Annotated in this window: 85 protein-coding genes, 1 tRNA gene, 1 other RNA gene, 3 pseudogenes and 1 riboswitch (1 of these 91 running past the window's edge); of the genes and pseudogenes, 73 read left to right on the top strand and 17 right to left on the bottom strand. The window is 34.8% G+C overall.

Translation table 11 applies throughout. From position 1 onward, the window contains the following. Positions 1-205 precede the first annotated feature (205 nt). Entirely contained in the window at positions 206-700 is a 495-nt protein-coding gene (nrdG, locus tag CAN42_RS01445) for an anaerobic ribonucleoside-triphosphate reductase activating protein (RefSeq protein ID WP_085875231.1), read from the bottom strand. Continuing rightward, positions 700-2,823 carry an anaerobic ribonucleoside-triphosphate reductase gene (gene nrdD, locus CAN42_RS01440; RefSeq protein WP_085875236.1) on the bottom strand — a complete coding sequence of 708 codons (2,124 nt, stop codon included), beginning with the start codon at positions 2,821-2,823 and terminating at the stop codon, positions 700-702. The genes nrdG and nrdD overlap by 1 nt, the downstream gene beginning before the upstream one ends. 205 nt (positions 2,824-3,028) lie before the next feature. On the opposite strand from nrdD, the gene CAN42_RS01435 reads away from it, so the two are divergent. From CAN42_RS01435 to CAN42_RS01425, 3 genes are all read left to right on the top strand, one after another. Next, the gene (locus tag CAN42_RS01435) at positions 3,029-3,835 is read left to right on the top strand and encodes a thioredoxin domain-containing protein (RefSeq protein WP_085875230.1); all 807 of its coding nucleotides are present in this window, start codon (positions 3,029-3,031) and stop codon (positions 3,833-3,835) included. A 154-nt stretch (positions 3,836-3,989) separates the two neighbouring features. Next, positions 3,990-4,823: a pantoate--beta-alanine ligase gene (gene panC, locus CAN42_RS01430; protein WP_085875229.1), complete on the top strand. Its 834-nt coding sequence runs from the start codon at positions 3,990-3,992 to the stop codon at positions 4,821-4,823. A gap of 1 nt (position 4,824) precedes the next feature. Continuing rightward, on the top strand, positions 4,825-5,781 hold the full coding sequence (locus CAN42_RS01425; protein ID WP_209019188.1) for a bile acid:sodium symporter family protein: 957 nt from the start codon (positions 4,825-4,827) through the stop codon (positions 5,779-5,781). Between the two features lie 56 nt (positions 5,782-5,837). On the opposite strand, the gene CAN42_RS01420 is transcribed toward CAN42_RS01425, so the two are convergent. Next, positions 5,838-6,314, bottom strand: coding sequence for a pyridoxamine 5'-phosphate oxidase family protein (locus CAN42_RS01420; protein ID WP_085875228.1), 477 nt, complete (start codon positions 6,312-6,314; stop codon positions 5,838-5,840). Between the two features lie 74 nt (positions 6,315-6,388). On the opposite strand from CAN42_RS01420, the gene CAN42_RS01415 reads away from it, so the two are divergent. After that, positions 6,389-6,694, top strand: coding sequence for a cupin domain-containing protein (locus CAN42_RS01415; RefSeq protein ID WP_085875227.1), 306 nt, complete (start codon positions 6,389-6,391; stop codon positions 6,692-6,694). Between the two features lie 185 nt (positions 6,695-6,879). Here the strand turns inward: CAN42_RS01415 and abc-f are convergent, their stop codons facing one another. Together abc-f and CAN42_RS01405 are read right to left on the bottom strand one after the other, a co-directional pair. Further along, a complete protein-coding gene (abc-f, locus tag CAN42_RS01410; protein WP_085875226.1) occupies positions 6,880-8,481 on the bottom strand; it encodes a ribosomal protection-like ABC-F family protein in 1,602 nt (533 codons plus the stop codon). Between the two features lie 383 nt (positions 8,482-8,864). Beyond that, the gene (locus tag CAN42_RS01405; protein ID WP_085875225.1) at positions 8,865-11,165 is read right to left on the bottom strand and encodes a bifunctional dihydroorotate dehydrogenase B NAD binding subunit/NADPH-dependent glutamate synthase; all 2,301 of its coding nucleotides are present in this window, start codon (positions 11,163-11,165) and stop codon (positions 8,865-8,867) included. A gap of 159 nt (positions 11,166-11,324) precedes the next feature. On the opposite strand from CAN42_RS01405, the gene proB reads away from it, so the two are divergent. The 11 genes from proB to CAN42_RS01350 all read left to right on the top strand — a co-directional run bounded on the left by proB (position 11,325) and on the right by CAN42_RS01350 (position 25,016). Next, positions 11,325-12,107 (top strand): glutamate 5-kinase, encoded by a 783-nt coding sequence (proB, locus tag CAN42_RS01400; RefSeq protein WP_085875224.1) that lies wholly within the window; start codon positions 11,325-11,327, stop codon positions 12,105-12,107. Continuing rightward, on the top strand, positions 12,085-13,341 hold the full coding sequence (locus CAN42_RS01395) for a glutamate-5-semialdehyde dehydrogenase (protein ID WP_085875223.1): 1,257 nt from the start codon (positions 12,085-12,087) through the stop codon (positions 13,339-13,341). Before proB ends, CAN42_RS01395 begins: the two co-directional genes overlap by 23 nt. Before the next feature lie 558 nt (positions 13,342-13,899). Further along, complete coding sequence (gltS, locus tag CAN42_RS01390; RefSeq protein WP_062571474.1) at positions 13,900-15,114, top strand: sodium/glutamate symporter; 1,215 nt, start codon at positions 13,900-13,902, stop codon at positions 15,112-15,114. A gap of 205 nt (positions 15,115-15,319) precedes the next feature. Further along, positions 15,320-16,129 (top strand): glutamate racemase, encoded by an 810-nt coding sequence (gene murI, locus CAN42_RS01385; RefSeq protein ID WP_085875222.1) that lies wholly within the window; start codon positions 15,320-15,322, stop codon positions 16,127-16,129. A gap of 236 nt (positions 16,130-16,365) precedes the next feature. Beyond that, a complete protein-coding gene (locus CAN42_RS01380) occupies positions 16,366-17,298 on the top strand; it encodes a CPBP family intramembrane glutamic endopeptidase (protein ID WP_085875221.1) in 933 nt (310 codons plus the stop codon). Between the two features lie 542 nt (positions 17,299-17,840). Next, on the top strand, positions 17,841-18,569 hold the full coding sequence (locus CAN42_RS01375) for a TraX family protein (protein WP_085875220.1): 729 nt from the start codon (positions 17,841-17,843) through the stop codon (positions 18,567-18,569). A gap of 252 nt (positions 18,570-18,821) precedes the next feature. After that, on the top strand, positions 18,822-19,763 hold the full coding sequence (locus tag CAN42_RS01370) for a D-2-hydroxyacid dehydrogenase (protein WP_085875219.1): 942 nt from the start codon (positions 18,822-18,824) through the stop codon (positions 19,761-19,763). 193 nt (positions 19,764-19,956) lie between these two features. Beyond that, a complete protein-coding gene (locus CAN42_RS01365) occupies positions 19,957-21,567 on the top strand; it encodes a MutS-related protein (RefSeq protein WP_085875218.1) in 1,611 nt (536 codons plus the stop codon). Positions 21,568-21,687: 120 nt separating this feature from the next. After that, entirely contained in the window at positions 21,688-22,293 is a 606-nt protein-coding gene (locus CAN42_RS01360; RefSeq protein WP_085875217.1) for a histidine phosphatase family protein, read from the top strand. A 9-nt stretch (positions 22,294-22,302) separates the two neighbouring features. Next, positions 22,303-23,238: an NAD(P)/FAD-dependent oxidoreductase gene (locus tag CAN42_RS01355; protein WP_085875216.1), complete on the top strand. Its 936-nt coding sequence runs from the start codon at positions 22,303-22,305 to the stop codon at positions 23,236-23,238. After that, entirely contained in the window at positions 23,235-25,016 is a 1,782-nt protein-coding gene (locus CAN42_RS01350) for a thioredoxin domain-containing protein (protein WP_085875215.1), read from the top strand. The genes CAN42_RS01355 and CAN42_RS01350 overlap by 4 nt, the downstream gene beginning before the upstream one ends. A gap of 75 nt (positions 25,017-25,091) precedes the next feature. On the opposite strand, the gene CAN42_RS01345 is transcribed toward CAN42_RS01350, so the two are convergent. Continuing rightward, positions 25,092-25,724 (bottom strand): HAD family hydrolase, encoded by a 633-nt coding sequence (locus tag CAN42_RS01345; RefSeq protein WP_085875214.1) that lies wholly within the window; start codon positions 25,722-25,724, stop codon positions 25,092-25,094. Positions 25,725-25,800: 76 nt separating this feature from the next. Between CAN42_RS01345 and CAN42_RS01340 the strand changes: the two genes are divergently transcribed. Beyond that, positions 25,801-26,841 (top strand): DNA polymerase IV, encoded by a 1,041-nt coding sequence (locus CAN42_RS01340; RefSeq protein ID WP_085875213.1) that lies wholly within the window; start codon positions 25,801-25,803, stop codon positions 26,839-26,841. Positions 26,842-26,909: 68 nt separating this feature from the next. Continuing rightward, a complete protein-coding gene (locus CAN42_RS01335; protein ID WP_085875212.1) occupies positions 26,910-27,632 on the top strand; it encodes a YwaF family protein in 723 nt (240 codons plus the stop codon). 67 nt (positions 27,633-27,699) lie between these two features. Here CAN42_RS01335 and CAN42_RS01330 read toward each other — a convergent pair whose 3' ends face one another. Together CAN42_RS01330 and nhaC are read right to left on the bottom strand one after the other, a co-directional pair. Next, complete coding sequence (locus tag CAN42_RS01330; RefSeq protein ID WP_085875211.1) at positions 27,700-28,455, bottom strand: formate/nitrite transporter family protein; 756 nt, start codon at positions 28,453-28,455, stop codon at positions 27,700-27,702. Positions 28,456-28,532: 77 nt separating this feature from the next. Further along, a complete protein-coding gene (gene nhaC, locus CAN42_RS01325; RefSeq protein ID WP_085875210.1) occupies positions 28,533-29,936 on the bottom strand; it encodes a Na+/H+ antiporter NhaC in 1,404 nt (467 codons plus the stop codon). A gap of 112 nt (positions 29,937-30,048) precedes the next feature. On the opposite strand from nhaC, the gene CAN42_RS01320 reads away from it, so the two are divergent. The 5 genes from CAN42_RS01320 (at position 30,049) to thiM (ending at position 34,960) form a co-directional block, all read left to right on the top strand. Beyond that, positions 30,049-30,558: an adenine phosphoribosyltransferase gene (locus tag CAN42_RS01320; protein WP_085875209.1), complete on the top strand. Its 510-nt coding sequence runs from the start codon at positions 30,049-30,051 to the stop codon at positions 30,556-30,558. A 224-nt stretch (positions 30,559-30,782) separates the two neighbouring features. After that, positions 30,783-32,084 (top strand): phosphomethylpyrimidine synthase ThiC, encoded by a 1,302-nt coding sequence (gene thiC / locus CAN42_RS01315; protein WP_085875208.1) that lies wholly within the window; start codon positions 30,783-30,785, stop codon positions 32,082-32,084. 54 nt (positions 32,085-32,138) lie between these two features. Further along, a riboswitch (TPP riboswitch) is annotated at positions 32,139-32,242 on the top strand. Between the two features lie 28 nt (positions 32,243-32,270). Next, on the top strand, positions 32,271-32,765 hold the full coding sequence (gene thiW / locus CAN42_RS01310; protein ID WP_062571458.1) for an energy coupling factor transporter S component ThiW: 495 nt from the start codon (positions 32,271-32,273) through the stop codon (positions 32,763-32,765). A gap of 10 nt (positions 32,766-32,775) precedes the next feature. Continuing rightward, a complete protein-coding gene (thiD, locus tag CAN42_RS01305; RefSeq protein ID WP_085875207.1) occupies positions 32,776-33,582 on the top strand; it encodes a bifunctional hydroxymethylpyrimidine kinase/phosphomethylpyrimidine kinase in 807 nt (268 codons plus the stop codon). Continuing rightward, the gene (thiM, locus tag CAN42_RS01300; protein ID WP_085875206.1) at positions 33,572-34,960 is read left to right on the top strand and encodes a hydroxyethylthiazole kinase; all 1,389 of its coding nucleotides are present in this window, start codon (positions 33,572-33,574) and stop codon (positions 34,958-34,960) included. Before thiD ends, thiM begins: the two co-directional genes overlap by 11 nt. Before the next feature lie 61 nt (positions 34,961-35,021). Here the strand turns inward: thiM and CAN42_RS01295 are convergent, their stop codons facing one another. Further along, on the bottom strand, positions 35,022-35,510 hold the full coding sequence (locus CAN42_RS01295; protein ID WP_085875205.1) for an LURP-one-related/scramblase family protein: 489 nt from the start codon (positions 35,508-35,510) through the stop codon (positions 35,022-35,024). 114 nt (positions 35,511-35,624) lie between these two features. Continuing rightward, positions 35,625-37,616: a urocanate hydratase gene (locus CAN42_RS01290; protein WP_423806679.1), complete on the bottom strand. Its 1,992-nt coding sequence runs from the start codon at positions 37,614-37,616 to the stop codon at positions 35,625-35,627. Between the two features lie 598 nt (positions 37,617-38,214). Here CAN42_RS01290 and hutI point away from each other — a divergent pair. The 16 genes from hutI (at position 38,215) to glmL (ending at position 58,407) form a co-directional block, all read left to right on the top strand. Beyond that, positions 38,215-39,480: an imidazolonepropionase gene (gene hutI, locus CAN42_RS01285; protein ID WP_085875203.1), complete on the top strand. Its 1,266-nt coding sequence runs from the start codon at positions 38,215-38,217 to the stop codon at positions 39,478-39,480. A 333-nt stretch (positions 39,481-39,813) separates the two neighbouring features. Beyond that, positions 39,814-41,193: a Na+/H+ antiporter NhaC family protein gene (locus tag CAN42_RS01280; RefSeq protein ID WP_085875202.1), complete on the top strand. Its 1,380-nt coding sequence runs from the start codon at positions 39,814-39,816 to the stop codon at positions 41,191-41,193. 158 nt (positions 41,194-41,351) lie between these two features. After that, positions 41,352-41,525, top strand: coding sequence for a hypothetical protein (locus tag CAN42_RS08965; protein ID WP_167627538.1), 174 nt, complete (start codon positions 41,352-41,354; stop codon positions 41,523-41,525). A 160-nt stretch (positions 41,526-41,685) separates the two neighbouring features. Further along, positions 41,686-43,287 carry a gamma-glutamyltransferase family protein gene (locus tag CAN42_RS01275; RefSeq protein ID WP_085875201.1) on the top strand — a complete coding sequence of 534 codons (1,602 nt, stop codon included), beginning with the start codon at positions 41,686-41,688 and terminating at the stop codon, positions 43,285-43,287. An 11-nt stretch (positions 43,288-43,298) separates the two neighbouring features. Beyond that, positions 43,299-45,290, top strand: coding sequence for an excinuclease ABC subunit UvrB (gene uvrB / locus CAN42_RS01270; RefSeq protein WP_085875200.1), 1,992 nt, complete (start codon positions 43,299-43,301; stop codon positions 45,288-45,290). A 12-nt stretch (positions 45,291-45,302) separates the two neighbouring features. Next, the gene (uvrA, locus tag CAN42_RS01265; RefSeq protein ID WP_085875199.1) at positions 45,303-48,119 is read left to right on the top strand and encodes an excinuclease ABC subunit UvrA; all 2,817 of its coding nucleotides are present in this window, start codon (positions 45,303-45,305) and stop codon (positions 48,117-48,119) included. 1 nt (position 48,120) lies between these two features. Beyond that, positions 48,121-48,909: a L,D-transpeptidase gene (locus CAN42_RS01260; RefSeq protein WP_085875198.1), complete on the top strand. Its 789-nt coding sequence runs from the start codon at positions 48,121-48,123 to the stop codon at positions 48,907-48,909. A 114-nt stretch (positions 48,910-49,023) separates the two neighbouring features. Then, positions 49,024-49,878 carry a transporter substrate-binding domain-containing protein gene (locus CAN42_RS01255; protein ID WP_082718905.1) on the top strand — a complete coding sequence of 285 codons (855 nt, stop codon included), beginning with the start codon at positions 49,024-49,026 and terminating at the stop codon, positions 49,876-49,878. 68 nt (positions 49,879-49,946) lie between these two features. Continuing rightward, positions 49,947-50,621, top strand: a complete 675-nt coding sequence (locus tag CAN42_RS01250; protein ID WP_062571448.1) for an amino acid ABC transporter permease — start codon at positions 49,947-49,949, stop codon at positions 50,619-50,621. Further along, positions 50,614-51,336 (top strand): amino acid ABC transporter ATP-binding protein, encoded by a 723-nt coding sequence (locus CAN42_RS01245; RefSeq protein ID WP_062571447.1) that lies wholly within the window; start codon positions 50,614-50,616, stop codon positions 51,334-51,336. The genes CAN42_RS01250 and CAN42_RS01245 overlap by 8 nt, the downstream gene beginning before the upstream one ends. Before the next feature lie 116 nt (positions 51,337-51,452). Further along, entirely contained in the window at positions 51,453-51,779 is a 327-nt protein-coding gene (locus CAN42_RS01240; RefSeq protein WP_135100536.1) for a hypothetical protein, read from the top strand. A gap of 443 nt (positions 51,780-52,222) precedes the next feature. After that, complete coding sequence (hutH, locus tag CAN42_RS01235) at positions 52,223-53,761, top strand: histidine ammonia-lyase (RefSeq protein ID WP_085875197.1); 1,539 nt, start codon at positions 52,223-52,225, stop codon at positions 53,759-53,761. A gap of 81 nt (positions 53,762-53,842) precedes the next feature. Continuing rightward, positions 53,843-54,736, top strand: a complete 894-nt coding sequence (ftcD, locus tag CAN42_RS01230) for a glutamate formimidoyltransferase (RefSeq protein WP_085875196.1) — start codon at positions 53,843-53,845, stop codon at positions 54,734-54,736. 9 nt (positions 54,737-54,745) lie between these two features. After that, complete coding sequence (locus tag CAN42_RS01225) at positions 54,746-56,425, top strand: formate--tetrahydrofolate ligase (RefSeq protein WP_085875195.1); 1,680 nt, start codon at positions 54,746-54,748, stop codon at positions 56,423-56,425. A 15-nt stretch (positions 56,426-56,440) separates the two neighbouring features. Further along, positions 56,441-57,067 (top strand): cyclodeaminase/cyclohydrolase family protein, encoded by a 627-nt coding sequence (locus tag CAN42_RS01220; RefSeq protein ID WP_085875194.1) that lies wholly within the window; start codon positions 56,441-56,443, stop codon positions 57,065-57,067. Continuing rightward, positions 57,064-58,407 (top strand): methylaspartate mutase accessory protein GlmL, encoded by a 1,344-nt coding sequence (gene glmL, locus CAN42_RS01215; protein ID WP_085875193.1) that lies wholly within the window; start codon positions 57,064-57,066, stop codon positions 58,405-58,407. The genes CAN42_RS01220 and glmL overlap by 4 nt, the downstream gene beginning before the upstream one ends. 219 nt (positions 58,408-58,626) lie before the next feature. On the opposite strand, the gene CAN42_RS01210 is transcribed toward glmL, so the two are convergent. Then, entirely contained in the window at positions 58,627-59,127 is a 501-nt protein-coding gene (locus CAN42_RS01210) for a hypothetical protein (protein ID WP_085875192.1), read from the bottom strand. A 280-nt stretch (positions 59,128-59,407) separates the two neighbouring features. Between CAN42_RS01210 and CAN42_RS01205 the strand changes: the two genes are divergently transcribed. From CAN42_RS01205 to CAN42_RS01165, 10 genes and pseudogenes are all read left to right on the top strand, one after another. After that, a complete protein-coding gene (locus CAN42_RS01205) occupies positions 59,408-59,896 on the top strand; it encodes an NUDIX hydrolase (protein WP_085875191.1) in 489 nt (162 codons plus the stop codon). Positions 59,897-59,932: 36 nt separating this feature from the next. Beyond that, positions 59,933-61,330, top strand: coding sequence for a cysteine--tRNA ligase (gene cysS, locus CAN42_RS01200; RefSeq protein WP_085875190.1), 1,398 nt, complete (start codon positions 59,933-59,935; stop codon positions 61,328-61,330). Further along, complete coding sequence (locus CAN42_RS01195) at positions 61,315-61,722, top strand: Mini-ribonuclease 3 (protein ID WP_085875189.1); 408 nt, start codon at positions 61,315-61,317, stop codon at positions 61,720-61,722. The genes cysS and CAN42_RS01195 overlap by 16 nt, the downstream gene beginning before the upstream one ends. Continuing rightward, positions 61,719-62,480, top strand: coding sequence for an FAD-dependent thymidylate synthase (thyX, locus tag CAN42_RS01190; protein ID WP_085875188.1), 762 nt, complete (start codon positions 61,719-61,721; stop codon positions 62,478-62,480). The genes CAN42_RS01195 and thyX overlap by 4 nt, the downstream gene beginning before the upstream one ends. Next, positions 62,477-63,184, top strand: a complete 708-nt coding sequence (gene rlmB / locus CAN42_RS01185; protein WP_062571434.1) for a 23S rRNA (guanosine(2251)-2'-O)-methyltransferase RlmB — start codon at positions 62,477-62,479, stop codon at positions 63,182-63,184. Before thyX ends, rlmB begins: the two co-directional genes overlap by 4 nt. 11 nt (positions 63,185-63,195) lie before the next feature. After that, positions 63,196-63,741: an NYN domain-containing protein gene (locus CAN42_RS01180; protein WP_085875187.1), complete on the top strand. Its 546-nt coding sequence runs from the start codon at positions 63,196-63,198 to the stop codon at positions 63,739-63,741. A gap of 10 nt (positions 63,742-63,751) precedes the next feature. Continuing rightward, complete coding sequence (locus CAN42_RS09065; protein WP_245149826.1) at positions 63,752-64,255, top strand: zinc ribbon domain-containing protein; 504 nt, start codon at positions 63,752-63,754, stop codon at positions 64,253-64,255. 78 nt (positions 64,256-64,333) lie between these two features. Further along, positions 64,334-64,765: an SH3 domain-containing protein gene (locus tag CAN42_RS09060; protein WP_245149825.1), complete on the top strand. Its 432-nt coding sequence runs from the start codon at positions 64,334-64,336 to the stop codon at positions 64,763-64,765. A gap of 550 nt (positions 64,766-65,315) precedes the next feature. Then, positions 65,316-65,531, top strand: coding sequence for a FeoA family protein (locus CAN42_RS01170; RefSeq protein ID WP_085875186.1), 216 nt, complete (start codon positions 65,316-65,318; stop codon positions 65,529-65,531). A 17-nt stretch (positions 65,532-65,548) separates the two neighbouring features. Then, positions 65,549-65,792 (top strand): annotated as a pseudogene (locus CAN42_RS01165) (FeoA family protein). A gap of 155 nt (positions 65,793-65,947) precedes the next feature. Here CAN42_RS01165 and CAN42_RS09205 read toward each other — a convergent pair. Then, a pseudogene (locus CAN42_RS09205) lies at positions 65,948-66,178 on the bottom strand (transposase); the annotation flags it as partial. Positions 66,179-66,332: 154 nt separating this feature from the next. Between CAN42_RS09205 and CAN42_RS01155 the strand changes: the two are divergent. From CAN42_RS01155 to CAN42_RS01110, 10 genes are read left to right on the top strand one after another with little or no spacing between them, the layout of a single operon-like run. Beyond that, on the top strand, positions 66,333-66,728 hold the full coding sequence (locus CAN42_RS01155; protein ID WP_085875185.1) for a DUF4418 family protein: 396 nt from the start codon (positions 66,333-66,335) through the stop codon (positions 66,726-66,728). Then, on the top strand, positions 66,728-67,405 hold the full coding sequence (locus CAN42_RS01150; RefSeq protein ID WP_085875184.1) for an ABC transporter ATP-binding protein: 678 nt from the start codon (positions 66,728-66,730) through the stop codon (positions 67,403-67,405). Before CAN42_RS01155 ends, CAN42_RS01150 begins: the two co-directional genes overlap by 1 nt. Before the next feature lie 2 nt (positions 67,406-67,407). Continuing rightward, entirely contained in the window at positions 67,408-68,745 is a 1,338-nt protein-coding gene (locus tag CAN42_RS01145) for an FTR1 family iron permease (protein ID WP_085875183.1), read from the top strand. A gap of 9 nt (positions 68,746-68,754) precedes the next feature. Beyond that, positions 68,755-69,420, top strand: coding sequence for an iron transporter (locus tag CAN42_RS01140; RefSeq protein ID WP_085875182.1), 666 nt, complete (start codon positions 68,755-68,757; stop codon positions 69,418-69,420). 36 nt (positions 69,421-69,456) lie between these two features. Beyond that, complete coding sequence (locus CAN42_RS01135) at positions 69,457-70,740, top strand: DUF2318 domain-containing protein (RefSeq protein WP_085875181.1); 1,284 nt, start codon at positions 69,457-69,459, stop codon at positions 70,738-70,740. An 8-nt stretch (positions 70,741-70,748) separates the two neighbouring features. After that, positions 70,749-72,032: an ABC transporter permease gene (locus tag CAN42_RS01130; protein WP_085875180.1), complete on the top strand. Its 1,284-nt coding sequence runs from the start codon at positions 70,749-70,751 to the stop codon at positions 72,030-72,032. Beyond that, positions 72,022-73,170: an ABC transporter permease gene (locus CAN42_RS01125; protein WP_085875179.1), complete on the top strand. Its 1,149-nt coding sequence runs from the start codon at positions 72,022-72,024 to the stop codon at positions 73,168-73,170. Before CAN42_RS01130 ends, CAN42_RS01125 begins: the two co-directional genes overlap by 11 nt. A gap of 11 nt (positions 73,171-73,181) precedes the next feature. Next, complete coding sequence (locus CAN42_RS01120) at positions 73,182-73,901, top strand: ABC transporter ATP-binding protein (RefSeq protein ID WP_085875178.1); 720 nt, start codon at positions 73,182-73,184, stop codon at positions 73,899-73,901. Further along, a complete protein-coding gene (locus CAN42_RS01115; RefSeq protein ID WP_085875177.1) occupies positions 73,898-74,323 on the top strand; it encodes an FMN-binding protein in 426 nt (141 codons plus the stop codon). Before CAN42_RS01120 ends, CAN42_RS01115 begins: the two co-directional genes overlap by 4 nt. After that, on the top strand, positions 74,323-75,525 hold the full coding sequence (locus CAN42_RS01110) for an FtsX-like permease family protein (protein WP_085875176.1): 1,203 nt from the start codon (positions 74,323-74,325) through the stop codon (positions 75,523-75,525). Before CAN42_RS01115 ends, CAN42_RS01110 begins: the two co-directional genes overlap by 1 nt. A gap of 179 nt (positions 75,526-75,704) precedes the next feature. Here the strand turns inward: CAN42_RS01110 and CAN42_RS09200 are convergent. Then, a pseudogene (locus CAN42_RS09200) lies at positions 75,705-75,926 on the bottom strand (transposase); the annotation flags it as partial. 82 nt (positions 75,927-76,008) lie between these two features. Next, on the bottom strand, positions 76,009-76,377 hold the full coding sequence (locus tag CAN42_RS09125; protein WP_280630419.1) for a transposase: 369 nt from the start codon (positions 76,375-76,377) through the stop codon (positions 76,009-76,011). A gap of 483 nt (positions 76,378-76,860) precedes the next feature. On the opposite strand from CAN42_RS09125, the gene CAN42_RS01095 reads away from it, so the two are divergent. The 9 genes from CAN42_RS01095 to CAN42_RS01055 are packed head-to-tail and all read left to right on the top strand — an operon-like array spanning position 76,861 to position 85,312. Then, entirely contained in the window at positions 76,861-77,184 is a 324-nt protein-coding gene (locus tag CAN42_RS01095; RefSeq protein WP_062571785.1) for a hypothetical protein, read from the top strand. After that, on the top strand, positions 77,177-78,184 hold the full coding sequence (locus CAN42_RS01090) for a V-type ATPase subunit (protein ID WP_085875173.1): 1,008 nt from the start codon (positions 77,177-77,179) through the stop codon (positions 78,182-78,184). The genes CAN42_RS01095 and CAN42_RS01090 overlap by 8 nt, the downstream gene beginning before the upstream one ends. A gap of 22 nt (positions 78,185-78,206) precedes the next feature. Further along, positions 78,207-80,114 (top strand): V-type ATP synthase subunit I, encoded by a 1,908-nt coding sequence (locus tag CAN42_RS01085; RefSeq protein WP_085875233.1) that lies wholly within the window; start codon positions 78,207-78,209, stop codon positions 80,112-80,114. Positions 80,115-80,128: 14 nt separating this feature from the next. Then, complete coding sequence (locus CAN42_RS01080; protein ID WP_062571782.1) at positions 80,129-80,548, top strand: ATP synthase subunit C; 420 nt, start codon at positions 80,129-80,131, stop codon at positions 80,546-80,548. Then, positions 80,548-80,862, top strand: a complete 315-nt coding sequence (locus CAN42_RS01075) for a V-type ATP synthase subunit F (RefSeq protein ID WP_085875172.1) — start codon at positions 80,548-80,550, stop codon at positions 80,860-80,862. The genes CAN42_RS01080 and CAN42_RS01075 overlap by 1 nt, the downstream gene beginning before the upstream one ends. Next, positions 80,863-81,504, top strand: coding sequence for a type III PLP-dependent enzyme domain-containing protein (locus CAN42_RS01070; RefSeq protein WP_085875171.1), 642 nt, complete (start codon positions 80,863-80,865; stop codon positions 81,502-81,504). Next, the gene (locus tag CAN42_RS01065) at positions 81,485-83,257 is read left to right on the top strand and encodes a V-type ATP synthase subunit A (protein ID WP_085875170.1); all 1,773 of its coding nucleotides are present in this window, start codon (positions 81,485-81,487) and stop codon (positions 83,255-83,257) included. Before CAN42_RS01070 ends, CAN42_RS01065 begins: the two co-directional genes overlap by 20 nt. Then, the gene (locus tag CAN42_RS01060) at positions 83,254-84,645 is read left to right on the top strand and encodes a V-type ATP synthase subunit B (protein ID WP_062571778.1); all 1,392 of its coding nucleotides are present in this window, start codon (positions 83,254-83,256) and stop codon (positions 84,643-84,645) included. The genes CAN42_RS01065 and CAN42_RS01060 overlap by 4 nt, the downstream gene beginning before the upstream one ends. Beyond that, positions 84,635-85,312 (top strand): V-type ATP synthase subunit D, encoded by a 678-nt coding sequence (locus tag CAN42_RS01055; protein ID WP_085875169.1) that lies wholly within the window; start codon positions 84,635-84,637, stop codon positions 85,310-85,312. Before CAN42_RS01060 ends, CAN42_RS01055 begins: the two co-directional genes overlap by 11 nt. Before the next feature lie 95 nt (positions 85,313-85,407). On the opposite strand, the gene CAN42_RS01050 is transcribed toward CAN42_RS01055, so the two are convergent. Beyond that, a complete protein-coding gene (locus tag CAN42_RS01050) occupies positions 85,408-86,538 on the bottom strand; it encodes an aspartate-alanine antiporter-like transporter (protein WP_085875168.1) in 1,131 nt (376 codons plus the stop codon). Between the two features lie 409 nt (positions 86,539-86,947). Here CAN42_RS01050 and CAN42_RS01045 point away from each other — a divergent pair, with 409 nt between their 5' ends. From CAN42_RS01045 to CAN42_RS01025, 5 genes are all read left to right on the top strand, one after another. Further along, positions 86,948-87,307 carry a GntR family transcriptional regulator gene (locus CAN42_RS01045; protein ID WP_085875167.1) on the top strand — a complete coding sequence of 120 codons (360 nt, stop codon included), beginning with the start codon at positions 86,948-86,950 and terminating at the stop codon, positions 87,305-87,307. Continuing rightward, complete coding sequence (locus CAN42_RS01040; RefSeq protein WP_085875166.1) at positions 87,304-87,990, top strand: ABC transporter ATP-binding protein; 687 nt, start codon at positions 87,304-87,306, stop codon at positions 87,988-87,990. The genes CAN42_RS01045 and CAN42_RS01040 overlap by 4 nt, the downstream gene beginning before the upstream one ends. Beyond that, positions 87,990-88,754, top strand: coding sequence for a hypothetical protein (locus tag CAN42_RS01035; protein WP_085875165.1), 765 nt, complete (start codon positions 87,990-87,992; stop codon positions 88,752-88,754). The genes CAN42_RS01040 and CAN42_RS01035 overlap by 1 nt, the downstream gene beginning before the upstream one ends. 243 nt (positions 88,755-88,997) lie before the next feature. Further along, positions 88,998-89,843, top strand: coding sequence for a 4-(cytidine 5'-diphospho)-2-C-methyl-D-erythritol kinase (gene ispE, locus CAN42_RS01030; protein ID WP_062571772.1), 846 nt, complete (start codon positions 88,998-89,000; stop codon positions 89,841-89,843). Beyond that, complete coding sequence (locus CAN42_RS01025; protein WP_085875164.1) at positions 89,830-90,552, top strand: hypothetical protein; 723 nt, start codon at positions 89,830-89,832, stop codon at positions 90,550-90,552. Before ispE ends, CAN42_RS01025 begins: the two co-directional genes overlap by 14 nt. Positions 90,553-90,584: 32 nt before the next feature. Here CAN42_RS01025 and ffs read toward each other — a convergent pair. Both ffs and CAN42_RS01015 read right to left on the bottom strand, forming a co-directional pair. Further along, positions 90,585-90,849: signal recognition particle sRNA large type (gene ffs / locus CAN42_RS01020), an RNA gene on the bottom strand. A 3-nt stretch (positions 90,850-90,852) separates the two neighbouring features. After that, positions 90,853-90,942, bottom strand: a tRNA-Ser gene (locus tag CAN42_RS01015). A gap of 59 nt (positions 90,943-91,001) precedes the next feature. On the opposite strand from CAN42_RS01015, the gene CAN42_RS01010 reads away from it, so the two are divergent. Then, positions 91,002-91,825: the 5' portion of a biotin--[acetyl-CoA-carboxylase] ligase gene (locus tag CAN42_RS01010; RefSeq protein ID WP_085875163.1), read on the top strand. The gene runs 157 nt beyond the window's last position; 824 of the gene's 981 nt are visible here — the first part of the coding sequence; the start codon lies at positions 91,002-91,004; its stop codon lies off the right edge, out of view.

Raw genomic sequence — 91,825 nt, 5'->3', positions numbered from 1 at the left:
TGGAATATAGAAAGTTAAACGCAGCATAAAAAATTTTCCACCCCTAGGGGTGGAAAGCAATAAAATAATACCAGAACTAGTAAACTACCAGTCCTGGTATTAGGTCCAACTTTATGGGGTCACCACATAATACTGGGGTTTTTATTATTTTTATCTAAGTAGTTATATTTTAAGAGATTGGAAAAAATATTATCGTAGTTAGACTTTATAAGTCAAATAAAACTACTTCATTGGATTCTAAGGATTTTTTTATGTCTATTATTCTTTGGTTGGAGGATCCTCGAAATCTAAGGCTTAAATCTTTTAGAGCTTCCACAAATCTTCCATCAACTAGGACGTCACACTCTTCTAAGAGTTTCTTTTTGTCCTCATTTTTTAAAATTTCTTCATAAGTATAGCCAGAGAAGATCCAAATATCCTTTTGGACTTCTTTTTTTATGTCACGAAGAACTTGTAAGAGGTCCACCTCGTTTTGGAAGGGCTCACCACCAAGAATGGTTAAGCCCTTAACTTCATCTAACTTTAAATCTTTTATAACTTCATCTGTTTCATTTCGAGTCCAAGGGTCACCAAAGTTAAAATCTTGGTACTCTTCATTAAAACAATTGTGGCACTTGTGGGTGCAGCCTGTCACAAAGATTGTGGTCCTTATGCCAGGTCCATTGGCAACATCATACTTTCTTATTTGGGCAAAGTTCATTAGATGTGAAGAACTCTTGCGTTGATTTCCTTAGTACGGCCTTCGTTCCAGAAGTTTTCTCCAAGGTAACCGCAAGTACGTCTTACTACAGTAAGGCTTGATCTGTCTGTGTTGTGGCATTGTGGGCATTCCCAGTCGCCATGGTCATTTAATTTGATTTCACCGTCAAAGCCACACTCTGCACAATAGTCTGACTTTGTGTTAAATTCTGCGTATTGGATGTTGTCGTAAATATATCTCACAATTGTTTCTAGGGCTTCTAGGTTGTGGCTCATGTTTGGAATTTCTACATAAGATATGCAGCCACCAGTTGATTTGTCTTGGAACTTAGCTTCGAAGTTGAACTTTTCAAAGGCAGAAATTTCTTCACGAACGTCAACGTGGAAGGAGTTGATGTAGTAGCCCTTGTCTGTAACATTTTCTATGATGCCAAATCTTTCTCTGTCTATGTTGGCAAATCTTTGTGTAAGTGACTCAGCTGGTGTTGCGTAAAGAGTGAATTTAATTCCATATTCTTTAGTCCACTTATTAACAGCATCGTTAAGGGCATCCATAATTCTCATGGCAAAGTCGTAACCCTTCTTGTCTGTGTGGCTTACTCCCTTAATAAGCATAGTTGCTTCGTAGATTCCAATGTAGCCAAGGGAAACTGTTGAGTAGCCATTTAAAAGAAGGGGAGCAATTGATTCGTGCTTGCCAAGTCTTGCTATGGCACCATGTTGCCAGTGAATTGGAGATGAATCACTTGTTACCTTCTTTAGGTGTTCGTAACGCAATAGACCAACCCTCTTAACAAGGTCTAGTCTTTTTTCCAGGATTTCAAAGAATTTTTCCTCGCTTCCTCCTGCAAGAATTCCTATTTGAGGAAGGTTTATAGAGCAAGCGCCCATGTTAAATCTTCCTTCAAACTTGTAGTTGCCCTTTTGGTCCTTATATGGTGGAAGGAAGGCCCTGCATCCCATTGGAGAAAATACGTTGCCTTCGTAGTTGGCACGCATCTTCTTGGCAGAAATGTAGTCAGGGTACATCCTCTTGGCAGTACATCTAATTGCAAGAGATGTTAAATAATAATATTTTGAGTCCTTGTTTATGTTGTTTTCATCAAGAACATAAATTAGCTTAGGGAAGGCTGGTGTAACATAAACACCTGCGTCATTTTTGATTCCTTGAATTCTTTGCTTTAATATTTCTTCTATTATCATTGCAACTTCATCAACATATTGGTCGTCGTCTTCGAGCCACATAAATAAAGTAACGAAAGGTGCTTGACCGTTAGAAGTCATCAAAGTATTTATTTGATATTGAATTGTTTGGATTCCACTTTCAAGGTCCTTCTTAGTCATTTGATTTGCCATTTTTTCAGCAAGTTCAATATCACCAAGAGTATCAAGGGCAAGAGAAAGATTCTTTTCGTAAGATCTTCTTAGGTACTTGCCAAGACAGGAAATATTAATACTTTGGCCCCCATATTGGTTTGAGGCAATTTGGGCAATGATTTGTGTCATAACATTGCAGGCAACTTGGAAGGACTTTGGAGTTTCAATCATCTTACCATTAACAACAGTTCCATTGTCAAGCATATCCTTCATATTAACAAGACAGCAGTTGAAAATTGGTTGGATGAAGTAGTCCATGTCATGGATGTGGATGGCGCCAGAATCGTGAGCTTCGACTAAGTCGGCTGGGATCATTTTTCTCTTGGCTATATCTTTAGAAACTTCTCCAGCTATTAGGTCTCTTTGAGTAGAGGCAATAACGGCGTTCTTGTTGGAGTTCTCATCCATTAGGTCCTCATTAGTTTCGTTTAATAGACCAAGTATGTCCTCGTCAGTAGTATTTTGTTCACGCTTGTATTGTTGAACTGACTTGTAAGATTCGTAAGCCCTAGCAGTAGCTGGGTTGTCGTTTTGAATCAAACGATAATAAACTTCTCCCTCAATGTCATAGATTGATAGGGGAAGGTCCTTTGAGTTGGCAAGTTCTTCGATTTCCTTGGCGATTTCAAGAGCTTGGTCCTCAATGTAGACACCGGAACTTGAGTGCATAGCTTTTTCAATAGCGATTACAATTTTGTCCCTGTCGAAGGCAACCTTCTCGCCATTTCTCTTAATAACTTCTGGCATTTTTTCCATATCTCCTTTTATATAATTTATTTATTTTCTCTCTTTAATACAGATAAAATTATACTACATATAGTATATGAAAACCACAAGGAAAATATATATTGTGGTGATTATTGTAAAATATTTAAAAGTCAAGTCCCTTGGAGAAGAATTTGCTGAAAAAATTTTTTCTCTTTGATATAATCGACCTAGATTAGGAGGACCTATGTTAAAAATATTTACAGACGTATTAGATCCCTTCTTGTGGGGACTCTTTCCAATAATTAGAAAATTTGAAAGGAAATATAAAAACTTTTCCTATGAATTTGTCATGGGAGGACTGATTGGTAACTACGAAGAATTTTTGCCAAAGAACTTCAGGGACAAAAACTCAGTAGGTCTTGGGAACCAAATCCTCTTTGATATGTATAGGGCAAGTGGAACCCTGACTCACATGCCAGGCTTTGAAACTTCACCAGACCTCTTCACAAAGGACTACAAGTCATCCTATCCCTTGGACAAGTACTTCATATCAGTAGAAGAAATGAATAAGGACCTAGCCAGGGACTACATGAGAAAAATTTTGGAAGAAGCCATAGTCTTTCAGAAAAATATATTCAAATTCGAAGTTCAAAAAGAAATCTTAGAAGGCTTTGGCTTAGACTACGATGAATTTTTATTTAATTACGAGAACTCTCACGATTTATTTTTACAAGACAGGATGGAGTCCTTTGACTACAGGATAAAAAAACTTCCAGGCTTTTTGATCACAAAAAATCATAGAGTCTTGCAAAACATAATGGACTTCTCAAGAGTAGAAGAATTTTTCTTAGAGAACCTAGACCTAGAAGAGAGAGAAGAAGACTTAAGCGACGAAGAAAAAATTTTGGACTACATAAGGTCCTACGACCTCGTCTTAAAAGATGAAATAAAAATTGTTTTTAAAGAAGAAAATATCTTAGAAGACCTTATAAGAGATGGGAAAGTTAAGATAAGAAAAATAAATTCCTTTGAGATAGTAGAAATAATTTAAAATTTGTAGACAAGGCACTAAGTTGGTGCCTTTTTTTCTGCATAAATTTATTATATTTGTTATAATATTGCCGGAGACGGTATTATTTTTATAAACCGTACTTAAATATTTATAATTAAATATTTCTCCAAAATAAATTTTTAAGGAGAGAATGATGAAGGTACTAAGAAATGTACAAGAAGCTTTGGAATTTACTAAAGGAAATTACCAAAAGTCTGTGGGTTTGGTTCCTACTATGGGATTTTTGCATGCAGGTCACAGGTCACTTATGGATGAGGCGAGAAAGAACAACGACGTCGTAATCGTGTCTATTTTTGTAAATCCAACTCAATTTGGACCTGGCGAAGACTATGAATCTTACCCAAGAGATGAAGAAAGAGATTTTAAACTCTGTGAAGAGGCTGGAGTTGATGCAGTTTTCACACCAGACCCTGTGGAGTTTTATCAAAATCACAAAACTTATGTAACTATCGAAGATTTAAAGGACAACTTATGTGGCAAGACTCGCCCAATTCACTTTAGGGGAGTTTTAACTGTCTTAACAAAGTTATTTCACATCTTTAGACCTACTAGAGCCTACTTTGGCAGGAAGGACGCCCAACAATTTTTAATTGTTAAGAAGGCTGTCAAGGATTTGAATTTTGGAATCGAAATTGTTCCTTGCCCAATTAAGAGGGAAGAGGATGGCCTTGCAATTTCATCAAGAAATGTTTACTTGTCTGATGAAGAGAGAAGGGCGGCACCAGTTCTTCATAGGGCCCTAGAAAAGGGTAGGGCTGTTATGACAAAGGGAATGAAGGCTGAAGACTTAATTAAGATTATTGAAGATGAAATAAAAACCGAAGAACTTGCTGACATTGAGTATGTTCAAGTTGTTGACACAGATGAGATAAGGGACATGGACGTCATTGAAAGGGACTGCCTTGTTGCCCTTGCTGTTAGGTTTGGCACAACCAGACTTATAGACAACTTTTTCTTCGAGGTGTGAATTGCTTAAAAAGATTTCACTTTATATAGAAAAATACTTGATCTTAATTATCATGCTACTTTCTGCTACTGCCTTAAGGTATCCAGATGCCTTTAAGGGAATGACAAATTATACAGCCCTGTTCTTGGCAGCGGCAATGTTTGGCATGGGAACTAGCATAGAAGTTGAGGACTTTAAAAATCTTTTAAAAGTGCCAAAACTTATTTTTTTGGGAGCTATTTGCCAGTACACAATTATGCCCCTCTTGGCACTTTTCTTATCAGTGATTTTTAAATTGCCAAAGGACATAAGCCTTGGGGTCATCCTCGTTGGGGCTTGCCCTGGTGGAACTGCTTCCAATGTATTGAGCCACATAGCTGAAGGCGACCTTGCCTACTCTGTTTTATTAACAGTTGCTTCAACTTTACTTGCGCCAATTATGACGCCACTTCTTGTCTATATGATGGCAGGATCTCTTGTTGAAGTTTCTTTTATGGCGATGTTTATGTCTATTGTCAAGGTAATTGTATTACCAGTAGGACTTGGAATTGTTTCCAAGGCTCTTTTAAGAGAAAGAATTAAGAAGGTTGACTTTGTCTTCCCACTTATTTCTTCTATGGCAATTGCCCTTATTATTGCAGCCATTGTTGGACTCAACGCAGAAAAAATTATGACTTCAGGACTTTTAGTCTTTGGAGTAGTTATTATCCACAACATTTTGGGACTTGGTTTTGGACTTGGACTTGGAAAATTAATGGGACTTGACTACGACAAGCAGTCAACTCTTTCCATAGAAGTTGGCACACAAAACTCAGGTCTTGCAGTAGTTCTTGCAAACACAAACTTTGCAATGAATCCACTTGCGGCCTTGCCAGGAGCAATTTTCTCAGTAGTTCAAAACCTAATTGGTTCAATTTTTGCCCATTATAGGGAAAGCCAAAGGGAAAAGAAATTAGAAGAAGTTGAATTAAATATATAAAAATAAAACCAAGGTTTTAGGTAAAACTAAGACCTTGGTTTTTTGCTTGCGATTTTTTACTTTTCGTGGACTCTCTTGCAAGTCATGTGCTGGATGTTAAGGGAAAAGACTAGGGCGTTTTTAAAACTTCTCTCCATAACTTCATTTATTTCTTCTATTGATGGGAAATATCTTGAAGCAAGTTCAATTAATTTTTTGGCAGCAAGGTCCCTGTCCTCTATGATTTCAATTTCTCCAAAGGCTACTATGCTTTTAAGATAGTAGGACCAACCATTGTCTGAAAGCTCTTGGTCTCCATAGGTCACGAAGCAGGACTTATTATTCTTCTTGATGCAGTCAAGCTTGTAGCCACTCTTGGCTCCGTGAAAATAAATTTTATTTTCTTCCTCGTCATATAAAAAATTTATGGGAAGGGCATAGGGGTAGCCATCTTCGCCATTTAAAGATAGGACTCCTCTTTTATTTTTTTTAAGCAAGCTTTTAGCTTCTTCAAGGGGAAGCTCTTGCTTTATTCTTCTCATTTCTCTAAACATACTCCACCTCTATTTTAATTATAGCAAATTTTTTCTATCATAAATCTAAATAAAAATGATGTTATAATTAGCCTATGGATAAATTATACAATATTTTCAAAAATATAAAATTCTCTAGGGATGGAGAAATTGAAGAAAAGATTTACGAAGATGAAGGGGTAAAAGTTTTTAGGACTATGTCCCTTGATCAAGTCACAGGTTTTTATGACCAAGATGACCTTGAGATTGTCTTCTTGTTAAAGGGAAAGGCACAAATAGAATATGAAGATGGGAGGAGACTTGACTTAGGAGAAGGAGACAGCCTGGCAATAAGACCCCACGAGATCCACAGAGTTTCTTGGCAGGAGAAGGCAGTTTGGCTATGTATTTTTAAGAAGTAGGAATTTATTGGTAATTAGAAAAAACTTATGACTTTGTAAAAATTTATGAGCTTATAAAAATTTGTTAAGTCATAGAAATTTGCAAGCGTGAAAATTATTGTTTTAATTTAGAAATTTTATTTTTCTAATGTTACATTTTAAAATTAAGTAATAAAAAAAGCACCTACTCTCATAGATGCTAAAATTTAATTTTTTCTTTCTTCAATGAGTTTATTATACTCCTCTTCTAGTTTTTTTCTTTCCTCCTTAGATATCTCCATTGCTAGTCTAGAACTTATGGAAGATATTCTAAAATCAAGTAAAAAACTATCGCTATCCTTGCTACTCGTTGTTTTCTCTTTTTTATTTTTGTATTGTGATAAACTACCTTTAAAATTTTTGATTCTTTTATCTTCTATAATCAAAAGAGTATCTGCTAGGTTATTTATAAACTCCTCATCATGGCTTACAAATATAAATGGTCTATCATAAGATTTCAATAGATTTTCTAAACTTTCTATAGCATTTATATCTAAAAAGTTTGTCGGTTCATCAAAAATAAGATAATTAAAATCAGAAGTTAATATTTTAGCCAATTTTACCTTGGCTTTTTCTCCATCGCTTAATACGCTTATAATCTTGTATACATCGTCAGTCTTAAATCCTAATCTTGCAAGAACAATTCTTGTCATTGTTTCATCATAAATAGATGTATTTAATACATTTGCTAGGATATCAGCATCTTCTTCTAAAATATCACTCATTTGACTAAAATAACCTATTTTAAGATTTGGATGCACCCATACATTTTCTTGATTGAGAATCATGTTTAATAGGGTGGTTTTTCCACTTCCATTTTCTCCTATAAGAGCTGTTTTAGAATTATTTTTTATTTGAAAGTTGGATTTTTCAAATAAAATCTTATTTCCAAACTCTTTATTTAGCTTTTCTCCTCTTATCAAGATTTTTGAGTGAAGTTGTTTATTATCTGGAATGGATAGTTGTATTTCTGTTTCTTCTTTAGGTTTTTCTTTTACTTCTAGTTGATCTATTCTGGATTCTACAGATTTTACTTGTTTATCTAGTTTTTTCTTGTTTTCTTGACCGCCCATCTTATGGAGCCTTGCTTCTGAGTTTCCCATCCTTTTAGGCGTGGTTCTTACTTTTGATGATTGTTCTTTTATATTGCTAGCTAAATTTTCAAGTCTTCTTTTTTCTTTTATAAAATTTGAATACTCTTTTTCTTTAAACTTAAATCTTTTCTCTCTTTCTTCAAGATAAAATTTGTAGTCTCCATTATATTCTTCAATTTTTCCGTTCTTTAATTCTAAAATCTTTTTACAAGTTCTATTAATGAAATCACGATCATGCGAAATTAGAAGATATCCAACTTTTTTTGAATTTAGCTTTCCTATAAGTTCTTCCTTTTGCTTTAAGTCTAAGTGAGATGTAGGCTCGTCGATTAATAGAAATTTAAAACTATCTGATAATAGGTCTGTGAGCTTTAATCTTTGTTCTTCGCCTGGACTATAGTTGTCATTAGCCCTTAACTGTGATTTAGAGTAGATTTCATCAGAAAAGCACTTGCCTTTACTATTATAATTTAATAAATAACCCAGTTCTCTTTCAACTCTTACTTGACCAGTATAGTCTTTATCTAAGCCTAATATTATTCTTAAAAAAGTAGTTTTACCCGTACCATTTTCTCCTATTAAGGCTATCTTTTCGTTTTTATTTATTGATAAACTATCAATTTCAAATAGCTTTCTATCTGGTAAAGTTTTTATTAAGTCTTGTATATATATCATAAATCCTCCTAAGTTTTTGTGAGAGGATTTCTTTTCCTCTCTTAGTTATTTAGAAAACTATTTGTATTAATCATTTATCTGTACCTCCTAATACTATTTTTATAATAGATACCCAATTCAGAATACTATAAGCCCTTTGCCATAATAACCCGATTCACTTGTGTATTTACCACATCTTATTGCCCTATCAAGGGTCATGATTCTAGTAATAACTCTCTCTATCTTTTAGTTCTTCATTTTATTACATTTTTTCAAAATTACATAAGAAGATTTAAAGATATGATTATATTTTAAAAAACTTATCAAAACGTCTTAAGTTAAGTAATGAATACACAAAAATAGGGAAGAGATAAGACTCTTCCCTAAATTTATTTTTTATAATCTTATTTATTTCTCAAAAATTCGTCGATAGACTTTGCGGCATTTTTACCAGCACCCATGGCAAGGATTACTGTTGCAGATCCTGTAACTGCATCACCACCGGCAAAGATTTCTTGGCGAGATGTTTGTGACTCTTCATTTACAATTATGCCACCCCATTTTTCTATGTCAAGATTCTTTGTTGTGGAAGAAATTAGTGGGTTTGGATTTGTTCCAAGAGCCATGATAATTGTTTGGAAGGCCTCTTCATAGTCGCTACCTTCTACAGCAACTGGTCTTCTCCTACCAGATGCATCAGGTTCTCCAAGTTCGTTTCTCACACACTTCATTCCCTTAACCCAGCCCTCATCATCTCCAAGGATTTCAACTGGAGCAGTTAGCATTTCAAACTTAATGCCCTCTTCCTTGGCGTGGTGAACTTCTTCAGTTCTTGCAGGAAGTTCCTTTTCAGTACGTCTGTAGACAATAGAAACATCAGCCCCAAGTCTTTTTGCAACTCTTGCGGCATCCATGGCAACATTGCCGCCGCCAATAACTGCAACTTTTTCTCCAACGTTAACTGGAGTGTCGTACTCTTCATCAAAGGATCTCATTAGGTTGTTTCTAGTCAAGAATTCGTTGGCTGAATAAACTCCATTTAGGTTTTCACCAGGTATGTTCATAAACTTAGGTAGACCGGCACCTGATCCAATAAAGACTGCTTCAAAACCATCCTTGATTAGGTCGTCTATGGTTTCAGTCCTTCCTATTACAAAGTTGTTTTCAAATTTAACTCCAAGCTTTTTAATATTTTCAACTTCGTATTCAACGACTTCGTCGGGAAGTCTAAATTCTGGAATACCGTAAATTAATACTCCGCCAGATTGTTGGAGGGCTTCAAAAACCGTTACATCGTAGCCCATTTTTGCAAGTTCACCTGCACAAGTAAGACCAGCTGGACCTGCTCCGACTATTGCAACCTTCTTGTCAATCTTTCTGATGTCAGCATTTTCTTGGACTTGATGACGTCTTGCATAGTCAGCGGCAAATCTTTCAAGCTTACCAATGGAAACTGCGTCGCCCCTATTTAAGAGGACACACCTTTCTTCGCATTGAGATTCTTGTGGACAAACCCTACCGCAAACTGCTGGAAGGGAAGTGTAAAGGGAAAGAACCTTGTAGGCTTGCTCGAAGTTGCCACTTGCGATTTCCTTTATGAATCCAGGGATGTCAATGGAAACTGGGCAGCCTCCAACGCAGCCAGGTTTTTTACAGTTTAGACATCTTGAAGCTTCGGTGGCTGCTTCTTCAGCAGTGTAGCCAAGGCAAACTTCTTTAAAGTTTTTGTTTCTCTCATCAGGTGCTTGTTCAGCAATTGGAACTTTTTTAAACCTGTCTTCAGCTTTTTTAATAACAAGGCCCTTATCATCTTTTGAAGAAGTCTCAGCTAGGTGGTCAGACACTGCGAGGTCCATTGTACAATGGTGGTCAGCTATTGCGTGAGTCTTCTTGTTGTCTACATATTGTCTTTGCCTCTTCATGGCAGAATCAAAGTCCACTAGGTGACCGTCAAATTCTGGTCCATCAACGCAGGCAAATTTTGTTTTTCCATCTATAGAAACACGGCAGGCACCACACATACCAGTTCCATCAACCATAATTGGGTTTAGGGACACTGTTGTTGGAAGGTCGTATTTCTTAGTAGTTTGGCAGACAAACTTCATCATTATCATAGGTCCAATGGAAACAACTTGGTCGTAATGTTTCTTTTCATTTTCCACAAGGTCTACAATCTTGTCTGTTACAAGACCCTTAAAGCCATAGGATCCGTCATCGGTTGCTATGTATAGGTTGTCGCAAACGGACTTTAATTCATCTTCAAGAATTACAAATTCTTTGGACTTTGCTCCAATGATTATGTCGCAGTGAAGACCCTTTTCTTTAAAAAATTTAGCTTGAGGATAAACTGGTGCAGTACCAACACCACCAGCTACGAATAAGTATCTCTTGTCCTTTAAGTCTTCTAGGTCTATATAATAAAAATCTGATGCGTGACCAAGGGGTCCAACAAAGTCCTTAAAGCTTTCGCCTTCTTCAAAGCTTGCGATTTTCTTTGTAGATTCACCAGAAGCTTGGACTACTATTTGAACGCTACCTCGATTTATGTCGTAATCAGAAATAGTTAGGGGGATTCTCTCGGAATATTTGTCGGCAATTAAAATAATAAATTGACCTGGTTTTGCAGAGGCTGCAATCTTAGGTGCATATATGTCAAATAAAAATATATTTGGTGCAAGTTCTTTTTTTCTTAAAATTTTTGGCAAAATAATCACACTCCAAGTCTATTATAGCATAAGGGTAATAAGAGGTGAGAGAGAAATTTAATATAATAAGATTATTTATTTAATTTATACTTTCTTCAAATGTGAAAAAATATTTACTAATGTGTAAATTTCAAGTATATTATTAATAAGGTGATTGAAATGAGAAAATTTTCAAAAGAAATAAAAAAAGTCGTGATTAAGGTTGGATCTTCTTCCATCACTCACGACAATGGAAAAATAAATTTACAAAAAATCGACGAGCTCTGTTTTGAAATTGCAAACCTAAAGAACCAAGGCTATGATGTTGTACTTGTTTCATCGGGTGCCATTGCAGCAGGTCGTGCGAAGTTAAATCTAAAAGAAAGGCCAAGGGAAACTTCGGACAAGCAAGCTGCAGCAGCAGTGGGTCAAGTTGCCCTTACAAATATTTACGACAGGTCTCTTGTGTCCTATGGTTACAACTCTGCCCAAGTCCTCCTCACAAGGACAATAGAAGTGGACGAGGAGATGAGAATTAATGCAGAGAATACCTTTGAGAAACTCTTGGGTATGAATGTAATTCCAATAATAAACGAGAATGACACAATTTCAACCTATGAAATTAAATTTGGGGACAACGACACTCTATCAGCAGTTATTGCAAGGATGATTAAGGCAGACCTACTTATTATGCTGACTGACATCGAGGGACTTTACACAGATGACCCAAGAAAGAATCCTGATGCAAAAATTATCCACGAGGTTACAGACATTAATGAGGTTGAAGGTATGGCAAAGGAAACTGAATCCAATGTTGGAACTGGAGGTATGTACACCAAGATAAAGGCTGCCAAGCTTGCCATAGAAAAGGACATAGAAGTTGTTATTGGATCAGGAGAAAAGATGAAGATCATAAGAGATATAGTTAAAGGAGAAGAAATTGGAACATACTTTAAGTGTTAAGGAAATGGGGAAGATCGCAAAGGAAGCTTCCTATAAGTTAAAAAAATTAAAAACTAAGGAAAAGAATGCCATGCTTCTTGAAATCAAGAAGGCCCTCTTAAGCCAAAAGGAAAATATTTTAAGAGCCAATGAAGAGGACATCAAGAAGGGCAGGGAAAATAATATGCCAGAAGGACTAATTGATAGACTTCTCTTAACTGATGAGAGGCTTGAAGGTATGGCAAAGTCTATTGACGAGGTCATCGACTTTAAAGACCCAGTGGGCAAGGTCTTATCAATGGAAGAAAACTATGCAGGACTTTTAATTGGCAAGAAGACTGTTCCAATGGGAGTTATTGCCATAATTTATGAATCAAGACCTAATGTAACACTTGATGCAGCAATTTTATCTCTAAAGGCTTCAAGTGCCATTATACTTCGTGGAGGTAAGGAGTCCATCAAGTCCAACATAGCCATAGCAGACGCCATTAGACTTGGAATAAAAAATGCTGGCTACGATGAGAACTTTGTTCAAATCGTTAAGGACACATCAAGGGAGTCTTCAAAGGAATTGATGCAACTAAAGGGTTATGTTGACTTGCTATTGCCAAGAGGATCAGCTTCACTTATTAACTCAGTAGTTGAAAATGCCAAGGTGCCTGTGATTGAAACGGGAGTTGGCAATTGTCACATATATGTAGATGAAGATGCCGATATTGAAATTGCTGTAAAAATTATTGAAAATGCAAAGACTCAAAGAATTGGAGTTTGTAATGCAGTGGAATCTCTTGTCTTAAATAAGAATTTACCAGATAAGTTCTTTGACTTATTTAATGAAGTAGTAGAAAAATATAAGATCAAAGTCCACGCTGATGAAGCAGCTCTTCCTAAGATAAAAAATGCTGTGAAGGCAGAAGAAGATGACTACGGCAGAGAATACTTGGACTACGAAATTTCTGTTAAGACAGTTGATGATGTCGACGAAGCTATTGCCCACATCACAAAATATTCAACAGGTCACTCAGAGTCCATCTTGACAGAGTCCTATGAGAGGGCGATGAAGTTCCTAGAAGAAGTTGACTCAGCCTGCGTTTATGTAAATGCCTCAACAAGGTTCACAGATGGAGGAGAGTTTGGCAAGGGAGCAGAGCTTGGCATCTCAACACAAAAACTTCACGCAAGGGGACCAGTGGGACTTGATGAACTTGTGAGCTACAAGTATGTAATCTTTGGCCATGGGGAATACAGGAAATAAAATTTAATGATTAGAAAGTTTAAGGGAATGCTCTTTTTATTGGACTAAGCAATAAAGGGGGCATTTTTTTAGAATATATTTATAGATTTAAAAAATATTTTGCATCATGGCACTTAAAATTTAAATGTACTTAAACATTTTATGCAGTTTATCTTAAGTAAAAATTAATAAAGCTTTTCTGATTATAGAATTAGTACATACAATAGTAATAAAAATGTTTTCATTAAAGGTTAATGTAAATTAAAACAAAGTATATTTGATAGGAATTTAGTTAGTAAGAACTTAGTTTATGTTTAGGCATTAATCAAAAATAAAAAATGGATTAAAGTATCTTAAATTTTGATATAAATACGAATATTATTACGAATTAAAAACGAACTAATAATTTAATCAGATAAAAAGATAAAATAGAAACATATAAGTCTGGTAAAATTCCGATAAGAAAAATATAATAATAAAAAACAAAATAAAATAACAAAATAAAAAAACAAACTACTTTAAAAAATGAAAACCTTTTGATATAATTAAATCACAAAAAAATATAGAGAGGTGATATTTATGACAATTGAAATGGATATGATCCAAACGATTGGTCTAGCAGTAATACTACTGCTAATTGGTAGGTACATAAGAAGTAAGGTTTACTTCTTCCAAAAATTTGCAATTCCAGCACCAGTAATTGGTGGATTCTTATTTGCAATTATTCACTTAGTATTAAGATTGACAGAAACAGCAGCATTCGAGTTTGATACAACATTGCAATCATTCTTTATGACAATCTTCTTTACAAGTATAGGTTTTGGAGCAAGTATAAAAATTCTTAAACTTGGTGGACCTATGGTAATTAAATTCTTAATTATTGCCAGTGTACTATGTGTACTACAAAATATTTTAGCTGTAGCATTAGCAGGACCTGTAGGAGTAGAACCAGGACTTGCACTTATGACAGGATCAACTCCTATGACAGGGGGACACGGAACAAGTGCTGGTATTGCACCACTTGTTGAAGCAGCTGGTATTACTGGAGCAGAAACTGTAGCTTATTCAGCAGCAACATTTGGATTGGTAATGGGATCATTAATGGGTGGTCCATTAGCTAACAAAATTATCCTTAAAAACAATCTTGTTGAAAAGAAAAAAATGGAACAAGAAGTTGTTGTTGACGAATCTATCTTAAAAGAAGAAAACAAAATTTTAGATGGTAAGAAAGTTCAATTAGGATTCCTTGCTATTATAGTTGCTATGGGAATCGGTGTTTACATTTCAGGATTCTTGAATGCAGAAATTGCGAAATTCACTGACAAAGCTGCACTTCCAATTTATATTGGACCAATGATACTTGGTATTCTTTTCAGAGCTATTTCTGATAAGCATAACAATTTCTTACCTAATGAAGAAATTGCTATTGCTGGAGAACTTGGACTTAACTTATTCTTAGCTATGGCTTTAATGACATTGAAATTATGGCAATTAGTTGACCTTGCAGTTCCAATGTTAATCCTATTAGCAGCTCAAACAGTATTAATGGCTATATTTGCTTACTTCATTACATTTAAACTTATGGGTAACAACTATGATGCAGCAGTTATCGCCGGCGGACACTGTGGATTTGGTATGGGTGCAACACCTAATGGTGTAGCAAACATGGAATCTATTTGTGATAAATTCGTTTATTCAAAGATGGCATTCTTCGTTCTACCAATTGTAGGTGGTATGTTCATCGACTTTACAAATGTATTTATTATCACAGTATTCTTAGGAATATTTGCTTAGTAAAAAATTTAAGAAGCACCAGATTATATCTGGTGCTTTTTTATTAAAATGAATTAATTTTTTAGATTTATTTATTAAGAAACAACTATTAATAATTATTATAAGAGTATTAAATTATTCATAAAAATTTATCTTGTTAAGATTAATTAAAAAAGAAATTTAGAATTATAAAAATTAACTAAAATTTTAAAAGGAGATTATCATAATGAAAAAAAATGCTCCAATAGGAGTTTTTGATAGTGGTGTAGGTGGACTCTCTGTATTAAAGGAGTTATTAAAAGTATTCCCAGAAGAAAATTTCAAATATATTGGAGATACTTTGAGAATGCCTTATGGAGTTAGAAGTCCTGAAGATGTTAAGAACTCAACTTTTGAGTGTTTAGATTTTCTTGCAAAAGTAGGAGCTAAGGGGGCAATTATTGCTTGTAATACAGCAACTTGCTATGGTCTCGAAAATGCACAAGAAAAATTAGATATACCAGTAGTAGGAGTTGTTGAACCAGCTTGTAGTTATGCATCATTAGTTACAGAAAATAATAAGGTTGCACTTATAGCTACTGAAGGAACAGTGAAGTCAAAGGTTTATGATGAAACAATAAAAAAATTTAACAAAGATATAATTTTAAAAGGAGTTGGAGCTCCACAATTAGTTTTAGATGTTGAAAATGGAAATTTAGAAAATGATATAGTTGAAAAAACAATCACTGGGTACTTAGGACAATTGGGAGATTTTGACTACGATACACTTATCTTAGGTTGTACACATTTTCCACTTGCTAGGAAGGCTTTCGAAAGAATTTTTGAAAAACAAAATAGGAAAGTCAAATTAGTAGATCCAGCAAATAGAACAGCTATAGCAATAAAAGAAATTTTAGAAAAAGATGATTTATTAAATCAAGAAAAAAATCCTAAGATTGAATTTTTCTCAACAAATGATATTGAAAAATTTAAGGCAACTGTAAAAAATGTCATTGATACAGAAAATGAAGAAACTTTTGAAGAAATAAAACTATAAATACATTATTTTTAGAATTAAGATTAAATTTTTGTGAGACTCCTTAAGAGAGTCTCTCTTTTGTCTGCAAAAAATTTCTGCTAGAGATTTACTCCCCAACAGATATTATAGAGCCTTTATATTTGAAAGTCAGGGAAAACTGTATGCATTAAAGAAATGTGTTTTTGTTAATAAAAATATTTTCGTGAATATAAATAAATGAGTGAGTTAATAAATATAGTAAGATAGGAGTTAATATGAGTACAAAAAAAGGAATAAAATATTTCTTATTTATAGTTCTTTTTATCGATTTATTGATAGGAATTACTTTTAAATATTTTTATAAAGTAGATAATACAGGGGTTATAACACTTGTTATTAGTTTAGTTCCTGCATTTATTGCAATTTTATTAGAAAAAGATTTTAAGTTAAAAGATTTATCTAAAGATAAATTTAGTTTGATATATTCTTTATACTTCATAATATTTATATTTTTTTACATATTGTCATTCTTTTCAGAAAAAGTTTTAAATAATATAAATTTTGTTGTGTATTTAGGTTGGCTAATTAGTCTTTATGTATTAACGATAGATGATAAAAGATTAAGAGGAAAATTTAATTTTGCTTTATTTCTTAAATGGGCTTTTATTGTAATTATAATAGATATATTTAGATTGGGAATATTAAATTTTTATTTTCAACCAGAAGTTGATTTTTCTGATCTTTTTAATCGATTAGCTGGGGCCTTTACAGTAGGATTATTGACTGCAACCTTTAATTTAATATTTACTATGGGAGAAGAATATGGTTGGAGATATTTTTCACAAACAAGACTTCAATCATTGTATAGTAATAGAATAGGAGTTTTGTTAACTGGTCTTATGTGGGGCTTGTCTCATTTTCCCTTATATTGTATGGTATTTTATTCTGGAATAGAAGGTCTCTATGCAGGTATAGAAATTACTGTATTTTGTATTGCCATTGGGATAGTACTTGGACTCATCTACATGGAGAGTAGAAGCGTTATTATGGTAACCTTCATCCATCTTTTGCACAATATGTTTATGGCTAATCTCACGAGTGCAGAATACAATCAAGATTTTATTTTTACAAAAGAATTTTTACTTGTATCTGTAATAATTAATATAGTTATTTATACTCCATTTTTATTAAATAAAAAGTATAAATGAATTTTAACTTGAATTAAAAAAGTTGTTCATTCTTTATAGATAATGACAAAATTGTTGTATTCAGGTAATTAATTATTATAATCATATTTTTTGTGAATTTGTTATTATAAAGAGTTAAAATTTGGTGGTTTTAGAAAAACAACAAAGTTCTAAATATTAAATATAAAATCCTTTATGGAGTTTTGACAAATATTTCTACACCAAATTCAGCATACACAATTTTAAAGACTGTTGGACTTAGGATGATATTCGCAGTTATCTTTGTTCCAGGCTAGGTGAGATATGAAATTAGAATAATATAAAGGATTATAGACAATCCTTTTGGCATCAACTTGGTAATTATTCATAGAGAAATTAAAAAAATTAAATGAAATGCCTATGGTAAGTGAAGTGGAAATTATCACTTGTGTAAAAGGTAATTCAAAAATTTTTGATGATTGGATAGATGAAAGTTAAAAAGCAAGTTTTAAGAATAATAAAACTTTACAAGGGTAGGAGTCTATTGTAAAATGATTCTCTAACAAAAAATAAGGGGGAAGATTGTGGAAAGATTTAATCACAAAAATTTACAAAAACTCCAAATTTTAAATGGAGCCCAGCTAAAGTATATTGCCTTTGGATCCATGTTAATTGATCACATAAATAAGGCCTTAATTTGGCCCAACTTAGAGGGAGGCGGAGGCTTATCACTTATTAGCTCTATCTTTGATGTAATAGGACGTATTGCCTTCCCTTTGTTTTCCTTCTTTGTAGTGGAAGGATTCTTTAGGACACATGACAAGAAAAAATATTTGTTAAACTTAATAATTTTTGCTTTTATATCAGAAGTTCCCTATGATATGTTTTCATCAAAAGTCATATTAGAGTTTAGGCTTAACAATGTATTGTTTTCACTTGCCCTGTCCCTAATTACCATTTGGATCCTAGATGAATTTAGGAAGAGATACGAGGATAAGCTTGGAAAGTTTTGGCTCCTAATTTCTATTCCACTTTTAATTATTATGTATTTTGTATCCAACATTGTATCAGGAGACTATGACTTTCATGCAATTATTACAGCCTTTGTTTTCTATTTACTCTACAACCGACCAGTGGCTGGAGCATTTATTGCCTATCTTACAATAATAAAAGAGGTTTGGTCCATCTTGGGCTTTGGACTTACAATCTTATACAATGGAGAGAAGGGAAGGCAAAATAAAATTTTTAATTATTTGTTTTATCCAGTCCATCTATTAATACTGGGACTTTTAAGATTTTATTTTAATATTTAAGGAGGCAGGCTTGCCTCTTTTTTATTTTAATTTTGATATGCAATTGAAAAAGCTTGTGAAGACACGTCTTATAATATAGGCGGAAGTCATTTTAAAATCTTTTAACTTTAAGTAAATATACAAGGGTTTTCCAAGGTCTTTTTTAAAGAAAAGTGCTAATTAGGTCAAGCTCGTAAATGACCTTGAAAAAGATAAGGATTTCATCTAAAATATAAGTGTAACGAAGTACATAAAATTTTAAGGAGGATGTAAATGAAAGCGTTAATGGTAGATTATATGTCAGACCTAATTGACAAAGGACTTGAAGAAAGAGGTATTGAACTTGATAAGGTTATGCTTCCTACTTCAGAAAAATTAGCAGAAATTATTGAACCTTATGATTTCCTATTCATGAGAGTTGACCCATTCATCAACAAGGAAGTTCTTGATGCTGCTAAAAACTTAAAGGCAATTTTTGTTGGTTCAACAGGAACTAACCACATTGACCTTGAATATGCAAAGGAAAAAAATATTCCAGTTAAAAACTCTCCAGGACAAAATGCAAATGCAGTTGCTGAACTTGTTTTTGCTAAGGCTCTTGACCTATACAGAAACTCTGTACAAGCTCAAAACGAAGTTAAGAGTGGAATCTGGAACAAATATAGATGGATTGGTAGAGAACTTAGAAACAAGACTCTAGGAATTTGTGGTTTTGGTGCAATCGGAAGAAGAGTTGCTGAAATCGCTAATGTATTCCATATGGACGTTCTTGCTTATGACCCATTCCTAAAGCCATCAGACATTAAAGTTGATTATGTTAAACTAGTTGATTTCGACGAAATCGTTAAAAACTCTGACATTATCACTCTTCACATGCCACTAACTCCAGACACTAAGGATCTTTTCTCAGCAAAAGAATTCGAAAAGATGAAAGATGGAGCTTGCATTATCAATGCTGCACGTGGTGGAATTGTTAACGAAGATGACCTATATGACTACATCAAGAATGGCAAACTAGGCGGAGCAAACTTAGATACACTTTCTAACGAACTTGGCTCTGGCGGACTTGACACTCAAGATGTTCCAGTACAAAGTAAATTATTCGAACTTGACAGACTTTATGTAACTCCACACATTGGTGGATCAACAATTGATGCTCAAGACGATATTGGAAATGTAATCTTAAGAAACTTTGATGAACTTTTCGGAAAATAAAAATAAATAAAATTTAAATTTTTAAGACTGCTTGCTTAGGTGAGCAGTCTTTTTTTCTTGCAACTAAATAGACTTTGTTGACAGGGAAAATGATTAAGGATAAAGTTTAATTAAGTAAATCATATAATCTTATAAAGTGAATCATAAGAGCTTATAAAGCAAAAATTTTCAAGAAATAAAGAGGAGGTCTTGTATGGAGGACTACTATTCATTTGTGATTTTATTTTTTGTTCTTATTGGAATAATTTTGATCTACAACTTCTATGTGAAGAAGAGAAATGAAAAATTTTTAAGGCAAGAGATAATAAAGAACTTCGGAAGAGTTCATTCCAAAATCTTCAAGGGTAAAATTAATGGACTACATAAGAGGCTTGGGGGAAATGTTAGCGACATCACTGCCAATGACCTAAACCTTGATGAAATTTTAGAAAAGATGAACCACTCTATGTCGAAAATGGGACTAGAATATTTTTACTACAGACTTAGGGATTTGATTTTAGATAAGGATGAGCTTATAAGACTTCAAGAGAAGAGAAAAATTTATAAAGACAGGGAAGAAGATCTTGAGGACTTACAATTTCAACTAGGAAGACTTGGTTACTTTAAGGAAGATGTACTTGACCTAGTGGAAGAAGAAATTAAAATTCAAAGAGAGATTGATCTTGCTGCAAAGATTTTTTCTTTTACTGCACTTTACATCTTGATTTTATTTATGACTTTAAGGGCTCAGGCAATTTTATTTATTTTTGCTCTCTTGGCAACTAACGTCTTTATCTACAAAAAATTTAATGAGATGACTTCTGGAAAGTTAGATGCCTTAGTTAGGCTCAAAGGTCTTCTCAATGTATCAGAAGGCATGCTTAAGAATAAAAGCCAAGTCTTCAAAGAAGAAATTAAGGAAATAGAAAGTATTTTAAAAGGGCTTGCTCCCTTAAAGCGAAGCTTGAGGTCCTTTGGATTCTTGACTGGCAACATGGAGATGGACTTCGCAGAAACTTACAAGAATATTTTATTTTTGTCAGAGGCAAGGAGCTTTTCAAAAACTCAAAAATATTTTAAAGTATGCAAGGGCGAAATCTTTAGACTTTATTACCTCTTGGGAAAAATCGACTGCGAGATAGGAATTATTTCTCTATCAAAGGCCTACGAGACTGGAGAAGTAAGATTTGGAAATAAAATTGTGGGAAAAAATCTCTACAATCCTTTGATAAGAAATCCAGTTCCCAATGATCTTGACTTGGAGAAGTCAATTATCTTAACAGGATCAAACGCATCAGGCAAGTCGACTTATCTTAGGACTCTTGGAATAAACGTGGTTTTTGCCCTTAGCTTTGGAATGTTTTTTGGAGATGAATTTGAAGTCAAGCCAATGAAAATTACTTCAGCCATAGATATCAGTGACTCAATAATGAAAAACCTCTCTTACTTTATGGCAGAGTCCAAGGCAATTGGCGAAATGATAGCAGATGATAGCGAAAAAATAATTTTGCTAGACGAAATCTTTAGGGGAACGAACACCATTGATAGGATTGCATCAGCCACTGCAACTTTAAAATACTTGGCAAAGAATAATCACGTCATAGCAGCAACCCACGACATAGAACTTACAATTCTTTTAAAAGATTTATTTGTTAACAAGCACTTTGAAGAAAAGATAGAAGAAGGCGACATAAAGTTCGACTATCTCCTAAAGGATGGACCAGCCACAAGTAGGAACGCAATTGCAATCTTGGATAACTTAAATTATCCAAGAGAGATAATAGAAGAAGCAAAAAATCTTTCAAGAGAGATGGAAGAAAAATAAATTTTAAGATGATACTTAGGTAAATTTTTACCTAAGTAATTTTTTTGCCTTTAATACTTGATTTTTATCCTTTATACTATTAATATGTGAGAAAATGTTTTTGTGGATTGTGGGGGAAAGATGAGAATTTATTTTACTAGACACGGGGAGACTGAGTGGAACAAGCTTGGAATCATCCAGGGACAATTGGACTCTGCATTAACTTCTGAGGGGATTGAGATGGGTAAGAGACTTGGAAAGATGTCTAAGGACCTTCACTTTGACAAGGTCTATTCATCTGATCTTGGTCGTGCCTATGACACTGCAAGGTTAATTTGCCCTGACAGGGAAATTATTAAGACGCCCCTTCTTCGAGAAATTGATGTTGGGACTTGGTCAGGCAAAAAAATCAAGGACGTCAAAGTAAATGATGAGGTCCTTTACAAAAAATATTTTGAAGATCCAAAAAATTATGAGAGACCTGATGGAGAAAGCATCTATGACCTTAGGGCTAGGGTGGAAAAATTTTTTGAGGAAGCAATTTATCCAGAGAAAGATGAAAATATCCTTATTGTGACTCATGGTGTTACCATTGTTGCCATTTATTCTCTCATGGAAGGGATTCCTCTTGAAGATTTTTGGTCCAACAGGGTAAGACGAAATGGCGAATTTAATATAGCAGACTATAAAGATGGGAGTTTTAAAATTATTAGGAAGGCTCCTAAGAATCCAGTGGACTCAATTTGAGGTGATAATATGAATACTTATGACTTAATAATTATTGGTGGAGGAGCAGCTGGCCTTAGCTCAGCTATATATGCAGGTAGAGCCCTTTTAAAAACTCTTGTCATTGAAAAATTTTCCTTTGGTGGCAGAGTTAACAACACTCCCAAGATTATAAATTATCCTGGTTTTAAGGAAATCTCTGGCAGGGACCTTATTAATGAATTTAGGAAGCAGGCAGAGAGTTTTCCCACTAATGAATTTGCCTTTGGAACTGTGAAGGAAATTGAAAAAACTGAGGATGGCTTTGTGCTAAGGACTTTGAGAAGGAAAGAATATACTGCCAAGGCCCTTATTATTGCAACAGGAACCTATGCCAAAATCTTAAATGTGCCTGGTGAAACTGAGTTTGCAGGTCGAGGAGTTTCCTATTGTTCTACTTGTGATGCAGATTATTTCAAGGACAAGGACATACATATCCTAGGTTCTGGCGACTTGGCTCTTGAAGAGGCCGACTATCTTTCCAACTTTGCTAACTCTATTAACATGATAATCATCCACGAAGAAGGCAAGTTTGATGGCAACCAGTTGGAAGTGGAAAAGATATTGAAGAATCCAAAAATTTCCTACACTTGGAACTCAAAGCTTGAGGGCATCAATGGGAATGAAAGGGTCAACAGCCTTGACATTCTTGACCTATCTGACAAGACAAAGACTAGGGTGACTTCTGATGGGATTTTTATCTTTGCGGGCATGAGTCCTAACTCCAACTTTGTCAAAGATCTTGTAGATCTTGATGAGCTTGGCTTTATAAAAACAGACGAAGCTATGAGAACTTCTGTTGAAGGAATTTTTGCAGCAGGAGATATTAGGAACAAGGCCCTAAGACAAATTGTAACTGCAGCCAATGATGGTGCAGTGGCAACAGTTTATGCAGAAAGATACATTAGGAAGAGGGGTGTCTTATGAGAGTCTATCCAAGAGGGACAGTAGTTTACAAGAGAGAAAAGGCCTACAATGGCATAAATTTAATTTCAACTGCCAAGGACGGGGCACTTATAATAAAAATGGATGGGACAGAATTAAAGAGGTATTCTGTTAACCCCATGCCGGCAAAGATGCTACCAAACAAAAATATCATGAGTATTTCTTCCTTTAGGTCATCGGACTTTGGTGTCAGTGATGGGATTGACTTACTTGAATTTGATAAGGAGGGCAAGATTGTCTTTCACTTTAACAAGTTTAAGTTCACAGAGGACAGGGGCTATAGACCTAAGTGGATGGCAAGGGCCCACTCTGACTTTCAAAGAGAAGGCAACTCTCTTGGCTATTATTATCCAGGCCAAAAAATCGTGGAAAATGGAAAGACCCTCCTTCTTGTTCATGATGCTATTGTCGACACGAGAATTTCTGACAAGGCCCTGCTTGATGACGTTATATTAGAAGTTGATGAAGATGGAAATATAATTTGGAAGTTTTCCTTTAGCGAACACTTTGATCAACTTGGCTTTTCTGAAGAAGCAAAAAACGTAATTTACAGAAATCCAAACTTGAGGATCACAGAGAGACCTCTGGGCAACTATCTTGACATAACTTCAATTTCAACAATTGGAGAAAACAAGTGGTATGACCAAGGAGATCCACGCTTCCATCCTGACAATATTTTATTTACAGCAAGGGCTGCAAATATTATTGGGATAATTGACAAGAAGAGGTCACGAATTTGCTACAAGCTGGGACCAAACTTTTCCGACTTCACAAAGGTTGACCCAGTTGTTGGCTCTGCCTTTGCAAGTATTATCCCTAAGGGTCTACCAGGAGAAGGCAACCTCTTAATTTTTGACAACGGGGGAAGGTGTGGTTACGGTTCGCCAACTCTGACATCGCCATCGGGTTTACTCCCCTTTGTTAGAAATTACTCTAGGATTCTTGAAATAAATCCAGTTACTCTTGCAGTGAATTGGTCTGTGGACCCAAGGGACTTTGGATTTTCAATCCCAATGAATGGCTACAAGTTTTATTCTCCTTATGGTGGTAATCTTCAAAGACTGCCTAATGGAAACACACTTATTACTCTTGCCACAGAGGGTCTTGTAATTGAAATTACTCCTTCAAAGGAAATTGTATGGCAGTGGACTTGCCCTTATAGGACAACCACAGAAAACCTCTTGAAGAACAATATGATTTACAGGGTCTATAGGTATCCCTATGACTACCTAGACGTTGATGAAGAAGAAAATGAAATTCAAGAGATAGAGGATGCATCCTACTTCAAACTCCCTGGAGCTGGAGACTTTAAGTCAGTCGAGATTACAAATGTAAATAGGAGTAGGCTATCAATTGACATCGACCCACTTTCTCAAGAGTCAGAATCTGTAAGAGACCTTGTAGAAAACAAGAAGGTAATAAAGAGAAATGAATCTGTGATTAAATACATTGCGGCAAATCATTTTGACGAGACAATAAGAGATAAGAAGATGGCAATATTAATTTATGGGGCAGAGAGGTGCTCTCACTGCGAGCCACTTATGGAAGTTATGGAAGTTCTATTAGAAGAAGAGTTCAAAGATGTGTCCTGCTTCTACATGGACCTTGACAAGAACAAGTCCTTTGCAGAAGAACATGAAATCTTTCAACTTCCTAGGGTTTCTTTCTACAAGGATGGAAAAAAAGTTTACGAGTTTATGGGAGAAAAATCCTATGACGAAATTGCTGGCTTGATAGAAGAATATCTCTTAGGCTTATAAGAAGACATAAAAAAACTGGGATTGAGTTCCCAGTTTATTTTTATGTCTTTACACCTTAACTTCTCTTAAAATTTATTAGGCTTCTTCTGTGTGCCAAGATAAATTTTCGTAGCCCTTCTTCTTGACCTTTGAGTTTATTAAAAATCTATTTTTTGTCATCCTTAGCATATACTTGTCATCATCATAGGAGTCGGAATAGGCAGAGGAGTTTTCGTAGTCAATCTCAATTCCTTCTTGTGCCAAGAGGTCTCTTATGTTTTTCACCTTGACGTCTTTCTTGTTGTTGCCTCTTGTCATCTTGTAGTCACTTCCAAGGTCAGTCCCAATTATGTAGTCAAAGGGATAGAGGCCCTTTACATACTTTAGATAGGGAGTGGCAGATGCTGAGCAAAGAATTTTTATTGTGTCCTCGTCGTGGGAATAGAATTCTTCTTCAAACTCCACAAAGAAAAATTTTGGGAAGAGGTTGTCTGTTACAAAGTCCTTCAGCTCATCTTCGGTAAAATATTTTATAACAGAGACCATTTGGTTCTTCATTATGTCAAAATCAGATGCCAGCTTAGACCTTATGTAGGCAGAAGCAAGGCCAGCCATGGTACTCGCAAATTTTATTTTTTTATTTTTAAATCCATACTTATAAAGCTCTAATATTGATTCGCAAGCAACTACAGTTTTGTCAAAATCATAGAGCGCAAGCTTTTTTTTCAAAATCTCACCTCAATAGAATTATATCAAATAGACTCCATTATAAAAAGTTATATGATATACTAAAGTTGTGATATTTATGGGAATTATTATACATGTTGACATAGATGCCTTCTACGCATCTGTAGAAGAGCTTGACGATAAATCTATAATAGGCAAACCCCTAGTCGTAGGTGGCAGGTCCAATCACGGAGTTGTCACTACGGCTAATTATGTTGCAAGAAAGTATGGTATTCACTCTGCCATGCCCATGTATATGGCAAAGAACCTATGCGACCACTTGATAATAAAACCCATGAGAAGAGAGAGGTATCTGGAGAAGTCCAGACAAGTCTTTGAAGTCCTAAGGACCTACACAGATAAAATTGAAAAAGTCTCCATTGATGAGTCCTATCTGGACATAAGTGGGCTGGGTTACGATGTGGATATTGTGTATGATTTACAGAAAAAAGTTTTTGAAGAGACTGGCTTAAGTGTGAGTTGTGGTTTGAGTTACAACAAATTTTTGGCGAAGCTTGCCAGCGACTGGAACAAGCCCAAGGGAGTAAAGATTATCAGGAAGTCGGACATCCCAGAGATTTTATTTCCCTTAGACATAAGAAGGGTTCATGGGATTGGTAATAAGACAGAGAAAAGGTTGAGAAACATAGGGATAAATACTGTAGAGGACTTGTATTCCCTATCTTATGATTTTTTAGTCACCATGTTCAAGAAGAGTGGTGAAGAAATTTACAAGAGGATAAGGGGAATTGACAATAGAGAAGTCACTCCCAACACTGTGAGAAAAAGTCTGGGGACAGAGTCCACCTTTGAAGTGACAAGCAAGAGGGAAGAGTTAATTTCTCACTTAAGAGATTTTTCTAAGGAAGTATCAGAAGACTTAATTGTAAAAGAAATTTCCGGCTACACCTTGACCCTCAAGATGAAGGACGAGAACTTCAAGGTCAAGACCAGGTCAAGGACTTATGAGAATGCAATCTACGAAGAAGAGGATATCTTTAACAAGTCCATGGAAATTTTTGAAGAAGCCTATGAGGGCGATAAGCTTAGACTAATTGGTATAACAGTGTCAAACTTGGTAGACTTAAACATAAGACAACTTTCTTTCCTTAAAAGATAAAAAAAGTAAATCTTTTTTCGAAATTTTATGCTAAAATAGTCAAGAAATAAAATAAAAGGAATTTAATTATGAGAAATTTTTGGGACTTAAACTATGGAGAGGTTGGCTTTAAATTTTATGGAACTTACCATTTCGCTTGCCTTGCTATTATTTTTATATTTGGAATAATTTTATACAAACCTTGGAGAGGGAGCAGAGGCTTTAGGATTTTTATCGCCTTAACACCAATTAGCTTGGAAATGATTAGGCTTGTGGCAGTCTTAATAAGCGGTCACTATGACTCTTCTTACTTGCCCTTCCACCTCTGCACAATTGGGGCACAGTTCATGGCAGTGGATGCCTTTGTTGAAAGAAAGTTTATAAAGGCCTGCCTCTATTACTTGTTTATGCCAGCGGCAATTCTAAGTCTTTTTACACCAGGCTGGGACCAAGTAAATAAATATTCTTATGTGGCAATTATTTCTTGGATCATCCATGGAGTGAATGCCTTTTATCCAATTTATCTTGTGCTTTCAAAGGAATACCTGCCAAAGATAAGAGATATAATATATCCAATAATTTTCATACTTGTGACTCTTCCAATAATAAAAGTTTTAAACATCAAGCTCAATGCAAATTATTATTTTATAGAAGAGCCCTATGAGGGATCAGCCCTTGCAACTATAAAGGACGTCTTTCCAAATTATGTTGTGGGACTTTTTATAGTCACAGTCTTTGTTATGGTCCTTACATTTTTTATTTATAAGATAATTTCAAAATTAATAAGAGAAAAGAAACCTAAGTTAAAGTAAATTTTAGCTTAGGTTTTTATTTTAGCTTGATTGTAAAAAAATAAAGACGAGGAAGGACCTCGTCAAATTAGTTTTCGCTACCCAAAATATTATAAGTTACGGCAACTAGAGAGCCACCAATAATATTTCCAAGGGTAACTGGTATTAAGTTTTTGAAAATTAGTCCAAATCCAAATTCAGGGTTTAGCATCTTTGTTAATGCGAAACAAGTCATATTTGCAATACTATGTTCAAAGCCTAAACTTACAAAGGCAAGTATGCACCAGAAAATTAAAATTAATTTTGCTGAATCAGATAGATTTCTTGAACAAATTAGTACTGCAAGACAAACTAAAATGTTACACATAATTCCCCTAAATAACAATGAAGTGAAGTCATAACTTGCTTTTGTTGTTGCTAGTTTTAAAAGGGCTTCATTGTAGTCTGGAGAAACGCCAGTCATTTTAAATAAGATGGAAATTAAAATTGCTCCCAAAAAATTTCCTATATAAGAATAAATAAGAATTTTTAAAAATGTAGACGTTTCAAGTTTCTTATTTAACTTGGCGACAGTTGTAACGAGAACAATACCTGTGAATAGTTCGCCACCTGCAAACATAACGAAGGATAGGGCTAGGGAGAAGACAAATCCATTGACAAATTTTACAAGTGCAATGGGTAATGAGGAAAAAACATTCCCTGATAGGACCATTATTAGAATCCCAATGCCAATAAAAAACCCAGCCATCATAGCTGCAACCATGTACTTGAAGAAAGAAGATTCTAGTAAATCTTTCTTTGCATTAGCAGAGCTTATTAATCTATTTACTATGTCTTTATACATATTCCACCTCTTTTTATACTTTAATAACTATTATATCAAAAAGAAGAGGCTTTTCAATGAATGAAAGGCCTCTAATATTAGTCTATTCTGTACTTTTTAGAATCTATTGCTACAACTATTACTTGAACTATAGGCATCAATAGGTTAAAGAACAAAAATGGAAGGTAGTGAACTGTGGAGACACCAAGAACTGTTGACATATAAGTTCCACAAGTGTTCCAAGGAATCATGGCTGATGTAACAGTTCCCCCTGACTCGAGAGTTGATGATAGGAGTCTAGGAGCAATCTTCCTATCCTTATATTCATTTTTAAACATTCTTCCAGGTACAACTATGGAGATGTACTGCTCTGGCATAGTTGCGTTGGTAAAGAAGCAAGTTAAAATTGTAGAAATAACAAGTCCAACCACAGACTGAACCCTGTAGAGGAATTTTTTTACTATGGCTTCAAGTATTCCAGTTTCTTCTGCAATGCCACCAAACATCATAGCGATAATTGTTAGAGAGATGGATGACATCATATTGTTTAAGCCACCAGTAGTTAAGAGTTTATCCACTGCTTCAAGACCAGTCTTTGAAACATAACCATTGAGTCCAGCTGATAAAATGTCTCCAAAGTTTACACCTTGATAGATTGGACCCAAGATTGCAGCAATAATAATACCAAGACTAATGCCAGGGACTGCTGGGAGCTTCTTGGCAATGGAAATTATTACAACTAAGGGTGCCAACAAGAGGACGGGCGAAATTGTAAAACTTTCTTTGAGTCCCTTGGCGATGATGTCGACATTGGATAAGTCAGCACTAGTTCCCTTGTACTTGATAGATAAAAATCCAAAAATCAAAAGTGTTAAGCCATAGGCAATAAGAGTTGGCTTAAACATTGCCTTGATGTGGGTGAATACATCTGTGCCTGCCATGGCTGGTGCAAGGTTTGTTGTATCAGATAGGGGACTCATCTTGTCGCCAAAGTAGGCGCCAGATAAAACTGCACCTGCTGTTAGGGGAGCAGGTATTCCAAGTCCACTTGCTATACCCATAAGGGCAATCCCCATTGTGCCAGCTGTTCCCCAACTTGTGCCTGTGGCAAGAGAAGTAATTGATGTAATTAAAACTGTTGCAACAAGAAAAATTGAGGGTTTTAAAATCATAAGCCCGTAGTAAATCATTGTTGGTACAACCCCTGCCAAGATCCAAATTCCTATTAAGACACCAATTATGGCGAGGATTATTATGGACTGCATGGCTTGTGAAATTCCTTTTATCATTGAGTTTTCTATAAACTTCCAAGAGTAGCCAATCTTTAGAGCGACAAGGGAGGCGATTAAAACTCCAATGAGCATAGGGATGTGTGGACTCTCTTTATATTTAATTATGCTTATAAACATTATTATTGTAAGAGAGACAAAGGTGAAGAGGGCTTCAGCAAAGTTTGCCTTCCTCACTTCTTTTTCATATTTATTTATATTATTCTGGTTCATAAAACACCTCGTATAAATTCAAAAATTTAAATTATTATATCATTTAAAAGACTTCATTAAAAGTTTTTATTGGGTCGCAAAGATGATATACTATAAGGGATTGGGGGAAATTATGGAATTAAAAGACACAATTAGAGCAATTGAAAATTATCCAAAAGAGGGAGTCATCTTTAGGGACATAACAACTCTTTTAAAGGACAAAGATGCTTTCAAAAAAGCAGTTGATGAAATGGCAGCAAGAATAGATGAAGACGTTGATAAAATAATTGGGATTGAAGCAAGAGGTTTTATCTTAGGAGCAGCTCTTGCCTATAAATTAAACAAGGGCTTTGTACCTGTGAGAAAGCCGGGCAAACTTCCTTGGGACAAGTTAAGTGAGTCTTACGACCTTGAATATGGACAAGATTCTATTGAGATCCACAAGGATGCCATTGATCCAGGAGAAAAAGTTGTAATAGTGGATGACCTACTTGCAACTGGTGGAACATCAAAGGCTTGTTTAAAACTTGTTAGAAGTCTAGGAGGGGAAGTATCTTCACTATTATTCTTAATAGAGCTTGAAGGACTAAAGGGAAGAGACCTATTAAAGGGCGAAAAAGTTCTTTCAGTTATAAAGTATTAATTTAAAAATTTAAAAATTCTTGTAAATATAATTGAATTGATTTAAACTGTTTCAAGTACGCATATTATTTTTTAAAAATAATATGATTTAAAAATTAAATAAATAAACTTATGGGAGCAATATGCTGAGAGGAGTTAAGACTCGACCATTTTACTTGTTAGGATAATGCCTTGACAAGGAAAAGTATTATTACTCCTATAATTTTATAGGAGGTTTTTTTATTTATGAAGTATGCTACTCAAATGGAAGCAGCAAAGAATGGATTTGTTACAGATGAAATGAAAATTGTAGCAAAGAAAGAAAATGTGTCTTGCGAATACCTTTTAGAGAAGATGGCATGTGGTGAAATTGTAATTCCTAAAAACAAAAACCACAAGTCAATTTCACCTGAGGGTATAGGGACTGGACTTAGGACCAAGATAAATGTAAACTTGGGAATCTCTAAGGACTTAAATGACATTGACATGGAAATGGAAAAAGTAGATATGGCATTAGCTATGGGTGCAGAAGCCATAATGGATCTTTCAAATTATGGCAAGACTCAGGAGTTTAGAAAAAAGCTAATTGAAAAATCTACAGCTATGATAGGAACAGTTCCAATGTATGATGCAGTTGGATTCTTAGACAAGGGTCTTTCCTACATCAAGGCAGAGGAGTTTTTAGACGTAGTTAGAAATCATGCTGAAAATGGTGTCGACTTTGTTACAATTCACGCAGGAATTAATAGGGCAAATTCAGAAATATTTATGAGAAATAGACGTGTTAATGAAATTGTATCTCGTGGTGGTTCTCTTCTCTTTGGTTGGATGAAGATGAATAATCAAGAAAATCCTTTTTATGAATACTATGATGAACTCTTGGATATTTGTCGTGAATATGATGTAACTCTTTCTCTAGGAGATTCATTAAGACCAGGTGGGATTCACGATGCAACAGACCCATCTCAAATAGCGGAGCTCATTACACTTGGAGAACTTACAAAAAGAGCCTGGGAGAAGGATGTGCAGGTAATCATTGAAGGACCAGGTCACGTGCCAATTGGTGACATCGAGATGAATGTGAAACTTCAAAAGAAACTTTGTCACAAGGCACCTTTCTATGTATTGGGACCTCTTGTTACAGATGTTGCACCAGGTTATGACCACATTACATCTGCAATTGGTGGTGCAATTGCTGCAGCTTATGGAGCAGATTTTCTTTGTTATGTAACTCCTGCTGAACATTTAAGACTACCAGATGTCAAGGATGTTCGTGAAGGTATTGTTGCTTGCAAGATTGCAGCTCACGCAGGAGATATTAATAAGCTAAAGGACGCAAGAGCTTGGGACCTTGAAATGAGTAAGAGACGTCAAAAAATTGATTGGGATGGCATGTTTGAAATTGCACTTGATAAGGAAAAACCAAGAGAGTACAGAGATTCATCAATGCCTGAAGAAGAAAACACATGCACAATGTGTGGCTCAATGTGTTCTGCAAAAAATATGAACCTAATACTTGAAGGTAAAGATATAAAAATAGAATGTTAATTCACTAATATGGTATCAAAGAATTGCTAGCGTAAAAAATTTAATTAGAATAAAAAAATAAAAATAGGGAGCTTGTTGACAGGCTGAGAGGAAATTGTTAATTTCGACCGTTACCTGATTTGGATAATGCCAACGTAGGGATATAAGGACTTTAGCTGCTCTGTCAACATTTCTCGGGAGGTTAATATGAAATCAAATACTAAGAAGTTAACAGTGGCAGCTTTTTTTGTTGCCCTTGGAGTTGTTTTTTCCTTTGTAAATATACCTGTAGGTCTTGCCAAGTGTTATCCAGTTCAACACATGGTTAATGTTTTATCAGCTGTCCTATTGGGACCCCTTTACTCAGTCCTAGTTGCCTTTTGTATTTCACTTATTAGGAATATGTCTGGAACAGGATCCTTAATGGCATTTCCAGGTTCAATGATTGGCGCATTTTTTGCAGGAATTTTATTTTACAAGACAAGGAAACTTTCTCTTGCCTTTTTGGGTGAAGTAATTGGTACAGGCCTTATTGGTGCACTTTTAGCTTATCCTATTGCCAAATTTGTGTTAGGAAAAGAAATGGCATTATTTGGTATGATTATTCCTTTTTCTGTAAGTACACTTGGTGGATCAATAATTGCCATAATAATTATTTTAAGTATTAAAAACACAGGGCTTAATAAGTATTTCAACTTATAAGGGAGTAGAAATGGAAATAAAAAAAATTCTTACAATAGCTGGATCTGACTCCAGTGGTGGTGCAGGAATACAAGCAGACTTAAAAACTATAAGTGCCTACAAGTATTATGGGATGAGTGCGATTACAGCCATAACTGCTCAAAATACCTTGGGAGTTCAGGCTTCACTAAGTCTTGATGAAGGAATACTTAGGGAGCAACTTGAATCTATTTGTGATGACATCCTTCCTGACGCTGTAAAAATCGGAATGATTGCAAGCCCAGGTCAGGTAGAAGTTATAGGCGAAGTAATTGATAAATATTTGAAGGGTGTCCCCCTTGTTTTAGATCCAGTTATTACATCCACAAGTGGCTTTACCCTTGTGCCTGATGATACTGTAGAGAAGATGAAGGAAGTTCTTTTTGATAAAGTTACCTTAATAACTCCAAATCTTATTGAAGCTGGAATTATTTATGGAAAAGAAATTGAAAATATTGATGATATGAAAGAAGCTGGCAAATTTTTATTTGAAAAATATGGGACAGCCTTCTTAATCAAGGGTGGACATCTTAAGGGGTCAAAGGATGATCTTCTTTGCCATGAAGCTGGCATCTTTCTCATAGAGGGAAAGAATATTGAAAATAAAAACACACATGGGACAGGTTGCACTCTTTCCAGTGCCTTGGCGTGTGAGCTCAGCACGGAAAAAGATCTTCTCCATGCAGTTAGGTCTGCGAAAAAATATTTAAGTGGAGCAATAGCCTTTGGCTTGGATATAGGAAGGGGCAGAGGTCCCTTGTATCATTTTTATAATTTGAGTGATAAAGATGAAAATTAAATGCAATTTAAAAAAACTAAGGGACAAGGCTCCCTTGATACATATTATTTCCAATGGAGTTACCAGGGGAAGGGTAGCTGACTTTGTCCTATCCATAGGTGCGAGTCCAATGATGGCAGAGTATTCAAAAGAAGTATCTGAAATCACAAAAAAATCTTTAGCCCTAGTTTTAAATATGGGAATGTTAAATGAAGATAAAATTGAAGCAATTAAAATTGCAGGAAAAACAGCAAAAGAAAATAATATCCCCACTGTTCTTGATCCTGTTGGTGTTGCTTCTAGCAAGATAAGAAGAAACTTAGCAAAATATCTTCTTGATAATTTTAAGTTCAATGTCATTAGGGGAAATTTTAATGAAATAAATTATTTAGCTGGGGGTCAAGCCTTCGCTGGTATAGATTCAAGAGATAAAAATTTATCGGAAGAGGACTTTATAGAACTTGCGCTAAGACTGAATGAAAAAACTGGAGCAACTGTAGTTGTAAGTGGCAAGTATGAAGTAATTGCTAACTCTCACATGCTTATTTCTATACCTGGTGGTCATGATGATTTTAGAAAAATAAGTGGGCTTGGGGATATGGAATCAGCAATGATAGGCTCACTCTTGGCGACACCTATGTCAAACCTAAAGGCTTGTGCCATTTCGGCAATATTTTTAAGACAGCTTGCAAGAGAAGTAATAGCTGATGGAAGTATAAAGGCTCAAGACATAATAAGTAAAGTTCAAAAGCTTGAGGAAATAAGTGGAGAAATTGAAATTTTATCGCCAAGCTATAAATTTAAAAAGCCAAGTTTATATGGAATTTCTGATGGTAATGATTTGATGAAAATAAAAAATGCCACAAGAGCTGGGATGAAAATTTACCAGCTAAGGGACAAGATATCAGATGAAGCTTTGCTTGGAGAAAAAATTTTAAAGATAAAAAAGGAAATTGAAGAAGATTGTCTCTTCATCTTAAACGATAACTTAAAACTTGCAAAAGAATATAAGACATCCCTTCACCTGGGACAAGATGATGAAGAGATTTCTCTTGCAAGAAGAATTTTGGGTAGAGACCCAATAATTGGAGCAACTGCAAAAACTCCTGAGCTTGCAATTGAAGCAGAGAATATGGGAGCATCCTACCTTGGTTCCGGAGCTTTTTTTGAAACGGAAACTAAAAGAGATGCATCAATGATTAGCTTGGAGACTTACGAGGAAATAAGAGATAGCATTTTAATACCAGCCTTCCCAATAGGTGGTATAAATTTGGAGAACCTAGACTTGTTTAAGGGGGTAGAGATACCTGGCCTATGTATGTCTAGTGGAATTTTTTCACTTGATGAGAATGAAGTAGAGAAAAATGTCAGGGAAATAATAAACAAGTTAAATAATTAAATGCCTATACAAGAAAACATCTGTGGGATAAATTCTTACAGATGTTTTTCTTTGCAAAATTTTAATTATTTCTTTCCGCTGTGTCCTTAATATTATTTACGCAAAGGGTGAGAGCAAGTAGGGCTTCAGTGTATTCTTCATCATAAACTGTGAGCTTATAGGTATCAGTCAAGGCAAAAAAGGTTTTTTCGATTTCGCCAATTACCTTATCTCCCTTATAGATTTCAAAATTTAAATCTTGGAATTGCCCTTCTAAACGTAGGGACTCGCCATCATAATCAATCCCAATCCTCCTAACTAAGAAGCTGATTTTCGATTCGACCCTCATAAACTTCCCGTCAGAGAAATTTACATTAAACTTTTGGAGGAAGGAGAAGACTTCTTTTTCAATTTTTAAAATTTCCTTGCCCTTCATATCAGAAATTTTCACATCATAACCAATGAATGTAAAATCTTGGTCTACATAATAAACTTCTCTGCCATCATCATCGAGGATGGGGTAGTGGTCTGTGATCTTAAAAAGATTTTCTTTAAAATAATAATTTTTCATGACTCCTCCTTTAACTAAAACTATATCTTAAGTTGATTTTATAAGTTTATAAAGGCTTTTACAATAAAAAAACAAAACCCCACAGAGTCCTGCGGGGTTTAAGATATTTTGATATTAGTCAAGATTTAGTGAATTAACAGCCTTATCAATTAATTCGTCCTTAACAAAGTAAGGAAGTGTGATGTGTCCAAATTCGTTATCTTGGTTAAATTCTTTTGATACTTCAATTGCATGTTCATTTCTAGCCCAGTTACGTCTAGCAACACCACTCATAACGTCCCAAGTAAGTGAAAGATCGATGATTTCGTCAACCATTTCAGATCCGTCAAGAACTAGACCGAATCCACCGTTAATTGATTTACCAATACCAACTCCACCACCATTGTGAAGAGCAACTAGTGACATACCTCTAGCACAGTTTCCTGCGAAACATTGTGTAGCCATGTCAGCTGTTACGTTAGAACCATCTTTAATGTTAGATGTTTCTCTAAATGGTGAGTCTGTACCAGATACGTCGTGGTGGTCACGTCCCATCATAACAGGACCAATTTTTCCTTCTCTAACAAGTTCGTTAAACTTATGAGCTATTGCAACTCTACCCTTAGCATCTTGGTAAAGAATTCTAGCTTGAGTACCAACAACTAATTGGTTCTTTTCAGCGTCTCTAATCCAGTTGTAGTTGTCACGGTCTTGGTATCTTCTGTTAGGGTCGATACATTCCATAGCTGCGTGGTCAGTAGCAACTAAGTCTTCGTGTTTACCGCTTAGGCAAACCCATCTAAATGGTCCATATCCATAATCAAATAGAAGTGGTCCCATGATGTCTTCAACGTAAGAAGGCCAAATGAATCCGTCTTTATCGTCTTTACCGTTCTTAGAAATTTCTTTAACGCCTGCATCATATACAGCCTTTAAGAAAGAGTTACCGTAGTCGAAGAAGTAAGTTCCCTTTTCAGTAAGCTTCTTAATAACTTCAAAGTGTCTTCTAAGAGTTTTATCAGCAAGTTCGTGGAATTTCTTTTTATCAGTTCTTAATAGTTCAGTTCTTTCTTCGAAAGTGATTCCTACTGGACAGTATCCGCCATTGTAAACGTTGTGGCAAGAAGTTTGGTCAGAAAGTAGGTCAATATGAACATTTTCTTTTTCCATATATTCAAGAAGGTCTACGATGTTACCGTGGAAGGCAATAGAAAGAGCTTCTTTCTTTGCAAGAGCATCTGTAGCAAGCTTAACAGCTTCTTCAGGGCTTTCAGCAAGTTTCTTAATCCAGCCTTGTTCAAGTCTAGTTTCGATTCTTGAAATGTCAACTTCAGCGATGATAGAAACAGCACCAGCGATATCTCCAGCCTTACCTTGAGCACCAGACATTCCACCAAGTCCAGAAGAAACGAATAATTTACCAGCTAGGTTGTCTTCATTTCCAAGACCAAGTTTTAATCTACCAGCGTTAAGGATTGTGTTGTAAGTTCCGTGAACGATACCTTGTGGTCCAATGTACATCCAACCACCAGCAGTCATTTGACCGTAGTTAGTAACGCCCATTTCTTCAGCAACTTCCCAGTCTTCAAGGTTGTCATATTCACCGATCATAAGACCGTTAGTGATTATAACTCTTGGAGAGTTCTTTCTTGATTTAAATAGTCCAAGTGGGTGACCTGAAGCCATAACAAGAGTTTCGTCATCGTGCATGATTTGAAGATATTGTTTAATTAGGTTGTATTGCATCCAGTCATGACAAACTGAACCAGTTTCTCCATAAGTTACAAGTTCGTATGGATATAAAGCAACATCAAAATCTAAGTTGTTGTCGATCATTACTTGGAAAGCTTTACCAGCTAAACAATTTCCCTTGTATTCGTCAATTGGTTTACCGTAAATTCTTCCTTCAGGTCTGAATCTGTATCCGTAGATTCTTCCTCTAGTAGTAAGTTCTTCTAAAAATTCAGGAATTAGTTCTTCATGATATTTTTCTGGGATATATCTTAGAGCATTTCTAAGAGCAATCTTAGTTTGATCCTTTGAAAGTCTAAATCCTCTATCAGGAGCTCTTCTAATTCCTTGTTCAAAAGATTTTTTTTCTGGAAGGTTTGAAATTTCTACCTTCATTATCTTTTGAACTTCTGCGTTATGATTATTTATCACTTTTATCAACCTCCATTTAATTGACATTATAAATTAAAATTTTTGAAATGTAAACACAAAGGGAAATTAATTTCCTAAAAAATTAAAAATATATCAAAAAAACAAATGAATTTCTTGAATTGTCTTTAAAACTAGTATGTAAAGGACACTTTTCCTTAAAATATGTGATTAATTCACCGTGATAAATTGAAAAAATGAATCGTTTTCAAACCTGGAGAAGGAGTTTGAAAGATAAACGATAAAAAGTTTAATGATTTAAATACAATTTTATGGACTTGCAAATAATTCTTGAGTCGCAAAAATTTATAAAGCCGTAAAAATTTATAAAGTTGTAAAAATTTATAAAGTCGTAAATACCTGTTGAGTTAGAAAAAATAAGAAATAGATTTTTATTGCGAAGAAAAGTTTTTCTTAAAATTTTATTCTGAAAATTTCTATAGAACAAACTAAAAAAGCCAACTCAAAAAAACATAGAAACTTTTTAAGAATCTAAATAAAAATATTTTCATATTTATTGGGTATATAATTTGTGTTAATATATTGACAGAAAAAGGAGGAATTTATGAAAGCGGATAAAATATTAGTTAATCTTGAACAGGTTTTCTCACCAAGGGACATTGGTAGACCACTTAGGGGAGAAGAAATGAACCAAGCTGACATCTTAAAAAATGCTTATATTGCTATTAAGGATGGCAAAATATTAGAAGTTGGCGAAGGTAATGGCTACGAAAAATTAAAAGATGACAAGACTGAAATAGTTGATCTTACAGGCAAGACTGCAACTCCAGGTCTTATTGATGCCCACACTCACCTTGTATATGGTGGAAGCCGTGAAAATGAATTTGCCATGAAGCTTAATGGAATGGAATATCTTGAAATTCTTGAAGCAGGTGGAGGAATTCTTTCTACACTAAAGGCAACAAATTCAGCAAGCTTTGATGAACTTTATGATAAAACAAGAGACCTTCTTGAACACATGCTAGTTCATGGTGTAACTTCTGTTGAAGCAAAAAGTGGTTACGGAATCACTCTTGAAACAGAATTAAAGGAACTTGAAGTTCTTAAAAAATTAAATGAAGATTTCCCAATAGAATTGATTACAACCTTTATGGCAGCTCACGTTATTCACGAAAAGTACAAGGATAACCCAGACGAATATGTTGACATTGTAATCGACATGATGCCAGAAGTTGCAAAGAGAAATCTTGCAGAATTCTGTGACGTATTCTGTGAAAAGGGAGTATTCACAGCAGAGCAATCTGACAGAATTCTAGAAGCTGCAAAGAAACATGGCTTTAAATTAAGAATTCACTCTGATGAAATTGAAAATGTTGGTGGAGTAGATGTTGCTGCTAAGGTTGGGGCAGTTTCTGCAGAACACTTAATGGTAGTTGATGATAAAGAAATTGAAACTCTTTCAAAGGCAAATGTAATTGGTAACCTTCTTCCAGGAACAACTTTTTCACTTATGTTAGACACTTATGCTCCAGCAAGAAGAATGCTTGACAAGGGAATGGCAATTACACTTTGTACAGACTCCAACCCAGGATCATGTCCAACAGCAAACCTTCAGTTCATTATGCAACTTGGCTGCCTAGAAATGAAACTTACACCAATTGAAGTTTACAACGCAGTAACTATTAACGCTGCTTACTCAGTTGATAGGGCAAAAACTATTGGATCCTTTGACAAGGGCAAGAGGGCAAACATTACAATCTTCGATGCACACAGCATTGACTATACACTTTACTTCTTCGCAACAAACCTCTGTAAGCAAGTTTATATTGACGGAGAGCTAGTTGTTGAAGATAGAAAGTTAGTAAAATAATTAATCGGGAAAACAATATAGGATTTAAAACAAAGGGGCTTTGGTCCCTTTGTTTTTTTATGAAAACATATTGTTTATTGAAAAAAATAAAAAATACAATAATCTTGATAATAAAACATTTTTGTAGTTTATGAAGAAAATTAAAAAAATAAAGTACCAAAAAAAGCTTTAAAAATCAAGGAAATTAAGAGAACGAAACAAGGTTTACTTTAATAAGTTAATACAACACTTTAAGTAGTAGATTGTATTATTTAGTTAAATGCAGAATTGTATTATTGACAAAAACATAAGAGTGTGAGAAAATAAAGAAAACATTTTCAAAGGAGGAATAATATGTTGTTATTTAACCCCGTAGTAGTATCAGTATTACTACTTGTAGTATTATGTATGTTAAAACTTAACGTACTACTTTCACTGTTAGTAGCAGGTGTTGTTGCAGGATTAACTGCAGGCATGCCACTATACGTATTTGATGCAGATTCTTGGCAAGCAAATACAATTGGAAAGCTACCAGGATTTGGAACTGAAGGCGATCCAATTATTGGTACAATAATTGGCGGTATGGGAACAATGGCAGAGACAGCTCTTGCTTATATCCTAATTGGTATGTTCGCTTATTCAATTGGTAAATCAGGACTTATAACTATACTAGCTCAAAAGCTTTCTAAAGTTGTAGGAAATAATAAATTCTATTTGATTTTCCTTATAGCATTTATTTCAATTTTCTCACAAAACCTTTTACCAGTTCACATTTCCTTTATTCCTATTCTAATTCCACCTCTACTAGGACTTATGAATAAGTTAAAGATTGATAGACGTGCAGTTGCATCAGCTCTTTGCTTCGGATTAAAGGCACCTTACATTACAATCCCAGCAGGATTTGGACTTATCTTCCACAACATTATTGCATCAAATATGACAGATGCAGGTATGCCAACAACAGTTGCAGATACTCAAAAAGTAATGTGGATTGGTGGATTCTCAATGTTAATTGGTTTAATCTTCGTTGTATTTGTTCTTTACGGAAAAGACAGAGAATATGAAGATCTTGAAATCCCAGGAGTTATTTCTCTTGATAAAGAAGTTCACATGACAGCACAAGCTTGGGGAGCTTTGATCGCAGCCCTAGCAATGCTTGTTGTTCAAATCATTACAACTAACCTTCCATTCTCAGCATTAATCGGAATTATCTTCCTATTAATCACTCGTTCAATTAAATGGAAAGAAATAGATGAAATGGTTAGCGGTGGACTTGACCTAATGGCATTTATAGCATTCGTTATGCTAATCGCAGGTGGATATGCTAACGTTCTTAACACATCAGGTGCAGTAGTTAACCTAGTTAACGATACAGCATCTATTATGGAAGGAGCTTCACTTGTAGTTTCTTCAATTGTATTGCTAGCAATTGGTCTTGTTATTACAATGGGTATCGGTACATCTTTCGGTACTATTCCAGTAGTAGCAGCAATCTATGTTCCACTAGCTCAACAATTAGGCTTCTCTAAACCAGCTATTATACTTCTAATTGGTATAGCAGCAGCTCTTGGAGATGCAGGATCACCAGCATCTGACTCAACAATGGGACCTACATCTGGTCTTAACGCTGACGGACAACACGATCACATTTGGGATACTTGCGTACCTACATTTATCGCATTTGACGTATTCCTAGTAATCGGTGGTGTAATCGGAGCAGTATTATTATCTTAATAAGATAAAATTAAAAATTGACTTTAGTCATTTAAATGCGGGCAGCTAATTAGCTGCCTGTTTTTTTATTTTTTTATGTCGATTTTTTGAAGGGGAAGATAAGATTATTATCTTTGGGGAATTTTTTATAATTTACTAAGTTATAGAAGGCTATAGGTTTGCGAAAAAATTATAACTTTGTAGTTTTTTATGACTTTATAAAGAGAAGTGACTTCACAAGATTTTATGACTTTATAAAGAAAAGTGACTTTGTAGTTTTTTATGACTTTATAAAAGGTAAGGACTTAATGAAAGTTTATAAAGTCTTAAAAGTTGAATTATTTACACTTTAATTATAGAATTAACTTTGTTAGTAGATACTCGTTGATAGAGTTAGCAATATGAATTGAAATATAAATGTATAAAAACAAATTAGATGAAATTAGTTAAGCTAGGTTCTGTTTAAGACTTTATAGAAGATAAACTTATAGAAATATTTTAAAGGATGATAAAATGAAATTTGATTACAATGCCTATCCCTATCCTTCCACAAGGAGGACAATTTTTGGCAAAAACGGAATGGTGGCAACATCGTCACCCTATGCGACAAGTGCTGGGGCAAAAATTCTTCTTGAGGGAGGAAATGCCATTGACGCTGCCCTTGCCACATCAATGACCTTGCCAGTAGTTGAACCTACAGGTAATGGATTGGGATCAGATATGTTTGCCTTAATTTATTTTGAAGGCAAACTCTATGGGGTAAATGCCAGTGGCAGAAGTCCTAAGAATATTTCTATTGAAAAGTTAAGAGAAAAGGGCTATGATAAAATGCCTTCATGTGGGGTAAATGTAATTAATACGCCGGGACTTATTGGTGGAGTAATGAAACTTCATGAGGACTTCGCCAGTCTTAGTCTCGATAAAATTTTTGGGCCTGCAATCTCTTATGCAGAAGAGGGCTATCCAGTTACTCCTCAAATTGCAAAACTTTGGGGAGAAAGCGTGAAAAAATATAAAAACTTAAATAGGGATGAGTTCGAAGAATTTTTTAAGTCCTTTACTATAGATGGAAGGGCGCCAAGAGCTGGAGAAGTCTTCAAGTCCCCTGATATGGCAAGGACTCTAAGAGAAATTCGCGACACTAGGGGAGAATCTTTTTACAGAGGAGGACTTGCAGAAAAAATTGCAAGTGAAGTTGAAAGACTTGGTGGCTTTTTAAGTCTTGATGACTTAAAAGACTTTGAAGCAAGATATGTTGATCCAATTTCCACAAACTACAAGGGAATTGACATTTGGGAAATACCACCAAATGGTCATGGGATTTCTGTCTTAATGGCTCTAAACATTTTAAGTGAAATGGAAATAGAAGATCGTGAGGACCCTAAGACCCTTCACAAGATTATTGAGGCTATAAAATTATCTCTCACTGATGCCAAGACCTATGTGGCTGATCCAGTTAAGATGAAAATTGAAATTGAAAGGCTCTTGTCAAAGGACTATGCCAAGGACAGGAGGGCAAAAATAAGTGAAAGGGCAAAAAGTCCAGAAGCTTTTAAGATAAATTCTTCTGACACAGTTTATTTTGCAACAGCCGACAAGGATGGCAACATGGTTTCTATGATTCAGTCAAATTACGCTGGCTTTGGATCAGGCATTGTTGTCCCTGGAACTGGCATAAGTTTAAACAACAGGATTGAAAATTTTTATTTTGAAGAAGGACTTGCTAACTCTCTTGAGGGTGGGAAGCTTCCTTATCACACAATAATTCCTGGTTTTATGACAAAAAACAATGAAGCACTTGGAGCCTTTGGGATAATGGGAGCCTTTATGCAACCACAAGCCCATGTTCAAGTTCTCATGAATATGATAGATTTTAATTTAAATCCACAAGCTGCCCTTGATGCGCCAAGGATTATGTGGATAGATGACAAAAAAATTCAGGTGGAAAAGGACTTTAGACCTGAAATAATTAATGAACTTAAAAAACTTGGCCACGAAGTTGAAGTTGTAAGTGACTACAAAGATATGGGTAGGGGCCAGATTATTTTAAAAGATAAAGACGTATATATTGGTGGAACAGAAAAGAGGACGGACTCCAATATTTTTTCTTATTAGAAGGTGATTAAATGAAATTTAAAATTCATTCTGAATACAAGCCCACAGGTGATCAACCTCAGGCAATTGATAAGTTAGCTGAGGGAATCAAGAAGGGCTACAAGCACCAAAACCTACTTGGGGTAACAGGTTCGGGCAAGACCTTTACCATGGCAAATGTAATTGAGAGAGTTCAAAAGCCAACTCTTGTAATTGCCCACAACAAGACTCTTGCCTATCAACTTTGTTCGGAGTTAAAGGAGTTTTTCCCAGAGAATGCTGTGGAATTCTTTGTTTCCTACTATGATTACTATCAACCTGAGGCCTATGTGCCAGGGACTGATACCTTCATCGAGAAGGACTCCTCTATTAATGATGAAATAGATAAGCTTCGTCACTCTGCCACTATGGCTCTTTTCGAGAGGAAGGACGTAATTATTGTTGCATCAGTTTCTTGCATCTATGGTTTAGGGGACCCAATTGACTATGAAAAGTTGGCAATCTCTCTAAGACCTGGCATGATAAAGGACAGGAACGAAGTCATGAGCAAACTTGTCGACATCCAATATGTGAGAAATGATTATGAATTTAAGCGTGGGACCTTTAGGGTTCGTGGAGATATTTTGGAAATTTTTCCAGCTTCTTCATCGGAAAACTCTATAAGAGTCGAATTTTTTGGGGACGAGATTGATAGGATAACTGAAGTAAATGCCTTGACAGGTCAAGTTCTTCATTATCTAAACCACGCCTACATTACTCCGGCATCTCACTTTGCAACTTCAGAAGAAAAGGTAAAGCGTGCCATTGTTACAATAGAAGAAGAACTTGAGGAAAGACTCAAGGTCTTAAAGGACCAAGAAAAACTTTTGGAGGCTCAAAGGTTGGAGCAAAGAACAAGGTACGACTTGGAGATGTTGTCTGAGATGGGCTTCTGCTCTGGTATAGAAAATTATTCAAGACACCTATCAGGTAGGGCGCCAGGTTCAAGACCCTATACTCTAATAGATTATTTCCCCAAGGACTTCTTGACAATAATTGACGAGTCTCACCAAACTATTCCACAAATTAGGGGGATGTACAATGGGGACAGGGCTCGTAAAGAAACTTTAGTTGAATATGGATTTAGACTTCCTTCGGCCTTAGACAACAGGCCACTAAGGTTTAATGAGTTTGAAGAAATGATGAACCAATGCGTTTATGTTTCTGCAACTCCGGGACCCTATGAACTTGAACACACTGAGCAAGAGGTTGAACAAATCATTAGACCAACTGGTCTTCTTGATCCAATAATAGAAGTGAGACCAATTAAAAATCAAATTGACGACATAATAAATGAAGTGAATGGAGCCATTGAAAGGGATGAAAGAGTCCTCATCACAACCTTAACAAAGAGGATGTCTGAAGATTTATCAAGACATTTAAAGGAAATTGGGTATAAGGTAACTTACATGCACTCTGATGTGGACACCTTGGAGAGGATGAAGATAATAAGAGACCTAAGGCTTGGCAAGGTTGACGTCCTAGTTGGGATCAACCTATTGAGAGAAGGGCTTGACCTGCCAGAGGTTTCAAGGGTTTGTATACTTGATGCAGACAAGGAAGGCTTCCTTCGTTCTGTCACATCACTTATCCAAACTGCTGGTCGAGCAGCGAGAAATGCTGATGGAAAAGTTATAATGTATGCCGATACAATAACTCCTTCCATGAGGATAACTATTGATGAAACTTCTAGAAGAAGAAAAATTCAAGAAGAATACAATGAAGAGCATGGCATCACTCCAAAGACAATAGTCAAGAGTGTTCGTGAAGTCATAAATACTGCCATTGTTGCAGAAGAGTCTATTGACTTTAAGGATATTAAAGATGAAGAAAATGAATTTACTAAGGATGAAATTAATGAAATGATAGATGCCCTAAAACCTGAAATGTACAGGGCAGCAGAGGAACTTGACTTTGAAAAGGCTGCTGAAATTAGGGACAAGATAAAGGATCTAAGGGAGAAGAAAAAATCTGCCCTCCTTTAAAGAGGTGTTATATTGAAAGACGAAATAATAGTAAAGGGAGCAAGGGTCAACAATCTAAAAAATGTTGACCTTAAAATTCCTAGAAATAAATTTGTAGTTTTCACAGGACTTTCTGGATCGGGCAAGTCATCTCTTGCCTTTGATACAATTTATGCAGAAGGTCAAAGAAGGTATGTGGAATCCCTATCTTCCTATGCAAGACAGTTCTTGGGACAAATGGACAAGCCGGAAGTTGACTACATCGAGGGAATGAGTCCATCAATTTCCATTGACCAAAAGACTACGTCAAAGAACCCAAGATCAACAGTAGGGACAGTTACAGAAATCTACGACTACCTAAGACTCTTGTATGCAAGGGTTGGTCATGCCTTTTGTCCAGAGTGTGGAAGAGAAATTTCTTCCTATACTATAGACCAAATGGTAGATGAAATAATAAAACTAGATGAGAGGACAAGGATTCAAATTCTTTCACCAGTTGTTAGACACAGAAAGGGTCAACACAAAAAAGTTTTTGAAAAAATTAAAAAAGAAGGCTTTTTAAGAGTTCTAGTTGACGGAGAAATGCACGATATTGGGGAAGAAATAGAACTTGAAAAAAATAAAAATCACGACATAGACATTGTCATTGATAGGATAATAATAAAGGAAAAAATCGAATCAAGACTTGCAGATTCGCTAGAAATTGCAACAAACTTAAGTGATGGGATAGCAAAGATAAATGTAATCGATGGAGATGATATGATTTTCTCCACAAAGTTTGCCTGCCCCCACTGCAACATTATAATAGAAGAAGTTACTCCTAGGTCCTTCTCCTTTAACTCTCCTATGGGAGCTTGTGATGAGTGTAAGGGACTTGGATTTTCTAAAGAAGTTTCAAGAGACTTGGTTATTCCAAATAAAGACCTTTCAATAGATGAGGGAGCAATTGCCTGCTACTCTAACTCTAAGGGAACATATTATTATGAAATAATTTCACAAATTGCAAAGAAATTTAATTTTTCTACTAAGGAACCAATAAAAAATGCTCCAAAGGAATTTATGGAAGCAATTTTTGAAGGCTACAAGGGAAAACTTAACTTCTCTTTTAACTCCTACTTCTCTGGAGAGAAAAAATACTCTGGAGGCTTTGAGGGTATCTTAAAAAATCTAAAGAGAAGGTACACTGAATCAAGCTCTGACAGGATGTTAGATAAAATTGACGAGTTTATGGAAGAAGTCCCCTGCCCTAAGTGCCATGGAACAAGATTAAAAGATTCATCTCTTGCAATAAGAGTTGGAGGCCTAAATATCTATGAGCTAACAGAATTATCCATAGACAAGTCTCTCGAGTTTTTTGAAAATTTAGAGTTTACAAAAAATGAAATGATAATTGCTGAAGAACTTTTAAAGGAAATCAAGTCCAGGCTAGAATTCTTGGTTAACGTCGGTCTTGAATATTTATCCCTATCAAGGATGGCGGGGACACTTTCTGGTGGCGAGGCCCAAAGAATAAGGTTAGCAACTCAAATTGGGTCCAAACTTGTTGGGGTAATCTATGTACTTGATGAACCAAGTATTGGACTTCACCAAAGGGACAACGCAAAACTTCTTGAGTCCCTTAGAAATTTAACAGATATTGGCAACACCTTAATCGTTGTTGAGCATGATGAGGACACTATGTTTGCTGCAGATGAAATTGTAGACATTGGACCCCTTGCAGGAGTTAATGGTGGAAGGATTGTTGCCCAAGGAACTGCCGAAGAAATTATGGAAGTTCAAGAGTCCATAACTGGTGCCTACCTAAGTGGGAGAAAGAAAATTGAAGTTCCCAAGGAAAGAAGGGCATACACAGGCAAGTCTATCAAGGTAATAGGTGCGGAGGAAAACAACTTAAAAAATATTGATGTTGAATTCCCACTGGGACAGTTTGTCTGCGTGACAGGAGTTTCTGGATCAGGCAAGTCTTCTCTTGTAAATGAAATTCTCTACAAGAGCCTTGCCCAAAAGATAAATAAGTCTAGGATAAAACCTGGCAAGCACAAGTCTATTGAAGGGCTTGATAATATTGACAAGATTGTTGACATCGACCAATCACCAATTGGTAGAACGCCAAGGTCAAACCCTGCCACTTATACAGGTGCCTTTGATATAATAAGAGATGTCTTCGCCAATACCAACGAGGCAAAGATGCGTGGCTACAAGAAGGGAAGATTTTCTTTTAACGTCAAGGGAGGAAGATGTGAGGCCTGCAAGGGTGATGGAATTTTAAAAGTTGAGATGCACTTCTTGTCTGACGTTTATGTTCCTTGCGAAGTTTGTCATGGAAAGAGATACAACCGTGAAACTCTTGAAGTAAAATACAAGGGAAAAAATATTTATGAAGTCTTAGACATGACAGTGGAAGAGGCAATTGACTTCTTCAAAAATCATGAGAGAGTTTTGAGAAAACTTGAAACCCTAAGAGACGTTGGACTTTCTTATATAAAACTAGGTCAGTCTTCTACACTCCTATCAGGTGGTGAGGCCCAAAGAATAAAGCTTGCAACAGAATTATCTAAGAGGGCAACGGGAAGAACTCTATACATCTTGGACGAGCCAACAACTGGTCTTCATTCAGAAGATGTAAATAAATTAATCAAGGTCTTGGAAGAACTTGTGGATAGGGGTAACACAGTTATAACAATTGAACACAATCTTGATGTTATAAAGTGTGCAGATCACATTATAGACCTTGGACCAGAAGGTGGAGAAGGTGGAGGTCAAGTTATCTTCGCTGGAAGACCAGAAGAAATTATTAAGTGTAAGAATTCTTATACAGGAGAATTCTTGAAGAATAAATTGGAGGATTAATTTGAAAAGGATTAAAAAAATGGTCGTTCTTGTATTGGCGGCAAGTCTTTTGCCAAGTTTTGTTTCAGCAAAGAGATTTGTGAGACCAAATGACTTTATGAACAAGTCTGGCAATGAGAGGACCCATTCTCTAAAGAAGTGGCAGGCAAGGATGAACCTTCCTGTAACTGGTGGAATGAACGCTAAGACAAAACAGGCTCTTTATACAGAAAATTATGAAGTTTATGACATGGTAACTAATCCACCAACAAGTGGGACTTGGATCGTGGTTAACAAGTCTAGGAGGACACTTACTCTTTACAAGGGAGGGCAAGCTATTGGAAAGTTCCCTGTAACTCTTGGAACAAATTCAACTCCAACTCCATCAGCAAAGGCAAAAATTCACAATATGCACAAGAATCCTGCCTGGGGCGGAATGGGAGGTAAGTACACTCCGGCTGCATCAAATGATCCAAAGAACCCTCTTGGAGAAAGATGGATGGGTCTAAGCATACCAGGGGAAAGTGGTTATGGAATTCATGGCAACATAAAACCTCTTCAAATTGGTGGCTACTATTCCAATGGTTGCGTAAGGATGTTTAACTACGATATAGAAAATGAAGTTTTTCCACAGATGAGGGTTGGAGCACCAGTTTGGTTGGGGACAGATGCAGAATTAGAATCTTGGGGAGTTTACCAATTCTCAAGACCTAAGAAGGCAGAGGCGAAGCCAGTAGAAAAGCAAAAGCCTGTAGAAGAAAATACTAACCCAATCGAAAAAGTTCCAGCAGGTGATCTACTAGAATTTTAAGTTAATAAAGTAGATTTAAGTCATTGAAAATCATAAGCCTTTGAGTTATAATGTTTCTTAAAATTGAAGCGAAAGCTTTAAGAAGGCTATTTTAAATTAAAACGGGAGGAAATTATGAAAAAGAAAATTTTTAGTATTGCACTTGTTGCAATGACGGCCCTTTTATTATTTGGGTGTGGAAAAAAAGAGGACGCAAAGGAAGAAGCTAAGGAAGCAGTTAAGTTTGAAATAAAAACTACTGGTCCAACAATTGATGCTATTAAGAAGAAGGGAAAAATAGTTCTTGGAACTTCAGCAGACTTCCCACCAATGGAATGGACATCCTTCCAATCTGGTAAGGAAGAATTTACAGGTGTTGACCTTGCAATTGCAAAATCAATTGCAGATTCACTTGGAGTTGAACTTGAAGTTAAGAACATGGCTTTCGAAGGACTTCTTGCTTCACTAAATTCAGGCGACGTTGATATGGTTCTTGCAGGAATGGGTGCTGACGAAGAAAGAAAGAAACAAGTTGACTTCTCTGAAGAATATTCAAAGGGAAAACAAGTTTTACTTGTAACTGAAGAAAATAAAGACAAGTATAAAACTTTTGATGACCTTAAAGGAAAAACTATTGGTACACAACTTGGTTCACTTCAACAAAAATTTGCAACTGAAAAGTTTGGAGATAAGTGCAAGGGATTTGATCTTAACAATGTGATCATTGAACAATTAAAGAACAAGTCTATTGACGCAGCTTTCTTATCAGAACTTCCAGCAAAACAATTTGCATCAATAACAGATGGACTTGTTATTATAGATGGCTTAGGAATTCCAGATGAAAGTGGCTTTGCAGTAGCAATTAAAAAGGGTAACGACGACTTAACAGGAGCTGTTAATGAAGTTGTTAAAGGATTAAAAGATTCAGGCCAAATAGAAAAATGGTTTGATGAGTATATTGAATTATCTAACAAAGAGGCAATGAAATAATTAAATATTCCCTACATTAAATGTGGGGAATTTTTATTTTATAAACTTTTAAAAAATAAGGGGAAATTATGGGAATTATGAATCAATTTGTTTTCATTGAGAGATACCTGCCAACTTACTTAAATGGGGCCATAACAACTATTGAACTTTCGATAATTGGTGTCCTTCTAGGTTTTACCCTTGGCGTAATTCTTGCTCTAATGAAAACATCGAAAATGAAAATTTTAAATATCTTGTCAAGCATCTACATCGAAATTGTAAGGGGAACCCCAATGCTTGTACAAATAATGATAGTTTACTTTGGACTAAAGAAAATTATTCCAGAACAATTTACACTTTTGACTGCACCAATGTTCTTGTGTGCACTTTCAATTTCTTTAAACTCAGCAGCCTATGTTGCTGAAATAATAAGGTCGGGTATATCTTCAGTTGATCCTGGACAAATGGAAGCTGCAAGATCTCTTGGACTTAACAAAAAGCAAGCGATGATGAAGATTATTATGCCACAAGCAATAAAGAATATTTTACCAGCCCTAGTAAATGAATTTATTACACTTATTAAGGAATCATCTATAACTTATACAGTAGGGGTTGGAGAATTAATGTACGCAGGCAAAACTATTTCTTCAGGTACTTATCAATTAGTAAAACCCTTCGTATTTGTAGCTGTAATTTATTTTATAATGACCTTTAGCCTTTCAAAGGCTTTGGGACTTCTAGAAAGGAGACTTGCAAATGATTAAGGTAGAAAATCTTACAAAATCCTTTGGAGAACTTGAGGTCCTAAAGGGAATAAACCAAGAGATAAAAGATGGAGAAGTAGTTGTTGTCATTGGACCATCAGGTTCAGGTAAGTCAACTTTTTTAAGATGCTTAAATCTTTTGGAAGAGCCAACAGGTGGCAAAATTTTTGTAGACGATGAAGAGATAACTTCAAAGAATGTTGATATAAATAAGATTCGTGAAGAAATGGGAATGGTATTTCAATCCTTTAACCTCTTCAACAATTTAAATGTTATTGACAACATTACACTTGCACCTACACTCGTTAGGAAGCTTGAAAAATCTGAAGCAGAAAAAAAGGCAAGAGACTTACTAGCAAGAGTTGGACTTCCTGACAAGGCAGAGGCCTTTCCAAAGTCCTTATCAGGTGGACAAAAACAAAGAATTGCAATTGCAAGGGCCCTTGCAATGAATCCAAAGGTAATGCTATTTGATGAACCAACATCAGCCCTTGACCCAGAAATGGTTGGCGAAGTTCTTGACATAATGAAGGACCTCGCTAGGGAAGGTATGACCATGGTAGTTGTTACTCACGAGATGGGCTTTGCAAGAGAAGTGGGTGACAGAATTATCTTTATGGACGGCGGCAACGTCGTAGAAGAAGGCAGCCCAGAAGAAATTTTTGGCAATCCACAAAACGATAGGACTAAAGACTTCTTAGGAAAAGTTCTTTAATAACTTTTAAAAATTTAAATCAAATGACTTAGTTAAGGCTAGGTCATTTTTTATTGCAGTTTTGTATCGTAGAAAATAAATTTTTAATGATATAATTTTTTTAAGGAGTGAGTGCGATGAAGTGTTTAATGAAAAATTTAATTATTCTTTTCGCTCTTATTTTTTTAACTCTCGCCTTCCTTGAAAGGACTGCCTACAAATCCTACAGTGAAGGTGGGAAGGTATCTAAGCAAGAAGTGAAGTTAGATGAAGACCAGGACAATAAAAATTTTGAAATTTTAGAAGTGACTAGTGATGAGAAGAAACAAATGGAAGAGAGTCTTGGCTATGAAATTGCAGAAATAAAACACATCAGGCTCTTTGATAAGGATGACATTACAATAATAATTGCCTTTATACTTTCTATAGGGCTTATTATTTATGGACTAATAAAGAAGGATTAAGATGAATTTACGACTTAGGCGACTAAGTCATTTTTTATGTAAACTTTATTTTGCCTTTTACTAATATGCATTTAAATATAGATTAAAACTAATAACATATTTTATTTAAGTTATTGAGAAAAAATAAATAATATTAAGAAATTTTTCCGAGGAAAAAGGTAATAGCATACATTATAGCGTACAATCGAAGAAACAGACTATCAAGAAAACGTATTAAAACATTGTACTTTTTTAGCAAATTGAGTTTAATTTTTATGAAAATTATTGACAATAATTTATGTTTAGAATAAAATCTACTTAGAAAACATTTGCAAGGAATTTTCTAAGCAAGTGTAGAAATTTTGGCAACTACTTTTCAAAAGATGACTTAATATTTCATCTTTAATATTTTCTTTTGAATTAGTAAGTAAGATGTAATGTATTAAAAGAAAGGGAGTACAATTATGAACAAAGTAGTATTAACAGGCAACGATCTTGATCTTGAACAATTAGTAGCCGTATGTAGAGACCACGTTAAGGTAGAAATTGATGAAAAGGCTATCGCTGATGTAAACAAATCAAGAAAATATGTTGAAGAAATCGTAGAAGAAGAAAGAGTTGTTTATGGAATCAACACTGGTTTTGGTTCTCTATCAAGAGTAAGTATCTCTAAAGAAGATTCAGCTCAACTTCAAGAAAACATTATTAGAACTCACGCTTCTGGATTTGGCAACCCACTTCCTGAAGATGAAGTAAGAGGAGTTATGCTTATTAGAATCAACTCACTTCTAAAGGGTGTTTCTGGTATCAGACTTTCTACTATTGAATTACTTCTTGAAATGTTAAACAGAAACGTAGTTCCATTTATTCCAGAAAAGGGATCTCTTGGAGCTTCTGGTGACTTAGCACCACTTGCACACATGGTTCTTCCAATGCTTGGACTAGGAAAAGCTTATTATGAAGGTGAACTTCTTCCAGGTAAGGTTGCTATGGAAAAAGCTGGCTTAAAACCAATCGCACTTGCAGCTAAAGAAGGTCTTGCACTTATTAATGGTACAACAGTTCTTACAGCAACTGGAGCACTTGCAACTTACGATGCACTTAAACTTTCTAAGATTGCTGATATAGCAGGAGCTATGTCTTGTGAATCTGCTAGAGGAATCATTGATGCATTCTGGGAAGAACTTCACACAATTAGACCACACGCCGGATCACTTAAGACTGCTGAAAACTTAAGAAATATTCTTGAAGGTTCAACTTATATCACTCACACAGCTGAACTTAGAGTACAAGATGCTTATACATTTAGATGTATGCCACAAATTCACGGTGCTTCTAAAGACACTCTTGAATATGTTAAAGAAAAAGTTGAAATCGAACTTAACTCTGCAACTGATAACCCAATCATCACTCACGATGGCAAGGTAATTTCTGGTGGTAACTTCCACGGAGAACTTATGGCACAACCACTTGACTTCTTAGCAATTGCAGTTTCTGAACTAGGTAATGTTTCTGAAAGAAGAATTGAAAGAATGGTTAACACTACACTTTCTGGAATGCCTTCATTCTTAGTAAAACACCCTGGTCTAAACTCTGGTTTTATGATCACTCAATATGCAGCAGCTGCTTTAGCATCAGAAAACAAAACTTTATCTCACCCAGCAAGTGTTGACTCAATAACATCTTGTGAAAACCAAGAAGATTTCGTTTCTATGGGTAACTGGGCATCAAGAAAAGCTAGAGAAGTTGTTAAGAATACAGCTAGAATTCTAACTACTGAACTTATGATAGCTGCTCAAGCACTTGACTTCAGAATGGAAATGGAAGACAACAAATATCAACTTGGTAAGGGAACAAAAGTTGCTCACGATGTAATAAGAAAACAAGTTGCATTTATCGAAGATGATAAGTCTGTTGAAATCTACGAAGAACTTGAAAAAGCTCAAGAACTTATTAACACTGGCAAACTTCTTGAAGAAGTTGAAAAGGTAGTAAAATTTTAATAAATAGTAAGATAATTAACCTATAATATAGAAGTAAGCGAAAAAGTATTAAATAATTCAAATAAATAGGAGGAAAATTAATTGAAAAGAGTAATGTGTATTCCTAACTATTCTGAAGGTAGAGATCTTGGAAAAGTTGAAAAAATCACAGAATGTTTTAGGGCAAAGGAAAATGTAAAGCTAATCGACTACCAACCAGATGCTGACCACAACAGACTTGTTGTTGAAGTAATTGGTGAACCAGAAGCTGTCATCGCTGCAGTTCTTGAATCTGTAAAGGTTGCAACTGAAATCATCGATATGTCTAAGCACGAAGGTGCTCACCCAAGAATGGGTGCAGTTGATGTTATACCTTTCGTTCCAGTAACTGAATGTACAACTGAAGAATGTGTTGAATATGCAAACAAGGTTGGTAAGGCTATAGGAGAAATGGGAATTCCTGTTTACCTATATGAAGATGCTGCAACAAGCCCAGACAGAAAGAACCTTGCTAAGGTTAGAAAGGGACAATACGAAGGATTCTTCGACAAAATCAAAAAACCTGAATGGAAACCTGACTACGGTCCACAAGAAATGAATGTTAAATCTGGAGCTACAGCTGTTGCTGCAAGATTCCACCTAGTTGCATTTAACGTAAACTTAAACACAAAGGACTTAGCTATTGCTGATAAAATTGCAAAAACAGTTCGTCACATTGGTGGAGGACTTAGATTCTGTAAGGCTATTGGTCTTGAACTAGAAGAAAAGGGTCTAACACAAGTATCAATGAACCTTGTAAATTATGAAAAGACTGCAATTTACCAAGCTCTTGAAATGGTAAAATCAGAAGCTAAGAGATATGGAGTAACTGTTGTTAACACAGAACTTATTGGACTTCTTCCACTACAAGCTCTTGTTGATTCAGCAGCTTACTACATGCAAATTGATGGATTTAAACAAGAACAAGTTCTAGAAACACTTTTAATAGAGGAGTAATTAAGTAAAATGGGATTTAAAACAGATATACAAATAGCTGATGAAGCAACAATGCTTCCAATTGAAGAAGTAGCTGCAAAGATTGGATTCGAAAAAGACGATCTTGAACAATATGGTAAATATAAGACTAAGATTTCTTGGGATGCAATCAAGAGAATCGAAGAAAACAATGAAAATGGTAAATTAATTCTTGTTTCTGCTATTTCTCCAACACCAGCAGGTGAAGGTAAATCTACAGTTTCTATTGGTCTAACTCAAGGACTTAATAGACTTGGAAAGAAATCTGCAGTAGCTCTTCGTGAACCATCTCTTGGACCAGTATTTGGTGTTAAGGGTGGAGCTGCAGGTGGCGGATACTCACAAGTAGTTCCTATGGAAGATATTAACCTTCACTTCACAGGAGACCTTCACGCAATGACAGCTGCAAATAACCTTATTTCAGCTTGTATTGATAACCACATCCACCAAGGAAATGCTCTAAGAATTGACTGTAGACAAATTACTTGGAAGAGAGTTATCGATATGAATGATAGATCTCTTAGAAATGTTGTTATCTCTCTTGGTAAAAAAGCTGATGGCTTCCCTAGAGAAGACCACTTTATGATCACAGTTGCATCTGAAATTATGGCAGTTCTTTGTCTATCAGAAAACATTGAAGACTTAAAGAACAGACTAGCTAAGATGATTATTGGCTACAACCTAGACAATCAACCTGTAACAGTTGCTGACCTCGAAATCCAAGGTGCTGTTGCAATGCTTCTTAAGGATGCACTAAAACCAAATATGGTACAAACTCTTGAAAACACACCAGCCTTTATTCACGGTGGACCTTTCGCTAATATCGCTCATGGATGTAACTCAATCCTAGCTACTAAACTTGCACTTGCTACAAGTGATTATGCAGTTACAGAAGCTGGATTCGGTGCTGACCTTGGTGCTGAAAAATTTATGGACATTAAATGTAGGATGGCAGGTCTTGCTCCAGATGCAGTTGTAATCGTTGCAACAATTAAGGCTCTTAAGATGCACGGTGGAGTAGATAAAAAAGAACTTAAGGCAGAAAATGTTGAAGCTCTTGAAAAAGGATTTGCTAACTTAAGACGTCACGTTGAAAATATTAAGAAGTTTGGTGTTCCAGCTATTATTGCCATCAACAGATTTGCTGATGATACTGAAGCTGAAATTGCTAAGTTAGAAGAACTTTGTAAAGAACTTGGAGTAAGAATTTCACTTTGTGAATGTTTCGCAAAGGGCGGCGAAGGTGCAGAAGATCTTGCTAAACAAGTTGTTGAACTAATCGACGAAGGAAAATCTGACTTCAAACTACTTTACGATGTAAATGCATCTATCGTTGACAAGGTAAACACAATTGTTAAAGAAATCTACAGAGGTAGAGAAGCTAAATTCACTAAGGCTGCAATGAGCCAAGTTAAGAAACTTGAAGAAATTGGTCTTGACAAGCTTCCAATCTGTGTTGCTAAGACACAATTCTCATTTACTGATGATCAAAAGATAATGGGAGCACCTACAGACTTTGACATAGAAATTCAAGATGTAAGAGTATCTGCAGGGGCAGGCTTCATAGTTGTTCAAACTTCAAACATCATGGTAATGCCAGGACTTCCAAAAGTTCCAGCTGCTAACAAGATGGACATTGACAACGACGGAGTTATTACTGGATTATTCTAATTCTCGGGAGGAAAAATGCTTAAAGATTTAAATATAGTAGAATTTGCAAATGAAACAGCTTCAGATTCACCAGCACCTGGTGGTGGATCTATTGCTGCCCTAAATGCATCAATGGCTGCTTCACTTCTTGCAATGGTTGCAGGACTAACTGTTGGCAAGAAAAAATATATGGACGTTTCTGAAAGAATGGAAGAACTTCAAGCAAAACTTTTAAAATACAAGGACGAATTTGTTGATGGAATCGACAAAGACGCTAACTCTTTTAATGGAGTTATGGACGCTATGAAACTTCCTAAGGAAACTGAAGAAGAAAAGGCAGCAAGATCAGAAAAAATTCAAGAAGGATACAGAAATGCAATTGAAGTACCTCTTGGACTTGGAATGAAAGTTACTGAATTATACGATTACGCAAGAGAACTTGCTGAAAAAGGTAATTCAAATGCAATCACTGACGTAGCGGTAGCTCTATTAAACATTGAAGCTGCAGTTCACGGAGCTTTCTTAAATGTAATCATCAACCTTAACTCACTTAAGGATCAAAATTACAGACACGAACTTGAAGAAAAAATGGCTGCTACAAGAAAGATTGTAGAAAAGAATCACGCAGAAATTATGAAAGTGGTAGATGAAAAATTAGCATGATTTATCTTTTAGTCGATGTTGGATCAACTTATACAAAGTTGCATTTAGTGGATACAAGTAAAAATGTAATTTTGGCTGGAGCTTCAAGTTATACTACTGTGGAGACCGATGTTAGAGAAGGCTTTAACAAGGCTTATAAAAAGCTAAGAGAAATCTCTGATGTTAAATATGATAAAATATTGGGTTGTTCTTCAGCATCAGGAGGACTAAAGGTCATAGCCATAGGTTTTTCAAAAAGCCTTACTACTGACGCTGCAAGACTTGCGTCACTATCAAGTGGTGCCAGGATTTTAAATGTTTATTCCTACGAACTCAAGGACGAAGAAGTAGAAGAAATAAAATCTGCTGGTGCTGATATCATAGTCTTATGTGGTGGAACTGACCACGGCAACAAGGACAACATAATCTACAATGCAAAGAAACTTGCAAAGGGGTCACTTAAGACTCCTGTAGTTGTGGCAGGAAATATTGACACTCATGAAGAAATAAGGGACATCTTTACAAAAGCTAATGTCCCTTGTGACTTCACAGAAAATGTCATGCCGACAACAAACACAATAAATTATAGGCCACTTAGACAGACAATTGGAGATCTTTTCATTAAGACTATCGCCCATGCAAAGGGGATTGATTTATTAAGTCAAGATTTTGAAATATTATTGCCAACTCCAGTTGCAGTTCAAAAGGCAATGTCAGTCTACGCCAAATACTTGGATAAGGTTATATTATCCGTTGACATAGGCGGGGCAACTACAGATATTCATTCCATAGGTAAAACTTATTATGGAGAAGAAAATGTCATCTCACCTCCCATTGATGAGCCCTATGAAAAGAGAACGGTTGAAGGCGATATGGGTATGAGGTACTCTGCAACTGCTCTTTATGAGTCAGTTGGAGAAGAGCCCTTCTTAAAGTTTGGAATAAAAGATGCCAAGGAAGAAACTGAATTTCGTTTTAACCATACTAGCTATATTCCAGACAATGAAGAAGACCTATTCTTTGACAATGTCTTGTGTTATATAGCAACTCATACTTCCCTTATGAGACACGTTGGGCACATAAAAAAAATTAAAACACCTACTAGAACTATTTATGAGCAGTATGGAAAAGATTTGAGACCAGCAGAAATGTTTATTGGCACTGGTGGATCGCTCATTAATTCTAATGAGCCAAAGAAAATCCTATCAGCCATTAAGGACTTAGATGAAAAATATCTAATTAACAGGGACGTAAAAACTTATTTAGATAAGGAGTATATCCTATCATCAGCTGGACTAATTTCTACTGTGGATGAAGAAGCTTCATACAAATTATTAAAGAAATATCTTAAAGAATTATAAAAACTTTTAGAAGTTACCAAGTTTGGTAGCTTCTTTTTTTTGAAAAAATTTCTTAGCTTCTTAAGTTAAAGAAATAATTTTCGTTGAGCTTAAAGAAATTAAAAAATTTTTTTGCTTAAGTGCTTGTGACCTTTGAATGAAAATAAAATTTAAAAATTACTAAGACAATAAAAACGCTACTTGAAAAACAATACAAGCAGCGTTTATGTTTTTAATATTTTATTTTATAGATTTAAACACCAAAAAATAATTTTCAGCATAGAGAATTAAATTAAGTAAAAGAAAGCTAATAAAATATTTTTTAGTCACAGCTTCGAGCTTTGAAAACTTATATAGGTTTAAGAAGAAAACAGGTAGGGTAAGTATGAGTCCCAAATAAATATCAGAAGATCTTGTAAAGCCAGATTCAGTAAGAGGAACAAAGATGCCTAAATCAAAAGTAATAAGTAGGGGCAAGATAATCAATATAATGAGTTCAAAAAAGATTGGCTTAAGACTCTTAGCCTTATTATTGCAAACACTTATAATAAGTCCAAGAATCATAATTAAGGAAAAAATTTTCATTTGATTTAAGAGCAAGGCAAACAGCATGCAGGTAAACTGAATATTTGTTGCAATTGTATCTAAATCATCGATACTCTTTTTAAATTTTGGAATATTAAAATTAATAGAGATAAATCCCAACAAAAATATAATTAAAAGTACTTTTTGAAAGTCCATATTATCACCTCTTTATCCCATTATAACATAAGTTGTAAAAGTAACTAAATCAGACTTCTATCTATTTTTATAATTTACATTGATGAAATCAAATTATATGTGGAAGCTTTTCATACTTGTTTAAAATTTTGAGAAAAATAATGTCAGATTATAGGAAAAAAATCATAAAAAATCATAGGAAATATACCAGTATTTTTAAGTTCAATTTTACTCAAATAAAGTCCTTATAATCTTTAAAAAAGCCTAATAATAGTGTAAAATATCTATAAGGAGTTTTGTCGTGGAATATTGGGATGTATATGATAAAAAAGGAAAATGGAAGAGGCGAGCCATAAGAAAGGGCGAGCGTCTTAAAAATAGTGATTACCACCTTATAGTTGAGGGATGGATCCTAAGAGATGATGGAAATTTTATTATCCAGAGAAGGTCTCTTAATAAAAAATCCTTTGCTGGCATGTGGTACTGCTCTGCTGGTGGGTCTGTTATATCGAGAGAGACTCCCAAGGAGGGTATGGTCCGTGAGTTCAAAGAAGAGCTTGGCGTTGATATAAGTGAAGATGAACTTAGACTCAAGAGGATTATCACTGAAAAAAACACAATATTTTATATTTTTCTAGTGCGTAAAAATATTTCTCTTGATGAAATAGTCATGCAGGAGGAAGAGGTTATGGATGTTGACTTAGCCAGCGTGGAAAAGATTCAAAGAATGATTGAAGACAAAACTTTTATTGGACTTGATTACTACGAAAAATTTTTCAGAGGTATATAATCGTCTCAAGTGAGGCGTTTTTTTATAGGAGGATTTATGAAATTATACAATACTCTAAGTAGGAAGAAGGAGGACTTTGTTCCTATTAAGGAAGGTGAAGTTGGAATCTACAACTGTGGACCAACTGTTTACAACTTTATCCACGTTGGTAACGCAAGACCTCTTGTTGTCTTTGACACTTTGAGAAGGTACTTTGAATACAAGGGGATGAAGGTTAAATTTGTTGTTAACTTTACAGACATTGACGATAAGATGATTAACAAGGCAAATGATGAAGGCGTTAAGGTTTCTGACATTGCTGAAAGATATATAAAAGAATTTAAGAAGGATGCAGGTGGTCTTCACCTTTATGACTATGAAACTATAAATCCTAGGGCAACTGAACACATTGATGAAATAATTGACTTCGTCCAAACCCTAATAGACAAGGGAGCAGCCTATGTTTCCAATGGAGATGTCTACTTTGACATTAGCCATGCCAAGGACTATGGCAAGCTTTCAAAGAAAAATCTCGATGACCTAATTTCTGGTCACAGGGTCGATATAAATGACAACAAGAAAAACCCACAAGATTTTGCTCTTTGGAAGAATAAAAAGGAAGGAGAACCCTTCTGGCAGGCACCTTGGGGAGAAGGTAGACCTGGCTGGCACATTGAGTGTTCTGTAATGGCAAAGACTATTATTGGAGATAACATCGACATCCACACTGGTGGCGAGGACCTACAGTTCCCTCACCACGAAAATGAAATTGCCCAATCAGAAACTTGCAACGGGGTTCCCTTTGCCAACTACTGGCTCCACAATGGAATGATAACTGTTGACAACGAAAAGATGTCAAAATCCAAGGGTAACTTCTTCACAGTTAGAGAAATTTCTGATGAGTTTGACTTAGAAGTTTTGAGATTTTTCCTTTTAACAACTCAATACCGTTCGCCAATTAACTTCTCAAGAGAAGTAATGGAACAAACAAAAAATTCAAGCAAGAGACTTTACAATGCAAAGTACAAGCTTGAAGATGCCATAGAAAAAACTTCTGTAGAAAAAATCACAGAAGAGGAAGAAAATTTATTAAAGGGCTATGACAAGCACATAGAAAAGTTTGAAACAGCCATGGAAGATGACTTAAACACTGCTGATGCCATTACTGCAATCTTTGATCTTGTTAAGGACATCAACTTAAATCTTGATGAAAATTCTTCCGAGGAAGTTCTTGAAAAATCCTTAGAACTTCTTAAAAAGCTTACTAGGGTCCTTGGAATAATGGAAGAAGAAAGAGAAGAAATCTCAGGCGACATTGAAGAACTTATCAAGGAAAGAAATGAAGCAAGAAAGAACAAGGACTTTGCTAGGGCTGATGAAATTCGTGATGAGTTAAAGAATATGGGAATTGAAATAGAAGATACGAGAAGTGGAACAACTTGGAAGAGAATTTAAGTTTTTTAGAAGTCAAAAATTACACTGAAGCCGAGGTAAGGGAGCTAAGTCCCCTTGCCCTAGCCTATATAGGTGATGCTTGTTTTGAAATCTTAGTCAGGAGTGAAATCTTGGACATAAGAAAGAACCCCAACAAGCTTCACAGGGAAAGCATAAAGTATGTGAGGGCCAAGGGCCAAAGAGACCTTTTTGAAAAAATAGAAGATATTTTAACAGAAGATGAAAAGAGAATTTATAAGAGGGGAAGAAATGCCAAGTCCCACACAGTTCCAAAGAATGCAGACCCTATAGATTATAGGATTGCAACTGGCGTGGAGGCTCTTTATGGCTACCTCTACCTCTTAAAGAGATATGATAGGATTAGAGACTTATTTAAGGAGATGATAGGATGAAGGTAAAAATTATTTCCCACACAATGGATCCAGACAAGACTATTGCTGCGGCTGCTAAACTTTGCTATTCAAGAGTTGGTGTTGAAGAAATTACGGAAAATTTAACAGAAGAATCTACAGAAAAGTTTTTAAATAGACTTTTGTCTTTTTCTCACCTATCACCACTTGAACATGTTAGCTTTACCTTTGCTATTGAAGGAGTTTCAAGGACTCTTACTCATCAACTTGTAAGGCATAGAATTGCATCCTATTCACAACAATCACAAAGGTATGTAAAACTTGATTCCTTTGAATACATTATTCCACCTCAAATCGAAAGAAATGAGGAAGCGAAAAAAGTTTTTATAGAAGCTATGAAGAGGGACCAAGAGGACTACGACAAGCTAGTTGAAATATTAGTGGAAGAAAATGCAAGACCACTAATAGCAGAGGGAATGGATGAAGCCAAGGCAAGAAAGTCTGTGGAAAAAATGTCTATAGAAGATGCTAGGTATGTCTTCCCTAATGCTTGTGAGACAAAAATTGTTGTCACAATGAATGTTAGAACTCTCCAACACTTCTTTACAGTTAGATGTTGCGAAAGAGCCCAATGGGAAATCAGAGACCTTGCAACAGAAATGTTAAGAGAAGTAAAGGAAGTAGCACCACTTCTATTTAGGGACGAAGGACCAGGCTGCGTAAGTGGACCCTGCCCTGAAGGTAAAATGACTTGTGGCAAGGCAAAGGAAATTAGAGAGAAGTTTAAGAATTTAAAATGAAATATATATATGGAAGAGGCCCCGTTATGGAGGCCATTAAAAATGAAGAAGTAGAAAAAATTTATGTAGGGAAAAATGCCAGCGGGTCTATTAAAAAAATCCTTGGAATGGCAAGAGATGCAAAGGTCCCTACAGTTACAAGTGACAATGAAAAGCTAGAAGAACTTGCTGGCACAAAAAACCACCAAGCAGTGGTTGCTCTTGTAAGTGACTTTGAATACATTGAGCTTGAAGACCTAATGAGAAAGTTAGAAGGCAAGGAAGACGCAAGTATTTTCATACTTGATAAGATAGAAGACCCTCACAATTTTGGAGCAATAGCAAGAAGTTGTAACTTCTTTGGCATTGACGCCATAATCTTCCCAAATAGGAGGGCAGCAACAGTAAACGACACTGTAGTAAAATCTTCTGCAGGCGCAATTTATGACATTGATGTCTGCAAGGTTTCAAATATTTCTCAATCCATTGACAAGTTAAAGGAAGCAGGCTTTTGGATTTATGCAACGGACCTTGAGGGAGAAGATATAAGAGAGTGTGACTTCTCTGGCAAGGCAGCAATAGTTATAGGCAACGAAGGCAAGGGAGTTTCAAAAAATATTTTGAAGAACTCAGACAAGACCATAACTATTCCAAACTTCTCTGACTTTGATTCCCTTAACGCTTCAGTTGCAGCAGCAATTGTAATGTATGAGATTAGAAGATAACAGAGAAAAAAATGAGAAGGCGAGCAAGTAGGTATAGAAGAGATGTAAACTATCTCTTTGTAGATGGATACAATATAATAAATTCTTGGCAACCCTTAATAGAATTGAAAAACGTATCCCTTGAAGATGCGAGGAATGAATTAATTGATATAATGATTGAATTTTCTCACATAAGTAGGGAGCACATAATCCTAGTCTTTGATGCCTACTTGGTAAAAAAATCTGGCGGCAATACTTATAAGAAAGACGGGATTGACATAATCTTTACCAAGGAGTTTGAAACAGCAGACCATTATATTGAAAGACAGCTAGATGTAATAGGAAGGCTCACCAAGGTTCGTGTAGCCACAAGTGACAATGTGGAGCAGCAAATAATTTTATCTCGTGGTGGAACGAGGATTTCTGCTAGGGAGCTTGAGGCTGAAGTAAATCATTCCAAAAACAAGGTCAATTATCTTGCCAAGAGACTAAAGGAAGAAAGGGTTACAGCCCTTGATGAAGATGTAATTCATAAACTTATACAATTAAAGCAGGATATTTCAAAGAAAAAAAGTTAGGAGGCTTAAGATGAAGTGTAGAAATTGTGGAAAAGAAAATAAAGAAGATGCTTTATTTTGTATGGACTGTGGTCACGATTTAAGAGAAGATAGAGACTTCTCTAAAACAGAAATTATAAATAAGGGTCACAGTTATTATGAAGAAGACGATACTAAGATAGTAAAAAATAATTCTTTTAAAGATAATTCCATGGGCTTAAAACAAAAGGGTCTAGTCTTTGGATTAGTTGTTGTGGGATTAATAGTATTCTCTCTGATATTTAATTTTGGCTTTAGCAAGTACAAGTACTCAAAACTTGAAACATCTGCAAATGCTAATCTAGAAGCAAAGAATTATAAGGAAGCAAGAGAAAAATTTAGCCAACTTTATGAAAAGTCATCTGATAAAAAGTACTTAGATGAAATCAACAAGATTGATAAGATGTTAGAAACTAAGGACCTTTTAAATAAGGCCAATAAGAAATATGAAGAGAGAGACTATGAAACTTCTCTTGCCAACCTAAAGGAAATTTAAACTGAAGACGATGATGAACTTAGAGAAAAGGTTGATGGACTTATTAAGAAAAACTACGATGGAATTAAGTCTGAAATAATGCAACTTAAAGCTAATAATAATTATGAAGGAGCTATTAATAGGTTAAATGAATACCTTACTGTTGATCCTGACAACGCAGATTTTAAAAAGATGCTAGAAGATTTAAATCTTGAAAAGACAAACAACGATAATAAGACTCAAGAAGAAAGTGAAGCCACAAAGCAAAAGGCCAGAGCTGATGAGCTAGAAGCTCAGATACAAAGACTTCAAAATCGTGAAGTGTCAAGCCTAGTTGACACATATCAATTTGTAACTTCAGGCAAGGCGAATGTAAGAAGTGGACCTGGATTTGCCTACAGCATCTCTTATGTTCTTCATAGAGGTGACCCAGTTTATGTTTACGACACTAGACGTTCAGATGGAAGAACTTGGTGTAACGTTGGTGACGGATGGATAAGCTACAGGACATTAAACGGCGAAGCAAAATAATAAAGTTAAGACAGTCGAGAGGCTGTCTTTTTTTGTGCTCTACATAATAGAAAGAAATTATTTAATAGCAGAAAAATTTTTTAATAAATAAGGAATTATACTTTAGTTAATAAGAAGAAATATATTTTAATAAATAAGTAAGAAATTATTTTTAGTTAATAAGAAGAAAGTGAATATTGATGAAGAAGTAAGAAATTATTTTTAGTTAATAAGAAGAAAGTGAATATTGATGAAGAAGTAAGAAATTATTTTTAGTTAATAATAAGAAAGTGAATTTTGATGAAGGAGTAAGGAATTATATCTTAGTTAATAATAAGAAAGTATATTTTAATAAATAAGTAATAGCTATCTCTTAATTAAGAGAGAATATTTTTTTAAAACAAAATTTTTTTAAGGATGTTAACAATATTAATTATTTTATTATGTTAAAAAAATCAAGCGTATTGATTTAAATTTTCAGTTAACTATGGTATAATGTCTAAGCAAATGATAATCAAACTCAAATATTGATTAAAGCTTAATAAAATTAAAATTAGAAATGAGTGGTTAAATGCTTAGCTTAGTAATGGCACCCTTAAATGATAATTATAAGATTTTAAGGATTAAGTCTTTAGGAGATAGTAATATAACTGAGTCCCACCTGGCAAACCTTGGTTTTGTCAAAGACGCAGTTATAAAAGTTGTTAATGAGAACGATGGTAGTTTAATTGTATATGTTAAAGATTCTAGAGTTGCATTAGGAAAAGATATTGCAAAAAAATATTAGTAGAGGAGTTGCAAGAATTGATTACACTAAAGGATGCAGTTGTAGGAAAATACTACATCGTTAAAAAAAATCAATGGTTCTGGTCCTTTAAAAAGAAGGATAATGGACATGGGTATTACAAAGAATTCAGAAGTCTATATAAGGAAGGTAGCTCCACTAGGCGATCCTGTGCAAATTAATATTAGGAATTATGAACTTAGCACTAGAAAAGCAGATGCTGAGTTAATTGCAATTGAAGAGATAGAAAATAAGGAGGACTAAGATGGCTATTGCTATTGCACTTGCCGGAAACCCCAAAAGTAGTAAGTCCACTCTTTTCAACGACTTAACTAGCTCAAATCCAAAATAACTAAAAAACCATTAAAAATAAGCATAGCAACAAGACCCCCAGGGGTTTTGTGAATTTCCCCTTTTTCCTATCGCCACTTAAATGCAAACATATTTCTTTTTTTAAATAAATTAAAAATTTTCATACTAAAGCAATTTCTCTTTAAAGTTTTTATCTTAGTATGTGTGCCTTCAAGAAGACCATTAGACCAAGGATAGTCAAGAGAATTGCATATTTCATCAAACCACTTATTAAAAGAAGTGACACAAGATCTAAATTCTTTTAAATGTTTATTAAATATATTTCTGAAAAATCTTGTAAAAGTTTGGCGAAATTACATACTATAATTAAAAATAGTAATTAAGTAATATTAATTACAAATTTATATTTAATTGATGTAATTTTCAAAAAAATATAAACGCGTTTTTATGTTACAATGTTATTAATAAATATAAAAAGAAAGGATGATTAAAATGAATAGAAAGAAGATTTTAGGATATATTTCTGCTATTATAGGTCTCTTGTTAGTGCTTGCACCAAAATTTATAACACCCGTTTGCCCTCCTATGGAAGATGGGATGTTCATGAAATGCCACTGGATGGGAAATATGACTATGGGTATTGGCGCAGTCATTTTAGTATTAGCAATCATTCTTATTGTAGTTAAAGATTCAAAAATATCTTTAGGATTATCTATTTCAAATATAGCAATTGGTATTTTAGAGATACTAAACGCTCATGTGCTTATTGGTGGATGTATGAAAGCTGATATGGCTTGCAGAGCAAGAACCATTCCATTTTGCACATTGTTGTCAGTCATATTGGTTTTAGTTAATATTTATTATTTTATGAAAGAAAGAAATTCATAATGGAATCAATAATTAGAACTGAAAATTTAAGTAAGAGTTTTAAGAGAGGTTCTAATACACTTTTTGCAGTTAAAAATGTAAGCTTTACCTTGAAGGAGGGAGACTTTGTCAATATAATTGGCAGAAGTGGTTCAGGGAAGTCAACTTTTTTAAATCTTTTGTCTGGTTTATTAAAACCGACTGAAGGTAAAATTTTTGCTAAGGGCAAAGATATGAGTGATTTTTCTGATAGAGAAATTAGCAAATATAGGAATGAAATCATAGGTTTTGTACCACAAAGTCTAGGAACACTTCCAAATTTAAATGTTTTAGAGAATGTGTCTCTTCCTTATTATCTATTTAAAAGAGATTACTCTGCTTATGAAAAAGCAGCTATGCTTCTTGATGAGATGGGAATTTTGCATTTGAAAGATGATTTTCCTAAAAATTTATCTGGAGGAGAGCTAAAAAGAGTGCTGATAGCCAGATCTATGATTAATTCGCCGGAACTTTTGATTTTAGATGAGCCTACAAGTGATTTGGATAAAAATACTACTATAGAGATAATGGATTTATTAAAAAAAATAAATTCAAAAGGTACTGCACTTATTATAGTTACTCATGAGCTTGATATTTTAAAATATGGAAATACACTTTGCCAAATGGAAGATGGAAGTTTAATAAAAAAAGAGGGATAGAGATGAATTTATTAAGGAAAAGGACTAGCATTTTCGCAATGATAGTAATCATGATTAGCCTCACTTTCATACCTGCTTTTGCAGCAGAAACAAATTATGATAACTGGGTTGAAGTCGCTGATGCTATGTCAGAACATTTACAAAAAGCTGTGGAAGTTTACAAGCCTGGAGATAAGGATGCTAAAAAAGCAGCCACAGATGCAATTAATGTTGCTTACTTTAAATTCTATGAAAAAATAGGATTTGAAAAAACAACTATGTCTGCAATTTCAGGTCAAAGAGGTTCAATGGTTGAACATCAATTTTACAGAGCAAAAAATTCTATCAAAGAAGATGCAGACCCAAAAGAAGTTAAAGATGAAATTGATGCACTTATAACTTATCTTCATGAAGATGCTAATACTCTTGATGGAACCTCTGGAGATTCTAAGTCCAGTGGTCAAAGTCAAGAAGATGCAAACAGCCTTTCAACAGGTCAATTGTTGGGAGAGTTGCTAAAAAGATTTGGCACATTTTTTGCAGTTCTTGGACTTACACTTCGTGAAGGACTTGAAGCCATTTTAGTTGTAGCTGCCATTGCTGCATATTTATCAAAGACTAATAATAGAATTTATTTAAAAGGTGTATATATTGGAGCCTTGCTAGGCATTGTTTTTTCAGTAGTCCTAGCTGGAGCATTTAATATCATCGCCAATACAGTGGGAGAAGTTGAGTCAGGAATGGGACAAGAAATATTCGAAGGAATTGCGATGTTTCTTGCTGTTATCGTACTATTTTATGTATCCAATTGGATGCTTTCTAAATCTGAAGTTGAAGTTTGGAATAGATACATTAAAAACAAAGTTGAACAATCTGTTTCCAAGGGTAATTATTTTGCCTTATCTTTCACTTCATTCTTAGCAGTAGCAAGAGAGGGTGCAGAACTTATTTTGTTTTTCCAAGGTATGAGAACAGGTATTTCTGATAATCCAATGCATATGTGGATTGGACTTTTAGTTGCCGCCATAATACTTGCAATTGTATATTATTTAATTGCTAAAGTTTCTGTAAGGCTACCATTAAAACCATTCTTTACATTTACTTCTTGGCTAATGTTTATACTTTGCTTGTCTTTCTTAGGAAAGGGCATAGGAGAATTACAAGAAGCAGATGTAATTGGCAGAACTGTAGTTCCTTGGATGAATGGATGGTCTGCTGAAGTTATAGGTATATATGATAGGTATGAAAATCTTATTCCACAAATTATTCTATTAGTAGTAACCATTGTTTCTGTTATCTATCAAAATAATAGAAACAAAAAAATTAGAGCTGAGCTTGAAGCCAGCCAAGAAAAAAAATAGGAGGGTATTATGTTAAAAAAGAAAAGTTTATTTCTTGTTGTTATGACGCTTGTGGGTGCATTAATGTTTACAGCTTGTGGTAAAAAAGAAGATACAAAAGCTAATAATGCAGCTAAAACTTCTACAGAAGAAAAAGCACCAGCTGAAGGAAACAAGAAAGAAGCAGGAGATGCAAAAGCTGCAGCTCCAGGAGAAAGTAAAGGATTTGAAGAATTTCCAATTGGCGATGACCAAACTAAAGGACCTTTAGTAATCTCTGGTGTATATTTCCAACCAGTTGATATGGAACCAGCAGGAAACTCAATTCCTAAAGAAGAAGCTGACTGCCATATTGAAGCTGACATTACAGCATCACAAGAAGGTTCAACATTAGGTTATGGTGTTGGTGATTTTGTTCCATGGTTAAAAGTAAAAGCTTATTTACAAAAGAAAGGTTCAGACCATGTTCAAGAAGTAGCTTTAATGCCAATGAACGCATCTGATGGTCCACACTATGGTGCAAATGTTAAATTTGACGAAGGTGTTGGTGTTTATGATGTAAAATTCGAAGTAGCTGCACCAGGAAATGACTACTTACTACACGTAGATAAAGAAACTGGTGTAACAGGTAGATTCTGGACAGAACCACTTGTTGCAGAATGGACTGACTTCGAATGGAACGGACCACAATGGTAAAATTTTGAAAATTTTTAATATTTTGAAGGGGAATTCATGTTCCCCTTATATGCATTTATAGGGGGTGAAATTATTTTAAAAATTTTTATTAAAGTTATGGAGGCGGGAATAGCCTTTTCTCTAATGATTTCTTTAATACTTGCCTATTATACAACTAAAGAGAGCAAATATAAAAAGTATGTTATTATAATTTCTTTAGTTTTAGGGGTAATTGCAGCAATTGTTTCAATAATTATAAGAAATATACCTAATTTTATTAATAGAACAGAATTGAATTTCTGGTCTATGGTACCCATAGTTATCTCAGTATTTTTAATATTAATTTTTATGATATTTGAAGATAAGATAAATGCTAAAATTTATGATAATTTCATTTCATCATCGGTTGTTGTTTATCTTGTAGGAATTTGTTTTTATTATTTACCGTATGTATTTAACCAATCAAACAAATTTGTATATTATGGCGAAAGTGCTGTTTCAACTATTGTACTTTTTAGGATTTTAGGCTTTGTTTTTGGGATAATCATGATGATTTTATCAGGGCTTGCTATATATAAGTCTTCAGTTAAACTTGAAGGTAAAAACTTAAAGATTATTGTTTTTTTGAGCTTGGTATGTTCGGGTATCAGCCAATTTAATATCATAATTCAAAGGTTTTATTCTAAAGGGATTATTCCTAGAAATGTTAACTTTTTTAGAGTTATTGCATTTATAGCTAATCACGAAAATGTGTTTTTATTTGCAACAATGTTAATTATGATTGCTATTCCAGTAATTTTATATAAGCAAAATATTAAAGTTAATGAAGAATATAGCAATAGAGCTCAGTTAAGAAAAATAAAGTATAGAATGAAGAATAAAAGACGTTGGGCAATTTTTTTCCTTGTCGTTTTATTTATTAATACTTTTTCATTAACGGCTGGAAAGGCATATGCTAATAAGGAACAGGCTCTTTCACCACCAGAAGATTATCAAACTGAAAATGGAATGATTGTTATTCCTTTAAGTAGTTTAGAGGATATGCATTTGCACAGATATTTGTATAAGGCAAAGGATGGTACACAAATGAGATTTTTCTGTATTAAAAAATCAGAAGGTTCTTATGGAGTTGTACTTGATGCTTGCGAGATATGTGGTCCATCAGGATATTTTGAAAGAGGCGATGATATTATTTGTAAGTTGTGCGACGTTGTAATGAATAGGGGTACAATAGGTTTTAAGGGTGGATGTAACCCAATACCTTTCCCATACATTGTCCATGATAAAAAGATAAAGATTGCGCCAAAAGATCTTGACGCATTGTCTAATGTATTTAAGTAGGAGGGCTTATGTTTTGGAGAATAGTTAAAGGAGCACTTTTTAGACAAAAAGGAAAGATGGCTCTTATTGCATTTACAGTTGCCCTTGGAGCTTCTCTTGCCACTTCAATGTTAAATACCATGCTCGGTGTTGGAGATAAAGTTAATCAAGAATTAAAGACTTATGGAGCAAATATTAACGTATTGCCTAAGGAAGCTTCTCTTCTTGATGATTTGTATGGCATGCAAGAAAAAGAGGGGCAGGTTCAAAAATATTTAAAGGAATCAGAACTTCCTAACATTAAAACTATTTTTTGGGCTTACAATATTGTAGACTATACGCCATATCTTAACACTTGGGTTTCTTGTAATAATGATTCTAAACATACTAAGATGGTAGGAACATGGTTTAATAATCATATGGATTTGCCTACTGGAGAGTCAGTTGATACTGGTATGATTAGACTTAAAAACTGGTGGGAAGTTCAAGGTGAGTGGTTATCAGAAAATGATAGCGATTCAGTTATGCTTGGAAAGATTTTTGCAGACAGAAATGGATTTAAAGTTGGTGATGAAATCCAACTAAAAAGCAATAATTTAGACAAAAAATTAAAAGTTAAGGGTATTTTCTCATCAGGTTCTGATGAAGATGCATTTATTTATGCTACTTTAAAAACAGCACAAGAATTTGCTGGAGTTACTGGAGTTGTAAATAAAGTTGAAGTATCAGCTCTTACTACACCAGACAATGACTTAGCAAGAAAGGCTGCCAAAAACCCACTATCTTTAACTGTTAAGGAATGGGAAGTATGGTATTGTACAGCTTATGTTTCTGCTATTTGTTATCAAATAACAGAAGTAATGACTGATTCTGTAGCTAAGCCAATTCGCCAAGTTGCAGAAAGTGAAGGAGATATTTTAAATAAGACTACTCTTCTTATGGTTTTAATTACAGTATTAACTTTGATTGGTTCAGGCTTTGGTATTTCTAATCTTATTACAGCATCTGTAATGGAAAGATCTAATGAAATTGGACTTCAAAAAGCTATAGGGGCGTCAAATGGAAGGATAATTTGCATAATTCTTCTGGAAATAATTTTGACGGCGATATTTGGAACAGTTATAGGTTACGGAGTTGGTCTGCTACTTACTCAGATTATTGGTCTAACAGTTTTTGGCTCAGCAATAGCTCCAACAGCTATGGTAGTTCCTATTGTAGCAATACTTATTATTCTTGTTACAATTTTGGGTTCAATACCAGCTATAAGATACCTTTTGAATTTAAATCCAACGGAGGTACTACATGGCAGATAAACAAAGTAAAAATAAATTTTACTTAAAAATGATAATGACTTCCTTGGCAAGGAGACGTGCAAGAATGTTAACAGCACTACTTGCTATAGCTATGGGAGCAACAATTATTTCAGGACTTGTTACTATTTACTATGATATTCCTAGACAAATGGGTAAGGAGTTTAGGTCTTATGGTGCAAATATGTTGGTAATTCCTACTAACCCTGATAAAAAAATTACCAATGAACAGTTAGATGAAATTAAAACGTTAATTCCATCGGGAAAGCTTGTAGGTCAGGCACCCTATATTTATACAAATGCAAAAATTAATGAACAACCTTATATGCTTGCAGGTACAGATTTAAAGGGAGCGAAAGAAAATTCTCCATACTGGCTTATTGATGGTTCATGGCCTGAAAAGCCTAGAGAAGTTTTAATAGGTAATGAAGTTTCAAAGGCTTTGGAATTAAAAGAGGGAGATAAAATTATTATAAATACTCCCAAAGTTAATGGAGAAGGTTCTATAGATACTAATTTTGTTGTTTCAGGAGTTGTAACAACAGGCGGTAAAGAAGAAGAACTTATTTTTATGAGTATTGATGATATTTCACATCTTGTTAAAGACAAAAATTTTGATGTCGTAGAATATTCAATAGAAGCTGAACAAAATGATCTTTCAAAAATAGTATCAAATATTTCACAAAAGGATGGATCTCTTACTCCACAAATGGTAAAAAGAGTTACCGCCTCACAAGATATAGTTTTGAATAAATTACAAGCTCTTGTCTTCATTGTAACGATAATAGTATTATTCATAATGATGATATGTGTATCCACAACAATGATGGCTGTTGTAACTGAAAGGCGTAAAGAAATAGGTCTTAAGAAAGCTTTGGGCGCTACAAATTTGTCGGTAATTGTTGACTTTTTAGGTGAAGGAGCATTTTTGGGGGTTTTTGGTGGACTTTTAGGTGTTGCATTAGGATATATATTTGCCAATAGAGTAAGTATTTCGGTATTTGCTAGAAAGGTAAGTTTCTTGCCTCTTTTAGTACCTATGACAATTATTGTCTGTATAATAATAACTATAGTTGCATCTTTAATACCAGTATCTAAAACTGTTGATATTGATCCAGCTTTAGTGCTTCGTGGAGAATAGAAAGGAATTTTATGGATATATTAAAACTCGTAGATGTTTCAAAAATTTATGGTGAACTTAAAGCCCTTGACAAAATCAATTTAAGTGTAGAAAAGGGTGAATGGATTTCTATAATGGGTCCATCAGGCTCTGGTAAAACAACAATGATGAATATTATTGGTGCCATGGATAAACCTTCACTTGGCGAAGTTATTTTGGATGGTGAAGATATAGCAAAAAAATCACCTAAGGAACTAACAGTTATTAGAAGGGATAAGATAGGACTTATTTTCCAACAATTTCATTTAGTTAATTATTTAAGTGCTTTGGAAAATGTAATGATGTCACAATATTATCATTCTATGCCAGATGCACAAGAAGCAATGGAAGCTTTGGCTGCAGTAGGTCTTGCTGATAGAGCCAAGCACTTACCCAACCAATTATCAGGTGGGGAACAACAAAGAGTATGCATTGCTAGAGCTCTTATTAATCATCCTACAATACTTTTAGCCGATGAACCCACAGGGAATTTGGATGAAAAGAATGAATATATAGTTCTTGACATATTTGAAAAACTTCACAATGCAGGATCAACAATTATTGTTGTAACTCACGACCCTGAAGTCGGTGAAGAATCTGAAAGAATGATAACTCTTGAACATGGTATAATTTCAAGAGAAGAAAAAATGAAAAGAAAAAGACCAGTTCTTGATACTGTAAAAAAAGATGAAAAACTTAAGGAGTTTATATGAGAAAAATTTTAAATGTATTAATGATTTTTTCTTTGGGGCTTGTCCTAGTTGCTTGTGGAGGAGATAAAAAAGAAGAAGCTCCAAGCGTAAGCTATAAAGACGGCACATATCATGGAGAATCTGCCAAAGATGAAAGAGGCGGACTTGTAAAGGTGGATATAAGTGTTAAAGACAATAAGATTGAATCTTGCACAATGCAAAACATTGATGGAGATGGAAAAGAAAAGGATGAATCTTATGGTCAAAGCCAAAATGAAGGACTATATAAGATAGCCCAACAAGCTATAAATTTTTCGAAGTCATACCCAGATAGATTAGTGGAAAAAGGAAATCCTGAAGGAGTGGACGTTATTTCGGGGGCAACACAAACTTACAAGCAATTTATAGAAGCTTGCAATAATGCTCTTGATGGTGCAAAATAATGAAAGATTTATACACAATTAATTTAGCAAAAAAAAATATAGAAAATAAGAAGACAAGATCAATTACCTTGATTTTACTTGTAGGAATTTTAACTTTTATTTTATTCATGTCATCATTTATAATTTTTTCTCTTAAAAATGGCATGAAATCTTTATCAGATAGGATGGGAGCAGACATTATAGTAGTTCCAGAAGGTTATGATTCTAAAATTACAGGTGCAATATTAAGGGGAGAACCTAATACATTTTTTTTTGACAAGGACATATTAAGTAGAGTAAAAAAAATACCGGGCATAGAAAAAGCTTGTGGTCAAGTTTATCTAGCTACACTTTCTGCTGGATGTTGTTCTTTTCCCATTCAAGTTATAGGAATTGACTTTTCTGATGACTTTAGTGTAAAACCTTGGCTTGAAAAACAGATTAAAACTCCAATTAAAGCTGGGCAAGTTGTTGTAGGTGCTAACATTGTGGGGGATATTAATCATAAGGTTAAATTTTTTAATCAAGAATTTGATATAAGAGGTAGGCTTGCAAAAACTGGCATGGGTTTTGATAATTCAGTTTTTATGACAATAGAAGAAACTCATAGATTAGCCAAGGAATATGAAAAGATAATTAATCATCCGGTGGCAAAAAAAGATGATATATCTTCTATTTTAGTAAAAGTTGAAAAAAACAAAGATCCAAAAACAATTAAAAAGCTTATTAAAGAAGAATTTAAAAAAGAAAAAGTGTATCCTTTATTGCCAAGAAAAATAATGACACAAGTTTCAGATTCAGCAAAAAACATGCTTGTATATGTGTATATATTGATAGCTTTGATTTGGATACTAGCTTTCTTTATTTTAAGTCTTGTAAATACCTTATCAGTTAAGGAAAGAAAAAGAGAATTTGCAACCATAAGGATATTAGGAGCAACAAAGAAAAAACTCAGTGAAGTAGTTCTTGTTGAATCTATGCTAATTAATGGTACAGGTGCAGTCATAGGTTCTGTGCTTTCCTTTGTTTTAAGTATAACTTTCAATAATGTATTTTCATCACTTTTAAATATGCCTTTTTTAAGACCAAATCTATTCCTTATGATTTTAATGTTAATAATAGTAATATTTTTGGGAACCTTGTTAGGACCAATATCTTCAATTATTGCTATTAATAAAATAAATAAAGTAGAATTATTATTGATGCAAAGAGATAATGATTAAAATAGGCTATTTGTCAAATTTTGGGGAGACTCGTTAATTCGAGTCTCTCTTTTCATTTAAAAATCAATACTTAGACGCTAATTAAATTATCAATTCTAAAAAAACAAAAAACTACTAAAAATAAGCATAGCAAACAAAACTCCTAGGGGTTTTGCGAATTTTTCCTGTTTTCCTAACCACTACTTACAAGCAAACATAATTCTTTTTCTAAACAAATTGAAATTTTTCATACCAAAACAATTTCTATTTAAAGCCTTTATCTTAGTATGAGTAACTTCAAGTGTACCATTAGACCAAGAATAATCAAAAGAATTACATATCTCATCAAACCAGTTATTAAAAGCAGTGACGCAAGCTTTAAATTCTTTTAAATTAGACTCTTCAGCCCTTCTTATCAATTCTCTTAAAGACTTGCAGCTCTAACTTTATTGGGTTGACTAAGAACATACTGGTACCCACAGGGCACACAGTAAAACAGTTCCTTTAACCTATATGCAATTTTAAATCCTCACTAAAACCAAGCATTAAAGAAACTTTCTTAGCTTTCTCAGAAGTAAGCTTAGAAGCAGGCTTTGTTAATAAACATCTACTTCTCTTAAAATACTTTCTAAGCTTAGAAGAAATATCCTTTTGAATCCTCTTCCAAACATTCTCTAAATCCCAGGAAACTTGTCTTATGAAATGATACCTGTCAACAATATGGATAGAAGTTTTAAAGAACCTATTCTTAACAGACTTAAAGGTATTGGACATATCACTTACAAAAAACTTAAGGCCCTGTTTCTCCTTGGAAGGAACACTTTTAAAATAGCTAAACAAAAAATTTTTATCCCTAGTAGGCAAAATATCAATTCTAGAGTGCTTGGAACCATCTAGAGATTTTACTTCCCAACAGATATTATAGAGCCTTTTTATTTAAATCTAATACTTATGAGAATAAGATTAAAAAATTTGCTAGCTTGTAACTTATTATTAAGGAGTAGTCTATAGAATAAGGATTGGAGTTTCGCAAATAAAAAATAAAAATAATCTCCCAAGACTTTAGTAAGAAATATTTTCTAAAATCTAAACAAAATTATTTGATGTAAAATATTTTCAATTAGTTAATAATAATTAAAAAAATAAAATAATAAATTCATTTTTTTATAAAAGTTTTAACAATAGTAGTATTAGAAAAAACTTATAAAAAAAAATTTTTATATGTGAAATTTTAATTCATAATACGAAATGTGAAAATAATGTGAAATTTTTAAAACTGGTGTAAATCGCTTGAAATAGAAATATAAAGTAATATAATGAAAGTCACGTAAGGAAATAAAAAGAGTGGTGATATTTTTGAAAGAAAGCATAGATAGTATTTTGGCAATAGATAAAAAAACTAGAGAATTTGTCGAAAATACTGATAAAGAAATTGAACAAATTAAAAAAGATTTGAGAGAAAAATTAACAGATCTTGAAAATGAATCAATTGAAAAATCAAAGCTCCTTGGTAAAGAAAAAAGCGATGAAATTTTATCGAATTTTGAAAAGAAGGCAGAGGACCTAAAAAAAGAAAATCAAAAAAATCTTGAGGAAATTGAAGCTTTTTATGAAAAAACTTCTGATGATTTAATTAAAGTTGTCTTAGACAAATTGATTGGAAGGGACTCTAATGTTTGAAGGTCTAAAGGCTTTAAATGCTAAGATTTTAAAAATGTATTCGAACTTTTTGGTCTACGAAGACTTTGTTAATATGGCAGAGGGAGACAGTGTTAGATTTTGTCTTAATTATTTAAAAGAAAAGAAGTTCCCTACAATTGATTCCTTTTCAGATATTTATGAGATCGAAGAGTTCTTAGAAGGCTATAGAAGAAGTCAACTTAAAAAACTTAAGGCCTTCTTGCCTGGTAAGTATTCAGACTTTATTAAGGCCTATATGGAAAGAGAAAAAGTAGAAAAGATTGTAAAAATCCTTAGGTCTCTTAGGATGAATAAGGAGCCTAGAGTTGACGAGTTAATTATTGGAGCAAAGTCAATTCCCTTTAAGGAGGAAAGCTTTGAGTCCTTTATAGATAACTTAAAGGACACTTCCTATTATGAGTATATGAAAAACTACAAGTCATCAAGTGATGAGGACGCCCTCTTTTCTATTGAGATGAACCTTGATAAGTTCTATTATAGAAACTTAACTGAATCTGTGAAGTCTTTATCTAAGAAGGACCTTAATGAGTTCAAAAATATATTTGGGGTCAAGATAGATTTATTAAATATTATTTGGATTTATAGGGCTAAAAAGTATTATGATATTTCTCCCGAAGAAATTTTCAATTTTACAATCTTTGGTGGAAATTATAATTCTGAAAAGCTCCTCCACCTATCTTATTTGGAGGAAGAAGAATTTGAAGAGGAAATTAAAAATTCCAAGTACTCAATTCTATTTGCTGATGGAAGGGTTATAATGACTGGAAGAACTTCCAAAAAACTTCTCTACTCCATAGCGAACAAAAACTTTAGGAGGACAGATGGCATTGGAAAATTCATGAGTTTTCTAATTCTTCTTGATTCAGAAATTGCAAATATAGAAAGAATCTTAGAGGCTACTAGGTTTGGCTTAAGTAAAGAAGAAAAATTGAGATACATGATCGTTGATAGAAAGGAAAGTGAAAAAGTTGGCCGTTGAAAGAATGAAGATCGCTAATATAATGGGCGAAATTCAAGATATGGATTCCATCGTTTTGGATATTTTAAATTTAAAATGTATGCAATTTATGTCTGCTGAGACAAACGTTGCCGAAAACAAGTTTGTTTTCAGCCTAGATGATGAAAAAAATCTAGATAAGAACCTAGAAAGAAATCTTGAGCTTAATTATATTGAACCTATTGAAGAAGATGAGTCTCACAAGGTCAGTGCAAAAAAAGCCGAAGAAATAATGAAGTTTTTGGACATTGACAAGATTGAAGACAAGTACTTCGAAAGAATAGATATGAATGAAGATGTGGATTCCTTTGTCAAAAATATTAGCGAGAAGATGGATGAATATGAAAACACAAAGGAAAGTCTGAAGATTTTAGATACCCTAAAGGAAAATTATGAACTTTTTAAAAACGTTGATATAGACCTAAAGGATATTGCTGATCTAAAATACTTTAACACTAGGTTTGGTTTCTTGGATAAGGATGCAAGGCTTAGGTTAAAGAAAAATTATGGGAATATCCTTGCTATGATTTATCACACAGGTACAGTGGACAATAGGGAACTTTTCCTTGTTATCTATCCAAAGGAAACAGAAAAGGATATTGATAGGGTTTTAAATAGTTTAAACTTTACAGAAGTTGACCTTCTTGGCGAAAATATAGAAGGTACAGCAGGTTTAATTTTTAAGAACCTTGAAGAAGAGGAAGAAAATATAAAGAGAAAGATTTTCGAAATTGAAGAATATAAGAAAAATCTTTTGGAATCAATGGATGAAGAGTTAAGGACAAGTCTTGCCCATATGCTTTCCTATGAAGAAATTGAAAAAGCAAAGAAATATATGCTTAAGTCAAATAAGTATTTTTATCTTTCAGGATGGATTGGAGCTAGTGATACAAAAAAATTAGAAGAAAAGCTCTCCCATTACAAGGATATTGATATTGAATATTTTGATCCTAAGAAGGGAAGCAAAAAGACACCTACAAAGCTTAAAAATGCAAATTTTTTCAAGCCCTTTGAACTATTAATTAACATGTATGGCACTCCTAGTTATGGTGAGTTTGATCCAACAGTGATTTTTGGAATTACCTACATGATTCTTTTTGGTGCAATGTTTGGCGACTTAGGTCAAGGGGCGGTATTTGCAGTTGCTGGACTAATGTTAGCTAAGAAGAACAAGGACTTTGGAGGTCTCCTTTTGAGAATGGGAGTATCCTCAATGTTCTTTGGCATAATGTACGGGTCAGTTTTTGGCATAGAAGAAATTATTCCTGCCTTTTGGTTTAGACCCTTTGAAGACATCAATGGCACACTTGTAACTGCCATTTACTTCGGCATTATTTTACTTGCCATAGCCTATGGCATTGGTATTTACAATAGATTAAAAAGTGGCAGACCTGATGAAGCCTTTTTCGCAAAGGAAGGATTCTTGGGAGTTCTAATTTTTATAGCCATGATCAACATTGGTATTTCCGTTATGGGAGGTTCATCTCCTATTCCTAAGAATATTTCTATGGGAATCTTGTTTGGATCACTTGTTATCATGCTATTAAAGAGACCTATTCTTAAGATTTTATTTAAGAAAGAGCCAGAGGAATCTGCTGCAGATTATTACATTGAGTCCTCCTTTGGACTCTTGGAAGCCCTTCTTTCTACTATGAGTTCAATTATTTCTTTTATAAGGGTGGGGGCCTTTGCTATTAACCACGTTGGTTTATTCTTGGCATTTAAAACTCTTGGGGAAATGCTTGGATCAAGGGGAGGAAATATTGCAGTATTAATTTTCGGCAATATCTTAATTCTTGCCCTAGAAGGTCTTATTGTATTTATTCAATCTCTTAGACTTGAGTATTATGAAATGTTTAGTAAGTATTATAGTGGTGACGGCGTACTATTTAAAGCCGACAAAATTTATTAATAAGGAGTTTAATGATGGAAAAGATTATTATTTTAGGAGTTTTAACAGTATTTTCAATGGTAGTAACAGGTTTTTATTTTATATATAAGGGAACAGACAAGAACAGAAAGTTTGCTCGTGCTTTTATGAAATTAAACCTCTTTGTTTTCGCACCAGTTTTCGCATTTGGTCTTATATCTCTAGTTCCACAAATGGCATCAGCTGCAGCTGCTCCAACAGGTGGTAACGGACTAGGTTTCTTAGCAGCAGGTCTTTCAACTGGTCTTGCTTCACTAGGTGCTGGTGTTGCCGTTTCTAATGTAGGATCTGCAGCAATTGGAGCTGTATCAGAAGACCCTAACATTCTTGGTAAATCAATGATTTATCTAGGACTTGCAGAAGGTATCGCTATTTATGGTCTTATCATTTCAATTATGATTCTTGGAAGACTATAATGAGATCAATTCTTTTAACATCAAATGACGATATTATTAACGGCCTTCGCCTAGCTGGTGTAAGGTCTGTTAAATGTAATAACAGATCTGAACTTTTAAAAAATTTTAAATCTTACACAAAAGAAGATGGTATTGGAATAATTATCCTAACTTATTCTTCCTTTAAGGAAATAAAAGAGGAAGTCCTAGACTTTAAACTATCTGGAGACCTTCCTCTAGTGGTAACTATCCCGGACCTTGATGGCAAGATGGAAGATGACTTTATTTTAAAATATGTCAGAGAATCTGTTGGTGTGAAAGCTGTAGGTGATTAAATGATTTTACTTGAAAACAAAATTGCCATATTCAACAAGATTGTTTTTCTAAAGCAAAAAGAAGAGTGTGAAAAGAGAATTAAGGAAGAAAAAGATAAGGCAGCTAAGATTCTTGAAGATAAGAAAATATCTCTTGAAGAAGATGAAAAGGCCTATGTGGATAGGAGAGTTAGCCTAGCTAAGAGAAGGGGTTATGAACTTATTGCCTCTGTTGAAGAGCGAAAAAGAGTTCTCTTTCTTGAAGAAGATGAAAAACTTTTAAATGAACTCCTCGAAACTCTTTCAGAGAAACTCTTAGAATTTACAAAGACAGATGAATATGTAGAAAGAGAAGCTAAATGCTTTAGAGATATTTTAGATGAAATAGATGAAAAGGCCATCTACCTTTATGTTAAGGACGATGAGAAAAAAGAATTAGTAGATAAGTTTAAAGAGATAGCAGAGGAAAAGGGAATTGTGCTAAAGTTAGATCAGCTATATGAATACCACATAGGTGGTTTCATTGTGTCTGACATCAATCGAACTTACAACATCAACCTTTCTCTAAAGAATAAACTTGACGATATGAAATATGAAATAGGGTCAATGCTACACGAAAGACTAAAGGAAAGGGGTGAAGTCATTGGAAAGAGCAACAATTAAATCAGTTGATGGACCTGTTGTAATTGGTAGGAATATGGCTGACTACAAGATTAGAGAAATGGTCCTAGTTGGTGAAAAAAAATTAATTGGCGAAGTTATTTCTATTGATGGAGACCTTGGAACAGTTCAAGTTTATGAAGAAACTGAAGGTCTAAAACGTGATGAAGATATTATTTCTACTGGAGCACCACTTTCTGTTAAGCTTGGACCTGGTATGATAAGAGGTATCTTTGATGGTATTGAGAGACCTCTTGAAGTTATAAAAGAAAAACATGGGTCCTTTATGCCAGAAGGTATTGGGCTTATTTCCCTTGATGAAAAAAAACTTTGGGATGTAACTTTCAAGGTAAAGCTTCACGATAAGGTCCATGGAGGACAAATCTTTGCAGAAGTTCCTGAAACTGATATCATAACTCATAAGGTTATGATTCCACCAGAAGTATCTGGTGAAGTTGTAGAGATCCTTGAAGATGGCAAGTACAATATTGAAACAGTTCTTTTAAAAGTTAAGGACGAATTTGGAAAAATTAATGAAGTAAAAATGTATCAAAACTGGCCAGTAAGAATTCCAAGGCCAGTTAAGGAAAGACTTCCAATTGACAAGCTACTTGTAACAGGTCAAAGGGTCTTCGATGTCTTCTTCCCAATAGCTAAGGGAGGAACTACTGCAGTCCCAGGAGGATTTGGTACTGGTAAGACCATGACTCAACACCAAATTGCAAAGTATTGTGATGCCGATATCATTATCTACATTGGTTGTGGTGAACGTGGTAATGAAATGACAGAAGTTTTGGAAGACTTTCCAAAGCTAATTGACCCTAACACTGGCAAGGCTCTTATGGACAGGACAATCCTTATTGCCAACACATCAAATATGCCAGTAGCTGCCCGTGAAGCATCTATTTACACTGGTGTAACTATGGCAGAATATTTTAGAGATATGGGTTATCACGTTGCCCTAATGGGTGACTCTACTTCTCGTTGGGCAGAAGCCCTTCGTGAAATCTCTGGTCGTCTTGAAGAAATGCCAGCAGAAGAAGGTTACCCTGCTTATCTTCCATCAAGAATTGCAGGCTTCTATGAAAGAGCTGGTTATGTAAATACCCTATCAGGAACTGAAGGATCAGTAACTCTTATTGGTGCAGTTTCACCAGCAGGTGGTGACTTCTCTGAACCAGTTACAGAAAACACTAAGAGGTTCGTCAATGTATTCTTGGCTCTTGATAAGGAACTAGCCTACTCAAGACACTATCCAGCTATTAACTGGATGAACTCTTACTCAGGTTACATTCCACTTCTTAAAAACTATTACGATATGAGACTTGATGGTGACTTACCTGATTTAAGAATCAAATACCTTGACCTCCTTCACAAGGAAGCCAAGTTAAATGAAATTGTAATGCTTGTTGGTGAGGATGTTCTTCCTGATGAAGAAAGACTTGTCCTAGAAATTTGTCGTGTTGTTAAGGTTGGATTCCTACAACAAAATGCCTTTAACCCAATTGACACCTTTGTGCCACTTGAAAAGCAATTTGAAATGTTAAAGACTATAGACAACTTATATGAAAAGGGAAAGGAAGCCCTAAAGCTAAAGATTCCTATTTCTGTAATCAAGAACGACAAACTTTATGGAAAAGTAATCAACATGAAGTACGATATAGAAAACGAAAACTTAAAGAAATTTGTAAGCTTGAACAATGAAATTAACGACTTCTATGGAGAGCTTGCCTCAACTTATGGTGATGTAGAATGAAAAAAGAATATTTAACACTTGATAGAATTGAAGGATCCCTACTAGAACTTTCAAATCTTCACAGAGTTAGCTACGGTGAAGTTGTAAAAATTATTTCAAAAGACGGCAAGAGATCTGAAATTGGTCAAGTTATAAAAATAGATGAAGACAGGGCAATTGTCCAAGTATTTGGCAACAACCTTGGTGTATCAACAAAAAATACAAAGGTAGAATTCTCTGCCCATCCTTTTGAAATACCTCTTTCATCAGATATCTTGGGAAGAGTGTTTAATGGTACAGCAGTCCCTATTGACAAGGGCGGTGCCATTTATTCTAAGGATGTTTACAACATAAATGGTAGACCAATTAACCCATCAGCAAGAGAGTACCCAAGGAACTTTATCCAAACAGGTATTTCTTCCATTGATGGACTTATGACCCTAATTAGGGGACAAAAACTTCCAATCTTTTCTGGATCAGGACTTCCTCACAACGAAGTTGCTGCTCAAATTGTAAGACAAGCTAAGATTGCAGATGAAGGCGGAAAGGATAACTTTGCTATTGTCTTTGCAGCAATTGGTGTAAAGCATGACGAAGCCGACTTCTTTAGAGAAAGTTTTAAAAACTCTGGTGTTATCGACAAGGTTGTAATGTATATCAACTATGCCGACGACCCAATTATGGAAAGACTTATTGCGCCTAAGTGTGCCCTTACTGCTGCAGAATATCTTGCCTTTGAAAAGAATATGCAAGTTCTTGTAATAATGACAGACATAACTTCCTATGCAGAAGCCCTAAGAGAAGTATCATCTTCAAGAGAAGAAGTTCCATCAAGAAAGGGCTACCCAGGTCACCTTTATTCTGACTTAGCAGCTCTTTATGAAAGAGCAGGTATGATTAAGGACAGCGAAGGATCAGTAACTCTTATCCCAATCCTAACAATGCCTAACGATGATATCACTCACCCAATCCCTGACCTTACAGGTTACATCACTGAAGGTCAAATTGTAGTAAGCCGTGACTTGTTCTCCAAGGGAGTTTATCCACCAATTGATGTCCTTCCATCCCTATCAAGACTTATGAAGGACGGCATTGGTGAAGGCTACACAAGGGAAGACCATCCAGACTTATCTTCACAACTTTTTGCATCCTATTCAAAGGTGCAAGAAACTAGAGCCCTTGCTCAAATTATTGGTGAAGATGATATATCTGATGACGAAAAATTAATTTTAAAATTTGGCGACGAGTTTGAAAAGAGATTTTTAAGTCAAGATCAAAATGAAAATAGAGATATTCAAGAAACCCTAGATTTAGGTTGGGAACTATTAAAGATTCTTCCAGCTCAAATGATTGATAGAATTGATCCTAAGTTAAAAGAAAAATATCTAGGTGATAATAATGGCGATTAAGGTAACTCCTACTAAGGCAAATTTAATTGCATCAAAGAATGCCCTTGTTCTTGCTGAGAAGGGTTATGACCTTCTTGACAAGAAGAGGACAGTCCTTATTAAGGAAATGATGGACTTAAATAAAAACGCCAAGGCCTTGCAAGATGAGATAGAAGAAAAGTTTGAAAAGTCTTACTCTGAACTTGTAATGGCAACTATATCCATGGGGGCACTGTCCCTCAAGGACATGGGAGAGTCAGCTCCCTTTGAAAAGGACTATGAAATTATTTCTCGTTCAGTCATGGGGCTTGAGCTTCCAAAAATAAAATATGAAAAGCCAAGTGCTAGGGCAGACTATTCCCTTCACCAATCCAACGCAGCCTTTGACAGGGCAAGGATAAATATTGCAGAAATTCTTCCTGTTATCTATGAGCTTGCAGAGATAGAAACTTCTGTCTTTAGGCTTGCCAATGAAATCAAGAAGACTGCTAAGAGGGCAAATGCCCTTGACAAGATTCAAATTCCTAAGTACAAGCACATCATTAGAGAGATTGAAGACATCTTGGCAGAAAAGGAAAGGGAAGACTTCTTTAGACTTAAGAAGGTAAAAAATAAAAAGAATAAGAAAAACAAAGAGAACAAAGAGAATAAAGAGAATAAAGAAAACAAAGAAAAAGACCCAAGTTGAAAATAAATTCAGCTTGGGTTTTTTGTATGACTTGAAAAAAGTGGATGCCTCAAGGGCATCCTAATTTTTTAAAAATTTTTATAAATCTCTCACTCTTAACTCATTGGAAAGAAAATATTAATTATCTGTGGCAAGAAAACCATCATCACAGTAGCAGTTGGTTGAGTAGCTGCATAGAAGGATGCAACCTTGTCGTCGCCATTAGTAACTTGGAGTAGGGCTCCAAGAGATGGGGCAGAGGTCATTGATCCTGTTGTAGCACCAAGGGCTGCAAAAAGTGGAAGCTTGAAGACCCTGTAGGAAATAAAAAGTGAAATTAAAGCAGGCACTAGTGTTAGGATAACTCCTGCGAAAAATAATTTTATTCCATACTGACTTACAACTTCTACAAAACCTGATCCAGCACTTACTCCTGATTCTAATAAGAAGAAGGCAAGGCCTAGGTCACGAACAAGGGCAAGTCTATCGTTAGAAACCACTAAGTTGATCCTGCCAAGTCTTCCATAGTGACCAAGGACAAGTCCTGCGATGAGAGAGCCACCGCCAGCTCCAAGAGAAAGGCTAACATTTCCTATAGGAATTTTTATAGACCCAAGAAGGATTCCAAGCGTGGAAGCTAGGGCTATTGAAAAAAGTCCATTCTTTTCAAATTCAATTAATTTACCAAGGTCTTTTTCTCCAAGATGAGGATTATCTTTTGGTAAAACTAATTTTTTATTTTCTTCTTCAACATCAATCTTTAATATTCTTGGCATAAGTTGAACAATAAGAACAACTCCAACAACACCGAAGGCATAGGCGATCCCGTAGCCAACGCCAGGCAAGTTTGAACTTGTAAGACTCTTTACAGTTCCAAGCATTGACGTTGATGTCATAGCTCCAGTTGCAAGTCCCATGGATAGGGCTAGGTCAATATCAAAAAACTTAGCTACTAATACAATCAAAACTCCTCCAATGGCAACTGTTATAAAAGAAATTGCCAAGAAGGAAAGGCCATTCTTCTTAATATTTGCCATAAAGCTTGGGCCAGCCATGAGGCCAATAGGTGTAAGGAAAAGCACAAGACCAATTTGTGCCAAGAACTTTGGAACTGTGAAGCCAAAGTGACCAAAGAAGAGTGCCACAATTAAAATCGCCGATGCACCAAACTCTAGACCAAAAAAGTTAACATGACCAAGGGCGTAACCCAAGACCATTATCAAAAATATAATTAATAATTCATTCATATAGTACCTCCTTATAATTCTTCCCTGAGCTTTTTATGATAAGACTATTAAAATTCAAAGTAAAGAAAGCTGTTGGATACAAGGTATCCTTTGAGTAAATAAAAAATATTATCATAAAAATATCTAAGGAAGAAGATAAAAGAAGTAATACCCAATATAAAAATTTTTAAATATTTTAAGCATCCTATAAAAAAGTCTTGCAAAAATAAAAGGGCTTGTATATAATAACTATTGTATTAAGGAATTGATACAACAATACAAAAAACAAAAGTCTTGCCTTGCTTTTATTAAAAATTTGAAAAAAGGCAGGAGACCAAAGATCTGAAAATGAAATCAAAATTTTTACTTAATATAAAAGGGATATGTAGATTAAAAATCATTAAGAAGTGGATTCAAAGAGGAGGTAAACATGGAATTTGATAATAACAGACCCATCTACATCCAACTCCTTGAAGATTTTAAATTAAAAATTTCAAGTGGAGAGTGGAAGAGTGGCGAGAAGATGGAAACTGTTAGAAATCTTGCCCAAGCCTATGGAGTCAATCCCAACACAGTCCAAAGGGCACTGCAAGAACTTGAGAGAGAGGGTCTTGCCAAGTCAAACAGGACTAGCGGCAGATTTATAACAGATGACGAAGAACTAATAGAAGAAATTGCAAAGGGTGCCTTTTATAGGTCTTGCGATGACTTAATTGGAGTTGCAGGAGAACTCAAGATGACAAAGGAAAAATCACTGGAACTTTTAGACAAATATTGGAGGGAAGTATGAGCAAGCTAGAGATAAAAAATTTAAATATGGGCTACAAGAAGAAGGTCCTTGACGACCTAAACCTAGAACTTGATAAGGGACAAATTGTTGGCCTAGTTGGACCCAACGGTGCAGGTAAGTCAACCCTACTTAGGATTCTTGCAGGACTAGAAAAAACTTACAAGGGAAGTGTGGTAATAGACGGAGAAGAAATTTCTTACAAGACAGCAGAAATTCTTTCCTATCAACCAGATAGGTTTGCTCTTAGTGACAAGCTTTCTATAAAGGAAGTTGTGAGAACTTACAAAAAATTCTTCAAGGACTTTGACGAAGAAAAGTTTTATAGGATTTACGAAGAATTTAAACTTCCTCAAGGAGCCAAGGTCAAAGAAATGAGTAAAGGTATGAGAGAAAAAATGCAAATTGCCTTGAGTCTTTCAAGAAGGGCAGAGATTTTCCTCTTAGACGAACCAATTTCTGGAGTTGATCCTTCAGCGAGAAAGGCCATCATTCAAACTATTTTAAATAATTTTGAAGAAGACTCTCTAATTATTTTATCAACTCATTTAATAAATCAAATCGAGCCACTACTTGACAGGGTCCTCTTCCTTTCAGAAGGTAAGATCAGCCTTAACAAGACAGTAGATGAGATAAGAAGTGAAAAGAATATGAGTATAGAAGACTACTTTACGGAGGTATTTTAATGGGAAAATTACTTGGACATCAAATAAGGAATCACTTTAGAAATAATTGGTTTATACCAGTTTTACCAGCTGTCCTAATTCTATTTGGAGTGCTATTTTCAAATGTTAATAATAAAGTTGGTGTCAGTGCAGTTGCCCTAGGCATGATGGCGCTAATGTTTGGCTACTTTGCAGCATCTATATCAGTAATAGTTGGGGATTACAATATGTTCTTTGGCGACAGCGCCCTATTTTATGAGTCAACACCTATTAGTCCATCAGCAAAAACTTTTTCAAGATTTTTATATTATCTTATAATGCTTATTATCTATTCACTTTATGTGGCATTAATTTGTTTCCTAATTATGGCTTTACCTACTGTTGATAAAGGATCATTAGAATCACCTTGGGCAGAGATAAGTAAGAAAATCAATGAAGTTGGAGTAAGCAACATATTAATAGGTGTTGCTTGGGGTCTAATGGTTTTATTTAACAACATAATTAGCATAATCTTTTCAGTGACACTTGGCGGTGGAAAAAAACTTAGAAGATTTGGATTAGGTGGACCAGTCCTTGTATATATAGGGCTAGGATTAGTCGAAGTAGCTATTATCTATGTCTTAGATAAATTTGACTTGTTTACAAGTGCTGAGCTCTTATTAAACAATGGAGATGTATTTAAGAATGGAATTGGAATAGGAATACTGATCCCAACACTTATAGAAACAATAGTCTTGTTCGCTGGAGTTTATTATATGCATAAGAAGAGGATTTCAGTAAGTTAAAGAAAATGGTTCGTGGGCTTCCCACGGGCCCTTTTTTAATTTTTAAAAGTTTTTGTAAATCTAAGATTTACTGTTCCCTTTCCGGAGGGGTATAAGTCCCCTCAAATAGATAAATAGTAAAGTTGGTTTTACATAAACTTATTTAAAATAAAATTTAAAAATTTATTTTCCCTGAACCCATATTTAACTTCTAAGTAGATGAAAAAATATCTTCAATGAATTATAATTATTTAGAGGTGTTTTATGATTACGAAGAAAGCCCATGCTAAGTTAAATTTGTCTCTTGATGTAACAGGTAAGAGGGAGAATGGCTACCACGACATCAAAACTTTAATGGTGATGACAGACCTTTATGACGAAATGAAATTTTCCAAGAGTGACAAGCTTGAAATCCTTGGCGACTTTGATTTTGATATGAAGGAAAATTTTATTTACAAGGCCTACCTTGCATTAAGAGACTATGTAGGTAAGGACCTTCCCTTTAAAGTTGAAATTGAAAAAAATATTCCTATGGCAGGAGGACTTGCTGGGGGAACTTCTAACGGAGCTGGGACTTTTTACGCCTTAAATGATTTGTACGATTTAAAAATTTCAAAAAAAGAATTAATCAAGCTAGGTTCAAAACTTGGAGCAGACTTTACATATATGATGACGGGTGGGACTAAGCTTGCTTCTGGGATTGGAGAAGTTTTAGAAGAAGTGAAGGCTATTGAGCTTGACAATGTCTTGATAGTCAATCCTGGCTACGGAGTTTCCACTAAGGAAGTCTATGAAAGTATTAAGATAGATGAAAAGAGAATAGACTTTGATGATGTACTAAAGGCTCTTTATGATTTAGACATAGAAAGATTAAATAAATTTTTAGAAAACAAGATGGAAGATGTGGTTTTTGGAAAACACAGGGACCTTCTAGAGATAAAAAAGAAGATGAGAGAATTTAATTCTGCCTCTCTTATGAGTGGAAGTGGAGCAACAATTTTTGGAATTTTTGAAAATAAAAATGACTTAGAAGATGCTTACGGACATTTCAAAAAAACTTATGACAAGACCTTTAAGCTGAAAGTGGGTGAGGAATTTGGCAGTTTTTGATACAGGTCCAGGCATAGTTGGACTTTATGAAGTTCACAGGGACTACTTAAATTATTATGTTGATGATAAGTTTGAATACTATGGGCTATATGAGCGAGAAGCAGTTAATGAGAGGATAAAATTTTTAGAAAAGTCCTTTAAAAAGTCAAAAAAAATAATAGTCATGGACTTTGATGCCATCAACTACTTTAAAAATTCTCCAAGAGTCTTTTATGGAGAGGAAGCTTTAAAGAAAAATTTAAAGGATAAAAAAATTCTCTGCCTTGGATCAAAGCTAACTTGCCAGGAAGAGACTTTGAAAAATTTTACAGATTCGCAAGTAGATTATATTGAAGTCCCACTTTTGATAAATGGAGCCAATGATGGAGTCGCTGATGACATAATGAAGATGATTTCTGATGAATATTTTAAAGATTTTGATTTTTCAGGATACAAGATGATTTTTTTTGCCTCAAGTGGCCTCCACTTGAAGAAGGACTTTTTCATAAATTATTTTGCAAAGAAGGTCTTGGAGATAGAAATTTATTCCAATGTTGATGGAATCTTAGAAGATTATACTTACAAGAAGGAAAATTATATTAGGGATTATTTTTATGTGACAGGGTCCAAGAGTGGCTTTTACTCAAGGGCAGAGAAGTATCTAAGGGAGAGGGGAGTTCTTAAAGAGAGAGAACTTTTAAATGTATCGAGATTTAAAAAAAGGCAATAAAAAAAGTCCCATCACTGGGACTAAATATGTAGCCATGCACCCAAAGTCGAAAGTTAACCTCACACGTTACCCTTACAGTTAGCTCAGATTAGGCGACCCTTGCGGCACACAAAAGATCTTGCTTAGTGCTGCTTCGATCAAGATCTGACACGGTTCACAAGTTTCTGTTGCGCAGGACCCAATCGTCAACACCACTTATAAGGGGCAGGCTGTAAGATTAAAATCCTCTAATGGGAATTCAGCCCTGCTGTAGCGAATCGCAGGTACAGGACATCGCTAATTTCCCGCTTAGCATGGCGATGGCGGAGAGAGGGGGATTCGAACCCCCGATACACTTTCGTGTATACTCGCTTTCCAGGCGGGCTCCTTCAACCTCTCGGACATCTCTCCACGACCTAGAAACTTATTGTACAGTAGTTAGTTAATAATGTCAAGAATAAGGTGATAAATTGAAAACTAAGGATATAGTATTAAGAGAATTAGAAAGAAATAGGGCATCCTATATTTCTGGTCAAGAATTGGCAGAAAAATTGAACATTTCAAGGACTGCAATTTGGAAGGCCATCAATAATTTAAAGGAAGAGGGCTTTCAAATAGAATCACAAACAAAGTTGGGTTACAAGTTAATAGAAAGTGACGATAAGCTTTCTGATGAAGGAATAAGGAAGGGACTTAGGAAAGAATTAAAGGACATTGACATTATTGTATATGACGAAATAGACTCTACAAACACAGAAGCCAAGAGAAGACTTTACTCCTCAGATGTCAAGGACTTCACAGTAATAGTTTCTGACATGCAAAAGGGTGGAAGAGGAAGGACTGGCAAGTCCTTTGCATCCCCTAAGGGAAGTGGAGTTTACTTTAGCATAATTCTTCACCCAAGGGACTTCTTTGACTTTTCTTACTTTGATTTAATTACAGTAAAGGCTGCAGTTTCTGTTGCTCAGGGAATTAAAGAAGCAACAGGCAAGCAAGCTGAAATAAAATGGGTCAATGATTTATTTATTGATGGTAAAAAGATTTGCGGAATCCTATCAGAGCTTGACGCAGATTTTGAATCAAGAAGTGTAAAATCTGTTATTGTTGGAATTGGAATAAATGTAAATGAGCCAAGGGACGATAGCTTTAAGGACTTGAAAAACATTGCCGGTTACATTGGAACTGATGTAATAAGAAATGAAATTCTTTCAGCAATTTTAAATGCCTTTTATGAAAATAATTATAATAAGTCCGACCAAGAAATCATAGACTACTACAAGACGCACTCACTTGT

This window comes from Peptoniphilus vaginalis, from assembly GCF_900176605.1.
In the GTDB taxonomy this organism is placed as follows: Bacteria; Bacillota; Clostridia; order Tissierellales; family Peptoniphilaceae; genus Peptoniphilus_A; species Peptoniphilus_A vaginalis.
Note: the sequence above shows the minus strand (reverse complement) of the source record. Positions and strands in the feature narration are given on the sequence as shown.

Excerpts from the sequence above, each read along its gene's own strand:
- nrdG (WP_085875231.1), bottom strand. The coding sequence starts at position 700 with ATGAACTTTGCCCAAATAAGAAAGTATGATGTTGCCAATGGACCTGGC.
- nrdD (WP_085875236.1), bottom strand. The coding sequence starts at position 2,823 with ATGCCAGAAGTTATTAAGAGAAATGGCGAGAAGGTTGCCTTCGACAGG.
- CAN42_RS01435 (WP_085875230.1), top strand. The coding sequence starts at position 3,029 with ATGTTAAAAATATTTACAGACGTATTAGATCCCTTCTTGTGGGGACTC.
- panC (WP_085875229.1), top strand. The coding sequence starts at position 3,990 with ATGAAGGTACTAAGAAATGTACAAGAAGCTTTGGAATTTACTAAAGGA.
- CAN42_RS01420 (WP_085875228.1), bottom strand. The coding sequence starts at position 6,314 with ATGTTTAGAGAAATGAGAAGAATAAAGCAAGAGCTTCCCCTTGAAGAA.
- CAN42_RS01415 (WP_085875227.1), top strand. The coding sequence starts at position 6,389 with ATGGATAAATTATACAATATTTTCAAAAATATAAAATTCTCTAGGGAT.
- abc-f (WP_085875226.1), bottom strand. The coding sequence starts at position 8,481 with ATGATATATATACAAGACTTAATAAAAACTTTACCAGATAGAAAGCTA.
- proB (WP_085875224.1), top strand. The coding sequence starts at position 11,325 with ATGAGAAAATTTTCAAAAGAAATAAAAAAAGTCGTGATTAAGGTTGGA.
- gltS (WP_062571474.1), top strand. The coding sequence starts at position 13,900 with ATGACAATTGAAATGGATATGATCCAAACGATTGGTCTAGCAGTAATA.
- murI (WP_085875222.1), top strand. The coding sequence starts at position 15,320 with ATGAAAAAAAATGCTCCAATAGGAGTTTTTGATAGTGGTGTAGGTGGA.
- CAN42_RS01380 (WP_085875221.1), top strand. The coding sequence starts at position 16,366 with ATGAGTACAAAAAAAGGAATAAAATATTTCTTATTTATAGTTCTTTTT.
- CAN42_RS01370 (WP_085875219.1), top strand. The coding sequence starts at position 18,822 with ATGAAAGCGTTAATGGTAGATTATATGTCAGACCTAATTGACAAAGGA.
- CAN42_RS01365 (WP_085875218.1), top strand. The coding sequence starts at position 19,957 with ATGGAGGACTACTATTCATTTGTGATTTTATTTTTTGTTCTTATTGGA.
- CAN42_RS01360 (WP_085875217.1), top strand. The coding sequence starts at position 21,688 with ATGAGAATTTATTTTACTAGACACGGGGAGACTGAGTGGAACAAGCTT.
- CAN42_RS01355 (WP_085875216.1), top strand. The coding sequence starts at position 22,303 with ATGAATACTTATGACTTAATAATTATTGGTGGAGGAGCAGCTGGCCTT.
- CAN42_RS01350 (WP_085875215.1), top strand. The coding sequence starts at position 23,235 with ATGAGAGTCTATCCAAGAGGGACAGTAGTTTACAAGAGAGAAAAGGCC.
- CAN42_RS01340 (WP_085875213.1), top strand. The coding sequence starts at position 25,801 with ATGGGAATTATTATACATGTTGACATAGATGCCTTCTACGCATCTGTA.
- CAN42_RS01335 (WP_085875212.1), top strand. The coding sequence starts at position 26,910 with ATGAGAAATTTTTGGGACTTAAACTATGGAGAGGTTGGCTTTAAATTT.
- CAN42_RS01330 (WP_085875211.1), bottom strand. The coding sequence starts at position 28,455 with ATGTATAAAGACATAGTAAATAGATTAATAAGCTCTGCTAATGCAAAG.
- nhaC (WP_085875210.1), bottom strand. The coding sequence starts at position 29,936 with ATGAACCAGAATAATATAAATAAATATGAAAAAGAAGTGAGGAAGGCA.
- CAN42_RS01320 (WP_085875209.1), top strand. The coding sequence starts at position 30,049 with ATGGAATTAAAAGACACAATTAGAGCAATTGAAAATTATCCAAAAGAG.
- thiC (WP_085875208.1), top strand. The coding sequence starts at position 30,783 with ATGAAGTATGCTACTCAAATGGAAGCAGCAAAGAATGGATTTGTTACA.
- thiW (WP_062571458.1), top strand. The coding sequence starts at position 32,271 with ATGAAATCAAATACTAAGAAGTTAACAGTGGCAGCTTTTTTTGTTGCC.
- thiD (WP_085875207.1), top strand. The coding sequence starts at position 32,776 with ATGGAAATAAAAAAAATTCTTACAATAGCTGGATCTGACTCCAGTGGT.
- thiM (WP_085875206.1), top strand. The coding sequence starts at position 33,572 with ATGAAAATTAAATGCAATTTAAAAAAACTAAGGGACAAGGCTCCCTTG.
- CAN42_RS01295 (WP_085875205.1), bottom strand. The coding sequence starts at position 35,510 with ATGAAAAATTATTATTTTAAAGAAAATCTTTTTAAGATCACAGACCAC.
- CAN42_RS01290 (WP_423806679.1), bottom strand. The coding sequence starts at position 37,616 with ATGAAGGTAGAAATTTCAAACCTTCCAGAAAAAAAATCTTTTGAACAA.
- hutI (WP_085875203.1), top strand. The coding sequence starts at position 38,215 with ATGAAAGCGGATAAAATATTAGTTAATCTTGAACAGGTTTTCTCACCA.
- CAN42_RS01280 (WP_085875202.1), top strand. The coding sequence starts at position 39,814 with ATGTTGTTATTTAACCCCGTAGTAGTATCAGTATTACTACTTGTAGTA.
- CAN42_RS01275 (WP_085875201.1), top strand. The coding sequence starts at position 41,686 with ATGAAATTTGATTACAATGCCTATCCCTATCCTTCCACAAGGAGGACA.
- uvrB (WP_085875200.1), top strand. The coding sequence starts at position 43,299 with ATGAAATTTAAAATTCATTCTGAATACAAGCCCACAGGTGATCAACCT.
- CAN42_RS01255 (WP_082718905.1), top strand. The coding sequence starts at position 49,024 with ATGAAAAAGAAAATTTTTAGTATTGCACTTGTTGCAATGACGGCCCTT.
- CAN42_RS01250 (WP_062571448.1), top strand. The coding sequence starts at position 49,947 with ATGGGAATTATGAATCAATTTGTTTTCATTGAGAGATACCTGCCAACT.
- CAN42_RS01245 (WP_062571447.1), top strand. The coding sequence starts at position 50,614 with ATGATTAAGGTAGAAAATCTTACAAAATCCTTTGGAGAACTTGAGGTC.
- CAN42_RS01240 (WP_135100536.1), top strand. The coding sequence starts at position 51,453 with ATGAAGTGTTTAATGAAAAATTTAATTATTCTTTTCGCTCTTATTTTT.
- hutH (WP_085875197.1), top strand. The coding sequence starts at position 52,223 with ATGAACAAAGTAGTATTAACAGGCAACGATCTTGATCTTGAACAATTA.
- CAN42_RS01225 (WP_085875195.1), top strand. The coding sequence starts at position 54,746 with ATGGGATTTAAAACAGATATACAAATAGCTGATGAAGCAACAATGCTT.
- CAN42_RS01220 (WP_085875194.1), top strand. The coding sequence starts at position 56,441 with ATGCTTAAAGATTTAAATATAGTAGAATTTGCAAATGAAACAGCTTCA.
- glmL (WP_085875193.1), top strand. The coding sequence starts at position 57,064 with ATGATTTATCTTTTAGTCGATGTTGGATCAACTTATACAAAGTTGCAT.
- CAN42_RS01210 (WP_085875192.1), bottom strand. The coding sequence starts at position 59,127 with ATGGACTTTCAAAAAGTACTTTTAATTATATTTTTGTTGGGATTTATC.
- cysS (WP_085875190.1), top strand. The coding sequence starts at position 59,933 with ATGAAATTATACAATACTCTAAGTAGGAAGAAGGAGGACTTTGTTCCT.
- thyX (WP_085875188.1), top strand. The coding sequence starts at position 61,719 with ATGAAGGTAAAAATTATTTCCCACACAATGGATCCAGACAAGACTATT.
- rlmB (WP_062571434.1), top strand. The coding sequence starts at position 62,477 with ATGAAATATATATATGGAAGAGGCCCCGTTATGGAGGCCATTAAAAAT.
- CAN42_RS01180 (WP_085875187.1), top strand. The coding sequence starts at position 63,196 with ATGAGAAGGCGAGCAAGTAGGTATAGAAGAGATGTAAACTATCTCTTT.
- CAN42_RS09065 (WP_245149826.1), top strand. The coding sequence starts at position 63,752 with ATGAAGTGTAGAAATTGTGGAAAAGAAAATAAAGAAGATGCTTTATTT.
- CAN42_RS09060 (WP_245149825.1), top strand. The coding sequence starts at position 64,334 with ATGCAACTTAAAGCTAATAATAATTATGAAGGAGCTATTAATAGGTTA.
- CAN42_RS01170 (WP_085875186.1), top strand. The coding sequence starts at position 65,316 with ATGCTTAGCTTAGTAATGGCACCCTTAAATGATAATTATAAGATTTTA.
- CAN42_RS01155 (WP_085875185.1), top strand. The coding sequence starts at position 66,333 with ATGAATAGAAAGAAGATTTTAGGATATATTTCTGCTATTATAGGTCTC.
- CAN42_RS01150 (WP_085875184.1), top strand. The coding sequence starts at position 66,728 with ATGGAATCAATAATTAGAACTGAAAATTTAAGTAAGAGTTTTAAGAGA.
- CAN42_RS01145 (WP_085875183.1), top strand. The coding sequence starts at position 67,408 with ATGAATTTATTAAGGAAAAGGACTAGCATTTTCGCAATGATAGTAATC.
- CAN42_RS01140 (WP_085875182.1), top strand. The coding sequence starts at position 68,755 with ATGTTAAAAAAGAAAAGTTTATTTCTTGTTGTTATGACGCTTGTGGGT.
- CAN42_RS01135 (WP_085875181.1), top strand. The coding sequence starts at position 69,457 with ATGTTCCCCTTATATGCATTTATAGGGGGTGAAATTATTTTAAAAATT.
- CAN42_RS01130 (WP_085875180.1), top strand. The coding sequence starts at position 70,749 with ATGTTTTGGAGAATAGTTAAAGGAGCACTTTTTAGACAAAAAGGAAAG.
- CAN42_RS01125 (WP_085875179.1), top strand. The coding sequence starts at position 72,022 with ATGGCAGATAAACAAAGTAAAAATAAATTTTACTTAAAAATGATAATG.
- CAN42_RS01120 (WP_085875178.1), top strand. The coding sequence starts at position 73,182 with ATGGATATATTAAAACTCGTAGATGTTTCAAAAATTTATGGTGAACTT.
- CAN42_RS01115 (WP_085875177.1), top strand. The coding sequence starts at position 73,898 with ATGAGAAAAATTTTAAATGTATTAATGATTTTTTCTTTGGGGCTTGTC.
- CAN42_RS01110 (WP_085875176.1), top strand. The coding sequence starts at position 74,323 with ATGAAAGATTTATACACAATTAATTTAGCAAAAAAAAATATAGAAAAT.
- CAN42_RS01090 (WP_085875173.1), top strand. The coding sequence starts at position 77,177 with ATGTTTGAAGGTCTAAAGGCTTTAAATGCTAAGATTTTAAAAATGTAT.
- CAN42_RS01085 (WP_085875233.1), top strand. The coding sequence starts at position 78,207 with ATGGGCGAAATTCAAGATATGGATTCCATCGTTTTGGATATTTTAAAT.
- CAN42_RS01080 (WP_062571782.1), top strand. The coding sequence starts at position 80,129 with ATGGAAAAGATTATTATTTTAGGAGTTTTAACAGTATTTTCAATGGTA.
- CAN42_RS01075 (WP_085875172.1), top strand. The coding sequence starts at position 80,548 with ATGAGATCAATTCTTTTAACATCAAATGACGATATTATTAACGGCCTT.
- CAN42_RS01070 (WP_085875171.1), top strand. The coding sequence starts at position 80,863 with ATGATTTTACTTGAAAACAAAATTGCCATATTCAACAAGATTGTTTTT.
- CAN42_RS01060 (WP_062571778.1), top strand. The coding sequence starts at position 83,254 with ATGAAAAAAGAATATTTAACACTTGATAGAATTGAAGGATCCCTACTA.
- CAN42_RS01055 (WP_085875169.1), top strand. The coding sequence starts at position 84,635 with ATGGCGATTAAGGTAACTCCTACTAAGGCAAATTTAATTGCATCAAAG.
- CAN42_RS01050 (WP_085875168.1), bottom strand. The coding sequence starts at position 86,538 with ATGAATGAATTATTAATTATATTTTTGATAATGGTCTTGGGTTACGCC.
- CAN42_RS01045 (WP_085875167.1), top strand. The coding sequence starts at position 86,948 with ATGGAATTTGATAATAACAGACCCATCTACATCCAACTCCTTGAAGAT.
- CAN42_RS01040 (WP_085875166.1), top strand. The coding sequence starts at position 87,304 with ATGAGCAAGCTAGAGATAAAAAATTTAAATATGGGCTACAAGAAGAAG.
- CAN42_RS01035 (WP_085875165.1), top strand. The coding sequence starts at position 87,990 with ATGGGAAAATTACTTGGACATCAAATAAGGAATCACTTTAGAAATAAT.
- ispE (WP_062571772.1), top strand. The coding sequence starts at position 88,998 with ATGATTACGAAGAAAGCCCATGCTAAGTTAAATTTGTCTCTTGATGTA.